The sequence below is a fragment of the Pseudactinotalea sp. Z1748 genome (assembly GCF_049725185.1).
Lineage (GTDB): Bacteria > Actinomycetota > Actinomycetes > Actinomycetales > Beutenbergiaceae > CALKWS01.
The window spans coordinates 1-114,483 of the sequence record NZ_JBMPQB010000010.1 but is presented as its reverse complement, the minus strand read 5'-3'; the positions used below and the strand labels follow the sequence as shown (position 1 = coordinate 114,483).

Annotated in this window: 102 protein-coding genes (1 of these 102 only partly in view); 54 read left to right on the top strand and 48 right to left on the bottom strand. The window is 68.0% G+C overall.

All coding sequences use genetic code 11. The annotated features are described in order from the left end of the window. The 7 genes from ACO0LU_RS17580 to ACO0LU_RS17550 all read right to left on the bottom strand — a co-directional run. Positions 1-590, bottom strand: partial view of a pentapeptide repeat-containing protein gene (locus ACO0LU_RS17580; RefSeq protein WP_424792648.1) — the 5' portion only. 7 nt of this gene lie to the left of the window's left edge; only the first 590 of its 597 coding nucleotides appear in the window; its start codon is at positions 588-590; its stop codon lies off the left edge, out of view. Positions 591-610: 20 nt separating this feature from the next. Further along, a complete protein-coding gene (locus ACO0LU_RS17575) occupies positions 611-2,206 on the bottom strand; it encodes a DUF2510 domain-containing protein (RefSeq protein ID WP_424792647.1) in 1,596 nt (531 codons plus the stop codon). Between the two features lie 112 nt (positions 2,207-2,318). Continuing rightward, positions 2,319-3,281 (bottom strand): DUF2510 domain-containing protein, encoded by a 963-nt coding sequence (locus ACO0LU_RS17570; RefSeq protein WP_424792646.1) that lies wholly within the window; start codon positions 3,279-3,281, stop codon positions 2,319-2,321. A 9-nt stretch (positions 3,282-3,290) separates the two neighbouring features. Then, positions 3,291-4,442, bottom strand: coding sequence for a DUF2510 domain-containing protein (locus ACO0LU_RS17565; RefSeq protein ID WP_424792645.1), 1,152 nt, complete (start codon positions 4,440-4,442; stop codon positions 3,291-3,293). Next, complete coding sequence (locus tag ACO0LU_RS17560; protein WP_424792644.1) at positions 4,435-7,035, bottom strand: DEAD/DEAH box helicase; 2,601 nt, start codon at positions 7,033-7,035, stop codon at positions 4,435-4,437. Before ACO0LU_RS17560 ends, ACO0LU_RS17565 begins: the two co-directional genes overlap by 8 nt. Positions 7,036-7,349: 314 nt before the next feature. Beyond that, positions 7,350-7,838 (bottom strand): hypothetical protein, encoded by a 489-nt coding sequence (locus ACO0LU_RS17555; protein ID WP_424792643.1) that lies wholly within the window; start codon positions 7,836-7,838, stop codon positions 7,350-7,352. 80 nt (positions 7,839-7,918) lie between these two features. Continuing rightward, positions 7,919-8,728 carry a serine hydrolase domain-containing protein gene (locus ACO0LU_RS17550; protein WP_424792642.1) on the bottom strand — a complete coding sequence of 270 codons (810 nt, stop codon included), beginning with the start codon at positions 8,726-8,728 and terminating at the stop codon, positions 7,919-7,921. Positions 8,729-8,862: 134 nt separating this feature from the next. On the opposite strand from ACO0LU_RS17550, the gene ACO0LU_RS17545 reads away from it, so the two are divergent. Then, positions 8,863-9,243, top strand: a complete 381-nt coding sequence (locus ACO0LU_RS17545; RefSeq protein WP_424792641.1) for a DUF5655 domain-containing protein — start codon at positions 8,863-8,865, stop codon at positions 9,241-9,243. A gap of 108 nt (positions 9,244-9,351) precedes the next feature. Here ACO0LU_RS17545 and ACO0LU_RS17540 read toward each other — a convergent pair whose 3' ends face one another. Next, positions 9,352-9,930 carry a hypothetical protein gene (locus ACO0LU_RS17540; protein ID WP_424792640.1) on the bottom strand — a complete coding sequence of 193 codons (579 nt, stop codon included), beginning with the start codon at positions 9,928-9,930 and terminating at the stop codon, positions 9,352-9,354. A gap of 141 nt (positions 9,931-10,071) precedes the next feature. On the opposite strand from ACO0LU_RS17540, the gene ACO0LU_RS17535 reads away from it, so the two are divergent. Genes ACO0LU_RS17535 through ACO0LU_RS17520 form a run of 4 tightly spaced genes read left to right on the top strand, consistent with a single transcriptional unit; the run spans position 10,072 to position 12,439 of the window. Beyond that, complete coding sequence (locus ACO0LU_RS17535) at positions 10,072-10,650, top strand: RNA polymerase sigma factor (protein WP_424792639.1); 579 nt, start codon at positions 10,072-10,074, stop codon at positions 10,648-10,650. Then, the gene (locus tag ACO0LU_RS17530) at positions 10,643-11,398 is read left to right on the top strand and encodes an anti-sigma factor family protein (RefSeq protein WP_424792638.1); all 756 of its coding nucleotides are present in this window, start codon (positions 10,643-10,645) and stop codon (positions 11,396-11,398) included. Before ACO0LU_RS17535 ends, ACO0LU_RS17530 begins: the two co-directional genes overlap by 8 nt. A 40-nt stretch (positions 11,399-11,438) precedes the next feature. Beyond that, on the top strand, positions 11,439-11,864 hold the full coding sequence (locus ACO0LU_RS17525; protein WP_424792637.1) for a cupredoxin domain-containing protein: 426 nt from the start codon (positions 11,439-11,441) through the stop codon (positions 11,862-11,864). Further along, entirely contained in the window at positions 11,861-12,439 is a 579-nt protein-coding gene (locus ACO0LU_RS17520; RefSeq protein WP_424792636.1) for a hypothetical protein, read from the top strand. Before ACO0LU_RS17525 ends, ACO0LU_RS17520 begins: the two co-directional genes overlap by 4 nt. Positions 12,440-12,485: 46 nt before the next feature. Here ACO0LU_RS17520 and ACO0LU_RS17515 read toward each other — a convergent pair whose 3' ends face one another. Continuing rightward, positions 12,486-13,211: a TetR/AcrR family transcriptional regulator gene (locus tag ACO0LU_RS17515; protein WP_424792635.1), complete on the bottom strand. Its 726-nt coding sequence runs from the start codon at positions 13,209-13,211 to the stop codon at positions 12,486-12,488. 112 nt (positions 13,212-13,323) lie between these two features. Here ACO0LU_RS17515 and ACO0LU_RS17510 point away from each other — a divergent pair, with 112 nt between their 5' ends. Continuing rightward, complete coding sequence (locus ACO0LU_RS17510) at positions 13,324-14,739, top strand: MFS transporter (RefSeq protein WP_424792634.1); 1,416 nt, start codon at positions 13,324-13,326, stop codon at positions 14,737-14,739. A 370-nt stretch (positions 14,740-15,109) separates the two neighbouring features. Beyond that, on the top strand, positions 15,110-15,475 hold the full coding sequence (locus ACO0LU_RS17505) for a WhiB family transcriptional regulator (RefSeq protein WP_424792633.1): 366 nt from the start codon (positions 15,110-15,112) through the stop codon (positions 15,473-15,475). 84 nt (positions 15,476-15,559) lie between these two features. Here ACO0LU_RS17505 and ACO0LU_RS17500 read toward each other — a convergent pair whose 3' ends face one another. Continuing rightward, positions 15,560-15,730, bottom strand: coding sequence for a TetR-like C-terminal domain-containing protein (locus ACO0LU_RS17500; RefSeq protein ID WP_424792632.1), 171 nt, complete (start codon positions 15,728-15,730; stop codon positions 15,560-15,562). A gap of 266 nt (positions 15,731-15,996) precedes the next feature. Between ACO0LU_RS17500 and ACO0LU_RS17495 the strand changes: the two genes are divergently transcribed. The 5 genes from ACO0LU_RS17495 to ACO0LU_RS17475 all read left to right on the top strand — a co-directional run bounded on the left by ACO0LU_RS17495 (position 15,997) and on the right by ACO0LU_RS17475 (position 19,784). Next, positions 15,997-16,179 carry a hypothetical protein gene (locus tag ACO0LU_RS17495; protein ID WP_424792631.1) on the top strand — a complete coding sequence of 61 codons (183 nt, stop codon included), beginning with the start codon at positions 15,997-15,999 and terminating at the stop codon, positions 16,177-16,179. A 218-nt stretch (positions 16,180-16,397) separates the two neighbouring features. Beyond that, entirely contained in the window at positions 16,398-16,808 is a 411-nt protein-coding gene (locus ACO0LU_RS17490; RefSeq protein ID WP_424792630.1) for a TOBE domain-containing protein, read from the top strand. Positions 16,809-16,879: 71 nt separating this feature from the next. Then, positions 16,880-17,590, top strand: a complete 711-nt coding sequence (gene modA / locus ACO0LU_RS17485) for a molybdate ABC transporter substrate-binding protein (RefSeq protein ID WP_424792629.1) — start codon at positions 16,880-16,882, stop codon at positions 17,588-17,590. Further along, positions 17,587-18,510 (top strand): ABC transporter permease, encoded by a 924-nt coding sequence (locus ACO0LU_RS17480; protein WP_424792628.1) that lies wholly within the window; start codon positions 17,587-17,589, stop codon positions 18,508-18,510. Before modA ends, ACO0LU_RS17480 begins: the two co-directional genes overlap by 4 nt. Continuing rightward, the gene (locus ACO0LU_RS17475) at positions 18,507-19,784 is read left to right on the top strand and encodes an ABC transporter ATP-binding protein (RefSeq protein WP_424792627.1); all 1,278 of its coding nucleotides are present in this window, start codon (positions 18,507-18,509) and stop codon (positions 19,782-19,784) included. Before ACO0LU_RS17480 ends, ACO0LU_RS17475 begins: the two co-directional genes overlap by 4 nt. 267 nt (positions 19,785-20,051) lie before the next feature. On the opposite strand, the gene ACO0LU_RS17470 is transcribed toward ACO0LU_RS17475, so the two are convergent. The 3 genes from ACO0LU_RS17470 to ACO0LU_RS17460 form a co-directional block, all read right to left on the bottom strand. Continuing rightward, a complete protein-coding gene (locus tag ACO0LU_RS17470; protein ID WP_424792626.1) occupies positions 20,052-21,386 on the bottom strand; it encodes a DUF222 domain-containing protein in 1,335 nt (444 codons plus the stop codon). 496 nt (positions 21,387-21,882) lie between these two features. Beyond that, positions 21,883-23,025, bottom strand: coding sequence for an NAD(P)/FAD-dependent oxidoreductase (locus ACO0LU_RS17465; protein WP_424792625.1), 1,143 nt, complete (start codon positions 23,023-23,025; stop codon positions 21,883-21,885). A gap of 70 nt (positions 23,026-23,095) precedes the next feature. Next, entirely contained in the window at positions 23,096-23,728 is a 633-nt protein-coding gene (locus ACO0LU_RS17460; RefSeq protein ID WP_424792624.1) for a TetR family transcriptional regulator, read from the bottom strand. Between the two features lie 136 nt (positions 23,729-23,864). Between ACO0LU_RS17460 and mftD the strand changes: the two genes are divergently transcribed. The 4 genes from mftD to ACO0LU_RS17440 all read left to right on the top strand — a co-directional run bounded on the left by mftD (position 23,865) and on the right by ACO0LU_RS17440 (position 28,031). Further along, the gene (gene mftD, locus ACO0LU_RS17455) at positions 23,865-25,100 is read left to right on the top strand and encodes a pre-mycofactocin synthase MftD (protein ID WP_424792623.1); all 1,236 of its coding nucleotides are present in this window, start codon (positions 23,865-23,867) and stop codon (positions 25,098-25,100) included. Positions 25,101-25,235: 135 nt separating this feature from the next. Beyond that, positions 25,236-26,255, top strand: a complete 1,020-nt coding sequence (locus ACO0LU_RS17450; protein WP_424792622.1) for an ABC transporter permease — start codon at positions 25,236-25,238, stop codon at positions 26,253-26,255. Next, positions 26,248-27,054: an ATP-binding cassette domain-containing protein gene (locus ACO0LU_RS17445; RefSeq protein ID WP_424792621.1), complete on the top strand. Its 807-nt coding sequence runs from the start codon at positions 26,248-26,250 to the stop codon at positions 27,052-27,054. The genes ACO0LU_RS17450 and ACO0LU_RS17445 overlap by 8 nt, the downstream gene beginning before the upstream one ends. A gap of 2 nt (positions 27,055-27,056) precedes the next feature. Further along, positions 27,057-28,031 carry a sugar ABC transporter substrate-binding protein gene (locus tag ACO0LU_RS17440; protein WP_424792620.1) on the top strand — a complete coding sequence of 325 codons (975 nt, stop codon included), beginning with the start codon at positions 27,057-27,059 and terminating at the stop codon, positions 28,029-28,031. Positions 28,032-28,038: 7 nt separating this feature from the next. On the opposite strand, the gene ACO0LU_RS17435 is transcribed toward ACO0LU_RS17440, so the two are convergent. Genes ACO0LU_RS17435 through ACO0LU_RS17425 form a run of 3 tightly spaced genes read right to left on the bottom strand, consistent with a single transcriptional unit; the run spans position 28,039 to position 30,784 of the window. Beyond that, positions 28,039-29,046, bottom strand: a complete 1,008-nt coding sequence (locus ACO0LU_RS17435) for a Gfo/Idh/MocA family oxidoreductase (protein WP_424792619.1) — start codon at positions 29,044-29,046, stop codon at positions 28,039-28,041. Positions 29,047-29,102: 56 nt separating this feature from the next. Further along, on the bottom strand, positions 29,103-30,017 hold the full coding sequence (gene iolB / locus ACO0LU_RS17430; protein ID WP_424792618.1) for a 5-deoxy-glucuronate isomerase: 915 nt from the start codon (positions 30,015-30,017) through the stop codon (positions 29,103-29,105). Between the two features lie 29 nt (positions 30,018-30,046). Next, on the bottom strand, positions 30,047-30,784 hold the full coding sequence (locus ACO0LU_RS17425) for a GntR family transcriptional regulator (RefSeq protein WP_424792617.1): 738 nt from the start codon (positions 30,782-30,784) through the stop codon (positions 30,047-30,049). Positions 30,785-30,979: 195 nt separating this feature from the next. On the opposite strand from ACO0LU_RS17425, the gene ACO0LU_RS17420 reads away from it, so the two are divergent. From ACO0LU_RS17420 to ACO0LU_RS17400, 5 genes are read left to right on the top strand one after another with little or no spacing between them, the layout of a single operon-like run. Further along, on the top strand, positions 30,980-31,939 hold the full coding sequence (locus tag ACO0LU_RS17420) for a sugar phosphate isomerase/epimerase family protein (RefSeq protein WP_424792616.1): 960 nt from the start codon (positions 30,980-30,982) through the stop codon (positions 31,937-31,939). 8 nt (positions 31,940-31,947) lie between these two features. Next, positions 31,948-32,955 carry a 5-dehydro-2-deoxygluconokinase gene (gene iolC, locus ACO0LU_RS17415; protein ID WP_424792615.1) on the top strand — a complete coding sequence of 336 codons (1,008 nt, stop codon included), beginning with the start codon at positions 31,948-31,950 and terminating at the stop codon, positions 32,953-32,955. Continuing rightward, on the top strand, positions 32,952-33,914 hold the full coding sequence (locus tag ACO0LU_RS17410) for a Cgl0159 family (beta/alpha)8-fold protein (RefSeq protein ID WP_424792614.1): 963 nt from the start codon (positions 32,952-32,954) through the stop codon (positions 33,912-33,914). The genes iolC and ACO0LU_RS17410 overlap by 4 nt, the downstream gene beginning before the upstream one ends. Further along, a complete protein-coding gene (iolD, locus tag ACO0LU_RS17405) occupies positions 33,914-35,908 on the top strand; it encodes a 3D-(3,5/4)-trihydroxycyclohexane-1,2-dione acylhydrolase (decyclizing) (protein WP_424792657.1) in 1,995 nt (664 codons plus the stop codon). Before ACO0LU_RS17410 ends, iolD begins: the two co-directional genes overlap by 1 nt. Beyond that, positions 35,905-36,933, top strand: a complete 1,029-nt coding sequence (locus ACO0LU_RS17400) for a Gfo/Idh/MocA family protein (RefSeq protein ID WP_424792613.1) — start codon at positions 35,905-35,907, stop codon at positions 36,931-36,933. The genes iolD and ACO0LU_RS17400 overlap by 4 nt, the downstream gene beginning before the upstream one ends. 57 nt (positions 36,934-36,990) lie before the next feature. Here ACO0LU_RS17400 and ACO0LU_RS17395 read toward each other — a convergent pair whose 3' ends face one another. The 11 genes from ACO0LU_RS17395 to ACO0LU_RS17345 form a co-directional block, all read right to left on the bottom strand. After that, entirely contained in the window at positions 36,991-38,043 is a 1,053-nt protein-coding gene (locus ACO0LU_RS17395; RefSeq protein WP_424792612.1) for a zinc-dependent alcohol dehydrogenase, read from the bottom strand. Between the two features lie 36 nt (positions 38,044-38,079). After that, the gene (locus ACO0LU_RS17390) at positions 38,080-39,222 is read right to left on the bottom strand and encodes an alanine racemase (RefSeq protein WP_424792611.1); all 1,143 of its coding nucleotides are present in this window, start codon (positions 39,220-39,222) and stop codon (positions 38,080-38,082) included. Positions 39,223-39,256: 34 nt separating this feature from the next. Continuing rightward, positions 39,257-40,030 carry an IclR family transcriptional regulator gene (locus tag ACO0LU_RS17385; RefSeq protein WP_424792610.1) on the bottom strand — a complete coding sequence of 258 codons (774 nt, stop codon included), beginning with the start codon at positions 40,028-40,030 and terminating at the stop codon, positions 39,257-39,259. 14 nt (positions 40,031-40,044) lie between these two features. Then, positions 40,045-41,646, bottom strand: a complete 1,602-nt coding sequence (locus tag ACO0LU_RS17380; protein ID WP_424792609.1) for an N-acyl-D-amino-acid deacylase family protein — start codon at positions 41,644-41,646, stop codon at positions 40,045-40,047. Next, positions 41,639-42,703, bottom strand: coding sequence for a Gfo/Idh/MocA family protein (locus tag ACO0LU_RS17375; protein ID WP_424792608.1), 1,065 nt, complete (start codon positions 42,701-42,703; stop codon positions 41,639-41,641). The genes ACO0LU_RS17380 and ACO0LU_RS17375 overlap by 8 nt, the downstream gene beginning before the upstream one ends. Continuing rightward, on the bottom strand, positions 42,700-43,476 hold the full coding sequence (locus ACO0LU_RS17370) for a carbohydrate ABC transporter permease (protein ID WP_424792607.1): 777 nt from the start codon (positions 43,474-43,476) through the stop codon (positions 42,700-42,702). The genes ACO0LU_RS17375 and ACO0LU_RS17370 overlap by 4 nt, the downstream gene beginning before the upstream one ends. Before the next feature lie 146 nt (positions 43,477-43,622). Continuing rightward, on the bottom strand, positions 43,623-44,579 hold the full coding sequence (locus tag ACO0LU_RS17365; protein WP_424792606.1) for a carbohydrate ABC transporter permease: 957 nt from the start codon (positions 44,577-44,579) through the stop codon (positions 43,623-43,625). A 4-nt stretch (positions 44,580-44,583) separates the two neighbouring features. Further along, positions 44,584-45,894, bottom strand: coding sequence for a hypothetical protein (locus ACO0LU_RS17360; protein WP_424792605.1), 1,311 nt, complete (start codon positions 45,892-45,894; stop codon positions 44,584-44,586). A 220-nt stretch (positions 45,895-46,114) separates the two neighbouring features. Next, positions 46,115-47,497 carry an aspartate aminotransferase family protein gene (locus ACO0LU_RS17355; RefSeq protein ID WP_424792604.1) on the bottom strand — a complete coding sequence of 461 codons (1,383 nt, stop codon included), beginning with the start codon at positions 47,495-47,497 and terminating at the stop codon, positions 46,115-46,117. Positions 47,498-47,544: 47 nt separating this feature from the next. Beyond that, positions 47,545-48,402, bottom strand: a complete 858-nt coding sequence (locus ACO0LU_RS17350) for an amidohydrolase family protein (protein WP_424792603.1) — start codon at positions 48,400-48,402, stop codon at positions 47,545-47,547. Continuing rightward, positions 48,399-49,223 (bottom strand): IclR family transcriptional regulator, encoded by an 825-nt coding sequence (locus ACO0LU_RS17345; RefSeq protein WP_424792602.1) that lies wholly within the window; start codon positions 49,221-49,223, stop codon positions 48,399-48,401. Before ACO0LU_RS17345 ends, ACO0LU_RS17350 begins: the two co-directional genes overlap by 4 nt. Positions 49,224-49,358: 135 nt before the next feature. Between ACO0LU_RS17345 and ACO0LU_RS17340 the strand changes: the two genes are divergently transcribed. After that, on the top strand, positions 49,359-50,393 hold the full coding sequence (locus ACO0LU_RS17340; protein WP_424792601.1) for a lactonase family protein: 1,035 nt from the start codon (positions 49,359-49,361) through the stop codon (positions 50,391-50,393). Here ACO0LU_RS17340 and ACO0LU_RS17335 read toward each other — a convergent pair. Genes ACO0LU_RS17335 through ACO0LU_RS17320 form a run of 4 tightly spaced genes read right to left on the bottom strand, consistent with a single transcriptional unit; the run spans position 50,376 to position 58,483 of the window. Next, positions 50,376-53,615 carry a type I restriction endonuclease subunit R gene (locus ACO0LU_RS17335; protein ID WP_424792600.1) on the bottom strand — a complete coding sequence of 1,080 codons (3,240 nt, stop codon included), beginning with the start codon at positions 53,613-53,615 and terminating at the stop codon, positions 50,376-50,378. The two genes, ACO0LU_RS17340 and ACO0LU_RS17335, sit on opposite strands and share 18 nt — an antisense overlap. Before the next feature lie 2 nt (positions 53,616-53,617). Further along, positions 53,618-54,802, bottom strand: coding sequence for a restriction endonuclease subunit S (locus tag ACO0LU_RS17330; protein WP_424792599.1), 1,185 nt, complete (start codon positions 54,800-54,802; stop codon positions 53,618-53,620). Beyond that, on the bottom strand, positions 54,799-56,376 hold the full coding sequence (locus ACO0LU_RS17325) for an N-6 DNA methylase (RefSeq protein ID WP_424792598.1): 1,578 nt from the start codon (positions 56,374-56,376) through the stop codon (positions 54,799-54,801). The genes ACO0LU_RS17330 and ACO0LU_RS17325 overlap by 4 nt, the downstream gene beginning before the upstream one ends. A gap of 46 nt (positions 56,377-56,422) precedes the next feature. After that, positions 56,423-58,483 (bottom strand): hypothetical protein, encoded by a 2,061-nt coding sequence (locus ACO0LU_RS17320; protein WP_424792597.1) that lies wholly within the window; start codon positions 58,481-58,483, stop codon positions 56,423-56,425. Positions 58,484-58,654: 171 nt separating this feature from the next. Between ACO0LU_RS17320 and ACO0LU_RS17315 the strand changes: the two genes are divergently transcribed. The 7 genes from ACO0LU_RS17315 (at position 58,655) to ACO0LU_RS17285 (ending at position 61,909) form a co-directional block, all read left to right on the top strand. Continuing rightward, on the top strand, positions 58,655-58,936 hold the full coding sequence (locus ACO0LU_RS17315; protein WP_424792596.1) for a DUF3892 domain-containing protein: 282 nt from the start codon (positions 58,655-58,657) through the stop codon (positions 58,934-58,936). Positions 58,937-58,942: 6 nt separating this feature from the next. Next, the gene (locus ACO0LU_RS17310; protein ID WP_424792595.1) at positions 58,943-59,497 is read left to right on the top strand and encodes a hypothetical protein; all 555 of its coding nucleotides are present in this window, start codon (positions 58,943-58,945) and stop codon (positions 59,495-59,497) included. 16 nt (positions 59,498-59,513) lie between these two features. Beyond that, positions 59,514-60,305, top strand: a complete 792-nt coding sequence (locus ACO0LU_RS17305; RefSeq protein ID WP_424792594.1) for a hypothetical protein — start codon at positions 59,514-59,516, stop codon at positions 60,303-60,305. A gap of 133 nt (positions 60,306-60,438) precedes the next feature. Beyond that, positions 60,439-60,672, top strand: coding sequence for a hypothetical protein (locus ACO0LU_RS17300; protein ID WP_424792593.1), 234 nt, complete (start codon positions 60,439-60,441; stop codon positions 60,670-60,672). Continuing rightward, entirely contained in the window at positions 60,669-61,106 is a 438-nt protein-coding gene (locus ACO0LU_RS17295) for a type II toxin-antitoxin system VapC family toxin (RefSeq protein ID WP_424792592.1), read from the top strand. Before ACO0LU_RS17300 ends, ACO0LU_RS17295 begins: the two co-directional genes overlap by 4 nt. 153 nt (positions 61,107-61,259) lie before the next feature. After that, the gene (locus ACO0LU_RS17290) at positions 61,260-61,505 is read left to right on the top strand and encodes an AbrB/MazE/SpoVT family DNA-binding domain-containing protein (RefSeq protein WP_424792591.1); all 246 of its coding nucleotides are present in this window, start codon (positions 61,260-61,262) and stop codon (positions 61,503-61,505) included. Further along, positions 61,502-61,909 (top strand): PIN domain-containing protein, encoded by a 408-nt coding sequence (locus ACO0LU_RS17285; protein ID WP_424792590.1) that lies wholly within the window; start codon positions 61,502-61,504, stop codon positions 61,907-61,909. The genes ACO0LU_RS17290 and ACO0LU_RS17285 overlap by 4 nt, the downstream gene beginning before the upstream one ends. Before the next feature lie 41 nt (positions 61,910-61,950). Here the strand turns inward: ACO0LU_RS17285 and ACO0LU_RS17280 are convergent, their stop codons facing one another. Further along, positions 61,951-63,117: an amidohydrolase gene (locus ACO0LU_RS17280; RefSeq protein ID WP_424792589.1), complete on the bottom strand. Its 1,167-nt coding sequence runs from the start codon at positions 63,115-63,117 to the stop codon at positions 61,951-61,953. Between the two features lie 29 nt (positions 63,118-63,146). After that, the gene (locus ACO0LU_RS17275; RefSeq protein WP_424792588.1) at positions 63,147-63,509 is read right to left on the bottom strand and encodes a DUF4342 domain-containing protein; all 363 of its coding nucleotides are present in this window, start codon (positions 63,507-63,509) and stop codon (positions 63,147-63,149) included. A gap of 263 nt (positions 63,510-63,772) precedes the next feature. Between ACO0LU_RS17275 and ACO0LU_RS17270 the strand changes: the two genes are divergently transcribed. Beyond that, positions 63,773-64,831 (top strand): DNA glycosylase AlkZ-like family protein, encoded by a 1,059-nt coding sequence (locus ACO0LU_RS17270; protein WP_424792587.1) that lies wholly within the window; start codon positions 63,773-63,775, stop codon positions 64,829-64,831. Between the two features lie 35 nt (positions 64,832-64,866). Here the strand turns inward: ACO0LU_RS17270 and ACO0LU_RS17265 are convergent, their stop codons facing one another. The 3 genes from ACO0LU_RS17265 to ACO0LU_RS17255 are packed head-to-tail and all read right to left on the bottom strand — an operon-like array spanning position 64,867 to position 66,267. Then, positions 64,867-65,370 (bottom strand): CinA family protein, encoded by a 504-nt coding sequence (locus ACO0LU_RS17265; RefSeq protein WP_424792586.1) that lies wholly within the window; start codon positions 65,368-65,370, stop codon positions 64,867-64,869. 20 nt (positions 65,371-65,390) lie between these two features. Further along, positions 65,391-65,609, bottom strand: coding sequence for a helix-hairpin-helix domain-containing protein (locus ACO0LU_RS17260; protein WP_424792585.1), 219 nt, complete (start codon positions 65,607-65,609; stop codon positions 65,391-65,393). A gap of 43 nt (positions 65,610-65,652) precedes the next feature. Next, positions 65,653-66,267, bottom strand: coding sequence for a DUF664 domain-containing protein (locus tag ACO0LU_RS17255; RefSeq protein ID WP_424792584.1), 615 nt, complete (start codon positions 66,265-66,267; stop codon positions 65,653-65,655). 282 nt (positions 66,268-66,549) lie between these two features. Between ACO0LU_RS17255 and ACO0LU_RS17250 the strand changes: the two genes are divergently transcribed. The 10 genes from ACO0LU_RS17250 (at position 66,550) to ACO0LU_RS17205 (ending at position 78,390) form a co-directional block, all read left to right on the top strand. Continuing rightward, positions 66,550-67,371, top strand: a complete 822-nt coding sequence (locus ACO0LU_RS17250) for a DUF4397 domain-containing protein (RefSeq protein ID WP_424792656.1) — start codon at positions 66,550-66,552, stop codon at positions 67,369-67,371. A gap of 35 nt (positions 67,372-67,406) precedes the next feature. After that, positions 67,407-68,135 (top strand): sortase domain-bontaining protein, encoded by a 729-nt coding sequence (locus ACO0LU_RS17245; RefSeq protein ID WP_424792583.1) that lies wholly within the window; start codon positions 67,407-67,409, stop codon positions 68,133-68,135. 55 nt (positions 68,136-68,190) lie between these two features. Beyond that, on the top strand, positions 68,191-68,757 hold the full coding sequence (locus ACO0LU_RS17240) for an RNA polymerase sigma factor (RefSeq protein WP_424792582.1): 567 nt from the start codon (positions 68,191-68,193) through the stop codon (positions 68,755-68,757). Further along, positions 68,744-69,499, top strand: a complete 756-nt coding sequence (locus ACO0LU_RS17235) for an anti-sigma factor (RefSeq protein WP_424792581.1) — start codon at positions 68,744-68,746, stop codon at positions 69,497-69,499. The genes ACO0LU_RS17240 and ACO0LU_RS17235 overlap by 14 nt, the downstream gene beginning before the upstream one ends. Positions 69,500-69,784: 285 nt before the next feature. Then, on the top strand, positions 69,785-71,104 hold the full coding sequence (locus ACO0LU_RS17230; RefSeq protein ID WP_424792655.1) for a short-chain fatty acid transporter: 1,320 nt from the start codon (positions 69,785-69,787) through the stop codon (positions 71,102-71,104). A gap of 250 nt (positions 71,105-71,354) precedes the next feature. Beyond that, positions 71,355-72,812, top strand: a complete 1,458-nt coding sequence (locus ACO0LU_RS17225; RefSeq protein ID WP_424792580.1) for a fumarylacetoacetate hydrolase family protein — start codon at positions 71,355-71,357, stop codon at positions 72,810-72,812. A 17-nt stretch (positions 72,813-72,829) separates the two neighbouring features. Next, positions 72,830-73,759 (top strand): 4-hydroxy-tetrahydrodipicolinate synthase, encoded by a 930-nt coding sequence (dapA, locus tag ACO0LU_RS17220; RefSeq protein WP_424792579.1) that lies wholly within the window; start codon positions 72,830-72,832, stop codon positions 73,757-73,759. Positions 73,760-73,847: 88 nt separating this feature from the next. Next, the gene (hpaE, locus tag ACO0LU_RS17215; RefSeq protein ID WP_424792654.1) at positions 73,848-75,353 is read left to right on the top strand and encodes a 5-carboxymethyl-2-hydroxymuconate semialdehyde dehydrogenase; all 1,506 of its coding nucleotides are present in this window, start codon (positions 73,848-73,850) and stop codon (positions 75,351-75,353) included. A 27-nt stretch (positions 75,354-75,380) separates the two neighbouring features. Further along, entirely contained in the window at positions 75,381-76,463 is a 1,083-nt protein-coding gene (gene hpaD, locus ACO0LU_RS17210) for a 3,4-dihydroxyphenylacetate 2,3-dioxygenase (protein WP_424792578.1), read from the top strand. A 37-nt stretch (positions 76,464-76,500) separates the two neighbouring features. Continuing rightward, positions 76,501-78,390, top strand: a complete 1,890-nt coding sequence (locus tag ACO0LU_RS17205; RefSeq protein ID WP_424792577.1) for an FAD-binding monooxygenase — start codon at positions 76,501-76,503, stop codon at positions 78,388-78,390. A 72-nt stretch (positions 78,391-78,462) separates the two neighbouring features. Here ACO0LU_RS17205 and ACO0LU_RS17200 read toward each other — a convergent pair whose 3' ends face one another. From ACO0LU_RS17200 to ACO0LU_RS17175, 6 genes are all read right to left on the bottom strand, one after another. Then, positions 78,463-80,271, bottom strand: a complete 1,809-nt coding sequence (locus tag ACO0LU_RS17200; protein ID WP_424792576.1) for a thiamine pyrophosphate-binding protein — start codon at positions 80,269-80,271, stop codon at positions 78,463-78,465. Between the two features lie 129 nt (positions 80,272-80,400). Beyond that, positions 80,401-81,066, bottom strand: a complete 666-nt coding sequence (locus ACO0LU_RS17195; RefSeq protein WP_424792575.1) for a GntR family transcriptional regulator — start codon at positions 81,064-81,066, stop codon at positions 80,401-80,403. Between the two features lie 335 nt (positions 81,067-81,401). Continuing rightward, positions 81,402-81,659: a hypothetical protein gene (locus tag ACO0LU_RS17190; RefSeq protein WP_424792574.1), complete on the bottom strand. Its 258-nt coding sequence runs from the start codon at positions 81,657-81,659 to the stop codon at positions 81,402-81,404. Positions 81,660-82,734: 1,075 nt separating this feature from the next. Then, positions 82,735-83,592: a DUF4097 family beta strand repeat-containing protein gene (locus ACO0LU_RS17185; RefSeq protein ID WP_424792573.1), complete on the bottom strand. Its 858-nt coding sequence runs from the start codon at positions 83,590-83,592 to the stop codon at positions 82,735-82,737. A 148-nt stretch (positions 83,593-83,740) separates the two neighbouring features. Next, complete coding sequence (locus tag ACO0LU_RS17180) at positions 83,741-84,400, bottom strand: response regulator (protein ID WP_424792572.1); 660 nt, start codon at positions 84,398-84,400, stop codon at positions 83,741-83,743. After that, entirely contained in the window at positions 84,388-85,587 is a 1,200-nt protein-coding gene (locus tag ACO0LU_RS17175; protein ID WP_424792571.1) for a histidine kinase, read from the bottom strand. The genes ACO0LU_RS17180 and ACO0LU_RS17175 overlap by 13 nt, the downstream gene beginning before the upstream one ends. 336 nt (positions 85,588-85,923) lie before the next feature. Between ACO0LU_RS17175 and ACO0LU_RS17170 the strand changes: the two genes are divergently transcribed. The 4 genes from ACO0LU_RS17170 (at position 85,924) to ACO0LU_RS17155 (ending at position 92,883) form a co-directional block, all read left to right on the top strand. After that, the gene (locus ACO0LU_RS17170) at positions 85,924-87,012 is read left to right on the top strand and encodes a Gfo/Idh/MocA family protein (RefSeq protein WP_424792570.1); all 1,089 of its coding nucleotides are present in this window, start codon (positions 85,924-85,926) and stop codon (positions 87,010-87,012) included. Positions 87,013-87,295: 283 nt separating this feature from the next. After that, complete coding sequence (locus ACO0LU_RS17165) at positions 87,296-88,582, top strand: alpha/beta fold hydrolase (protein ID WP_424792653.1); 1,287 nt, start codon at positions 87,296-87,298, stop codon at positions 88,580-88,582. After that, positions 88,579-90,045 (top strand): aminopeptidase P family protein, encoded by a 1,467-nt coding sequence (locus ACO0LU_RS17160; RefSeq protein WP_424792569.1) that lies wholly within the window; start codon positions 88,579-88,581, stop codon positions 90,043-90,045. The genes ACO0LU_RS17165 and ACO0LU_RS17160 overlap by 4 nt, the downstream gene beginning before the upstream one ends. 24 nt (positions 90,046-90,069) lie before the next feature. Beyond that, the gene (locus ACO0LU_RS17155; protein WP_424792568.1) at positions 90,070-92,883 is read left to right on the top strand and encodes a beta-L-arabinofuranosidase domain-containing protein; all 2,814 of its coding nucleotides are present in this window, start codon (positions 90,070-90,072) and stop codon (positions 92,881-92,883) included. Positions 92,884-93,018: 135 nt separating this feature from the next. On the opposite strand, the gene ACO0LU_RS17150 is transcribed toward ACO0LU_RS17155, so the two are convergent. The 6 genes from ACO0LU_RS17150 to ACO0LU_RS17125 form a co-directional block, all read right to left on the bottom strand. Further along, a complete protein-coding gene (locus tag ACO0LU_RS17150) occupies positions 93,019-94,968 on the bottom strand; it encodes a glycoside hydrolase family 127 protein (protein ID WP_424792567.1) in 1,950 nt (649 codons plus the stop codon). A 178-nt stretch (positions 94,969-95,146) separates the two neighbouring features. Further along, on the bottom strand, positions 95,147-96,970 hold the full coding sequence (locus ACO0LU_RS17145; RefSeq protein ID WP_424792566.1) for an ABC transporter family substrate-binding protein: 1,824 nt from the start codon (positions 96,968-96,970) through the stop codon (positions 95,147-95,149). Between the two features lie 141 nt (positions 96,971-97,111). After that, positions 97,112-99,259, bottom strand: coding sequence for a dipeptide ABC transporter ATP-binding protein (locus ACO0LU_RS17140; protein ID WP_424792565.1), 2,148 nt, complete (start codon positions 99,257-99,259; stop codon positions 97,112-97,114). Continuing rightward, entirely contained in the window at positions 99,256-100,221 is a 966-nt protein-coding gene (locus ACO0LU_RS17135) for an ABC transporter permease (protein ID WP_424792564.1), read from the bottom strand. Before ACO0LU_RS17135 ends, ACO0LU_RS17140 begins: the two co-directional genes overlap by 4 nt. A gap of 3 nt (positions 100,222-100,224) precedes the next feature. Next, entirely contained in the window at positions 100,225-101,223 is a 999-nt protein-coding gene (locus tag ACO0LU_RS17130) for an ABC transporter permease (protein WP_424792563.1), read from the bottom strand. A gap of 307 nt (positions 101,224-101,530) precedes the next feature. Then, positions 101,531-103,243, bottom strand: a complete 1,713-nt coding sequence (locus ACO0LU_RS17125) for a DUF885 domain-containing protein (RefSeq protein ID WP_424792562.1) — start codon at positions 103,241-103,243, stop codon at positions 101,531-101,533. Positions 103,244-103,395: 152 nt separating this feature from the next. Between ACO0LU_RS17125 and ACO0LU_RS17120 the strand changes: the two genes are divergently transcribed. The 10 genes from ACO0LU_RS17120 to ACO0LU_RS17075 form a co-directional block, all read left to right on the top strand. Next, the gene (locus ACO0LU_RS17120; protein ID WP_424792561.1) at positions 103,396-104,298 is read left to right on the top strand and encodes a dihydrodipicolinate synthase family protein; all 903 of its coding nucleotides are present in this window, start codon (positions 103,396-103,398) and stop codon (positions 104,296-104,298) included. Between the two features lie 58 nt (positions 104,299-104,356). Then, positions 104,357-105,358: a proline racemase family protein gene (locus tag ACO0LU_RS17115; protein ID WP_424792560.1), complete on the top strand. Its 1,002-nt coding sequence runs from the start codon at positions 104,357-104,359 to the stop codon at positions 105,356-105,358. A 91-nt stretch (positions 105,359-105,449) separates the two neighbouring features. Further along, positions 105,450-106,208 carry a GntR family transcriptional regulator gene (locus ACO0LU_RS17110; protein ID WP_424792559.1) on the top strand — a complete coding sequence of 253 codons (759 nt, stop codon included), beginning with the start codon at positions 105,450-105,452 and terminating at the stop codon, positions 106,206-106,208. A gap of 14 nt (positions 106,209-106,222) precedes the next feature. Further along, positions 106,223-107,413 (top strand): NAD(P)/FAD-dependent oxidoreductase, encoded by a 1,191-nt coding sequence (locus ACO0LU_RS17105; protein ID WP_424792558.1) that lies wholly within the window; start codon positions 106,223-106,225, stop codon positions 107,411-107,413. Beyond that, positions 107,413-107,733: a (2Fe-2S)-binding protein gene (locus ACO0LU_RS17100; protein WP_424792557.1), complete on the top strand. Its 321-nt coding sequence runs from the start codon at positions 107,413-107,415 to the stop codon at positions 107,731-107,733. The genes ACO0LU_RS17105 and ACO0LU_RS17100 overlap by 1 nt, the downstream gene beginning before the upstream one ends. Then, positions 107,730-109,379: an FAD-dependent oxidoreductase gene (locus ACO0LU_RS17095; protein ID WP_424792556.1), complete on the top strand. Its 1,650-nt coding sequence runs from the start codon at positions 107,730-107,732 to the stop codon at positions 109,377-109,379. The genes ACO0LU_RS17100 and ACO0LU_RS17095 overlap by 4 nt, the downstream gene beginning before the upstream one ends. Then, a complete protein-coding gene (locus ACO0LU_RS17090; protein WP_424792555.1) occupies positions 109,376-110,839 on the top strand; it encodes an aldehyde dehydrogenase (NADP(+)) in 1,464 nt (487 codons plus the stop codon). Before ACO0LU_RS17095 ends, ACO0LU_RS17090 begins: the two co-directional genes overlap by 4 nt. A 363-nt stretch (positions 110,840-111,202) precedes the next feature. After that, entirely contained in the window at positions 111,203-112,732 is a 1,530-nt protein-coding gene (locus ACO0LU_RS17085) for an HD domain-containing phosphohydrolase (RefSeq protein WP_424792554.1), read from the top strand. Between the two features lie 43 nt (positions 112,733-112,775). Beyond that, the gene (locus ACO0LU_RS17080; protein ID WP_424792553.1) at positions 112,776-114,038 is read left to right on the top strand and encodes an MFS transporter; all 1,263 of its coding nucleotides are present in this window, start codon (positions 112,776-112,778) and stop codon (positions 114,036-114,038) included. A gap of 107 nt (positions 114,039-114,145) precedes the next feature. Beyond that, positions 114,146-114,483: aldehyde dehydrogenase family protein (locus tag ACO0LU_RS17075; protein ID WP_424792552.1), on the top strand; the 338-nt coding region annotated here is incomplete at its 3' end.

Here is a 114,483-nt window from a genome sequence, read left to right as displayed (position 1 = left end):
TCTCCTTCGCTGATCCCGATGCCCAGGTGGGCGGCCATGGCCCCCAGGGCACTGACGGCGTCGGTGCTGGCGAGGGTGGTGCCGCGGAGGGCCTCGATACCGCTGATGCCGGTCAGGGTACAGCCGCTGAACCGGACGTGAGCGGCTCGCATTCCGGCGAACCGGGCGTCGGTGAGGTCGCAGTCGATCAGGTGCACCCGCTGCCAGGTGGCGGAGGTGAAGTCGGCCTCCCGCAGACTCACGTTGCGCAGCCGCACGTCGGCGAAGGATGCCTGCACCGCACTGAGCCCGTCCGCCTGTACGTCATTGACCTCCAGGTCCCGCCAGCGTGCGCGTAGCCACGACGATCCGGTGAGCCTGGCCCCGTCCATGCTCACGCGCAGTAGCGAGCAGTCGGTGGTGTGCAAGGCGGCCAGGTCCGACCCGCGCAGGGTGCCCCCATCGATCAGGGTGTGCCGCCAGGTGCCGGCCGTGGCCCGGATCCGGGACAGGACACACTCCTCGAGGGTGACTTCCTCGAGCGTCACCCCCGCCCACCTGCGCTGCGTCAGGTCCGTTGCGCTGAGCCGGGCGCCGCTGTGTCCCTCCATCGTCTGCTCTCCCCCGGATGTCAGGGACCCTGGACCTCGAACGTGAAGGTGTCCGGCTCCCCGCCCGGGTCGGCGATGACGAAGGCATAACTGCCCGGTTCCAGGTTCGCGGTCAGCGAAGCCTCGGACTCCTGCGGGTCCTCCAGGGTGTAACTGGTGCCATCAGCGGTGAAGAGGGCGATCGCGGCCTCCCACTCCTCGGCGGTCGCGTTGACGGTGTACTCCCCGGCCTCCTCCACTACCAGGGCCCGCGCGACGTAGGAGTGCGCATCGAGATCGGCCGTCATCTCCTGTCCCGGTTCGAGAGGGGCGATCTCGCCGGCGAACAACTCGAACTGACCGCCGTCCGCGTCACTCCACGTGCCCACCTCGACGGTGTAGTCACCCGCTTCCAGGCCCAGGGCGAGGTAGGGGTCGAAGTTGTGGCCGCCGATGATGCTGGTCAGCGACCCGCCGCGGTCGTCGTTGTAGGCGACCTGGTTGCCGGAGGAGTCGAGCACTCGCAACGTCAGGTCCGGGTCCTGCTCACCGCGGATCGCGTCGATCACGAAGACCCCCTCGGTCTCGACCGTCATCATCCCGGACCAGGTCTGGCCAACCTCGATGGAGCCCGCGACGACGTCGCCGATCTCGAACTGGCCCCCGTCGACGTCGGCGCCACCGCCGTCGGGCTCCTCGGTGGGTTCGTCCGTGGGCTCCTCGGTGGGTTCCTCGATGGGTTCCTCGGTGGGCTCCCCGGTGGGCTCCCCGGTGGGGACAGTCGTGGGTTCGGGATCGGCGCCGTCGCTGCCGAATAACCGAACACCGAGGAAGATCAGTCCAGCCAGGAGCACCACGACGACGGCGATGATGGCGATCAGGATGCCGGTCTTGCTCTTCGGCTGGTCACCCGGGCCGGGCGGGCCGCCTCCCGGCGGCGGGGCCGAACCGTCGCCCGGCTGCCCGTATCCCGGTGTCGAGTGGCCATAGCCGGCGGCGCCGTAGCCGCCGGCGGCGTAACCGGGTGTGGACTGCTGGCTGTAACTGGGGACGGAGCCCTGGCCGTAGCCGCCTTGCGGCTCCCCGTAGCCGGGCGCGGAGCCCTGGCCGTAGCCGGCGGCCCCATATCCGGCGGCTGCGCCCGGGTCGTAGGGCGGCGTGGTCGGTTGGTCGGGCTGGCCATAGCCGGAGGTGGCGGCGTGACCGTAGTCGGGTGCGGAGCCTTGGCCATGGCCCGCGGGGAACTGCTCGGTCGGGGAGTCGAACTGCTGTGTCTGCGCTTCGTCCGCTCCAGGCGGGAGCACCTTGGTGCCCTCGGGGCCCTCGGTGCTCATGGCGCCTTCGGCGCTCTCGGTGGCCCCGGCGTCCTCCGACCCGTGGCCGCCCTCGGTCCCGGCAAGGCCACCCACGCCCGACTGGTCGCCAGCGTCCTGGTCGTAGCCTGCCTGCTGGTCCTGCCCGGTGTGCTGGTCCTGCCCGGTCTGCTGACTGTCCTGAGCCTGCCGGCCGGCCTGGTCCTGCTGCGCATCCCCGGCGGCCGGATGGGTGTGCTGGGTCCACTGGGCACCGTCCCAGTAGCGCAGCAGCGAGGCGTCGTGGTGGTCGGGGTACCAGCCGGCAGGCACGTGATGACTCATGGAGATCAGCCTACTGGCGCGGGGCCGCACGGGTGCCCTCCCCGAGGTGGGCGGGACCAGGTGCACCGCCATCCGCCGGCTGAATCTCCGGCCGCTGGCGGGCCTACTGGTCTCAGGCGGGACCGATGGCTAGTGCCAGGTCTCCGGCGTCCAAGCCGTCGCGGGAGATGATGAGCAGGTGACGACCGGTGGCCAGGTCACGTTCCTCCTGGATGTGTTCCGCTCCGGAACGCCAGGTGGTGACCTCACCGGAGACGGTGTCGATGAGGAACCCGTGCGCTCCGCCCACGGCCATCACCTCGATCAGGTACGGTCCCGGCTCGGTCACGACCAGCGTCCGCATGATCATCGCCCCGGCTCCGAGATCCCATGACTGCTCGATCTCACCCTCCAACTCGACCGGTTCGGGGATCGTGGTGACCAACTCGAAGTCGGACGCTGATTCGGCCAGCCAGGATCCCACCACCACCTGGTAGGAACCGGGGTCGGCGCTGAGCACCAGCACCGGGTCCAGGTCGGATCCGCCGATGCGCGCCAGTTCGCCGCGATCGTCGTTGCCCGCCACCCGTTCGCCGTCGGCGGTGTGAGCGGACATGGTCAGGTCACCCCCGCCGTCGTCGGCCGGGCGGGCATCGAGCAGGATCAGGGCCTCCTCGGCGACGGTGAGGGTGCCGCGCCACTCCTGGCCCTCGGTGATGGACCCCGTGACCGCGTCCCCGGCCGCGAACTGCTCACCGGGAACCACCTCGGGTTGGCCGGCCTCGGACGGATCATCCTCCTGGGCGCCGCCGACGCCGATCGTCGGGAAGTCCACCGGCTCGGGCCGATCCATGGCCCGGCTCAACGCCACCAGGCCGATCACCACCGCGAGCACGACCGTCCCACCGGTCAGGACCCAACGGGCGTACCTGCGCCGCTGGACCGGCACCTGCACCGCGGGCCTGGGGGCAACGTGCACCGTCCAGGACGACCCGTCGAAGTACCGCTGCCCGGCCGCATCAAGGGGATCGGGATACCACCCCGGCGGGATCGGCCCTCGCTCCACAGCACCGGCCGCCGGCTCGTTCGAGGACATCGGCACCGCTCAGGAGGACGAGAGCTCGATCTGCACGGTCAATGGGTCGCCGCCGTACTCGGCCACCATCACCGCGTACCGTCCTGCCTGCAGGTCCTCGGTGAGGAGCGGATCGTAGGTGCTGCCACCCTCGTCATCGGCCCTACTGCCGCGATCGTCGTCCGTCCACATCGCGTCGCGGTCCAGGCTGCGCACGGTCAGCGTCGGGTCGCCCGCACCCACGGCCTGCACGTCCACCGTGAGTTCGGTTTCCTCCTCCAGTTCCAGCACGGCCAGGAAGGCACCATCGGCCTCGATGTCGGCCTGTACGACATCACCAACGGTCAACCGCTCGGTGATGGCCACCACGTCCACGGTGACGTCGGTGGCCCTGCCGCGGTACTCACTCAGCACGACTTCGTACTCACCCGGATCCAGGTACACCGGCGCGATCGGGTCGAGCCGGTCACCGCCCAACTGGAGCAGATTGCCCCGATCGTCGTTATAGGCCAGGGTGGCGCCGCCGCCGTCTCGCACCGCCATCTGCAGGTCGTCACCGCTGGTGCTGCGGGCGTCGACCAGATAGGCCCCGGCGTCGGCGATCGCCAGCGCACCGACCCACTGGCCATCGCGAGGCACGCTGCCCGAGGAGGTCGCGCCCACCTCGACCACGCCTTCCTCGGCCGGGCCGTCGTCACCGGCCCCACCGCCGTCGTTGCCACGGAAGGCCAGCACACCACCGACCACCAACAGCACCAACACCACCACGGAGGCCACCACCACGGCGATCAGCCCGCCGCGCCCACCGCCGCCACCCTGGGTGCCGGAGCGGTAGACCTGGGTACCGGCCCCGGCGTCCCAGGCCGGATCCGGGGGACGGTAGTCGCCGCCGGCGTAGTCCTGGGGGTCGGCCGGGGTGCCCCAACTGGTGGTGGGCTGCGGAGCGGACCAGGTATTCGTGCTCGTCGCCCACCCCTGGGGCGGCGGGATGTGCGGAGTGGTCATCGTTCCGCCGGCCTGGGCCAGGTAGGGATAGTCCTCGGTCGGGGGCCGGGAGTCGTGAGCGGCCTCGGGCTGCGGCAGCAACGGCTGGAAGTACTCCGTCCAGCCATCGCCATCCCAGAACCGCTGTTGGTTCTCCCCGGAGGGATCCGGATACCACCCGGCCTCCTTCTCACTCATGGGCACTACTGTATTGCGCCCAATCGGCTGGTCCGACGCCGAGCATGCGGATCACCGGGGTGTCGCGCTCATCACTGGCGTCCAGGTCGACCGCGGCGAACATCCGCCAGTCCCGGTCGCCCTCGGCATCGTCGAGAATCTGGGTCACCTGCCAGGTACGTCCCTCGGTGGTGAGGCGGCACATCGCCGCGTTCCGGGCATCGGGACCGATGCCGATATCGTGGTACTCGGCCCAGTAGCCGGCGATCTCGGTGCGCCAGCGGTCCTCATCCCACTCCTTCTGGCCGTCTCGGGCGCTCAGCGCGGCCAGCCCGGTGTAGTCCTCCCGTGCCAGCAGCTCCACCCGCCGGAACATCGCGGTGCGCACCTTGGTGGCGAAAGCGTGCCGGTTCGCCGTGACCGAGGCGCCCTCACCGCCGAGCCGGGCCTCCGTCGCCGTCGGCTGCTCCTGCGCGCCCGAGCGGGCGCGGGCCAACGCGTCGGGAGCGTCCTGATCGCCGGCGTGCAGCGCCTCCCACTCGGCCAGCAGGGAGGAGTCCACCCCCCGCACCGCCGCCCCGAGCCAGTCGATGATCTCGGTGAGTTCGGGCGTGTGCCGCTCGGCCGGGACCACCTGGCGCAGCGCCTGGTAGACGTCGGTGAGGTACCGCAGCACCACCCCCTCACTGCGGGCGATGGAGTAGCGGGAGATCAGTTCCGAGAACGTCATGGCGTGTTCGACCATGTGCCGCACCACCGACTTGGGCCGCAGCGGGTACTCATCCACCCACGGGTGTGCGGTGCGGTACTCGGCCAGCGCCGCACCGAGCAACTCGGCCAGCGGCATCGGATGGGTGACCTCCTCCATCGCCTCCATCCGCTCGGTGTACTCCCAGCCCTCGGCCTTCATCGCCGCGATCGCCTCATCGCGAGCCGCGCGCTGCTGGGCGAGCACCACCGGGCGCGGGTCTTCCATGGTTGCCTCGATCACCGAGACCACATCCAGGGCATAGGTCTGGGCTTCGGGGTCGAGCAGTTCCAGAGCGGCCAGGGCGAAGGGGGACAGCGGGGCATTGAGCGCGAAATCCAGGGGCACCTCACGCACCAGACGCACCCGCCGGCCCTGGGCGTCCGGTACCGGCAGGCGTTCCAGGATCCCGGCTGCGCGCAGGGACCGGTAGATGTGGACCACCCGGCGCAGATGAGGATTGCGATCGACGGGCTCGTCGTGGTTGTCGGTGAGCAGCTTCGCCATCGCCGCCACCGGGTCCCCGTACCGGGCAAGCACGCCCAGCACGGTGGCGTGGGAGACCCGGAACTGGCTCGTCAGGGCCTCGGGCTGGGCGTCGCGCAGCCGTTCGAAGGTCTTGTCCGTCCAGTTGACCACCCCGCTGGGCGCCTTCTTGCGGACGATCTTGCGCCGCTTCTTCTCATCGTCGCCTGCCTTGGCCAGGGCCTTGGCGTTCTCGATCACGTGCTCGGGGGCCTGGACGATCACGAGGCCCTCATCGTCATAGCCGGCCCGCCCGGCCCGGCCGGAGATCTGGTGGAACTCCCGGGCGCTCAGGTGCCGGGAGCGCACGCCGTCGAACTTGGTGAGCCCGGTCAGCACCACGGTGCGGATCGGGACGTTGATGCCGACCCCCAGGGTGTCGGTGCCGCAGATGACGGCGAGCAGTCCCGCTTGGGTGAGCCGCTCCACGAGCCGGCGGTAGCGGGGCAACATCCCGGCATGGTGCACCCCGATGCCCTTGCGCAGCAGCCGGGAGAGCGTGGCACCGAAGCCCTTGGCGAAGGAGAAGTCGCCGATGGCCTCGGCGATACGGTTCTGCCGGGCCTTGTCGGTCAGGTTCACCGAGGTCAGCGCCTGGGCCTGGGCCAGGGCAGCAGCCTGGGTGAAGTGGACCACGTAGACCGGGGCGCGGTCGGTCTGGACGAGCTTGAGCATCAACTCGTGCAGGGGTTCCAGGGAGTACTCGAAGGTGAGCGGAACCGGGCGCTCGGCGTTCGCGATGATCGCGGTCGGCTTGCCGGTGCGGCGCTGCAGGTCCTCGGCGAAGAAGGACACCTCGCCCAGGGTGGCGCTCATCAGCAGGAACTGGGCCCCGGGTAGTTCCAGCAGCGGGAGCTGCCAGGCCCAGCCGCGCTGGGGGTCGGCGTAGAAGTGGAACTCATCCATGATCACCACACCGGCGTCATGCAGTTCACCCTCACGCAGCACCTGGTTGGCCAGCACCTCGGCGGTGCAGCAGATGATCGGGGCGTCGGTATTGATGGCCGAGTCCCCGGTCATCATCCCGACCCGCTCGGCACCGAAGATCTCGATCAGGTCGAAGAACTTCTCGCTGACCAGGGCCTTCAGCGGGGCGGTGTAGTAGGAGCGTTGCCCGTTGGCCAGTGCGGTGAAGTGGGCGGCCACCGCCACCAGTGACTTCCCCGAGCCGGTGGGGGTGGACAGGATGACGTGGGAGCCGGTGACCAACTCCAGGAACGCCTCCTCCTGGTGGTCGTACAGGCTCAGGCCGCGGGTGGTGGCCCAGTCGGTGAACGTCTCCACGACGGCGTCGTCGTCGACGATTCCTGGATCGGCCGGGGCCGGAGGTGTGAGGGTCATCGCTCCCAGTGTGGCCTACCCCGGAGGCAGTACGGCCCGGTGCCGCCGTCCGGACTGTGGTGGCTCAGGTGCTTTCGGGCTCCATGCGACCGGGTTCGCGCCAGGACCGGTTCCGGCCGGCGTCGGCGATCGGGCCGATGATGCGGGCGGGCGTACCGCCGACCACCAACGGGTACCCCGATCGGGGTGGGCTGCTCGGCTGCGCGGGGCTCCCAGGTGACGCTCGATCGTGCCCGCTCGCGCCGGCTCGCAGCCGGCGCGCCGCAGATCCCAGCTTCGTGCCGGTCCCTGCCGCCCGCTTGGTGTGTTCAGTCTCAGCGGCCCCGGGAAGGCCCGTCGGCGCCGGCGCCGGGTCGGTCCGAATCGGGCCGCGTGCGCTCCGCATGCCGGCCGGAGTCGGGCTCCCCGGTCCCGGCCTGGTGCTCGGAGCCGGATCGGGTGCTCTCAGCGCCCCGGTCGGGGTCGAGGTGGTCGGCATCGGCCAGTTCCCGGTCGACATCGGATCGGACCCGGTCGGCGCCCTGGGCCTGCGCCTGTGCCTCGCGCTCGAGCCGGTCAGCCTCCACCCGGGCCTGCTGGGCCTGCGCCTCGGTGCTGGTGGCCTGGGCCTCGCGTTCGCGCGCTTCGAGATCGCGTTGCTCGGCGTCTGCGCGCAGCGCGGCCGCTTGCTTGCGGTTGGCCCGTTCCTGCACCGCTCGCTGCTCCTGATCGCGCTCACTCTTCTTGCGGGTGATCGCCAGCACCGCGACCACGATGATGGCCAGTACGACGACTCCGATGACGATCCAGATCCACGTGTCCATGGCGCACTCCTATTCCTCGAGGTGCCTCCATCAAAGGCCACAACGCCATCCCCCGCGACCTGAGAGCAGCCGGCACGGCCTCAGCCGCGGTGGGACGCGAGAATCTCGGTGTTGAGCCGGGGCCAGAGTCGGGCGTGGGTGTCCTGGCGGAACGGACGCTCGCCCAGGAAGACCGCGGTCAGGTCCGCGCCGGGATCCACCCACACGAAACTGCCCGACTGGCCGAAGTGCCCGAACGTGTCGGGGGAGGCGTCCTCGGCGGTCCAGTGCGGAGACTTGTGGTCCCGGATCTCCATGCCCAGACCCCAGTCGTTGTGCTGCTGGCGGCCGAACCCCGGGAGCACCCCGTCCAACCCGGGGAACTGCACGGTGCGGGCCTGCTCGGCCAGCTCGGCGGTGACCAGCGTGGGCACCAACAGTTCCAGCGCCAGGGCAAGCAGATCGGTGATCGTGCCGGAGGCACCGAATGCCGCTGAACCGGAGAGTTCGACGCTGTCCATCTCCAGCGGCTCGAGCACGCTGGCGCGCATCCAGTCATCGAAGCTGCTGCCCACGGCGTGCCCGACGTGCTCGGCCAGGACGTCGAAACCCATGTTGGAGTACACCCGGCGCTTCTCCGGGCTCTGCGTCGGCCCCTCCTCGAACGGCAGCCCGGAGGCGTGGGCGAGCAGGTGCCGCACAGTCGAGCCGTCGGGGCCGGCCGGGTCATCCAGGGCCAGGTGGCCACGGTCGATCGCCACCAGCGTGGCCCAGGCGGCCAGCGGCTTGGTCACCGACTTCCAGTCGAAGACCTCCTCGGTGGCGCCGGTGAACGTCAGCACCTCGCGCGAATCGGAGACCGCCAGTGCGACGGGAAAGTCGAATTCTTCCAGGGTGGGATAAGTACTCACCTCTCCAGCCTGCCACGACGGGGCGGTCGTACGCCTGCGCTGGCACCTCACCTGGGGCCGGCCACCATCCCGGAGACGCCGGATCGGAGACACCCGCCGGCCCGTTGGCGCCAGCGGGCCAGTACGCTCGAGTGATGAGCGAGCGCACCTGGAGCGAACAGGACCACCTGCTCGGCAAGCCCGAGGAATTCGTCGCGCTGTACCGGCGGGTGCAGGAGGTGCTCAACGGTTTCGGCGACGTCACACAGTCGGTGTCCAAGACCACTGTCACCTTCAAGGGGCCCCGCCGCGGCTTCGCCGGCGCCCGCCCCACCAGTACCGGGGTCCGGGGCTACTTCGACCTGACCCGGTCGTTGGGCACCGATGACCGGCGGATCAGCAGCGTCACGCCCTACCAGCGCAACCTGCACGTGCATCAGTACCGGTTGAGGGAGGCGGCCGACCTGGATGACACATTCATCGCCTGGCTGCGGGATGCCTACGACGTCGGTTGCGGGGCGCACCTGCAGTCCTAGCGGCGCCCGACCAGCGCTCGAACCCGCCAGCAATAATTGCCGCCGCGACGTGCCGCAACTGTGAGGGCTCAGTAGGCCGGATCCCATGGCTCAGGTGTCTGCCTCGGATCAGTAGCCCGGTCTGCTGTCCTCGTCTTCCTCGGTGATCATCTGTCCGTCCGGGGCCACCACGTACCAGAGGTCCTGGACGCCCTGACCGGTCACATCACCGGGGGAGGAGTCCTGGACGAAGTAGTACAGCGGCCAATCGGCGTAGGTCGCCTGCACGGTGCCGTCATCGCGCTCGATGCTGCCGAGCAGGCCTTCATCCACGCCGTCGCCGGCGCTCGGTTCACCCTCGAGGATGGGCCAGTTCTCCAGGCACTCATCCACACAGGCGCTCACGCCGGGGGAGTCGGCGGTGAACAGGTACAGCGTCATGCCCGACCCGTCCACCAGGAAGGTGCCCAGGTCCGTTTCGGTGGTCGTGAGCGCCTCGCCGGCAGCGTCGCCGTCGCCGTCCTCGCCGCCGGCACCGTTGTCACGCTCGGCGGCCTCGTCGTCCTCCGCGGTGGCATCAACGGCGGCGTCGTCCGCCGGAGCGGGGTCCTCCATTCCCTCGCCGGAAGACCCCTCGGGGTCACATGCCGTCAGCAGGCCCACGCCGAGGATGCCGGCGGTGAGTAGCGCGGTGGTTCGTCGTCCCATTGCTCGCCTCCAGTTCCTGACCGCCGGCCGTGGTGGCCGGACACTGTGGGATACGTGGGAGAGGGCGTGCAGGGATTGCCGGAGCCGACGATCCCTGCCGACGGTCCAATCCCTTTGGCCGGCCCAGTCGTACCCTGGGGTATGGCAGCCGTGTCCCGCGCCGACCGGGCCGACGACGCCGCCCTGCTCGCCGGGCTGGCGCTGGACGATCCGGCGGTCTCGGCAGCCTTCGTGCGGCGTTTCCAGTCGGCGGTGTTCGGGATGGCGGTCAGCATCACCCGGGATGCGGCACTGGCGCAGGACGTGTCCCAGGAGGTGTTCGTGCGGGTCTGGCGAGCTGCAGGCAGTTACGACCTGCGCCGTGCCTCGGTGCTCACCTGGCTGCTCACGATCACCCGCAATGCCGCGATCGACGCCGTCCGGGCCCGGCGCGCCGAGCCCACCGACGACCTCGTGCTGGACCGGCTCCTGCACGAGACACTGTCCAGTGCCCCGGACCTGGAGGAGAGCGCCGTGCACCGACTGGAGACCGAGCAGGCCATCCGGCGGCTGCACCGCATCGCGCCCGAGCAGGCCCGCGCGGTGGTGCTCGCCGTCGTCGGGGGCTGTACGGCCGCCGAGGTGAGCCGCCGGGAACAGATCCCGCTGGGCACCGCCAAGACCCGCATCCGCACCGGGCTGCGCAGGCTTCGGGGGGAGATGGCGGTGGACCGTGACTGAGCGCGTGCACCCCACCGAGGATCTGCTGACCGACCTGGCCCTGGGCCACGCAGCGGAGGGCGAGCGCGACCAGGTCACCGCGCATCTGACCACCTGCCCAACCTGTCGCCGTGAGTACGGTGAGATCGCCGACGCCGTCGAACTCGTGCTGCCGGCCGTGCCGCGCACCGCACCGCCGGCCGGTTTCGAGGACGGGGTGCTCGCGGCGCTGGCCCGGGGTCGGCAGAACTCGCAGAAGCAGGCCGCCGGCGAGCACCACCCGGAGGTTGTACCTGATCCGGCCGGCGAACCCGGCCCGGCCGTGCTCGTACACCGGCGAAGCCGGCGCCGGTGGTCGGTACGGTTGGCGGTGGCTGCCGGACTGCTCGGAGCAGCGGTGGGAGCCGGGGTGATGGCCGGACTCGGCGAGAGCGATGAGGAGATTCCGGCAGCCTCGAGCCGGTGGGAGCAACCCCTGGTGGATGCCGGTGGGCAGGCCGTCGGGACGGTCACCCCCAGCAGGGCCGCGGACGGACCGGTGCTCGTCGTACAGATCGACGACCGGGTGCTCACCCGGACCGACGGTCCCTACGGGTACTCCTACACGTGCCGGTTGGTCCTGGCCGACGGCAGCACCCGGGACGTGGGCCAGTGGCGCCTTCGTGCCGATGGGCCCAACAGTTGGGTGATCGCGATGCCCGACGAAGGGGTCGAGGCGGTCGAGATGGTCACCGAGGACGGTGCGCTCTGGTCCGTCGCCGAATTCTGATCGAGGCAATCCGTTCGGGTCCGGCAGTCGTATCCCTGATATGGACCTTGACGCCGACCTTGACATGGACGCTGCGGCCGAGCGCCACCCCCGGGCACGCTTCGGCGCTTCCGTCCTGCTCCTGGCCCTGCTCGTTGCTCTGCTCACCGGGTGTGGCAACGGCGAGGCTGACGGCCCTTCCGGTGCGACCCAGCCGGAACCGGGGGAGGCAGGGGAGGAGACCGGCGTGATCGTCATCGTCGACTTCGAGTATCAGATGCCGGACCCGGTACCGGCCGGCGGACAGATCACCATCCGTAACGAGGACGGTGTCGGCCACACGGTCACCTCCGATGAGGCCGGATTGTTCCATGTCGATGTGGCACCTGGAGAGGAAGTGATGCTCCCCGTGCCGGATGAACCCGGGGAGTACCCGTTCCACTGCACCCCGCATCCGACGATGACCGCCACGCTGGTCGTGGAGTGAGCGAGGTGGCCGGCGCGAAGGACCGGGGCTACCGGCTCGCCGGCCGCACTCCTGGCCGCACTCCTGGCCGCACCACTGGCCGCACCACTGGCCGCACCACTGGCCGCACCGGCGGCCCTACAGGCGGCAGCATCGCTGGCCACGCCGCCGGCCGCACTCGCGCCCGCGGTGTCGAACCGGTGGTGCGCATCCTGGTGGCCGTTGCGCTCGCAGTGGATGCCTACGTGCACGTCACCCTCGCCGGGGCGATGCAACTGGCGGCACCGGAGGGGATCGGCGGGGCTGCGCTCTTCCGGATCCAGGGCGGCGCTGCGGCGGTGGCCGCGCTCCTGGTGCTGGTCGCGGGATCGCGGCTCGCCTATGCCGTGGCGGCGCTGGTGGCCCTGTCCGCACTGGGGCCGGTGCTGCTCTACTCCTTCGTGAACGTGCCCGCTGTGGGGCCGATCCCGTCCATGTATGACCCGACTTGGTATCCGCTGAAGGTGCTCAGCGTGCTCGCCGCGGCGGTCGGGGTGCTGTTGGGGCTGCTCGGGTTCGCCGTGGCCGGCAGGCGGGCCGCGTCCGAACGCGTGTGAGGACCGAGAATGGCGCTGCGGCAGGGTTTTGCGACCCGCCCGGATCCTAGGGGCCGCCGTCCTCGCGGGGTGGGTCGGCGGCGGCGCCGGGCTGTGGCCAGCAGAATGAATGCGGTTCGGCCAGGTGAGGTTCCCTTGCGTGTTGTGCACGTTCGAGTTCCATGCTGTGTGCCAGCAGTTCGTCATAGTCCACCGCAGCGCCGCGTAGCATTACCGTGACCACCTGCTCGGCCTCGACGTTACTCAGGTGCTCACCGGTCAGGACCCGGTAGTGCGTCAGGGAGGCGATGATGTCGAGTAGCAGTTCGATGTCGACGTCCTCGCGGAGGTGGCCGCGGTCGACCGCCCGGCGCAAAGTGGTGCGCACGGCCCGGCGGGACGGCTCGATCGCCACGCGCACGTACCGCTCGCGCAGCATCGGGTCCCGGGCGCATTCGGAGTACAGGGTGGTGAATACCTCCGGGGCGATCGTGCGGAACATGGAGAGGAAAATCGTGAGACTTTCCTCGATGCCACACAGGGTGCAGCCATCGTCGGGGGCCGTCGGGGGTTCCAGATGGGCCTCGATCGCGGCCAGTATCAGTTCTGCGCGGCCGGAATAGCGACGATAGATCGCCGGACGCGACGTCCCTGCGCGCCTGGCTACCTCTCCGAGCGTCACCCCGAGGTAGCCCACCTCGCGCACCAACTCCATGGCGGCAGCGGTGATCGCCGTATCGATCTGCGCATCACGGGGCCGGCCGACCGTACGCGGGGCGTCTTCGGACGTCATGTGGCCATGCTACGTCGAGATTACGAGACATGTCGTAACAAAACCCTTGTGCAACCTGCGCCACAGCGCGTAACGTTCCGCAACGTAACGGAACAACCAGTGAGAGGAAGCGATGGGCGACCACTACGAGGAGCCACCCCGGGCCACGGCGCGGCAGTGGCTGGGTCTGGCGCTCCTAGTGCTGCCGATGATCGCGGTGGCCAGCGATCTGACCGTGTTGTTCTTCGCGCTGCCGTCCCTGACCCAGGACCTTCAGCCCAGCGCGGGACAGGCGCTGTGGATCGTGCATGTCTACGGTTTCCTGATCGCGGGTTTCCTCCTCGTCGCCGGGCGGGTGGGGGACCGGATCGGCCCCAGGCGCCTGCTGCTGATGGGGTCCGCGGTCTTCGGTGCGCTGTCTCTCGTGGCTGCCATGTCCACCAGCGCCGCGATGTTGATCGGGGCGCGCGCCGCGCTCGGGGTCGCCGGTGCGACGCTGATGCCATCGTTGTTCTCCCTGCTGCGCACGATGTTCGCCGATCCGGACCAGCGCAGGCTGGCGATCGCGGTGGTGTTCAGTTCCTTCACGGTCGGCGGCGCTATCGGCCCGCTCCTGGGAGGCGCGCTCCTGGAGTTCTTCTGGTGGGGCTCGGTCTTCCTGCTCAACGTGCCACCGATGCTCTTGCTGGTCATCCTGGGTACGGCGCTGCTACCGGAACGGGAGGTACGCAATAGCGCCCCGATCGAACTGCGCAGCGTGATCCTTTCCGTCGCCGGCATGCTGGCACTGGTCTACGGCCTGCAGGGACTCGTCACCCGCCAGGAGTCGGGAAGCGGGCCGGGGTGGACGTACCTGGTCGCCATCCTCGCGGGTGCCGGGGCCCTGGCTCTGTTCCTGCGCCGCCAGGGCCGGCTCGCCGAGCCGGTCTTCGACCTGGGGCTGCTCCGGAACACCCGCGTGGGTGCGGCCCTGCTGGTCCTGTTACTGACGGGCGTCGCCGGCGTTGGGACGTTCTACCTCTTCACCCAGCACCTGCAGTTGGTGGTCGGACTGTCGGCATTGCATGCCGGACTGTGGACCCTGCCTTTCATCGTGCTCAACATCATCGGCGCCATGCTTGCCCCGAGCCTGGCCCGGTGGATGATGCCGCTGACGGCGGTGGCAGGAGGCATCGCTGTGGCCGCGTTCGGCGTCCTCCTGCTGGCGTTGACGGCGACGCCGGGCGCGCCCCTGCTGGCCCAGGTCGCCGGTGTCGCCACTGTCGGCCTCGGTATGGGCCCGGCGATGGCGCTGCTATCGGACCTGATAGTCTCCAGCGCGCCGGAGCGCAAGGCCGGATCGGCCGCGGCGGCTCAGGAGGTCAGTGGGGAACTGGGCTCGGCGATGGGGATCGCGGCCGCCGGTGCTCTGGCCCTCGTGATGTACCGCACCTACCTGACCGGCCGCATACCCCGCCGGAGGCGGCGGAGGCGGCCCGGGGCGGTGCCCACGAGGGCTTCCTCGCCGGCCAGGAGTGGGCCGCGACGGCCCCTGAGTTACCCGGCCTGATCCGGGAGGCGACCGTCGCCGGACTGCAGGCCTATGCCGGGTTCGCCGCGGTGATGATGGCGATTGGGGCGCTCGGAGTGACGGTCGTGCGCGTGCGCACCAGCCGCTCTCCAGTTCCAGCAAATGGTCCGGCTCCGGCAGTTGGTTCGGATCCTGCGGATGGCCCGGCTCCCGCAGTTGGTTCGGCTCCAGCAGATGGCTCCGCTCCCGCAGGCAATTCGGATCCAGCAGATGGCCGCACTCTTGCAGGCGATGGCACTCCAACAGACGTTACGGGGGCAGCGGCCCGAGCGAGCCTACCCGCTTCCCCTGTGGCGGCAACGTCCGAGGTGTCTGTGGCCAGCGAACTCACCCCGACCCGAGATGGATCATGACTGTGCCCAGCGGACGTGCGTCGGGCATCGGGCAGGAGCGAAACTCAGGCACCGTCCAACGGCTCGATGCGCTCGCGCGGCCGGCCCGTGACGACCGCGTGCTGCCCTGCCAGGACCCCGCTCACCTTTACCTGTGGTTCGCCGAGGGTGGACACGAGGTGGAGCGAGCGAAGGAGTTGTGCCAGGAGTGCCCGATCAAGCAGGCATGCCTGCGCGGTGCAATGGACCGCGGCGAACCCTGGGGTGTGTGGGGCGGCGAGGTGTTCGTCGACGGGGAGATCGTTGCCCGCAAGCGTGGGCGTGGCCGGCCCCGCAAGGACGAGTCGCACGCCCCGTCGCGCCGGCGCACCCAGGCAGCCTGAGCACGATGCGCTCGCGATTGGTGGACCGGGCTGCCGCGCGGCCAACTGAACGTGCTGGCCGCTCCCCTCGGTCCCGGCTCCGCTTCAGTCCCACATCCGCGCGATCGGGGCAATGTGCGCCTCGATCCGGTGCGGCGGGATACGCCCGGCTGCACGCAGCGAGACCAACCCGTGCCAGGTGGCCCAGAGCAACTCCGCGGCCTCACCCGGATCCGCATCGCCGATATAGCCGGCGATCGCCCGGCGCAGGCTCATGACCACTCGAGCAGTTCTCCCGGGGTGTCGGTGGCGGCGAAGGTCAGCGCGCTCGTGCGGGTGAACATCGCCTCGTACAGTCGCGCGTTCGTCGCGGCGAAGGCCAAGTAGGTGCGGCACAGATCCGCGAGCCCGTGCCGCTTGCGCCACCCGCCTCGTGGTCACCGCCGACCAGCCGACCACGGCGATTGCGATGCCGACTGCGCGGCGCGGCCTCCTCCAAACCGAGCCCAACCCACCGGTCGCGATCTGTGCGGATCTACCGCATGATGGCGGAGGCGTTGACCAACCAGCCCCAGGGCCTCGATCGCGGTCGGCGTTGGCGAGACCTCGCGGCGATCATGGCAGAGGCCCGGCGTGACCGCAGGCGTCCCGGCGAGGCGGACCTGCGATCCCTGGCCATCATCGTGGGCGGCGGAATCGACGCGATCATGCGGGCGGCTGGTTGACCCTGCGTATGACACCGCCGGGGCGGCGCAGGAGTTGGTGCGGATGATGGAGCACCTGCTGTTCGACTGAGCGACGTGGCATACCGGGCCGACGCCATGAGTTCTGCGCGCTGGTCCGGACATGCTGCGCGCTTGGTCTTGGCAGCCAAGAGGGACGCAGCGCGAAATCGGCTCATAGGGCGCAATGCAACCGATCATGCGGATATAGGATGCTGAACATGCCGCATTTTCGGATCAGTCAGGCCGCCGTTCTTCTCGGTGTCAGTGATGACACCGTGCGCCGATGGGTCGAGGAAGGATTACTGAGCGCATCCCAGGACAGTGCTGGACGCAAGGTGATCGACGGCGCCGAACTCGCTCGCCGAGCCGAGGAGCATGCTGCGCGACCGGCGAACCTGGGGGACTCCGCGATCGGGTCCTCCGCGCGGAACCGGTTCACCGGACTGGTCACCCGGGTACTACGCGACCAGGTGATGGCGCAGGTGGATCTGCAGTGCGGGCCGTTCCGGATGGTCTCGCTGATGAGCGCCGAGGCCGTCGATGACCTCGGCCTGGAGCCCGGCTCGCTGGCTACCGCCGTGGTCAAGGCGACCACCGTGATCATCGAGGCTCCGAAGGGGCCGGCCTGATGCCTCGTAGCGGATTACTGGCTGCCGCGCTCGCCGCGGGCCTCACACTGGGTGCGTGCGGAACACTCGGGGTGAGTGACGAGGCCGAACCCAACCGCGAGCTGCCCGACCGTGAGCTGACCGTATTCGCCGCGGCTTCCCTGCATGTCGCCTTCACCCAGGTCGGAGAGATGTTCACCGCTGAACACCCCGAGGCCTCGGTGGCGTTCTCCTTCGCGGGATCTTCGAACCTCGTTGCCCAGATAGACGCCGGGGCGCCTGCCGATGTGCTGGCCGCGGCGAACGAGTCGGCGATGGCCGACGCCGTGGCCAACGGTACGATCGAGGGGGAGCCGGTCCTGTTCGCCACCAACGTGCTCACCCTCATCACCCCGGCTGGGAACCCGGCCCGCGTAACCGGTCTGGATGACAGCCTGGCCGGTGCCGACCTGGTGGTCTGTGCCCCCCAGGTGCCGTGCGGGCAGGCTACTGCCGTCGTGACTGGCCAGTTCGACGTCGACCTGGTGCCGGTGAGTGAGGAGGGCAGCGTCACCGACGTGCTCGGCAAGGTCACCTCCGGGCAGGCCGATGTCGGTCTGGTGTACAACACCGATGCCGCCTCGGCCGGGGAACAGATCGAGATCATCGAGGTCTACGACCAGCACGAGGGGGTGATCAACCACTATCCGATGGCTGTCACCACCGGCTCCGACCACCCCGACCTCGCGGCCGCATGGATCGACTTCGTGCTCGGGTCCCAAGCGCAAGCGGTGCTGGACGAGACGGGCTTCGGCATCCCATGAGTGCGCGGTACCAGGAGCAGACGACGACCCGAGGCTCCCACCCGCCAGGCCGTGGTGAGCCGGAAGCCGGCCAGCGGCAGCGACGGGCGGTCCGGGCGCGGTACGGGGGAGCCGGCTTCGCCGCCGGGTTGCCGAGGTGGATCCTGCTTCCCGCCGCAGGTGCGGTACTGCTCATCGCACTGCCGGTGATCGGCATGCTGGCCCGGGTGCCCTGGGCCGATCTGCCCGCCCTGCTCACCTCCGACGCCTCCGTGTCCGCACTCTGGCTCAGCCTGCGCACCTCGGTAGCGGCGACGTTGGCGTGTGTGGTGTTCGGGGTTCCGCTCGGCCTGGTGCTGGCGTGGGTGCGCTTCCCCGGAGCGCGGGTGGTGCGGACCGTGGTGCTGCTCCCGCTGGTGCTGCCACCGGTAGTCTCGGGGTTGGCGCTGCTGACCACGTTCGGTCGCCGCGGGCTAATCGGGGAGCAGTTGCAGGTGCTCGGGGTCGACGTCGCCTTCTCCACGGCGGCGGTGGTGCTAGCCCAAGCATTCGTGGCGATGCCGTTCCTGGTGCTCTCCATCGAGGGTGCTGCCCGCACCGCCGGTCGTCGGCATGAGGTGGTGGCCGCGACCCTGGGGGCCCGCCCCACCACGGTGCTGCGCCGGGTGACGCTGCCGCTGCTGGGCCCGGCGGTGGGCTCAGGGATCGCGCTCGCCTTCGCCCGCTGTTTGGGCGAGTTCGGCGCGACGCTGACCTTCGCCGGGTCCATGCAGGGAGTGACGCGCACACTGCCTCTGGAGATCTACCTGCAGCGGGAGGTCGACCCGGATGCGGCGATCGCGTTGTCCCTGGTACTGATCCTGCTCGCTGCGGTATTGGTGCTGAGCACCCACGGGCGTAGCCGCACAGCCGGTGCGCGAGGCCGGCTGGTGATCCAATGAGGTCGGGCGACCCAGCGAACTCCGGTGGCGCGATGAACCCGGCCGAGGCGAACTCGGGTGGCGCGATGAACGCCGGCGAAGCGATGAACGCTGGGGATACGATGCGCGCCGAGGATGCAGGCAGTCGCGGTTCCGCGGGAGCTGCGGCGGTCAGAGGACCGACGGCGCGAGGCGGAACGCTCGCGACGCCGCCGGCGTTATCAATCCATGCCGAGGTATCCGAGCGTGACGTCCGCCTGGACCTGGAGGTTCCGGTCGGTCAGATCGTGGCACTGCTCGGCCCCAACGGCGCCGGCAAGTCCACCGCGCTCGCCCTGGCATCGGGCACACTCCACCCCAGTGCGGGCACCGTGCACCTGGGATCGAGACAGGTCGCCGGCCGGGGCGGGTGGGTGCCTCCGCATCGGCGGGGCACCTCCCTGCTGGCCCAGGAACCCCTGCTGTTACCCCACCTGAACGTCCTGGCGAATGTGGCGTTCGGCCCACAGTCCCAGGGTGCCGGACGCGCGCGGGCCCGCCAGATCGCAATGATGCGATTGGCGGAGGTCGGGATCGCCCACCTGGCACACCGGCGCTCGGGGGACCTGTCCGGCGGGCAGCAACAACGGGTCGCGCTAGCGCGCGCGCTGGCCCCCGACCCCGAATTGCTGCTCCTCGATGAGCCCCTGGGCGCGCTGGACGTCGAGGCTGCGGCCCAGATGCGCCAACTGCTACGGACCTCATTGCGTGAAGCCGGTCGCACAGCCTTGGTGGTGACCCACGACCTGCTGGACGTGCTCGCACTTGCCGGTTCCGTCGTCGTCCTCTCCGATGGGCGGGTGGTCGAACAGGGGCCGACGCTGCAGGTGCTGACCCGGCCGCGCTCGGAGTTCGCTGCTCGCTTCGCCGGAGTGAACATGCTCTCGGGCGTATGGGAGTCCCGCGACGCGATCACTCTGACCGGCGGTCTGGTGATCCACGGCATGCCTGATGGCGGTGAAGCCGGTACGGGCCGGCCGGTTGCTGCTGGGCGAGCTGCTGCGGCAACCTTCAGCCCGCGGGCGGTCGCGGTGCACCGCGAGGACCCCGGGGGCAGCCCGCGCAACACCGTCGAGGTGCGGGTGGTCGGGATCGAGCAGCAGGGAGAACTGGTGCGGCTGCGCGCCCGGACGACGGCGGGTCTGGCTCTGGCCGCTGACGTCACCCCGGCAGCGGTCGCCTCCCTGGGCCTGGCCATGGGCCAGGAGGTGACGTTCGTGGTCAAGGCTGCCGAGGTGAACCTGTATGCCGCCTGAGCGTTCGGCTTTGTGCGGCGCTGTGGTGCGTGCTGCGCCTGCGGTGCCTGCGGTGCCTGCTTGCGCGGGGGTGCCTGCGGTGCCTGCTTGCGCGGGGGTGCCTGCGGTGCCTGCTGCGCCGCTGCACAGGAATCACTCTGCATGCTGCCTGCTGCCTGCTGCACAGGAATCACTCTGCATGCTGCCTGCTGCCTGCTGCGCAGGCATGCCCGCCGCACAGGCATGCCTGTGGCCCGGCCCTGGTGAGCCGGGTGCGGGGCGGGGTAGTCAGGTGTGCCAAGTGACCCCGGTGGTGGTCACGGTGGCGGTCAAGTCCAGGCTGTGCACATAGGTGTGGTGCCGGGGGCAGAGCAACGCCCCGTTGTCCAGGTTCGTCGGCCCGCCGTTGGCCCAGTGCTCGACGTGGTGGGCATCGCACCACTGCGCCGGGATCGTGCAGGCGGGAAAGGTGCACCGCTGGTCGCGGTACCACAGGGCCCGGTGCTGTCCCTCGGTGAACAAGCGCACCTTGGTGCCCAGGTCCAGGATCTCCCCCTGCGAGCCGAGCACAGCCGGGATGACCCCGGCGTCGCAGGCCATCCGCCGAACGGTGCCGGGGGAGAGAACCTGCCCGGTGGCGGTGATGCCGGCACCCTGGGTGGTGCTGAGCAGATCTGCCAGCGGAATGGTCACCATCACCTGGGCCTTGGTCGTCTTCGGCACTCCTTCGGGGGCGGAGACTCCGCGCCGGACGACCGTGAGCAGTGCGTCCGCGCGTCGTTGTGCCGGAGTGCGCGGATCCGGGGTGTCATCCTCACCTCTGACCGGGGCGGACAAGGCTGAGACAGCAGCATCGATGGTGGCGGCGGCTTCGGGTTCGACGACCAGGGCGTACTCGGTCATCCCGTTATCGCGGGTGATGGAGTGCAGGGTGCGAAAGGCCCGGCCGCGTTCCTCCTCGCGTTCGGACTCGGTGGCCGGTTTGATGATGCGGCGGGCCTGGGACAGAATCGTGCGCAACTCCCGCTCGCTCCACCCTCTGCGCCGGACGATCGAGTGCGGATCGTGGTCCCGGCCCAGTGGGTCCCGGCTCAAACCGCGGGGACCGTGGGAGTCCCGGGCGCCCTTGTTGATCGTGCGCATGGTCGTGGCCAGCGCCTGATGCGGCGAATGGGGCGCTACCTCGCTGTGAAACCGCACGATCGTGCCGGCCCGTGACGCGGCGAGGACTCCGGCGTCGAACGCGGCGACGGTCTCCTGCAGACACTCCGTTCGGTCGGCACCCTCGGCGACCTGCTGGACGGCCTCTGCCAACCGGACGGTGGTGACGACGTGCCCCACCGGCGGTGCGGGCCCCTGCTGGGCCTGGGCCTCGGTCAGATAGTCCGCCGGCGACAGGCACCGGTCCTTGGGCAGGCCGCGCTTGAGTGTCTCGGCGGTGGCGTGGACCTCCACGCGCGCGAGTTCGTGCCGCAGTCGGTTCACCGCACCGAGCACATCGACGAGGTCGCTCTCCGTGGCCCGCCACCACTCGCCTTGAGCAAGGTCGCTCAGTTTCTCGGTGACCTGCCCCAGTGCCGCTGGCGCCTGGGTCACCGGATCGGCGACGGAAGTGGTCGACATAGAACAACCGTACTATCAGCCACTGACATTCCACCTTGATGACCGGTCGATGACACTCATCCGAGCAGCGGGTGGGACTCGTCGCGAGGCGGTGCGGCCGGCCAGGCGCCGGGCTGGTGGGGCGTTGCCAGCTGGCCGCCAGGTGCCCGGACCGGGGTTGCCCGACTGGGCGGGAATTGCAGGCTGGCCGCCAGGTGCCCGGGCGGGAGTTGCCCCCGACGTCACGGATGGCGCCGGGGTGTACCAGGGAGAAGACGGCGAAGTGGTGCAGGCCTCGATGGAGATCTGGGGCGGGTAGTTGCCGCGGACCAGGCGGTGTCGACCACCACGCCACGCACGATCACGGGCGCACCCGGATACCCCTCGGGTGCACGACGGCCGGTGCGGCCGGTGCGGCCGGTGCGGGCATTTCCGCGGCCACGTTCAAGCGAATCGGTGACCAGCGCACCGCCCTTCGCCACCGATCAACCCTTGGCCGTGACTGGTGGGCCGGTGCCTACCGGGGTGCCTGTTCACGTGACCCTGGCGTGTCCGGCCGGGACCAAGGGGTCAGTTCCGGAGCGGGTTCGCCGAGGATGGCGCGCGCCAGCGCATCACCCAGGAGTGGGCCCATTGTCAAACCGGTCGCGCCGTAGCCGGAGGCCACATAAACGTCGCCGTAGCCCGGCAGGGGACCGACCACCGGCAGGTGCTCGGGCAATGGTCGCAGCCCTACCCGGGTTTCGATGACGGTGGCATCGGCGAGCCCCGGTGCGATGCCCAGGGCGTCCTCCAACACCTGGACCTGGCCCGCGGCGGTCACGCGTGGGTCGAACCCGCTGCCGGTCTCCCGGGTAGCGCCGGCGACGACGCGGCCGGCGTCGAAGGCGACCAGGTAGTGGTGGGACAGCGGATGCACCGTGGGCCAGGTGGAGGTATCCACGCCCTGGAGTCGAAGGTGGGTGATCTGTCCGCGCTGTGGCTCGACCGGGATGGCCAGTCCGAGAGCGCCCAGTAGGTGGTTCGTCCATACCCCGGCGGCGATCACGACGGCGTCGGACTCCACGGGTCGACCATCGACGTGCACGGTGGCCGCCGGCCGGCCGCGTTCTCTTGCCTCCTGGAGATCGGCATGTCCGCGCACCAGCACAGCACCGAGGCGCTGCGCCCCATGCAGCATCCCATCCTGCAGCGTGCGGCCGTCCACCCGGCCGCCGCCGGTGATGAGGATCCCATGCAGATCCTCGGCTAGTACGGGGAAGGATGCCCGCGTCGTGCCTGGATCGAGGCGATGGACCTCGCCCGCAATCGCGCCAGCCGCAGCCACCCGGGGCCGGATGCGCTGCTCGGCGTGGTCGAGCACACCTGGGTCACGATGCACGTACAGGGCACCGGTGCGCCGGTAGTCGGTGCGCGTGACGCCGGCGTCGGCCAGTTGGTCCAGCAATCTCGGGTAGAAGGCAGCCCCGGCTGCGGCCAAGTCGTAGGAGGGGTCGTCGCTGGACGAGCCCCAGGGCGCGATGATCCCTGCCCCGGCAGCGGTGGCCTGCCCGGTGGCGCCGTTATCGATGATGGTGACGACGGCGCCCCGGCGGGCCAGCGCGAAGGCCGTAGCGGCACCGGCGATCCCTGCTCCGACGACGGTGACGCGTGCTGGCATCTCGGTCCCCCAGAGTGGTTGCAGGCTGCTTTTCTCGACCCTATGTCAGGAGGGTCGGACAGGCGGGTCGTCAAACTTCAGTGGAACGCGGCGGGTCGGAGAGTAGCCCGGTCAAGACCTCGCACACGGGCTGGAGAGCAACGTCCATCGCTGCAACGGCATCACCGTTCACGTCCTCCGGCCGGAGCCACGTGCGCAGGCGTCCTGCGTACGCGCCCTGAACGGCGCCGCCGACGGCCGCTGCATTCGGGTGATCGGGAGCGGTCTCGGTGCGTGCTGCGACGAAGTGGCTGATCTCGTCAGCCCATGCAAGCCAACGGGTGGCAATTCCCGGCCGCAGCGTCTCGGACTGGTTCTGCACCTCGAACCGCTGCAACCAGAGGTCGGCCCCGTCAACGGCCTCAGCGAATGCCTCGATGACTGCGGCGTGCACCGCCTGCATCACGGCGCGGTCGTCGGGTTGCTGCTCAAGTGCTCTGGCCAGTTGTCGGAGGTGGACGTCGAACCCCCGCCAGACGATGTCGGCCTTGGCGGGGAAGTATCGAAAGAGTGTGCTGCGGCCCACTTCACACGCTGCCGCGACCTGAGCCATCGACGTCTGGTCGAAGCCCTGCTCCAAGAACAACTCGATGGCTCGTCGCTCGATTCGTTCCGCGGAGGAGACGGTCGGACGGCCCCGTCTCCGTACCCTGGCTTCGGTCACTAGCACCCCCTCCACGTAGATATGAACATCGACATTAGGTTTTTGGTACTCGGTCCCACTATTATAAGCAATCCGCCCTCTTTCGACGTGAGCCCGTTTGAGAGGGGTTGCCGGACACTGTATTTGGAGGACTCATATGGCTAGGAAACCGATTGAGAGTTTCGCCGAGGCGCAACGTCTCGCGAAACGCAAGATGCCCAAGGCTGTTTACACCGCGCTGATCTCGGGCAACGAGAAGGGCTCGACAATCAGGCAGAACCCGGCCGCCTTCGAGCGGATCGGATGGTTGCCGCGTGTGGCACGGGAAACGCGCGAGGAACAGCCGCTGGTGCGGGAGACGGCGACCACGGCGCTGGGGATGAAACTGTCCATGCCGGTGCTGCCCGGACCGGCCGGTGCGCAGGCGATCCACCCGGAAGCCGAGGTTGCGGTTGCCAAGGCTGCGAAGGAAGCCGGCACGGCCATCGGGCTGAGTTCGTTCGCGACCAAACCGATGGAGGAGGTCGCGGCCGCCAACCCGAACTGGATGTACCAACTGTATTGGACCGGTACTCGTGACGACATTCTGTGGAGGCTGGAGCGGGCCAAGCGGGCCGGGTCCAAGGCACTCATCGTCACCCTGGATGCTACCGGCGGTGGGCTGGGACGGCGTGATTGGGGCAGTCCGTCGATCCCTAACCAGGTCGATCTGAAGGCGGTCTTCCGGTTCGCTCCGTTGGCCGCTTCGCGACCCGCGTGGATCCTGAAGTTCCTGGCCAAGGGCGGGATCCCGGATCTGGGTGTCCCGAACTCGCGAAGCAACCCCGATAGGGAGCCAGCATTCGCTGAGGTTTATGCCGAACTCATGTCCACCCCGGTACCGACATGGGCGGATGTGGAGTGGCTTCGGGAGGTGTGGGACGGGCCGCTGGTCGTCAAGGGACTCATGCGCGGCGAGGAAGCGAAGCGCGCCGTTGATGCTGGGGCGGATGCGATCGTCGTGTCGAACCACGGCGGCAACAACCTCGACAGCAGTTACGCGAGTATCCGGGTGCTTCCGGCCGTGGCGCGTGCTGTCCAGGGCCAGGCCGAGGTGTGGTTCGACGGCGGAATCCGTCGCGGAATGGACGTCGCGAAAGCCCTAGCACTCGGCGCCGACATCGTCCTGGTTGGACGATTGTGGATCTTCGGCCTGGCCGCGGGGGGTCAGCAGGGTGTGCACGACATGCTGGAAATGGTTCGCGACGGACTCCACTGGTCACTGGTCGGTCTCGGGCACCGCTCGTTCAAGGATTTGAGCCCCGATGACATCGTGGCGCCCGATGGGTTCTTCTTCGACCCGGACACCAAGACCCGGCTCGAAGACCTGGAACTGCGAAGGAGCCGCGGTTAGCCCGGGTCTACTGATCGGTCCCGCCCCCTCGACCACCGCGGCGCATTCGTCCGTATGTCTTGACAAGTCTCGTGGTCAGCGCGAAGATTGAGCGCGCACGCGGCCGTGCCCGTTCCCGACAAGGATGGGGGAGTTGTGGCAGCAGCAGCAGACCGGGACCGGTTACGGTGGGCCCTCGGTCTGGTCCGCATGGGACCAGCGCTGATGCTGCTGGTGCTGGTGGTCGCGCTGTCGATCCTCAGCCCGGTGTTCCTCACTGGCCGCAACCTGGGCAATATCGGCTTGGAGTCCTCCGTCGTGGCCCTGCTGGCGCTGGGGCAGTTGCTGGTGATCATCACCGCAGGGATCGACCTGTCCGTCGGGTCGGTGATCGCCTTCTCCAGCGTGCTCGGCGCGCTGTGGGTGCGCGAATTGGACATCGTCGATGGCTGGCTGATCATCCCGAGCATGATCGCCGGCGGCATCCTGGCCGGTGCTGTCAGCGGCACGCTTTTCGTCAAAGGCCGCCTCCCGCACCCCTTCCTGGCCACGTTAGCCATGATGATGATCGCCCGTGGCGCGGCGTTGCTGATCTCCGAGGGGCGGCCCATCACAGGGATGCCACCGGAAATCCGCGCACTGGGCAGCCTGCGAGTGCTGGGCGTGCCGATCGCGGTGTTCCTGGTCTTGGGGCTCGCGCTGCTGGTGCACATCCTGCTGTCCCGGATCACCTGGGGTCAGTGGATCTACGCCGTGGGCGCCAACCGGGAGGGAGCCAAACGGGTGGGTATCCCGGTGGACCGGGTGCTGATCTCGGTGTACGTGATCAGCGGGTTCTTCGCCGGGGTCGCCGCCCTGGTGGTCTCCGGCCAGACGAACTCGGCCTACCCCACGGCGGGAAACCTGTTGGAGTTGTCGGCGATCGCCGCGGTCATCATCGGCGGGGCGAGTTTCTTCGGCGGTCGCGGCACCGTGTTCGGTGCCCTGGTGGGCGCATTGATCCTGGGCGTGATCCAGAACGGCCTGAATCTGCTTAATATCGCCGCTGCCTGGCAGTATGTCGCCCTCGGCGTCGTGGTGGTCATCGCGGTAGAGATGGACGTGGTCCGGCAGCGGCTGGAGACCCGCCTGCGAACGGCCGAGGCCGATCATAAGGGAAGTGATGACCATGCCTGAACCCGTCGCTCAGACGGCTCCTGGCCAGGCCGCGGGCGCACCCCCGATCCTGGAGGTGCGCAATGCCTCGAAGCTGTTCGGCCCGGTGCGGGCCCTGGACGACGTCAGCATCTCTCTCGACCAAGGCCAGGTCCTGGGACTGCTGGGGGACAACGGCGCCGGTAAATCAACGTTGATCAAAGCCATCACCGGCGTCCACCGCCTCGACTCCGGAGACATCCTCATCGACGGCGAACCCGCCGTCATCCGCTCATCCAGCGATGCTCGTTCGCTGGGCATTGAGGCGGTCTATCAGGACCTCGCGCTCTTCGACAACCTGGGCGTGGTCGCCAATCTGTACTTGGGAAATGAACTGACCAAGCCGCGCGGGATGCGGGCCCTGGGGTGGCTCGACCGGAAGGCTATGGAGAAGGAAGCTCGCCGGAAACTGGACGCGTTGCAGGTGCACCTGCCCAGTTTCAGTTCCTCGGTCGGGCTGATGTCCGGGGGGCAACGGCAGGCGGTCGCCGTGGCCCGGGCGGTGGCATTCGCCACCCGGGTGCTGATCCTGGACGAGCCGACGGCGGCGCTCGGGGTGCGCGAGACCCGCAATGTGCTGGACACGATCGCCGAACTCCCGGGCAAGTACAACCTCTCGATCATCCTGATCTCGCACAACATGGATCATGTGGTCGAGGTGTGCGACAAGGCCGTGGTGATGCGGCAAGGCGGTGTGGTCGGGCACGTTGTGCCCACCGCGGAATCGATGGAAGAGATGGTCTCACTGATCGTGGGTGCCAAGAACCACCGGAAGGAATAGCCATGACACCTGGAACCAAGAAGCGTGGCATAGCACTGGCCGCCACCGCTGCTGCAGCCCTGGCGCTCAGTGCCTGTAACGGCGGTAACGGTGGTGACCCGGACGCAGTCGACATCGCCGTCGTCCTGAAGACCACCACATCGCCTTACTGGCTGCAGGTGGTGGGCGGAGTCGAAGACGCTGCTGCCGAGCACGGGGTGAATGTCACTGTGGGAGGCGCCACCCAAGAAACCGAGGTGCAGGAACAGATCGACCGGATCCAGGCGGACCTGACCCGTCAGCCGGACGTCCTGGTGGTCTCACCCACCCAGGCCGAACAACTTGAACCGATTCTGCAGAGCGCCGTGGATGAGGGCACGCCGGTGGTGCTGCTGGACACCAATATCGATGGCTGGGAGGGCGCGGAGAGTTTCATCGGCACCAACAACCTGGACCTGGGGCACGCCGTCGGGGACTTCCTCCTGGAGGAGGTGGGCTCTGGGCAGTTGCTGGTGATCCGCGGGGTACCAGGTAACCCCTCCACCGACAACCGCATCGACGGTGCCCTGGAAGTGCTCGATGGCAGCGACTTCAACGTTGTGGCCGACCTCTCCGCGGACTCCGATCGTGCTCAGGCCCGCGCGGTGACCGCCGATGCTCTCCAGGCGAACCCAGAACTCGATGTCATCTTCGCCGCCAACGACGACATGGCGCTGGGAGCCATTGAGGCGGTCCGCGGCGCCGGCTTGGACCTGGAGGACTTCTTCATCGTGGGCGTCGATGGCACCGGCGATGCGATCGACTCCATCATGGCCGGTGAACTGGATGCCACCATGGCCCAAGGCGCCTACGAAATGGGGGCACGCAGCATCGAAGAAGCGATCCGGGTGGCGGGTGGTGAGGACATCGACTCCGAGATCGCCATCGACACCACGCTGGTGACCGCGGAGAACGCCGAGGAGTTCGCGGCAAGCCTCGAAGAACAGTCCGCCGAGTAAGGCAGGGTCAGTCCCTCGCCTCCCTGCGCACCCACACGGGCGTTCCGGTGCGCAAGGAGCGCTGGGCAGCCTCTGCCACCCGAGAGGCGTCGACCGACTCAGCAGCCGTGCACGGGTTGTCTCCCGTGCGGCGCACCAACTGCACGAACGCGTCCATCTCCATCCGGTAGGCGGCAGCAAAACGATCATGGAAGGTGGTGTGCGGGGCGCCGCTGGGGAACGTGAAACCCGGCTCGGCACTGCGACCGGCGTAACTGGCGTCCAGGCCCACCTGGATTGTTCCTCGCGAGCCGTGCAACTCCAGGCGCACATCGTGCCCTGCGCCGTTGTAGCGGGTGGCGCTGACAGAGGCGAGGGTGCCGTCGGCGAAGGTCACCAAGGCCACTGCCGAATCCACATCCCCGACGTCGCCGATCGCCGGATCCCCGTTGTTCGAACCTCGGGCGAACACCTCGATGATCGGTTCGCCGGTGATCCACTGCAGGATGTCGAAGTCGTGCACCGAGCAGTCCTGGAACAGCCCACCGGAGGTTTCCAGGAACCGCAACGGGGGCGGAAACTGATCGGCAGTCAGCGCCCGGATCGTGTGCAACCAGCCCAGTTCACCGCTTCGGTAGGCCACCTTGGCGCTTTGGTACCCGGGGTCCAGGCGCCGTTGGTGCCCGATCTGCACCGTGGCACCTGCGGCCTCGATCGCCTCCAGGACCGCCACGGCCGCCTCGGTCGAGGGCGCCACCGGCTTCTCACAGAACACCGGGATGCCCGCCCCTACGGCACGCAGGATCATCGGAACGTGTTGTGCGGTGCCCACGGCGACCACCAGCCCGTCGGGGCGGGCGCCGAACAGTTCCTCGGCGTCAGCAGCCGCCGAGCATCCCAGGCCGGTGGCGAGTTGGCGTGCCCGGGTGGCATCGGCATCGGCGATGATGAGGCGGACGTCTTCCAGGGCGGAAAGATTCGCGGCGTGCATAGCCCCGATCCGTCCCACGCCGATCAGCCCGATGGTGGTCACCATCGACCTGCGCCCGCGCCGCCGTGGCGGATCGGCCTTGGCATCTGCACCTCCGAGGGTCAGCCGCGGAACGGCAGCCGGGGATCGACCGGTTCGGACTCCCAGGTGCTACGGATCCACCCGTGGTGCGGATCGTCGCTGATCAACCATTGCCGGATCGGCCCCGGGCCGGCCATCACGTTCAGGTAGTACATGTCGTGGCCGGGTGGGGTCATCGCAGGCCCGTGCCACCCGTAGGGAACCAGCACCACGTCCCCCGAGCGCACCTCGGCAATGACGTCGATCTCGCGAGCATCAGAGGCGTAGACGCGCTGATAACCCATCGCATCGGGGCCGCCCTGCGCCGCGGTGGGGATCGGCATATCCCGGGCCGTTTGCATCTCGAAGTAGTAGATCTCCTCGAGGGCGCTCTCGCCGTCCTTCTCCTCGTCGTGTTTGTGCGGAGGGTAGGAGGACCAGTTCCCGGCTGGGGTCAGCACCTCGCAGACGATGAACCGGTCGGCGTCCAACGACGTGGGTGTCCCGAAGTTGTGCACCTGGCGGGAGGCTGCGCCGGCGCCGCGCAATTCCACCGGTACCTGCGTACGGGCCACGTAACGCACCGGGTAGGCCACGGTTGCGGGGGCGCTGGCTATGGCGATGCGCCCGCCGGCCGCCGATGTGATGCGCACGGAGCGATCGATCGGGATGTAGAGGACATCGGTCGGCCCGTGGAAGACCGACGGGCGGCCCTGCAGTTCGTAGGTGCGCCCGCCCACGGTGATAGCGAAGGACCCGGACAGCGGGATCGCCAGGCGCTCCTCGGCCTGGGCCCCCAGACCCACCTCGGCGCCGGGCGCCACGTCAGCCGTGCGCAGGCCGGTGTGCTCCCAGCCCGGCACCGGCACCTGGGAGTGGGCGGTGCCCAGGTCCACCGTCCAGTGGCCGTGGCCGGTGCTTCCGGCCGGGTGAAACCATGGATTCGTTGCGGTCATGCCAATCAGCCCCTTGTCGTCTCAGGTGGTCAACTCACCAGCGTGATGTCGAAGGAGTACCGATCCGCCCGGTACAGGTGCTGGCCATGTTCGATCGCGGCGCCACGGCTGTCCAACGCCGTGCGTTCCATCCACACCAGCGCCGAGGACGGCGGGCACTGCAGCACCTGCGCCTGGTCGGCGTCGGCGATCCTGGCACCCACCCGCTGCTGTGCCATCCGGAAGTCGATCCCGGCTTTGCGCAAGAGGTTGTACAACCCGTCCCGCTCCAGTTCTTCGCGCGTCAATGGCGCGATGGCCGTGGGGATCCAGTTCTCCATCAACGCCAGCGGACGATGATCGACCAGGCGGAGTCGGCGCACATGACTAACTTGGGCTCCCGGGGCGAGTTTCAAGGTTTCAGCGATCTGCGGCGGCGCGGCGATAAGTTCGAAGGACAGCACTTGAGTCTCGGGCTGGGAGCCTTCGGCGACCAGGTCGTTGTATAAGCTGGACAGCCGTAGGTGACGACGAACCTGGGGACCGATGACCTGGGTGCCCACCCCCCGGCGCCGGACCACCAACCCGTTGCGCACGAGTTGGTCCATCGCTTGCCGCATGGTGGGCCGGGACAGGTTGTAACGCCGGGCCAGGGCAATCTCGTTCTCCAGCTTGGTTTCCGGCGGCAGCCTCCCGTCCCGGATCGCGGCCTCCAGGGCCGAGGCCACCTGGTGGTACAAGGGCACCGGCGAGGAACGGTCCAGCGTGATATCGAGCGGGACGGACATGGCGAATTCTCCTTCGATGCGCTGTCGTTAGTTTGTCATGACATCTTGCTCAGCCGACATCATCTCGGCACCCTCTCCTGAGCAATCTTTGTCTTGACAATAGGACAGTGTTATCGGAAGAGTGGGCTCCATCGCCCGGAGCCAGTTCGCCTCCGGGCAGAAGTCCTGCTGTGACCGCGGCTGAGGGAGGCCGGAATGTCGGATGCACCCACGCACATGCCCCAGGCGTCCCAGGACGGCACCGACGCGCCGCTCCTCATCGGCAGCGCACCCGACTCCTGGGGTGTGTGGTTCGACGACGATCCCCGGCAGCCGCCATGGCAGCGGTTCCTCGATGAAGTGTCGCAAGCCGGCTACCGCTATATCGAGTTGGGGCCCTTCGGGTACCTGCCCACCGATCCTGCCCGCCTCAAGGACGAGTTGGCCGCCCGGGACCTGACCGTCAGCGCCGGAACGGTCTTCACCGCCTTCCACCGCACCAGTGCCGAAGAACGCCGTGCGACCTGGCAGCAGGTGCGGGCCGTGGCCGAACTGACCCGGGCAGTCGGTGGTCAGCACATCGTGGTGATCCCCGCGATGTGGCGCGATGACGTCACCGGGAAAGCGGTGGAGTCAGATCAACTCAGCACCGACCAGTGGCAGCGCCTGTTCGACGGGCACAACGAACTGGGCACCGTACTGCACGAGGAGTACGGGTTGCGTCAGCAGTTCCACTCCCACGCCGATGCCCATGTGTGCGACCAACAGCAGATCGAACGGTTCATCGAGGGAACCGATCCCGATCTGGTGAGCCTTTGCCTGGACACCGGACACGCTGAGTACGGCGGGGCCTCCTCGGTGGACCTGATCCGCCGCTACCCGGACCGGATCGGGTACCTGCACCTGAAGCAGGTGGACCCGGAGGTAATGGAGCGGGTGCGCCGGGAGGACCTAACCTGGGCCGGTGCCAACCGGGCGGGTGTGATGGTCGAACCACCCAGCGGCGCCCCGGACCTGGCCGAGGTCATCGCCGAACTGGAGCGCCTGGATCGGGGTTTCTACTGCATCGTGGAACAGGACATGTACCCGGTGGCATCCTTCGAGACCCCCCTTCCGATCGCCACGCGCACCCGCCGATACCTGAGCAGCTGCGGCTCGAGCACCCGGATTCGCTAGGAGCCCACATGCCATATGACCTCATCACCACCGGCCGCATCAGTGTGGACATCTACCCGGACAACATCGGGGTGGGCCTGGAGGACGTCACCGAGTTCCGCAAGTACCTCGGTGGTTCCTCCACCAACGTCGCGGTAGCCGCAGCGCGGCACGGACGCCACACCGCGGTGATCACCCGTGTCGGGGACGATCCCTTCGGTATCTATTTGCAGCGGGAACTGCGCCGCTACGGGGTTGATGATCGCTGGGTGTCGGCGGTGCCGGAACTGCAGACCCCGGTGACGTTCTGCGCGATCCGGCCGCCCGAGGACTTCCCGCTGTACTTTTACGGGCGCAGCCCCTCTGCCCCGGACTGGCAGATCGACGTCGATGAGGTCGACTACACGGGCGTGCGGGAGGCCACCATCTTCTGGTCCACCCTCACCGGCATGGCGATGCCCACCTCCCGGCAAGCCCAACTCGCCATGCACCAGGCCCGGCCCCGTGCGGACCTGCAGGCCGGCCAGCACACGGTGCTGGACCTGGACTACCGGCCGATGTTCTGGCCTTCCCAAGACCAGGCCCGTGAACAGATCCAGCACCTGCTGCCCGCGGTGACCGTGGCGGTGGGCAACACCGAGGAGTGCGCGGTCGCGGTGGGGCCGGGCAGCGCCGATGCCCAGGCGGATCGACTCCTGGAGGCAGGGGTGGCCCTGGCGGTGGTCAAACGCGGCTCCGATGGGGTGCTGGCGGCAACCGCGAACGACCGCGTGTCATCCGCCCCGATCGCCGTGCGCACGGTCAACGGACTGGGGGCCGGGGACGCCTTCGGTGGCGGGCTGTGCCACGGATTGCTGTCCGGGTGGCCGCTGCGGCACGTGTTGGACTTCGCCAACGCCGCCGGTGCGCACGTGGCCGGGGAGATCGCGTGTTCCGAAGCGATGCCCACCTCCGCGCAGGTCTACCAGCGGCTGGGTGAGGCCGGCCGCCCGGTACCGGACCAAGCCCCCACCGACCCGGCACCGGCCAGGCAATGACCATGTCCGACGGCGACCCGCGGCGTTACGAGCACCTCACCGAGACCCGCCTGCATGATCCCGGCGCGGTGTTGCGCGCGGCGCAGACCCGGCCCCGCCACCCCGGGCCGCAGCGGGGCCGGCAACTGTTCATTCTCGCCAGCGACCACCCTGCTCGCGGCGCCCTGGGCGTCAAGGATGATCCGTTGGCCATGGCCGATCGGCGGGACCTGTTGGACCGGCTGCAGACTGCCCTTGCCCACCCCCGGGTCGACGGCGTGCTGGCTTCCCCGGACATCCTCGATGACCTGCTGCTGCTGGGGGCCGTGGACGGAAAACTCCTCTTCGGTTCGATGAACCGCGCCGGCCTGCCGGGTCTGGTCAACGAGGTCGACGACCGGTTCACCGGGCACACCGCTGCGGGCCTGGCCGCGATCGGTGCCGCCGGCGGCAAGATGCTCACGCGGATCGCCTTCGATGACACCCACACCACCTCGATGCTGGAGGCCACGGCCCGCGCGGTGGATGCTCTGCACCGGCACCAGATGGTAGCCATGATCGAACCGTTCATCTCGATGCACCGTCAGGGCCAACTGGTCAACGACCTATCCACCGATGCGGTGGTGCGCTCCGTGGCGATCGCACAGGGGCTCGGCGGCAGTTCGGCCCGGACCTGGTTGAAGTTGCCCGTGGTGGCGGAGATGGAGCGGGTGATGGCCGCGACCACCCTGCCCACGGTGCTGCTCGGTGGCAGCGCCGCCGCCGGCACCGAGGACATCCTGGCGACGTGGGCTCCGGCGCTGAGGCTGCCCGGAGTGCAGGGCCTGACCGCGGGCCGGGTGCTGCTCTACCCCGACGACGGCGATGTGGCCCGGGCTGTGGAGGTCGCCGCGGGGTTGCTGCGGGGTGGTGGCGCGCGGCCGGATAGTCGCGACCCTGCGAAGCCCCGAACCAGCGAGGAAGAGGAGAGGTTGCGATGATGAGGACCCGCACGATGACAGTGGCCCAGGCCACGGTGGAGTTCCTGGCCAATCAGTGGACCGTGGACATCATCGACGGCCAGCGCACCGAGGTGCGCACCATCCCGGGGATGCACGGCATCTTCGGACACGGCAACCTGGCCGGCGTGGGGCAGGCGCTGAAACAGTCCCAGGTGCACGCTCCGGGCCTGATGCCCTATCACCAGGGCCGCAACGAGCAGGCACTGGTGCACCAGGCCAGCGGTTACGCCCGGCACACCCGGCGTCGGCAGACCTACGCGGTGACCACCTCGATCGGCCCGGGAAGTACGAATATGGTCACCGGTGCTGCCGTGGCCACCACGAACAGGCTGCCGGTGTTGTTGCTGCCCTCCGATGAGTTCGCCACCCGGGCCCCGGACCCGGTGCTGCAGCAACTGGAGTTGCCCCACGATCGCAGCGCGACCTGCGCTGATGTGTTCCGTCCGGTCAGCCGCTTCTTCGACCGGGTGGAGCGGCCCGAGCAGATCTTCAGCGCGCTGCTGGCCGGGATGCAGGTGCTGCTGGATCCGGCACAGACCGGTGCGGTGACGATCTCACTGCCGCAGGATGTCCAGGCGGAGCGGATCGAGGTGCCCGTGGAGTTCCTGGCGCCCCGGCGGTGGCGGATCCGCCGACCCGGCCCCGAGCAGGTGGACATCGCCGCCGCCGTGGACCTGATCCGTGCGGCCCAGCAACCTCTGCTGATTGCCGGAGGGGGTGTGCACTACGCCTTCGCAACCGAGAAGTTGCAGAACCTGGCCCAAGCGTGCGGGATCCCGGTGGCCTACACCCAGGCCGGGGTCGGGGCGATGGCCTGGGACCACCCGCTGTGCCTGGGTGCGGTGGGTTCCACCGGTACCACCGCTGCCAACGCCTATGCCGCGCAGGCCGATGTGATCATCGGCGTGGGCACCCGGTACGGGGATTTCACCACCGCGTCCAAGACCGTGTTCCAGAACAGCGGGGTGCGCTTCGTCAATATCAACATCGGAGGGCTCGACGGGCACAAACTCGGGGCCAGCGTGCCCATCATCGCCGATGCCGGAGCAACCCTCCCGGTGCTGCAGGACGCGCTGGGTTCGGTGGGCTACCGGGTGGCGCCGGAGAGTGCGGAGTTAGTGACCCGGGAGAAGGCTCGCTGGGAGACGTGCGTCGATGAGGCGTTCGCCGGCCGGAACCAGCCGGTGCCCGCCCAGGCCGAGATCATCGGTGCGGTCAACCGGGCGATGGCCGATGAGGACGTGGTGGTCTGCGCGGCCGGGTCGCTGCCGGGGGACCTGCACAAACTGTGGCGGATCAAGGACCCCTACGGCTACCACGTGGAGTACGCCTTCTCCTGCATGGGATATGAGATCGCCGGGGGCCTGGGCCTCAAGCGCGCCGCCCTGGCCGAGTCCGCCGAAGGTGCCGGACCGGCGGCGGGTAGGGACGTCGTCGTCATGGTCGGCGATGGTTCGTACCTGATGATGCACACCGAGCTGGTCACCGCCGTGGCCGAACGGATCAAACTCATCGTGGTGCTCCTGCAGAACCACGGCTTCGCCTCGATCGGCTCCCTCTCGGAGACGGTGGGCAGCCAGCGCTTCGGCACCCGGTTCCGGTACCAGGACCCGCACACGCAGACCTTCGACGACGGCGCCGAGCTGCCGGTGGACCTGGCCACCAACGCCGAGTCCCTGGGCGTGCAGGTGCTCCGCATCCCACCAGGGCCGGCGGCGATCGAGGAGTTGGGCAGGGCCGTGACAGCAGCCAAAGCGCTACCGCAGGACAACGGCCCGGTGCTCATCCACATCGAGTCCGACCTGTACCAGGGCGCCCCGGACTCAGAATCCTGGTGGGACGTGCCGGTGGCACAGGTCTCCGACCTCGATTCCACCGCCGGCGCCTATACCCGCTACGCCCTGAACAAGGGTCGGCAACGTCCGTTCCTGGGTCCGCAGCCGGACCAGCGCAAACGCGGGGGTGAGCGGTGAGAACCGACGGCGATCTTCGGGTGGCCGTGGTCGGCACGGGCCGGATGGGTGCCAACCACGCCCAGCGACTGGCCGGCACCACCCAGCATGCCGCTGTTGGCGCCGTGGTGGATATTGACATGGACCGCGCTCGCGCGGTGGGCGCGCAGGTCAGCCGGATCCAGGCAGCACCGGTGCCGGCGTTCGCGAGCATCGAGGAGATGCTCGCGGCCGACGTCGTCGATGCGGTGCTGCTGGTTACTCCCGGGGCGCTGCACGAACGAGCGCTGGTGGATCTCATCGAGGCCGGGGTGCCGGTGCTGTGCGAGAAGCCGCTGACCCCCGAACCTGAGTCAGCGGTGCGAGTGCTGCGGGCCGAGCAGCGCGCCGGTCGCCGGTTGATCCAGGTGGGTTTCCACCGCCGGTTCGATGCCGAATACCGCCAACTGAAACAGATCGTCGATTCCGGACAATTGGGCCAGTTGCTGATGATGCACTTCCAGCACCGCAACCCCGCGGCGCCGGAGTGGTTCACCGAGGAGATGCTCATCAACGACTCGGTGGTGCACGAATTCGATGCGTTGCGGTTCTTCACCGGTGAGGAGATCACCTCAGTGCATGTGCGCACCGGGCGCAGCACCGTCAAGGGGATGATGCGTGATCCCCAGATGGTGCTGATGCAGACCTCCTCGGGCCTGTTGGCGGACGTGGAGATCTTCATGAACGCACGTCTCGGCTATCAGGTACAGGCCCAGGCGGTGTTCGAAGACGGTGTGGTCTCGGCCGGGCACCCCAGCGGGTTGCAGATGACCGCGCAGGTGCGGCAGAGCCTGGCAATCGCCGAGAACTTCTACGACCGCTTCGCACCCGCCTACGATCAGGAGGTCCAGGAGTGGGTCAACGCCGTTCGCGCCGGAGGACTCAGCGGACCCAGTGCGTGGGACGGGTACGCCACCGCGGCCTGCTGCGATGCCGGCGTGGCCTCCCAGCAATCAGGGAACAGTGAACTGGTGCACCTCATCGACCAACCCCCCTTGTACCGGTGAGACGACCGACCGCGTGAATCAGCGCGCGGGTACGAGCCTCGTGCTTGAACCTCCTCCTCACGCGTTGAAACGGACGAGTACCTTTCCGGGTGTCCCGTCCCCCTTGGCCAAGGACCGGAACGCCGAGTCTGCCTCAGCCGGAGAGACCTCTCGACTGATGAGCAACGACATCTCCTTGCTGGCACGCGACACATACTCGGCGGCATCAAGGAAATCCTGCCCGGAGTAGGTGAAACTCCCGACCAAGGAGCGTTCATCGGTACTAATGCGAAACGCATTCAGGGTGATAGCGGGGCTGCCCATTCCCACGAGACAGATTCGGCCCCCACGAGTGGTCGTGGAGAGCGCATCCGCAACGGATGAGTCGGTGCCCACCGCATCGAAGGTCACGCCGACAGGGCCGCCCAGAGCATCGAGTGCGGTCGTGAGAGGTTCGGCGAGGGGGTCCAACGCGCGGGCACCGAGTTGCTCGACGAGATCCCTGCGGGCGGAATCCACCTCGCTTACATAGATCTGCCCGACGCCGGCCATCTTCAGTGCGAGCACCACGGCCTGGCCGATGGGCCCGCCCCCGATGACCAGGCAGCGGGTGTCCGGTTCTGCCATGACCCTCCGAACGGCGTGGACGCCGACCGCAAGCGGTTCGACAAGAGCGCCGTGCTCGACGGGTACGTCAGGACCCAGGGGCACGATGTTACGGCTGGGAATGATCACGTGCGTGGCGAATGCCGCGGGTATCGACGCCTTGACGCCGATCACGTAGCGGTCCGGGCAGTGCTGCTCTCGGCCTCGGAAGTTCTCCGCCTGGTCAAGTGGCACGACGAGGGGGTTGAACGTGACGGGCTGGTTGAGGCTCAACCCGAACTCCTCGCTATCCGGCCCGATCTGATCGATCCATCCAGAGGCTTCGTGGCCCATCACTTGCCCAGGGAACCGTCGTCCGTTCTCACCGGTGTAACCGTGGATGTCTGAGCCGCAGATACCCGTGACTGCTACTCGGACTCGAACCTCCCCGGCACCCGGCGCGGGTTTGACGTCCTCTGCGACGACGAGCCGACCGATCTCTTCAAGTACCAGCGAAATCATAGTTTCCCTTTCAAAAGGCATCATTCTGAGGATCCTGACCGGACCATTCCGTCACGGGTTTTATGAGCCGGCACCGAAGGTTTCCCAGTACTTCTCGATTTCGCCCGAACGAATCACATACGCGCAGCGGAGCATTGCAAAAGCCATGCAGACATGGTTGGGAATAATTTCCAAGCGGGTACCCACCGGTAGTGCCGGCGGTTCCCCGTCTCCGTACCAGCGCAGCCAGCCATGCTCTTCCGAAACACGTTCGATGACCCAACCCGGTGCGTTCACGATGATGCCGTGCCCGGGATATAGGCCCCTAAGGGTTGCCGCGGGCAGCAGGTCCGTGGAAAGGGCTTTGGATCCGGCGTCGATATATGCGCGGCCGGGCTCGGGATGGCCGGTGACGGTAGCAATCACCCGCACTGCTACGGTCTCCGGCGAGGCGTTGCCCAGGGCCACCTGACCCGCATCATTGAACGCATAGATTCCCGGCCGGATCTGGGTGACTCCCGGGACCGTCGCGCATACCCGGGCACTCGCCGAGGCACCCATGGACACGATGGGCAGGGCTATGTCCAGTTGACGTATCCGTTCGGCGGTCGTCACCATCTCCTGCGCAACAAGCCGCGATCGGCGCACCACGTCCTCAGGGTCCTGCGCGCCGTAGACAGTGCCTTCGTGAGTATAGATTCCGACTAGATCGATTCCGTCCAACGCATTGACGCGCCTTGCCAGATCAGGAGCGTCCTCGGGGCGCACTCCCTCCCGATGCAAGCCACTGTCAACTCCCATCATGACCTTGATCCGCGCCTTCCGGGAGGCGAAGAAATGCGCAAGTGCCACAGCGCCTGAGAAGGTATCGATCGCGAGGGTCAGGTCACAGATGGTGGACAACTGCAGACACCGAGCAAACTTGTGCTCGTCCGCCGCGGGATTCGCAATGAAGAGTGAGTCGATGCCCGCCGCGGCGAACCCCTCCGCTTCGGCGACGCTCGCGACTGTGAGGCCAGTTGCCCCGCGCTGTATCTGTCGAATCCCGACTTCCCCGATGCGGTGGGTTTTCGCGTGCGGCAATAAGGAGACTCCGGCTTCCTTGCTGAGCCGCGCCATCTCATCGATGTTGTGATCGAGGATATCCAGATCCAGCAGCAGGGAAGGAGTGGGAACATCCACTGCCAGCCAATCCATCTCAACAGCCGGGTCATGAAACGTCATTGATCTCACCCTTTCTGGATGCAGATGCTGGGAATTAGCCGGGGGTGCCTGCGGCAGGCTCGGCCCCGAGGGCTACGGACGCGTGAGTAGCCTGTTGCTGGAGCGCGGTTGCGATCTCGCGCTCATTTATCTCGCCTAGGTCGATGAGGGTTTGTGACACTGAACAACTCATGGCAGCGACGGCGCGTCCGGTAGCGTCCCGGATGGGTACGCCAACGCAGAAGACGCCGGGAGAGTACTCGCCGTGATCGGTGGCGTAGCCCTTGCGGCGCACTGTGCCGAGATGCTCGATGAGGTCATCACCTGAGGTGATGGTCTTCTCCGTGTAGCCCTCGAGGGTTGCGCCTGCGAAGCGGTCGAGGAGCCGTTGCTCAGCAAGGTCGGCCAGCAGGACTTTGCCGATTGCGGTGACATAGGCGGGCAGCCTTCCGCCTACATCGGAAACGAGCCGCAGCGGGCGAGTCCCCTCGACTTTGTCGACGTACACGATGTCGAGATCGTCCAGGATTCCGAGTTGGATGGTTTCACCCAATGTGCGCTGGGCTGCAAGGAGATACTGCCGCGTTCTGATCGTGACTTCGCGGCTTCGCTTGAAACGCTGCCCTGCTTCCCACATCTTGACGCCAACGAAGTACCTCTTCGTCTCCTCGTCCAACACCAGCCACCGAGCGGCGACCACCGTTTGGAGCAGGCCGTAGAGGCTGCTCTGGGGGATGTCCAGGACGTCACCGAGTGCACTGAAGGTCACTCCGTCCGGATGCTGTGCCACGGCTTCGAGCAATTCCAGGGTGCGTCGTGCCGACTTCACCCCTCCCCTCTCGCTCATTCTGCTCCCCTGAGTGCGCGTCCGGTACGTGTGCCGGTGACCTTGCCGTTCTTCATGGCAAACCGCCCATTGACGAGGACGTGTTCGATTCCGGTTGCAGGCTGGCGAGGACGCTCATACGTTGCCTGGGCACGTATCGTCGCCGGGTCAAAAATCACGATATCGGCCTTGTACCCGGATGCAATCTGCCCTCGGTCGGCGAGCCGCAATCGTTGAGCCGGCGAGTATGTCATGTGCCGGATGGCCTCGGGGAGACTGAGCACCTGATCCTCGCGGACGTAGGTGTGCAGGATCCGCGGGAACGTCCCCCAGGAACGGGGGTGAGGGCGGTCGCCGACGAGGATGCCGTCACTACCGACCATGTGGCGTGGGTGCTGCATGAGTGTGCGGACGTGTTCTTCGATGCCCACGAACATGACGCAGGAGGCACCGAGTTCGGTAGCGATGAGAATGTCGAGGCACAGTTCAGCGGGCCTGCGTCCGGCTTCAGCGGCGACCGACCGCAGATCGCCGGCAGTCACCCACTCGAATTCGGGGGCACTCGGTGTGGAGGAGACGTGGATGTCCGACCAGTTGATGGTCAGGCCCTGATGGCCATCCGATCCAGTGATGTCGAGTGCCGTGATGATCTCCTCGCGCGTGATTGGGTCGCGCAGACGGTCGATCTGATCCTCGATCCCACCGCGTTGCGCCCAACTGGGGAGCTGGGAACTCAGCGTCGTCATTGCGGCCAGGTAGGGATAACTGTCGAAACTGAGGTCCACACCCTGAGCGATCGCATCGTCGAACAGACGAAGAAGTCCGGGTAGTTTGCCACGGTTCACATCAAAGGAAAGGTGGGCGTGAGCGAAGTGCAGCGCGACACCGGATTGTTTGGCTATGTCGATGCATTCCGCGTATCCCTCAAGGGCCTGTGGGCCATAGTTGCGGTGATGGGGGCAGAAGTAGCCACCGTGCTCGGCGACGACGCGGCATAACTCCACCAGTTCGTCGGTGGTGGCGAACATGCCAGGAACGTAGGTGAGACCGGCGGAGAGGCCCACGGCCCCTTCGGTGAGGCCCTGGTGAAGCAGTTGGGCCATCTGCCGCACCTCGTCCGGTGTTGCCGGCCGCGCCGCATCGCCCATGACGAGCATCCGTAGCGTTCCGTGCGGAACCAGGTAGGCCGTGTTGACAGCGGCGCTGCCATCCAGTCGGCGCAAATAGTCGGCGACGGTGCGCCAATCCCAGTGCAGGATGTCCGGGTCGTCGTTCCATCCCCGGATGCGCTTGCGTAGTTCGCCTAGCACCTCATCGGAGACAGGTGCGTAACTGAGGCCGTCCTGCCCCAGCACTTCGAGTGTGACCCCTTGGGACAGTTTTGCCTCATGATCGGGGTTGGCCAGGATCTGGATGTCGGAATGGGAGTGCATGTCGATGAAGCCGGGCGTGAGTGTCAAACCGCGTAGGTCGTAGGACTCCGCCCGGTCATCGACGATGCCCGGCCGGACGTCGGTGATGGTGTCGCCTTCCACCCGGACATCGGCAGTGAAGGCATCCCGACCGGTTCCATCCAGGACGGACGCATTCCGAAATAGGACGCTTCGCTCCTCAACCATGTGCACCCTCCGTCGGTACTGCTACGCGTCGGCCTGTTCGCGCGCTCTGGTAGATCGCATCCGATGCCTCGACCACATGGACGGCGAGCGGACCGGACATGCCGCTGTGGGCATCGCGGCCTCGAGCGGCATCGACTAGCGCTTTGGTCGGAGCCCCGGGGTCATAGACGCCGCTGGCCTGCTCAGGTGTGAACTCGGTCACCCTACCGCTGGCATCGACCATCCGAGCGGCATCCGACACGGAATCGACGGTCAGTTGGGCCTTCGACCCATAGATGCGCAGCAGCCATTGAGGGCGCGCGAGATAGGGGTGTGTGGAAGCGCAACTCAGGCTTGCGGATCCACCGTGCTCAAGGCCGAAGTTCGTACTGGCATGCAGATCGATGTCGGCCCCCGGTGGGAATGTGTGGGCATCGACGGAGGTAAATCGTTCCCCGGTGATCCAATGGACGAGACCCAGTTGGTGCGACATCGATACCGCGACGGCACCACCCCCAGAGATGGCGGCATCGGTGTAGGTGCGTGGTTCAGAGGCATCCGCAGCACCCCATCCGCCGTCCGTGCCACCGCTGAGCAGCGCTCGGGTGTTGACGTCCAGGTGGCAATCGACGAGTTCGATTTTGCCTATCTCGCCAGTGGCGACGAGGGATCGAGCCAACTGGAACGTCGGGGCTGCCACCCACCCGAATCCCACGAGAAGGCTGCGATGGGCTGCTTGTGCCGTTGCGTTCATGCGTCGAGCACTTCCCGAGTTCAGCGCAAACGGCTTCTCGACGAGCACATGGGAGCCAGCATTCAGGGCAGCGAGGACCTGCTCCTCATGAGCGACCGGAGGGCTGGAGACGACGGCGATGGATGGGGCCTGCTCGAGGGCGTCGTGCCAATCCGAGGACCAACGCGGAACCGCGAACTCCTCTGCGAGTTCGCGGGCCCGGTCCGGATTCTGGCTGGTGACCATCGCGATGTCGACGCCGGAATCGGCGCGCAACGCGGGCAGGTGGCTGGTCCGTGACCATGCTCCGGCGCTGATGACGACAGCAGTGATCGCCTTACTCATTTATCGTGTCCCGCCGCTAGAGCACCAACCACATGTCGCTGGAAGATCAAGGTGAGTAGGACCGGTGGGATCAAGGTCAGAACCGTGGCGGCCGCAAGGGAACTCCAATTGAACTGTTGCACGGACTGGAATCCGACGAGGAGCGGGGGTGCGGTCAGTTGGTTCGTCAGAACAAGGGAGTAGAAGAACTCACTCCATGCTTCCAGGAAGATGAGTACCCCGGCAGCCACCAATCCGGGCTTGGCTATGGGCAGGATGATGATGGTAAGAGTCTGCATCCGGCCGGCGCCGTCGATCATTGCTGCCTCTTCGATCTCCCTGGGGAGTTGGTCGAAGTAGTTCTTCAACACCATGATTGCCAGTGGGAGCGTGAAGACGTTGTAACTGATGATGAGTGCCCACGGCGTGTCCAGAATGTTCATCAGCCTGAAGGCGACGAAGAACGGACCGATTATCGCGATCGCAGGGACCACACGAGTCGCTATAACCGCGAGTTCGAACCCCCGAGATCCCCGGAACGGGAAGCGCGACAGGCCGTAAGCCGCCAACCCGGCCAAGACGAGGTTGAGGGCAACAAGCACCGTGCTCACCAGCAGACTGTTGGCGATAGACCCGATGAGTCGAGTGCCCGCAGTATCGCTGCCGACACTGGCGCCTGCTCCTGAGAGTAGTTCGATGAAGTTGTTGAAGGTGATGGAGTCCGGAATGAGTGGGAAGGACCTGGATCCCATCTGGCTTGGCGTGATGAGACTGGAGACGACCAGGAACCACACCGGGAGGATGATCCACAGGGCGAAGACGACGGCGGCCGCGTAGATGAAGGCAGTGAGCCAGGGGTTGCGGCGCCGACCGCCTGATCGGTTCGTCCGTCGCGCACGGGGTTGCGTGGCAGGTCTGCGTTGAGTCAGTTGGGCCATGATCAGCCTGCCATTCCTTGCTCTTCGCGCTTGTACAGCAACTTCACGGTGGCGAGACCGCCGACGAGCGCGATGACCCCGAGGATCACCGCGAGTGCGGAGCCGAGGCCGATATTGGTGACCACGAAGAGTTGGCGGTAGATGAGGATGCTCAGCACCTGCGTCGCGTCTCCGGGGCCGCCTTGGGTCATGGCGAAGATGACGTCGAACTGTAGGAACGCGTAGATGACATTAAGGACCGTGACGGTGATGAGCACGGGTCGCAGCCACGGAATGGTGATGTGATAGAAGCGCTTGAATGTGCCCGCTCCGTCGAGGGCCGCTGCCTCGGCGAGTTCGCCGGGGAGAGTCTGCAAGCCGGCAAGGAAGAGAATGCCCGCGAAACTCGCCTGCCGCCACACCGCAGCAACGATGGCCAGGACCAGGGCCGAGGTGGGGTCGGAGAGGAAGTCGTAATACTCGGAGGTGATCCCGAGCGTGGTGAGAAGGGCGTTCAGGCCACCGACCGACCCGTCCGCGTACCACTTCCACAGAATTCCGAGCACCAGCCACGGGGTCGCCCAGGGAATGATGAGCAAGGTGCGCGCAAGGCCGCGTCCGATGAACTCCTGGTTGAGCAGGACCGCACACCCGAGGCCGATCAGGGTGGAAAACAGAACGAATCCGAGTGAGAAGATGAACGTTACCCACATCGAGTGCCAGAAGACATCGCTCCTGAAGACGATGAGGAAGTTTTGAAGGCCCGTGAATTCTCCCAGGCCGCGGCCGTCGGCCGGAACGTTGTGCACGCTGTAAAGCACCGTGAGGACGGTGGGAATGAGCAGGAGGATGACCAGAAGGGCGGCGGCTGGCGCGACGAGGCGGACTCCGAAGCGTCGGCCCGAACTTTCGAGCGGGCCGACGCTTCGGCTTCCGGCAACCGACACCCCTCTGCGAACGGAGGGTGCCTTGGAAGCCATGGAACTACAGACCGCCACCTTCTTGCGCGGAGGTTGCGGCCTCGGTCAGTTGGCTGACGGTCTCAGCCGGGGTGATTTGGCCCAGCAGAAGCGCATGGATGACGTCGCCGACCTTCGCTTGGAAGTCGGGGTACCAGGGGAGGGTGCGGGCGGCGACGACCTTCGAACCGGTCTCGAACGTATCCGAGAGCATCGACAGGTCGTAGTAGTCGGGGTAGGAGTCCTGGACGTTCTCGTCGGTGAAGAAGCCCGGATAAGGGGCAGCGAGCCCTCCGGCGCTTGCCCATGCGTTGGAGACGGTGAACTCTCCTTCGGGCGACTTCCAACCGTAGTACTTCATCAACTCCCACGCTGCGGCTCGAGCCTCGTCATTCTGGACCTCGCCCAGCTGGAGAACTTCGCCCATCTGGAAGGTGTGGTTGGAGCCACCGATCGCGGCCATCTGGACATTGGCGGACTCCGGGCCCTCCAGGTCGCGTATCGAGGTGAGGAAGTAGTGATGCAGGACGAAGAAGGCCGCATCGCCCTGTGCCATGTGGTTGGACAGGACGCCGGGGTCATCATTGAGCACCGATGACGGCGCGAGCCCTTCGGTGTACATCGTCTGCCACCACTCGAAGACGCCCTCGGTCTTCGGATCGTCGGCGAAGACCGGATTGCCGTCGTCGTCGAACGCGGTGATGCCTTCGTTGAGGAGGTACGTGTGCAGGTACTCCTCGCAGAACTCCTTGACCCAGTAGGCGACGTAGGGGGCGGACACAATGTCCTGGTCCTTCATCGCCTTGGACTGGTCGTACATCTCTTGGAGCGTCTGTGGGGGCGAACTGAAACCCGCATCGGCGACCATGCTCTCGTTGTAGTGCAGCATGTGCACCGCAGAGAAGTAGGGAACGCTAATGAGTTCGCCATCGGCGTTGACGTAGGTTCCGCGAGCGCTCGGGAAGAGGTCCGCGATGAGATCGTCGGCTCCCGGTAGATCGTTGAGCGTCGATGCCCAGCCCTGGTCGACGAACTTCTGCGAGTTGTACGCGAAGTTGTAGTAGAGATCGGTGGCATCACCGCCACGGAGCCGGGTTTGTAGGGCGGCGGAGTATCCCAGGTTCGGGATGATGGAGACTTCGACGTCGGTTCCCTCCGCCTCTGACCATTCGCCGACAAGTTGTTGGATCATCTCGGGCTGGAAGTCCCACCCGAGCATCCGGAGTTGGCCGTCCCAGTCGCCGCCACCGGAACTGCAGGACGTGAGCGTGCCCACTCCCACCGCTGCAGCGAGGCCGGCGCCGCCCGCCGTGAGGAGGAAGTTACGTCGGTTCATGGAGGGGCCGCCTGGCGTGGCTGATCTGTTTCTCATTTGTGAACTCCGCTTCATCGGGGTGAACTGAACTGTAGGGCGCGGTCTTCGACCGGTCAAGCACGGCGTGGCCGCATGGGGTGCTGGCCGCGCGCGATGCGGACAGCAGGATGAGGGGATGGCCGGTGAACCCGGGCCGGACGAGGTCGGGTCTAGGGCCGAATCGGGGCAGGTGGCGTCGAGGTCACCTCGGGGGAAGGCTCTGTGCGCGGTCGGCGACGCGGTGGACTGGGCGGTCGAACACTCCGTCCCGGACCATCGAAGAAATCACGCCATCGGTGGCAGCCAGGGTTTGATCAATCTGGTCTGCGGTGTGAGCCAGGGTGATGTGATTCCGCTTGAGGGTCATCGGGTACATCATGAATCCCTGATCGATCATCCGGCGATGGAACTCCGCATAGGCGACATCGTTGTTCCGCAGCAAGTCCCGGTAGCCGCTGACGGTCCCGCTGAGGAAGTACGTGACAAAGACGGACCCGATCCCGGTGACGACGGCGGGGACGTCATGGTTCTTCATGATCTGAGCGAGGCCGAATCGCATGCGCTCACCGAGCCGGTAGACATGGTCGTGGAAGCCGACCTCAGGATCGTTGATCGCTGTCATGGTGGCCACGGCGGCCGCCATGGATGCCGGATTGCCGTTGTAGGTACCGGCCAGCAGGACGTCGCCGCCGGCGGAGCTGAATTGCTCCATGAGGTCGCGCCGCCCGCCCATGCCGGCGACCGGGAAGCCATTACCCATGGCCTTGCCATAGGCGGTCAGATCGGGGGTTACCCCACACAATTCCTGGTAGCCGCCGGCAGCGTGTCGGAAACCGGTGATGACCTCATCGAAGATGAGCACAGTGCCGGTCTTGGTGCACAGTTCGCGTAGGCCGCGCAGGAACTCATCTGTGGGTAGCACGGCGCCCACGTTGTGTGGAACGGGCTCGAGGATGATTGCCGCGATCTGCCCGGCATGGCGTTCGAACGCCTCTTCCACCGAACCAAGGTCATTGAACTCGGCGATCAGGGTGGCCTCGAGCGCATCGTCGAGAATTCCAGCCGAAAGGGGGTCGTGCCCCCACGCGCTTTCCGCGGATGAGGCCACGTTTCGGGCTACGGCGTCGTGCCACCCATGGAAGCAACCCTGGAACTTCAGCACATACTTGCGGCCTGTGGCCGCCCGGGCCAACCGTACTGCCTGGAACGTGGACTCTGTCCCGCTCATGGTCGTGATCGACATCTCGACGGACGGAATGAGGTCGTGGACAAGTTGGGCGGCCTGCACCTCGAGGTCGGTGATCCCCAGTCCAACGAGGTCGATCGTGCCCAAGGTCTCCGCCACGGCAGCGTTCACGCGCTCGTCGTTGTGCCCCAGCAGCGTGGCCCCGAATGCGCAGTGGTAGTCGACGAACTCCCGACCATCGAGATCGGTGATCGTCGATCCGCGGGCGTGGCTGAACGCAGCGGGATACCCGATATTGCGCGTGGCTGAATTCACCCCTCCCGGAATCAGTTGCGAGGCCTTCTTGTGAAGGGCGTGGCCTCGCTCGGCGGCAGGTGCCGGATTATCAGGGGATGGCATGGCGCTCCTTCGAGGAACAGGGTCATCAGGGGATGAGGTGATGGTGGTTAGGAATGCTTGGGGCGTGGGTCGTCGAGGCCGAGCAGTTGTAGGGCATCGCGATGCAGGATGCCCTGTACCGTTTCCTCGAGCACATGCGGGAGGTTTCCTGCTCGCAACTCAGCCAACTGGGTGAACTGCTCGATCGCTGTTCTGGGTTCCCACAGCGGGTAGTCACTGCCGAACAACAACTTGTCGGTGACTGCCCACTCCTGGGCGTGTACGAGGCTGAAGAAGCCGTCCATCGGGCGCGACCAACTCGCGGAGACATCGGCGAAGACGTTCTTGTGCTTGCGGAGCACGATGTTGGCGTCGCGCTGCCAAGGATGGCCCATGTGGGCCATGATCTGGACCAGATCGGGGTATCGCCGAGCCACTTCCTCGACGACCAGCGGTTGACTCAGAGCGAGGCGTCCCTGCGGACTGGGGGTGGCACCCATGTGCCACAGCGCCACGAGGCGGTGCTTGAGCAGAAAGCGGTAGAAGTCGTCAAATTCCGGTGCGAGCGGGTCGAAGAGGGAGAGGACTGGATACAGTTTGACGCCGCGGAAACCCAGGCTCTGAGCCTCTTCCAGTTGTTCACGCCAGTTCGCGTCCAATGGGTCGATGGCAGTGAAGGCGATCGTGGGAGTGGTGGCCTTCGAGCAGAAATCGGCGACGTAACTGTTGGGGGTATGGACACCTGCTCGTGAGGCGGCCAGTCCGAACACGATGGCGACGTCAATCCCCGCCGCTTGCATGGCTGCGTCGTACTGGTCCGGGGTAATGGAGGGGTACGGTGCGCCGTAGGCAGGCTCCCAGTTCACTTTGTGCTCGGAGCCCCAATGCTCAGGGAGCAGGTTGTGCGTATGCACATCGACGATCATGAAGTTCCTTCGTGGGGGATGGGGTAGGCGTCTCTGAACGCGCGAAGTGCGCTCAGGAAGCGGCTCTCACTGCCGAGAGCGGCGGCGGTCTCGGTGAGGGCCTGAAGTACATCCAGTCGGTGCGCGGGCGTCAGTTCGCCCGCGGGGCCCGCGATACTGACCGCACAGACGGCCTGCTGATCATTGGGAACCGGTACGGCGAGGCAGATAACCCCGGAATCCCGCTCTTCATCATCGACGCTGTACCTGTTCGTTCGAATCCGGTCGAACTCCTTCTCAAGCTGAGGCAAGGTGGTGAGGGTCCTTGGCGTGAATGTCGGATAGGGAGCCGGCGGTAGGTACTCAGCACGTGCGTCATGAGGCAGCGTGGCCAGCAGCATCTTGCCGAGGCCGGTGCAGTGCAGGTGGTCGATCGATCCGCTGCTTGACCTGAAGCGGAGGGCGCGCTGGGGTTCTTCTACCCGAAGGTGCAGCACCGCCTCTCCGGCAAGTACGCCCACGTTGGAGGTGTATCCGGTCGCTTCGGCGAGGTGGCGAAGATGGGGGGCCGCGACCGTCCCGGCGTCGACGCGATGGATTGCGTTGTTGGCGATCTCGATCAGCGCGTCACCGAATTCGAACGTCGGGGCATCGGTGGCCTTGCGCACGAATCCCTCGGCTTCCAGCACGCTGAGGAGTCGCACCAGAGTCGACTTGGGCAACTCAAGTTGGCGCGACAACTGCGCCAAGGCTATGGGCTCGTCGTGCGCACCGAGCGTACGGAGCACGCGAAGAGCCCGGGTGAGACCCTGGGAGTGATATGACGTGGAACGCGGTTCCATGTTGGGATACTAGGGTGAGACCCGGCAGGTGTCCAGCCCCGGTGTATTGGGACGGCACGCTGACCATGGCGTGCAGCCGGCTACCGCATAGGCTGCGGGAAATCGCGGTCACAGTCGATCGAAAGGGTGCTCCTCATGAACGCTGACTCCTTCCTCGTTGCCTCCCGTGGCGCCGGTGCTGAGCACGGGCTCGTCCGCTGTGCCTATCAAGACGATGGCTGGACGAGAACCACCTTGACCACGATCGAGCAACTTTCCGCGTTGGCCTGGCACCCACGCCTGCCAGTGGTCTACGGCACCGCCGGTGTCGCGAAGCCGGGCCAGGTAGTCGCGATCTCGGTCGCGGACGGTGCGGGCCGGCTGATCAGCGACCAACTCGCGGGTCCTGCCGAACTGGAACCGTGCCATCTCGCGGTCGACCCCAGCGGCTCGGTGCTGATCGTCACGAACTACACCTCCGGTCAACTGGCGTGCTGGCTCCTGGAGTCCGATGGCTCACTCGCCGGTGAGGGTCACTATGTGCAACTGCAGGGTTCGGGGCCCGAGCGTGAGCGCCAAGAGGCGGCACACCCGCATCAGGTGGTCTTCCAGCAGCGTGATGACGGTATCCGCGCCTGGGTGGTGGATCTGGGTGCGGACCTGATACGAGAGTTTGAGGTCTTCGCGGGCTCCGGGTCCGTGCGCCTGGAGGAGCTGCGCACTTTTCCGGTCCCGGCAGGCTCCGGCCCCCGCCACCTCGCGGAGATGCCGGACGGTCGATTGGCGATTACCGGCGAACTTGGGTCGAACCTGCTGGTGCTGAACCCTCGGGACGGCCAAGTGCAGTCCGTGCCGAGCACCACCCGCACTGGGCCGGCTCGCACCCGGCATACCCGCAATTACCCCGGGGATATCCAACTGTCACTGGATGGGCGGCACGTGTACTTCGCCAACCGTGGGTATGACACGATCTCGCTATTCGACGTCTCAGGTGAGGCTCCGGTCCTGGTGACCGAGCAGGACTCGGGCGTTCGGTGGCCGCAACACATCCTGGTGCGCGAGGGGGAGATCCTGGTCGCAGGATGGGACAGTTCGGAGGTTGCCTCGTTGGCCACCGATGGCGGCGGCCTCGGAGAGTCGCGCGTCAAGTTCGCAGTCCCCGGGCCCGGCTGGTTACTGGCGGATCTTTAGGCCCTCACTGTCCAGCGCATACCCCGGAGCCAGCGACTCCATCTGGTCCATCACCAACTTGATCGCCGCGGGCTGCTTATCCGGGGGGTAACCGTGCTTGGCCAGCAACCGCTTGATCGAGGAACGCAACTTCGCGCGTACGTCCTCCCGCACCGTCCAGTCCGTACGGGTATCCCGGCGCATCACCTCCACCAGTGACCGGGCGATATCGGCCAGCACGCCGTTGCCCAGTTTGGCGACGGCTGATTCGTTGGTCGCCACCGCGTCATAGAACGCCAACTCATCATCTGAGAGCGCCGGAGAGAACTGTTCACCGCGGTGTGGCTCAGCCGCCACGTCCTTGGCCATGTCGATCAGGGCCGCGATGACCTCCGCGGACGTCAGGTTCTGATTGACATACTTGGTCATCAGATCCCGCAGTTGCTCGGAGAAAGCGCGCTGGCGCACCACGTTGTTCCGCGCGGCGGTGCGGCTCTCCTCCAGCAGCATGTTCCGCAGCGCCTCGATCGCCAGGTGCGGGTTGGGCGCCTCCTTCATCTTGGCGATGAAGCCGGTATCGAGATCGCTCAACGTGGGTTTGTCGATACCGGCGGCGCCATAGATGTCGATCACCTCTTCGGAGACCACCGCGGAGGCCACCAACTTGTTCAGCATTCGCTGCACCTCTTCGGGCACCGGCTCACCGTTGGCCTGACGCTCCTCGGCGTCGCGCTTGGCCATCCACACCCGCACCTCCTCGAAGAAGCGCGCATCATCAGCCACACCGGCCAGCGCATCGGAGCGCCCGGCGATCGCCCAGATCCGGCCCAACCGCGAGGACAATCGCCGGTACTTCGCCGCCAGCGACTCCTCCTCACCGCTCACGCGGTTACCCGGCGTCATGGGCGAGCGCAGGTACTCCACCGCCGCAGAGACCGCATTGGCGTAAGCGCGGACGCCCGGCTGGGCCATCCGGTCCCGCCACCCGGATCCCTGCAACAGCCCATCCAACGCTCCGATGAGATCCTTCGCTACGTCCACGCTCTCGGAGATGTCCCGGCCCTGCGGGCGCACCTTTTTGTCGGTGTCGGTGTATTCCTCCAGCGCCCGGGCCAGGTTGTCCGCCACCGGGGCGTAGGCCACCAGCAGGCCGTCCTGCTTGCCCCGGAAGGTGCGGTTCACCCGCGCCAGGGTCTGCATCAGCAGTGCACCCTTGAGCGGGCGGTCCAGGTACAACGTGTGCAGCGGCGGGGCGTCGAAGCCGGTGAGCATCATGTCCTTGACGATCACCAGTTCCAGTTCGTCGTCAGGGTCGCGCAACCGCTGTTTGATGGTCTTGTTCTGTGAATCGCGGCGTACGTGATCAGAGATCGGCGGCTGGTCGGTGGCGTCGCCGGAGTAGACCACCTTGATTGTGCCGGTGGCTTCGCTGTCGGTGTGCCATTCGGGTCGCAACGCAACGATCGCGTCATACAGGTCCGCGCAGATCTGCCGGGTTGCGCCCACGATCATCGCCTTACCAGGGGTGCGCGGGTTCTCCTCGGTCCCGAGCGCCTCGAACATCGCCTCCCGGCGGCCCTCCCAGTGCTGCACCAGATCCTCGGCCAAGGTGGCGATCCGCTCCGGTGCGCCGTAGAGCGCGTTGATCACCGCCACGGTCTTCTCGATCCGCGCCCGTTCGGTGTCATCCAGGCCCTCGGTGGCCTCATCCGCGGCGCGGTCGATGTCCTCAGGAGTGAGGTCTTCCGCCCGGTCGACCTTGATCAGCCGGCTTTCGAAGTGCACCGGGACGGTGGCGCCGTCCTCCACGGCCCGGGTCAGGTCGTAGATGTCGATGTAGTCACCGAACACCTCGCGGGTATTGCGGTCGGCAAAGGAGATCGGGGTGCCGGTGAAGGCGATGAGAGTGGCCCGAGGCAGTGCGTCCTTCAGATGGCGGGCATAGCCGTCAAGGTTGTCGTAGTGGCTGCGGTGGGCCTCGTCGACGATCACGATGATGTTGCGCCGGTCCGACAGCAGCGGATGGGTCATGCCTGAGTCGCGCTCGGCTTTGCTCAGCCCGAACTTCTGCAGCGTGGTGAAGTAGATCCCGCCAGTGATGCGATTGGCGAGTTCGGAACGCAACTCCTCCCGGCGCCGGATCTGCTGGGGTTGCTCGGGCAGCAGTTGGGAGCGTCGGAACGTTTCATAGAGTTGCCCGTCCAACTCGGTGCGGTCGGTGATGACCACAATGGTGGGGTTGCGCAGTTTCGGACGCTGCAACACCTGGGCGGCGTAGAGTTCCATCTCCATCGACTTGCCCGACCCCTGGGTGTGCCACACCACGCCGGCCTTGCCGTGGGAGTCCACCGCCTCCAGGGTCTTGGCGACGGCCCGTTCGACGGCGAAGAACTGGTGCGGTTTGGCGATCCGTTTGATCAGGCCTGCCTTGGTCTCATCGAAGGCGACGTAGTGGGTGAGGAACGTCAGGAACCGGTCGGTTCGGGTCAGGCCGTGCAGCACCCGGTCCAGTGCCGTGTCTTGGTCACCTTCATTGATGGACGACGGCGAGTGGGCACCTAGCGCTTCGCCGTCATCTGAGACGTTCCACGGTGAGTAGTGGTTCAGCGGGGTGAACGGGGTGCCGTACTTGGCGGTCACCGTGTCGGAGATGATCGTGATGGCAGCGAAGCGGAACGCCAGCGGAAACTCGCGCAGGTAGGTCTGCAACTGGGCGTGCGCGGCGGCGGTATCGGCCTGAGCGGCACCGGCGCGTTTGAGTTCGATGATGCCCACCGGCATCCCGTTGAGGTAGAGCACCACGTCGAACCGGCGGGTGACGTCACCGCGGGTGATGGTGACCTGGCGGGCGGCGAGCCAGTCGTTGTGGTCCGGGTCGGCACCGATCAGGCGGATGGTGGGATTCTGCTCCTTGCCGTCGGAGTCGATGTAGGGCAGGCGCAGACCGTTGACGAGGAAGTCGTGGATGCGGTGGTTCTCGGTGATCGCGTCCTGGGAGGTGGCCGAGCCGATGACGTCGAGGGCTTGGTCGAGGTAGTCGCGCGGGACGTCGGGGTTCAGCCGGCGCAGCGCGGCGCGCAGCCGTGGGCGGATGAGCAACTCGTCCCACGCGTGCCGCTCCTGCTCACCGAAGGGGGTGGTTGCCCCCGGTGCGATGGCGGTGCCTGTGGTTGGCTGCCAACCAAGTTCGCCCAGGACTTCGATGGCCAGTTGTTCCCAGGCTTCCTCCGACGGCGATCGCATCCTCAGACCGCCTCCTCGATCTGGCGCTCGGCGTCCTTCACGCGGAGCCTGCCGGACATGAGGGCAGGCAAAAGGGCGTCGCGCGTGGCGGCGAGGGATTCATTCTCCCAGAGTGCGGTACGAATCCTGCTTTCGAGGGCCCGTAGTTTGGCTTCGAGAGTTGATCGGTGTGACTCGCGGATTAGCGGAATTTCCAGGTCATGCAACTGCTTTCTATTGATGGAGCCGAAAACGGTGCCTTCTGCTTCATAGGGTTGCCAGACGGCGCCAGCCTGCTTAAGAAGGTGGAAGAGAGTGAACTGTTGATCGGTCGAGGAGTTGACGGCAGCGAGCCCTCGACCAATGCAGACATCACCCGGCGCAAGATTGACTCTGCCGACTGGCGCACGGACACTGACCAGTATGTCGCCGCCCTTGGCCATTCGGATGGGATTAGTCGTCCAGATTCGTTCCCGGGGGAATCGCACGTCGAAGTCGCGAACTCCTTGAAAGAAGGGCACACCTTGGCCAGTCTCATTGAACGTGTCACCTTTAGGTGACGTTCCCATGGTGACGGTGGCGAGGGTGTGCAGGGGTGCGCTAGAGCCCTCAAGCCTCTCTCGCGTCATCAGAGTTGCCAATTGGTCAGCGGTATCGACCAAGCGAGAGTTGGCGGCGATCTTGTCGTCGAGGGCGCCCAGCACCTCAGCGATCGCCCGCTGCTCCTCAATTGGGTGAAGGTTGAGTCTGAGTGAACGCTGCGCGGTCAAGCTGACATACGGCGCCATATCAGTGCTATCCGCAATTGCCTTGAGTTGACTTTGAATGTCGGGACCCTCTAGCGCAAATTGCAGGTAACGTTGGTTGAGAACCTCCCCGTTCAGGCTGCGCCAGAAGGTCGTCTGCGGCGAACAAACGAAGTCTGGGGCGTTCATTGGCGCGATAGCAACTCGACCCACGGTTCCTTTGTGGGATAAAAGTACGTCGCCTGGCTCGCCTACCCCTTTCCTAATTCGTGTGCGGGCAGTGGAGGAGATCTTCCCTGCACCCTCGAAGTCGATACGTCCACTCGTCATATCTGCAGCACGAACGAACGCGATACCTGATGTCGTGAACTCATTCCTTCTTGGACGATCGTTTCCGTGGTTGCCATCCTCCACCCGTAGATGACCTGCAGAAATCAGATCTCGCACAGGGGTGGTGTTCATAGCGCCCGCCCCAACTGCTCACGCACAACCTGCTCCAACCGCGCCGATTCCTCGAACTGCTCGAACAACTCCTTGGTCAGGCGCTCGATCTTGTCCTCGATGGGCTCGCCGTCGTCCTCCACCTCCGGCACGCCCACGTACCTTCCCGGGGTGAGGGCGTAGTCGGCCTCCTTGATCTCGGCGAGGGTGGCCGAGTAGGCGAAGCCCGGCACGTCCTCGTACTCGAGCCCCGCCTCCATTGCCGATTGGGTGCCCTTCCAGGCGTGGAACGTGTCGGCAATCGTGGCGATGTCCTCTTCGCGTAGTTCCCGCTCGGCCCGGTCGATCATGTGGCCGAGGTTGCGGGCGTCGATGAACAGCACCTCACCGGTGCGGTCCACCGACCCACCGGCACCGGCTGACTTGTCCTTGGCGAAGAACCACAGGCACACCGGGATGCCGGTGGAGCGGAACAACTGCGCCGGCAGCGCCACCATGCAGGACACCAGATCCGCCTCCACGATCTGGGCGCGGATCTGCCCCTCGCCGCTGGAGTTCGACGACATCGACCCGTTGGCCATCACCACACCGGCGCTGCCGCCAGGGGCAAGTTTGGACAGGATGTGCTGGATCCAGGCGTAGTTGGCGTTGTTGCGCGGGGGCACCCCGAACGTCCAGCGGGAGTCCTCCTCCGAGCGGGCCCAGTCCTTGATGTTGAACGGGGGATTGGCCAGCACGTAATCCATCTGGACATCGGGGTGCTGATCCCGGGCGAAGGTGTCGCCCCACTTGGTGCCCAGGTTGGCATTCAATCCGTGGATGGCCAGGTTCATCTTCGCCATCCGCCAGGTGCGGTCGTTCAACTCCTGCCCGTACACCGAAATCGCCGTGGGCTCGGTGTCGTGGCGTTGCAGGAACTTCTCGGTCTGGACGAACATGCCCCCGGACCCACAGCACGGGTCATACACCCGACCCGAGTACGGCTCGAGCACTTCCACCAGCACCCGCACCACATCCGGGGGCGTGTAGAACTCCCCGCCGCGCTTACCTTCCGCGGCGGCGAACTTGCCCAGGAAGTACTCATACACCTCGCCCAGGATGTCGCGGGCCTTGGTGGCGCCGTGGCCGGTGAACCGGGCGCTGTTGAGCAGGTCGATCAACTCGCCCAGGCGCCGCTGGTCTACGTTGTCCCGGTTGTAGATCCGCGGCAACGTCCCGGCCAGGGAGGGGTTGGCTCCCATGATCAGGTCCATCGCGTCGTCGACGAGTTCGCCGATGGTGCGGGCGTGTTCGGCACCTGAAGCCGGACGGCCCTTGGCGTTGGTGGCCAGGTACTCCCACCGGGCGGTCGGCGGCACCCAGAACACGCCGCGGCTGGTGTACTCATCCACGTCATCCAGGAACGCGTCGACCTGGTCGCCCTCAATGCCGTCGGCGGCGAGTTCGGCGATGATCTGCTCGCGCCGCTCGGTGAAGGCATCGGAAACGTATTTGAGGAACACCAGGCCCAGCACCACGTCCTTGTACTGGGAGGCGTCCATGGAGGAGCGGAGCTTGTCCGCGGCCTTCCACAGCGTGTCCTTGAGTTCCTTCATGGTGCTCGGTGCAGCTGTGGCGTTTTTGCGTTGCGCTGGCACGTCGTTAGGGTCCTTCGTCGGCTTGGGTGGAATCAAAAGTGAGGGATCGGGCGCTCAAGCCATCGAGGACTTCGTGCTTGAGGTCGCGCAATGCTTCCAAGCGTTCCATGGCTTGAGCCTGCGCATGGTCAATCGCCGTCATTGCTTCACGCAACGGCACACGTTCGTCGGGACTGATCGGCGGTACGGCCACCGAGCGCCAGGCGTTACCGCCAGCGCGGCCATGCTGATTCAGCGCCCAGCACACCATCTCCGGATCCAGTGCGCTGTCGGTTACCACCCGCAGGGTGCGGACCGGGAAGCGCGTCACGCCACCGCCGTCGGTATCGACCACAGCGCGCAGTCCCCCGGCAATGGTGAAGACGACGTCCCCGGGTTCACTCAGCCGGGCCGCCGGGTAGTGGGTGGCCAGGGCCAGAAGTCCGATGTGCTGGGGGGTGCCCGGTCCCCACTGGCCGCGGTCGAGGCGGTCCGCGTCCAGGATCGGGGCTCCGGACGTCGCGCCGAGGTGCTCCGCATCGATGCGGTGTCCAGGAAGCAACTGCAGTGCACCCGCGCCGAGCCAGTGCTGCACGGTCTGCGCACCGGGGGCCCGCGTGAATCGGGTCTGGTTGGTGGGGACCAGATCCAGGTGCGGCAATAGCGGCGGGTGAGTGTCGCCGTCGAGCCTTTCACCCAGGGCTGTGATGCGTTGGGCGACCTCGGCACCGTCACGCAGGCGCCGGGGCGGCGCCGTGGTGGGACCTTGAATCAGTGGCCCGGAGGTGGCGATTACCCGGCGAGCAGCGATCCGGCGGGAGTAGTGGAAGGCGTGGGCGCGTACCGTTGCCTCGTTACCCATCGCGGCCAGGGTGTCATTGACGACGTCGGTGCTCACCGCGGCCGTCAAGGAGACGTCGCTGAGGTCGCTGATCGTGGTCCAGCGGCGCTCGCCGGGCACGTCCGGGTGGGCGGCGCCCAGGACCCACAGCGCCATCATCTGCCGGGGCCGGCGAGGTACGCAGCCCGCAGGTAGGCGCACGATGGAGCGGACCTTGTCCAGACGCAGCAGACCGGCGCGGAGATTGTCGGCCGCGCGCTCGGTGAGCGGGTCGATCAGGACCTGGGCCGGGGCGACGATGACGGCGCGTTGGTCGGGGGCGAGTTCGAGGGCGAGGTTGTCGATGGCCTGCAGGGTGGTCAGCGGCGTTTCGTCAGCAGCCGGGAAGTGTGCGAGGACCACGGCGTGGGGCAGTTGTCCCGGTTCCTGGGCGAGAGGGTGTCGGATCCAACCACTCGCGACCAAACGACGAACCGTGGCGCGTTCGCCGGGGCTGCCGGTGCTGCTGGTGTGGGCGGTCGAACTGATCTGCTCGGGCAGTCGGGAGCGTACGGCCATCAGGAGGTCGCCGCTCCCGGGGCGGGGGTCGGCGAAATGGGCTTCGTCACTGTCGCCCGGCAGCAGGGCGTTCGCCAGGTCGGCCACCAGGGTGAGGGCGGTGGGGGAGAGGGCGTGTGCGCCATGCTCACTGTGCCGCGAACCGTCTTGCACCGAGCGTTCCAATGCTGCGGCTGCGGAGTAGGCGGCGTTGGCCACGGACTCGGCGTGGGCGGGGAGGCCGGGGGAGGCGGCGGCTGCGGAGAGCTCGCTGAAGAGGAACTCATCGTGTGGGTCGACGTCATCGGCGAGGTCGATGAGAGCCTCGGCCTCGAGATCGGTCAGGTCTGCGTCGGTGAGGGCCTTCAACGTGAGCAGGGCCGCGAGGCGTGCCTCGAAGGCAGTGGCCTCGTGCCAGCGTTCGTCGGTCCGGGCGTACGCGGGCGCGTCCTCGCTGACCGTCGGGTTGTTGCCCAGGCCGGTGCGAGTGAGCCATGCGGCGATCTGGCTGGCATTGAAGTGCAGCCGATCCGCACCAGGGTTGACCGGTTCGGGGAATGGGTCCGTGCCCGTGGCTTTGCGCCGTCGCCAGATCGTGACGACCGGCCGGCGGACGCGGGCGAGGCGGGCGATGTCGGCCATCGACAGGAGCGTGCCAGGCGCAGCATCGCCGGCGGACGCTGTGTCCGTGGCGCTGGGATGCGTCATGGCCGACTCCCGGAGTAGGTGGTGGTGCCACTCTAGGCGCTGATTAGGTTGTGTTTATCGCGAATCCTGATAAAGGGGCTTATCGGGCCAAACGTAGCCAGGCCGTGGCGACGGAACTTAGCGTCCGGGCATCCCGGTTCGGACCGGGTCCTTCGAGTTCAGGAGCCCACCATGATCTACATCCGGAGAGTGCGCGTGAGCGATCCGGGGATGCACAGCACCCAGATCGCCGCCGTGCAGTACTCGTTCGCCACTACCGGTGCCCTGTGGTTGATGACCCGGGAGCAGGCGGTGCGCCACATCGTCAGCGGCAAGGGATGCCGCTCGCACAATGACACCACTCGCCAGCAGGCCGAGGTCGTGGTCCGCCAGAGCGCCTCCGGCGTGCCCTACATCACCACCGCCGCTGACGGTGTAGAGACCAACAACCTGCTCGCCCTTCCCCGGTTCTGAGGCACCATGGGTACCGAACCAGGCGAGGAAGGCAGCGGGCGCAACGCCCAAGCAACTGGACCCGGCGAAGCGCACGCTGAACCGGAAGTGCACCGCAACGTGGCTAGGGCGCTGGCCGCCGGGGGGACGCCCGTCGCGGGCTACTCGGTCAGAGCGGAGATTCAAGCGCGAAGTCAGCGACGGATCCGAATCTGGGTCGGCTGTGTCGTGGTGCTGGCAGTGGCCCTGATTGGTGCGGGAGCCGCGTATTGGAACGCGCGACCGGGCCCCCTTGCAACCGCCTACGAAAAGTGCGGCTACGAGGACGAACTGGGCGTCCGACTGGCCGATGGGGGCGCCACGCTGCTCCTCCAGACCGTTGGTGAGGAGAACTCGATCGGCATTGATTACGTCGGACTTCTCTGTGTGTACGGCGCGCTCGACATGCCCGCACGCATTACCACCCAGATCGGTTCCACGAGGGCACTCGATGGTCGAGTCAGCGACTCCTGGGACCGCTTCGCCGCGACCTGGAGCTACCACCCGAACTCCGGACTCGACCTCATGATCACCACCGAATGAAGCAAAGGACAGTGCGATGACGAACTACCCGCAGGATCCCTATGGCCAGGCTGGCGCGAGGCCTCCCGAGAACGCCTCCCACCCGAGCCCCTACGAGGTATCACCCAGGCCGGCAAACAACGAGCATTCCGCCCATGCCAGGTCCGCTTCGGACGAACCGGACCCGGAGCCGAACCGCGGCCGACCCAAGAAGCGCAGCAGGTGGATCATCCCCGTCCTGACCGGAGTGCTGGCGTTCACCGTCGGCATCGCAGCCGGCGGGGGGAGCGCCGACGACGGTGCTGCTGCCTCCGGCGCCGAGTTGGCCAAAGTGGAGGCTGAGCGCGATGCAGTTCTGGAGGAACTGGAGGTGGTGAGTTCCGAGCGTGATGAACTTGCCGCTGAGATGGAGGCCGCGAGCGGAAGCCTGGACGTTGCGGAAGAACTGGAGCAGGTGACGGCCGAGCGCGATGAGTTGGCTGGGGAACTCGAAACCATGACCGACGAACGCGACGCCGCCCTGGCTGCTGCTGAAGAAGCGGAGGGCCAGATCGCCGCAGCCGAGGAAGCGGAAGCCGACGCTGCTGCGGCCGCCGCTGAGAGAAGTTTCGGCAACGGAACCTGGCGCGTGGGGGAGGACATCGACCCGGGCGTCTACCGCACCGAAGGCGCCAGTAGTTGCTATTGGGAGCGGCTCTCCGGATTCTCGGGTGAGTTCGGGGACATCATCGCCAACGACTTCACCTCCGGGCCAACCACGGTGACCATTGCCGCGAGCGACTCGGGCTTCAGTTCCCAGGGGTGCGGGACGTGGGAGTTGCAGGAGTGAATCGGCTGCGATCGCCCGTGCACCCGTGCACCCGTGCACCCGTGTCCGGCGCCGTGCGGAAGGGCCTGGGCCGCTACGCCGCCCCTGCCCGGCGTAGATACGGGCGTACGGGCCGGATGATACGGTAACCCATATGAAGACGACGATCGACATTCCTGATGCGTTGGCGCAGCGGGCCAAGGAAGTCGCCAGACGAGAGGGGGCGACCTTGCGCGAACTGGTGGTGGCGGGCCTACTTAGCGAGATCGAACGGCGCTCGGCCTCAAGTCGGATCGACTTCCAGTTCCCGACCACGGGAGGCCAGGGTCTCATCGCAGGCCTTACCCCGGAGGAGGCCCTCGACCGCTCCTACGGTTTGCCGTCGTGATCGCGCTCGACACCAATCTGCTGGTGTACGCCCACCGGGAGGACAGCCCGCATCACGCCGTGGCCCTGCGGTTACTGCGCGAGGTGGCCACGGGTCGCGCCCCGTGGGGCATCCCATGGCCGTGTCTGCACGAGTTCCTCGCCATCATTACCCATCCGCGGATCTACAGCCCTCCGACGGCCGTGCCGGTAGCCGTTGAGGCGATGAGGAGTCTGCTTCATCTGCCCCATGCCCAGGTGCTGACGGAAACTGCGGACCATGGCGATATCTTGAGAGACTTGCTGCTTGCTTCCCCCGGCGTGGCCGGAGCAAGGGTGCACGACGCCAGAGTCGCGGCCATCTGTTTGAGTCACGGGGTGCGGGAACTGTGGTCTGCCGACCGCGACTTCTCCTGGTTTCCGGCTCTGCGCGTGGTCAACCCGTTGGTGGGGTGAGACCTGCTGCGCAAGCCGGCCGCCGCCGTCGGCCCCTCCGTTCGCGACCGGAGCCGCCGCAGCCCGAATGGTGGGGTGATTGCGGCCTTCGTGGAGCGGGCCCCGTTCCACCGCACGACATTCACGGCGCTGGCGCAATGGTAGATTGAACCCATGCGTACAACCATTGATGGCGGTGGCCGCGTCGTCATCCCCAAGGAGATTCGCTCACGGCTCGGGCTCCTGCCTGGCCACGTGCTGGACATCGCAATCGTGGACGGCCGCATCAGCCTCGACGTCTCCGGGACAGGGATGCATCTTGCTGAGTCCGGTGGGGTGCCCGTTGCAGTAACCGACGAGCCAATCGAGCCGCTGACCACCGAAACAGTTCGTGCCACGTTGGAACAAGTGCGACGGTGAGATACGTCGATTCAGGCGTTGTGATCGCAGCGTTCGCAAGTTGGCACGAGGCACACGAGGTGGCGCGCAACGAGGTCGCCCGACGGCCTGGCATCGCTGCCCACGCCATGGTGGAGGTCTACAGCGTGCTCACCCGCCTGCCTGCCCCGCACCGTGCTCACCCCAGCATCGTTGCCCGCTACCTGGATGCGGTTTTCCCCGAGGCGCCCCTAATGTTGGCGGCACCTGCCTATCGAGATGCAATCGTCCGGGAACTCCCGAATTCGGGCATCTCCGGTGGCCCCAGTTATGACGCACTGATAGCGGCCACGGTACGGGAGGCGTCGGGAACGCTGGTCACACTTGACCGGCGCGCCATGTCGACCTATCGGTTGCTGGGGTGTGACGCCGAACTACTGGCCTGACCGCGTCGTCGGGTATGCCCGTTCGCCCCGACCGAGCCCGACTACGCCTCATCGGCGGTGTAGGCGTAGACCTCCTGGCCCTTGATGAACACCCGCTGCGCGCGCTGCATGACATCAAGCGGGTCCCCGCTCCACAGCACGATGTCGCCGTACTTGCCCTTGGCCAGCGATCCGACCTTGTCGTCGATGCCGATCACCTTGGCGGGGTTCAGTGTGATCGCGCGCAGCGCGGTGTCGCGGTCCAGGCCTTCCTTCACCGCGAGGGTGGCTTGGTGCACCAGGAAGTTGATCGGGACCACGGGGTGGTCGGTGATGATGGAGATCTCCACCCCGGCCCGGGCCAGTTTGGCGGGGTTGGTCAGGCTGCGCTCGCGCAACTCCACTTTCGACCTGCTGGTGAACAGCGGGCCGATGAGCACCGGCACTCCCCGCTGCGCGATCTGCTTGGCCACCAGGTGCGCCTCGGTGCCATGGTCCAGCACCAGTTCGTACCCGAACTCCTCAGCCACCCGCAGCGCGGTGGCGATGTCGTCAGACCGGTGGGCGTGCTGGCGCCACGGGATCTCCCGGGCGAGTACCGAGGCGACCGCTTCGTGCTTGAGGTCGCGGCCATCGAAGTCGCCCTTGGCGCCATCCCGTTTGGCCACGTAGTTCTGCGCCTCGACGAACGCCTGCCGCAGCACCGCGGCGGTGCCCAACCGGGTCGAGGGCATGGTCTTCTTGTCGCCGTACACCCTCTTCGGGTTCTCACCCAGCGCCGACTTCAGCCCCGCCGGGGAGCGCAGCAGCATCTCATCGACCACCTCGCCGTGGGTATGGATCGCCACGCACAGTCCGCCGACGACGTTGCCCGACCCAGGATTGACGCACACCGCGGTCACACCGCCGGCCAGGGCGTCGGCGAACCCCGTCTCCCGGGGGTTGATGGCATCCAGCGCCCGGACCTGGGCGGTAACCGGGTCGGTCATCTCGTTGACGTCGCTGCCGGCCCAGCCCTCGGCCTCCTCGTGCGTACCCAGGTGGGTGTGGGCATCGACGAAACCGGGAAGCACCCACTGGCCGGTCGCGTCGATCACCTCGGCGCCCCGCGGGACCTTCGCCTTCGGTCCGATCGCGGTGATCACCCCGTCGGTGACCACCACGGTGCCATCGAAGGGGTCAGCATCAATGGGCAGGACATGTCCACCGGTGAAAGCAATCGTCGTCATGCTCCCAGCCTGCCACGGTCCGTGCCTGACTACTGCTCCAGGACGGGCGGCCCGTCGCCCGCCGTCGAGTCTGGGTTGCCGCCCGCGTCGTCGTCGGGGTCTTCCCTTTCGACACCGATCGTCGCGGAGGTCAGCAGCGCCGCAATCGCCCCGACCGCTACCAGAATGGGCGCGAACGCCGCGGTCACGGCGGTGATGGCCACGCCTACCGTCAGTGGGATCTCCAGCAGGGTGCGACCTTCGGGGTTCTTGATGAACACCCGCCGCACATTGCCTTCGGCAACGAGTTTCTTCACCTGGTCGAGAAGTTCGTTCCCGGAGACGGTGAACTCCTCGTACCAGGTCTTCTTGCCCTTGGCCGAGTCGTCCTTGGATTCGTGTGTGTCAGCCATGTGTGGTCTCCTCCTGAGGTGAGCGGCGCCCCGGTGGCCGTATTCGGCTCGGTCGCCTCTCCGTCGTCGTCATTGTCCTGCATCGGCACCCGCACGTATAGTGGACAACCTCCCAGGTGCGACGAGGGCCGGGGGCGCGAGGATGGGCCCATGGCAACGAGGCTGGTGGGGGAGAGTCCCTATGGCCTGGTCTTGGGCTGCCGGGCGGGCGTCCACAAGGGATGTCATTGCGCCGGATCCGAGATGGCGGTAGCGCGGTGCGGGTGACCTGGGCGCAGGCGTTGGCCTGGCGATTGGCTCGGCAGTTGCTCGCGCCGGCGGGCCGGCTTCGGGCCGAGGAGGTCGTGGGCCGGTTGGGTGCCATCCCGGCCTGGTCGGGCAACCCTGGGTACGCGGTGCGGGTGCGCCAGACCGAGCCGGAACCGGGCGAACTCGATCGGGCACTCGCCCAGGGCAGTGTGGTCAAGGTGTTCGCGTTCCGTGGCGGAACCTACCTGATGACCCCCGCGAGCGCGGCCCTCTACCTGGCGCTGCGATCCGCGAGCCGGATGTGGGAGCGCCGGAGTTGGCGCGACCACTACCGGGTGGAGCCGGGGGAGTGGCCGGCGCTTCGGGCAGCGGTCCGCGAGGCCCTGGCTGATGGGCCGCTGACACTGGAGGAACTCGCGGCCGAGGTCACCACGAGCGCCAGGTTCGCCCACCTCGGACCAGCGCTCTCGGCCGCGAACACCTTCCTCAAACCCTTCTTCTGGCAGGGGGACGTGTGTTTCGGCCCCACCAGGAACGGACAGGTCACTCTCCAGGCGCTGGCACAGAACCGGTACTGGCCGGGCCTGCCGGAATTGCAGGAGGCGGGAAGGCAGGCGGTCCTCGCCTACCTGTCCGCCTACGGCCCGACCACACCCGAGCGGGTGCACTACTGGCTCGGGGAGGGGCTTGGCGCCGGCCGTCAGCGCATCGCGGGTTGGCTCGCCGGCTTGGGTGAGCAACTCACCGAGATCGAGGTGGAGGGTGAGGCCGCGCTGGTGCACACCGACCACGTGGAGGACCTGAAGGCCGCCAGCCCTACCGGTGCGGTGCGGTTCCTCACCGGACACGACCAGTGGGTGCTCGGCCCGGGCACCGCCGACGTCCACGTGGTCCCGCCCGAACACCGGCCGGCCGTCAGCCGCGGAGCGAACCTGGTGATCACCGGTGGTGTGGTCTGCGGGACCTGGCGGCTCGCCGGTGATGGGCCGGCGGTGTCCTGGTTCGACGGGGCGGAGCAATCGCCCCCGGAACTGGCCGAACAGTCGCTGCGGGTGCGGGAACTCCTCGGCTAAACCCCGGCTAGACCCCCGCGCGGTGGGCGGCGCCGCTATTGGGCCTCGGTGCCGACATCGGTGATCCCCTGGCCGAGCAGTTCCAGTGCCCTGCGGGTGGTGGCGTCCAGGATCTCCTTCGCGTCGCCGTCGAAGTGATGCTGCTCGCAGGTGGTGCCCTCCGGGGTGTGCACGGCGATGAACACCGTCCCGACCGGCTCACCCTCCTGCTCATCGGGCCCGCCGACACCGGTCACGCCCACGGCACAGTCTGCGCCCAGTTGCTGCGCCGCCCCTTCGGCCATGGCGGTGGCACACTGCTCGGAGATCACCGGGCCGGGCGGGACGCCCAGGGCCCGCTGCTTCGCCTCGACCGTGTAGGCGACCACACCACCGGCGAACCAAGCACCGGCATCGGGTGCGGCGCCCAAGTGGACGGCCACCTGCCCGCTGGTCAGGGACTCGGCGGTCGCCACGAGCGCGCCGCGGCCATGGGCGGCCTTGCCGACGCGCGCAGCGAGTTCTTCGAATTCGGCTCGGAGTTGTTCAGAGGCGGACATGGACGCATCCTCGCAGGCGGTCAGGAAGGGCGGTAGTCCAGATCCTTGGCAGCCAAGGCGTCGCCAAGGATGGCGATCGCCTTGGGGCCCACGCCGTGGATGGCCAGTAGTTCCTTCCGGGAGTGCTGAGCCACCCGTGCCAGGCTCGTGATGCCGTTGCCCGCGAGTTCGCGGGCAGCGGTCTTACCGATCGCGTCGGGCAGATCCCCCACCGGTCGGATATCGGGTGTGTCAGCCATCGCGACTCCTTCCCTGCCGGCCGTTTCCCGGCCTGCCGTCGATTCACTTGCCAGGAGAAATTCCGACCGGTGAGTTCCCGCTCACGGCGCTCCAACCCTGCGGCGGGTCCTCGCCGACCCGACCGTCGACGGCCTCCCGGAGGAGATCCGCGTGGCCGGTGTGCCGCCCGTACTCCTCCACCAGGTCGTACAGCAGCCGGCGCAGGCTCACTTCCAACCCTTCGTCGGCGCCCAGGGCAACTCGCTGGTCCAGACCCTGGTGTGCCAGAGCGACCTGCAGGCGCTGGTCGGATCGGCGCACCGCCTCGTCCCACCCGCGGTACAACTCCGCGGGCCCCATCCCATCGGTGCTGAACATGTAGTCGTGCGGACTTCCGTCGAAGTCGACCATTCCTGCCCATGGCGGCCCGTAGGCCGCACCGGACAGGGCCATCCCGAACTTCTCATCCTCGGCACACGCCAGATGTTTGAGCAGATTGCCCAGGGTCAGCGCGGAGGCGCCCACAGTGCGGGACAGGCCCTCGGCGTCCAGGTCGTCTGTCTTCCAGCGGAAGGTGGTGCGCAGCCGGTTCAGGGCACCGAGCAGGTGCTCCACCTCCGAGCCTGCCAGCGGCGGTTCCCACGGCGTCTGCGCCGCTGCCTCGGTTGCCTCAGCCATGCACGTACTCCCCTCTCCGGTGCGGCAGCCCCCTCTTTGGTGCGGCAGCCGCACCCGATGTGGCCCGGCCAACCGCCTGGTGGTGTCCATATTGTGCCGTTCGGAAGGTTCCGGCGGTAGATCTTCGGGTAGATCCGAGCAGTACTTCCTCAGGCCCTGACGGAACTCATCGGAAAAATTTCCGGCCGAGGTGCATCCAAACGGCGGTCCTCGCCAGAAAGTACCGGTGCGAACACCCACCGGCCCACCCGGGCCACATCCGATGGAGGAAATATCATGCACATGCGTCGCACCGCGCTGGCCGGATTGGCCGGCCTCACGGCAGTCACACTCGCCGCGGCCCCCGCCTTCGCCGACACCACCGAACCCGGCGCCGCACTCTCGGTTCTGCACGGTGTGCCGGACATGGTCGTCGACGTCTACGTCGATGGTGAACTCACCCTGGACGACTTCGAACCCGGTGACCTGGCCGGCCCGCTCGAACTGCCTGCCGGCACCTACTCGGTGGCGATCACCGCAGCCGACGCCGACGACGACAGTGAGCCGGCCCTCGGGCCGGTGGACCTGAGTCTGGACGGTGGGATGAACTACACCGCGGTGGCCCACCTGGACGCCGACGGCGAGCCGACCGCCACCCTGTTCACCAACGACACCTCCGAAACGGCGGCGGGCGAAGGGCGCCTGATCGTGCGGCACACCGCAGCCGCTCCGGCGGTCGACATCCTGGCCGGTGACGAGGCCGTCATCACCGACCTGGCCAACCCCGACGAGGCCAGCCTCGACCTGCCCGCCGGGACCGTCCCGGCCGCAGTGGCTGCAGCCGGCACCACCGACCCGGTGCTGGGCCCGGCCGACGTCACGGTCGGTGAGGGATCGCTCACGATCGTCTACGCCTGGGGCAGCCTGGAGGAGGACTCGCTGGACCTGGCGGTCCAGACGGTCGATGGGTTGCACTCGGCCCCGGGTGGTGTGCCCACCGGTCAGATCCCGGTCGAGGAAGCGGGCATGGCGCCGCTTGCTTGGGTCGTGATCACTCTCGGGGTTGGTCTGCTGGCCCTCCTGGGATTGCGCGGCCGCAACCAGGGCGCACACTCGACTAACTGAAGAGCAACTGGAGACAGGGCGGAGTAGGAGTTCGATTGTTCAGGACGAAAGCATTGTCCCTCGTGATCCTGCTCCTGGCCGGAATCCTCGGTGGCTGCGCGACCCCGGTCGCGCAGCCACCGAGCCGGTCTGCGCCGACCGACGCCGCGGCGGCACAGCCGGAGCCCTCCGCGATCTCGCCGGAGGCGCACGAGCAGGGGCGCACCGAAGCCACCGCACCCGAGTCGCAGGCCGTCCCCGGCGAGTTCGAATCACCCGCGGTCGAGGTCGCCGTCCGCACCGCCAGGCTCGAGGCTGCCGGCCCCGAGGCCAGGACCCCGCCGGTGCGGTTGGAGTATGCCGAGCGGGACATCACCCTCGACATCGACCCCGTCGGGGTTGCCGCGGACGGGCAGATGGAGATCCCTGACGACGCCAACAGGGCCGGGTGGTACCGCTTCGGTCCCGGACTGGGCGATGGGAACGGATCCATCGTCGTTGCTGCACACAACGGTTCCTTCACCACCGGCGTCGGTCCGTTCCACTACCTTCGCCAAGCCCAGCCAGGTGATTCGATTGACCTCATCGGCCCGGATGGGACGGAGGTGACCTATGACGTCCTCACCGTCACCAGCGAAGCCAAGGAGACCATCGACCTGGCCGACCACTTCCGGCGCGATGGGCAGCCGCGGCTGGTGCTCATCACCTGCGGCGGGCAGTGGGACGAGGCGCGCGGTAGTTACACCGACAACATCGTCGTCACTGCTAGCCTGCGCCAAGGATGATCGAATCTCCGGTTGGCCCCACCATGGAGCCACGATTGCGCCGGATGGGCGGACGATGAGCGACGACGTAGCGCAGGCTCCTGAACTCGCGCTGGAGCGTGCCTTCGTCGCCGAGGACGACGGCGTCATGCGTGCGGTCTATCAACGGTGGTCGCCGCTGATTTATACGATCGCGCTACGAGCCCTGGGCTCGGTTGCTGACGCCGAGGACGTCACCCAGCAGGTGTTCGTGGCCGCATGGCAGGGTCGGAACAGGTACGACCCGACCCGTGCTCGCTTGCACTCCTGGTTGGTTGCCATCGCGCGGAACAAGATCGTCGACGTCTATCAGAGCCGGACCCGGCACGGCCGCGCGCAGGACGCGGCCGAGGTCGTTGCCCGCCGGCCGGCCGGGGCCGGGGCAGATCCCGTCGTCGTCATCGACCGGGTGGTGATCGCCGAGGAACTGCGCCGTCTGGGTGAGCCGCCGGGCACGATCATGCGGCTCGCATTCTTCGAGGATCTGACCCACTCCCAGATCGCCGGGCGGCTTGATCTGCCACTCGGAACGGTCAAGTCCCACATCAAACGTAGTCTGCAACGTATGCGCGATCGGCTGGAGGTGACCGATGGAGCATCCTGAGGATGGCACGTTGGCCCTCCTCGCTCTCGGGGAGGAGCAGGGCGTCCCGCGCGCACAGAGCCGCCATGTCGCCGAGTGCGCGACGTGCCGGAAGGAACTCGAGGGGCTGCGACGCGTGGTGAGCGCGGGGCGGGCCGGCGCCGGGGAGCCCGGCCTGGAGCGCCCGGGCGAGCACGTCTGGTCCCGGATCAGCGCCGAACTCCTCGGGCCGGCAGGCTCCGGGGCGGCCGGCACGCCCGAGTTGCCTGCGGTCGCGCCCGAGCTACCTGCCGAGCCGGTGCGCGCGCCCGTTCCGCAACTGGCACGGCGCTCATCCCGGAGTTGGCGCACGGCCTGGGTGGCTGCGGCGGCCTTCCTGCTCGGCGTCGGCGCCACCGTGGTGGCTGACCAACTGCGTACGCCCTCGGCGCCCGAGGTGCTCGCCACGGCCGAGTTGGCGCCCCTGCCTGAGTGGAGCGAGGCCGACGCCGGCGCCGCAGCGTTGCACGAGGTCGACGGTGCCCGGGTGCTGAACGTCGAACTCGACCCCGGCCTGGGCGAGGGGTACCGCGAGGTTTGGCTCATTGACAGCGATTTGGAGCGGCTGATCAGCCTCGGCGTCCTCGTCGGATCCGAGGGAGTCTTCGACGTTCCCGACAACCTCGATATGGGCGAGTTCCTGATCGTGGACGTCTCCGATGAGCCCTACGACGGCGACCCGGCCCATAGCGGAAACAGCATCGTGCGGGGCGAACTGTCCTAGGTGATCGCGGTGCCACGCAGGGGTACTCAGCGGTGGCACCCGACGGCGGCACGCGGCGTTGGGCCGGACCAGCCCGAAGTGCCGTCCGCGCGTTGCCTGGTTGTGCCACGCTGAGGCTTGGGTGGCATCGTCGCCACCCGGCCCATCTACCCTCCCGGCGTTCAGGTCGGATCCGAGAAGCCGGGCGGGGAGCGTACTCAAGGAGGAGACATGGCAGACCCGAATAGCCAGGGAACGACGAAAGAGGAGAAGAAGGCCGGCGGCGGTGCGGTGCTGTCGGGCCTGATGCGCCCGTTGAACAACCTGGTCGAGAGGTTCATCCCCTCGGCCCTGGTCTTTGCGATCGTGCTCACGTTCGTGGTGGTCCTGCTCGCCCTCATCCTGACCGACGCCGGGCCGGTGCAGGTGGTGGAGGAGTGGGGCAACGGACTGGCAGGGCTGCTCGCCTTCATGACCCAGATGGCGCTCATCCTGCTGCTGGGGTACATCCTGGCCAACACCGGCCCGGTCCGGAAGATCCTGGTGTGGCTGGCTAAGCGGCCCAGGACAGCCATGCAGGGTTACGTGCTGGTCTTCGTGATCGCCGCGCTGGCCTCGCTGATCACCTGGGGCCTGGGCCTGGTGGCCGGTGCTCTGCTCGCCCGTGAGGTCGCCTATGAGTTCCGGCGGCGTGACGAACCGATCCACTTCGCCATGCTGGTCGCCTCCGCCTTCTCCGGCTTCGTGGTCTGGCACATGGGCTACTCGGCGTCCGGTCCGCTGCTGGCGGCCACGCCGGACTCCTTCGTCGCCGAGCGACTCGGTGAGCCGCTGCCGATCACCGAGACGATCTTCACCCCGTGGAACATCGCCGCGGCCGGTGCCGCGATCATTCTGGTGGCCGTGGCGTTGCTGCTGGTGGCACCACGGCGCACGGAAGCGATCGTGCCACTGAAGGTCGATGCCCGGGAGAAGGAGGTTGACGTCGCCGAGCAGGTCACTACCCCCGCGGACCGGGTGGACGCCTCCCGGGTGCCCACCTTGCTCACCGGGCTGATGTTGGTGGGCTACCTGGTGATCCACTTCTCCGGTGGGGGCACGTTGACTCTGGACCTCGTCAACTGGAGCTTCCTGGCCCTGATCCTGCTGCTGGTGAAGAACCCGTTCGAACTGATCGCGCTGACCAAGAAGGCCGCCTCCAACGTCGGAGAAATCCTGCTGCAGTTCCCGCTGTACGCAGGGATCATGGGCATCATGGCCGGTACCGGGCTGATCACGGTGATCTCCGATGCCTTGGTGTCCATCTCGAACCAGTACACCTTCGGGCTGCTTGCCTTCGTCGCCGCCGGCACCGTCAACTTCTTCGTGCCCTCGGGCGGTGGGCAGTTCGCGGTGCAGGCACCGGTCATGCTCGAAGCGGCTGAGAGCCTGTCGGTGGACCCGGCGATCGCGATCATGGCGGTGGCCTATGGCGATCAGTGGACCAACATGATCCAACCGTTCTGGGCCTTGCCGCTGTTGGCCATCGCGGGGCTGAAGATGCGCGACATCCTCAGTTACACCACGATCACCCTGGTGGCCACGGGGCTGGTGTTCGGCACCACCTTGGTGCTGATCTCGCTGTAGGTCACGCGTTCGCCCGGCGGCGCTGTCCCATGTGGTCAGCGGCGATCATGCGCCCGGTCCGCGACCGGCCCGGGCGTACCGGACGGATCGATAGGCGGCCGGGACGTGGCGCAGGCGCTGCCCGGTCAGCAGGTGTGCCGTGGGGGCCACTCCCACGCCCGTCCACCTGTTGACACCGGGGGGTGGCGGCGGCAGGATTGGGATCGTATACGATCGTTCGAGGACGTCCTGGGCGAAGGAGCCGGTGCAGATGAGCAACGACCCGATCACCGCCGTCCTCGGGCACCGGCCCGGCAAGGTGATCGCGGTCCACCTCAGTTACGCCTCGCGTGCCGCTCAGCGTGGCCGAACCCCGGCGCATCCGTCCTACTTCCTCAAGACCACCTCCTCGCTCACCGGCTCCGGCCGGGTGGTCCGCCCGGCAGGCACCGAGTTGCTCGGGTTCGAAGGCGAGATCGCCCTGGTGATCGGCTCCGACGCGCGGGGCGTCCCGCCGGAACGGGCCTGGGGCCACGTCGGCTGGGTCACCGCCGCCAACGACCTGGGCCTGCATGACCTGCGGTATGCGGACAAGGGCTCCAACGTGCGCTCCAAGGGTGGAGACGGCTACACCCCGATCGGCCCGCGGCTGCTCGAGGCCACCGGGCTCGACCCGGCCCGGCTTGCGATCCGCACCTGGCTGGATGACGAACTCGTCCAGGACGACTCCACGGCCGGCTTGCTGTTCCCTTTCGCCCTGATGATCGCCGACCTGTCCCGCGTCATGACCCTGCACCGCGGTGATGTCATCCTCACCGGCACTCCCGCGGGAGCCTCGGTCGCCCGACCCGGCCAGCACATCGCCGTCGAGGTGTCCTGCCCGGACGATCCGGGCCTGAGCACCGGGCGGCTGCACACCGAGGTGATCGAGGGACCCGCCCTGCCCGACTGGGGCCATCCGCCGAAGGTCGACGAGGCCCAGCGCGCCGACGCCTGGGGCCGGGAGGTCGCCCCCGGCGAACCCCCGTTCGTTCTCACCGAGGATCTGCGGGCCCGCTTGGGAGCGGTCGCCGTGGCCACCCTGTCGGTGCAGATGCGCCGGCGCGGCTACGACACCGTCTCCATCGACGGCGTATGCCCCCTGGTCCCGGGTCGCGGGCTGGTGGGCCGGGCCCGCACGCTGCGTTTCGTGCCCTTCCGCAAGGACCTGTTCGCCGGGTGCGGCGGGGGGTACAACGCCCAGAAACAGGCGATCGACACGATCGGGCCGGGCGAGGTCCTGGTGATGGAGGCCCGCGGCGACTCCTCGGCCGGCACCCTCGGGGACATCCTCGCGCTGCGGGCCCAGGTGCGCGGCGCCGCCGGCATCATCACCGACGGGGCGGTGCGCGATGCCGCCCCCGTCGCTGACCTCGACCTGCCCGTGTACTCCTCCGGGGCACACCCCGCCGTCCTGGGCCGGCGGCACGTGCCCTGGGAGAGGGACGTGACCATCTCCTGCGGCGGTACCACCGTGCAGGTCGGGGACGTCGTGGTGGCCGACGACGACGGAGCCCTGGTCATCCCACCCCACCTCGTGGCCGAGGTACTCCGGGACGCCGAGGACCAGGAGGCCGAGGAAACCTTCATCGCCGAGATGGTCGCGGCGGGGGAGTCGGTACAGGGGCTGTACCCGATGAACGAGAAGTGGCGGCAGGCCTTCGACGCCTGGCGCTCCACACCCGGCTGAGTTCCGAGGAGAACACGATGAAGTTCCGCTCCGACCCCGCCGGTATCACCGGTGCGCTGGCCCCGGTGTTCACCCCGTTCACCGACGAGGGCGAGTTGGACCACGAGTCGCTGCGGCGCATGGTGCGCTGGCAACTGGCCAACGGTTCTCGGGGCATCTCCATCGGTGGATCTACCGGTGAACCCTCCTCCCAGAGCCTTGCCGAGCGCGCAGCCGCGATCCGCACCGTGGCCCAGGAGGTGGGTGACGCCGTCCCGTTCCTGCCCGGCACCGGCACGGCGCAGCTGGAGGAGACCCTGGAGCTGACCTCGATCGCCCGGGACGCCGGGGCGGACATGGCGCTGATCATCACCCCCTACTACGCCCGCCCCACCCAGGAGGCGCTCTACGTCTGGTACTCCACGGTTGCCACGGAGTTCCCGGACCTGCCGATCGTGGCGTACAACGTGCCCGTCCGTACCGCGGTGGACCTGGCCCCGGAGACCTTCGCCCGGCTGTTCCGCGATCACGACAACATCGTGGGCATCAAGGAGACCACCAAGGACTTCGAGCACTTCTCCCGCACCATGTACCTGTGCGGCCAGGAGGCGTTGATGTGGTCCGGGATCGAACTGCTGTGCCTGCCGCTGATCCCGCTGGGGGGAACCGGGTTCATCTCCGCGCTGTCCAACATCGCGCCGGCCGCCGTCGCCGAGACCTACGAGGCCGCGACCGCCGGTGACTGGGACCGGGCGCGGGCGTTGCACTACGGCGTGCACCCGCTGGTGGACCTGATCTTCGCCGAGACCAATCCCGCCCCGGCCAAGTGGCTGATGGCCCAGCGCGGCCTGATCGCCTCGGACCATGTGCGCCCGCCCCTGGTCGGGCTCAGTGAGCAGGGCCGGCGCCGCGTGACCGAACTGGCCCGCCACGGCGAGCAGTACCTGACCCCGGTGGAAGGAACCTGAGGTGACCGCTGAGACGACCGGACCGACCCCGGCAAACCGGCCCACGCCGTCGCCGGCGCCCGCCCCGCCGCCGGGCACTCCCGAGCGCATCCAGCACTACATCAACGGCGCGTTCCGCGACTCCCGTGGCGGGCAGACCTTCGAGGTGCTCGAACCCACCACGAACGTCGCCTACATCCTGGCCGCCGCCGGAGGCGACGCCGACATCGACGCCGCGGTGACCGCCGCTCGGGAGGCGTTCGAGACCGGCCCGTGGCCGCGGATGAAGAACCGGGAACGGGCGCGGGTGCTGAACAGGATCGCCGATGCCGTCGAGGCCCAGGACGCCGCGCTGGCCACGATGGAGTCCTTCGACACCGGTCTGCCGATCACCCAGGCCCGGGGCCAGGCCCGCCGGGCGGCGGAGAATTTCCGCTTCTTCGCCGACCTCATCGTCGCCGGTACCGATGATGCCTTCAAGGTGCCCGGGATGCAGATGAACTACGTCAACCGCTCACCGGTGGGCGTGGCCGGGCTCATCACCCCGTGGAACACCCCGTTCATGCTGTCCTCATGGAAGTTGGCCCCGGCGCTGGCTGCGGGGTGCACCGTGGTCCTCAAACCGGCGGAGTTCACCCCGCTGTCCGCCTCCCTGTGGGCCGGGATCTTCACCGAGGCCGGTTTGCCGCCGGGGGTGTTCAACCTGGTCAACGGCATCGGGGAGGAAGCCGGGGACGCCCTGGTCAAGCACCCGGGTGTGGACCTGATCTCCTTCACCGGGGAGACCATCACCGGGCAGACGATCTTCGCCAATGCCGCCCCCACGCTCAAGGGCCTGTCCATGGAACTGGGGGGCAAGTCCCCGGCGCTGGTGTTCGCCGACGCCGATCTGGAGGCCGCGTTGGACTCCACCCTGTTCGGGGTGTTCTCCCTGAACGGGGAGCGCTGCACCGCCTCCTCCCGGATCCTGGTGGAGGCGACGGTGTATGAGGACTTCGTGGCCGCCTACGCCGCGCGCGCCGAGAACATCAAGGTCGGACCGCCGTCGGATCCCGACACCGAGGTCGGTGCGCTGGTGCATCCGGAGCACTACGAGAGGGTGATGGGCTATGTCGAGGTCGGCAAGACCGAGGCGCGCCTGGTGGCAGGGGGAGAGCGCCCGGAGGGGCTGGAGGAGGGTAACTACCTGGCTCCCACCGTGTTCGCCGACGTGCCCCCCGAGGCCCGGATCTTCCAGGAGGAGATCTTCGGACCCGTGGTGGCGATCACCCCCTTTGACACCGAGGATGAGGCCGTGGCGCTGGCCAACAACGTCAAGTACGGACTGGCGGCCTACATCTGGACTTCCGACGTCACCCGCGCCCACACCCTGGCCGACCGGATCGAGGCCGGGATGATCTGGATCAACTCCCACAACGTGCGCGACCTGCGCTCCCCGTTCGGGGGTATCAAGGCCTCCGGCCTGGGCCAGGAGGGCGGCTACCGGTCGCTGAACTTCTACTCCGAGCACAAGGCCGTGCACGTGACCCTCGGCGCCGTGCACACCGCCCGGTTCGGGGCCACCGGGTATGACGAGCAGGACCCGTTCTTCGCCGCCAAGAGGGACGAGGCCTGAGATGGCGAGCGCGCGAAGGAGCCGGCCGTGAACCAACCCCGCACGGACAGCCCGACGACGGAGGCCACCCCGCCCGACATCGTGCGGGCGGCGTACATGGAACTGGTGGTGACCGACCTGGCCGCCGCGCGGGAGTTCTACGTGGACATCCTCGGCCTGGTGGTCACCGAGGAGGACGAGACCGCGATCTACCTGCGCACCCTGGAGGAGTTCATCCACCACAACCTGGTGCTCCGGGTGGGCGACGAGCCGGCGGTCGCTGCACTGGCCTTCCGGGTGCGCAGCCCACAGGACCTGGATCGGGCCGAGGACTACTACCGGGACCTGGGTTGCGACGTGCGTCGCAGCGCCGAGGGGTTCGTGCGCGGCATCGGTGCCGCGGTTCGGGTACAGGACCCGCTCGGTTTCCCGTATGAGTTCTTCTACGAGACCGAGCACGTGGCGCGCCTGGCGTGGAACTACGAACGCTACGGCGCCGGCGCACTGGTGCGGCTGGACCACTTCAACCAGGTCTATCCGGACGTCGTCGCCGGCGCGGCGTACCTGGAGGACCTCGGGTTCAAACGCACCGAGGACATCCGCGACGACGACGGGATCACCTACGCCGCCTGGTTCGCCCGCAAGCACACCGTGCATGACACCGCACTCACCGGCGGGGACGGGCCGCGGATGCACCACATCGCCTTCTCCACCCACGAGAAGCACAACATCCTCTACATCTGCGACAAGCTCGGCGCGCTACGCCGCTCGGACTGCATCGAGCGCGGCCCCGGCCGGCACGGGGTATCCAACGCCTTCTACCTCTACCTGCGTGACCCGGACGGGCACCGGGTGGAGATCTACACCCAGGACTACTACACCGGCGACCCCGACAACCCGGTGGTGACCTGGGACGTGCACGACAACCAGCGCCGGGACTGGTGGGGCAACCCGGTGGTGCCGTCCTGGTACACCGAGGCCTCCACCGTGCTGGACCTGGACGGCGACCCGGTACCGCTGCAGCAGCGCCAGGAGGCCAAGGAGATGGACGTGACCATCGGAGCCGACGGGTTCTCCTACACCCGCAAGGGCGAGACCGACCACGGCTTCAAACTCGGCAACCAGGTCTGAACCGGCCGGCCACATCGCGGCTCAGAGAGGAGTCCCAGTGCAGTTCCACCATCACGGGTACGTCACCACCGACCCACGCATCCAACCGGCGGCCGGGGTCGGCCTGGACCGCCCCGAGGACATCCCCGACGTCTTCGACGTCCTGGTGGTGGGCACCGGGCCGGCCGGCACGATCACGGCGGCCCAACTGTCCCGGTTCCCCAGCGTGCACACCCGAATCATCGACCGGCGCCCGCACCGGCTGGAGATGGGCCACGCCGACGGCATCCAGGCCCGCAGCGTGGAGACCTTCCAGGCCTTCGGCTTCGCCGGCCGGTTGGCCGAGGAGGCCTACCGGATCACCGAGATGGCGTTCTGGAAGCCGGACCCGCAGAACCCGGAGCACATCGTGCGCACCGCCCGGCCGGCCGATGACCCCACCGGCATCAGCGAGTTCCCGCACCTGCTGGTCAACCAGGCACGCATCATCGACTACTTCAACGAGTACATGGCGAACTCGCCCACGCGGATGCGGCCCGATTACGGCGTGGAGTTCCTCGGACTGACCGTGGGCGAGGGCGAGTACCCCGTACAGGTGCGGTTGCGCTACACCGCCGGGCCCCGGCAGGGGCAGGAGCGCACGGTGCGGGTGAAGTACCTGGTGGGCGGCGACGGCGCGCACAGCCGGGTTCGTACCGAGATCGGGTGCACCCACGTGGGTGCCCAGGCGAACCACGCCTGGGGGGTGATGGACGTGCTGGTCACCACCGACTTCCCGGACATCCGGCTGAAGTGCGCGATCCAGTCCCGTTCCGGGGGCAACATCCTGCACATCCCTCGCGAGGGCGGGCACCTGTTCCGGATGTATGTGGACCTGGGGGAGGTCACGGCCGACCGCGCCGCCACTATCCGACGCACGCCGATCGAGGACATCATCGCCAAGGCCAACGCGATCCTGCATCCCTACTCCATGGACGTCAAACACGTGGCTTGGTGGAGTGTGTACGAGGTGGGCCACCGGGTCACCGACAAGTTCGACGACGTGCCCGCCGGGGCCGAGGGCGAGCGGATGCCGCGGGTGTTCATCGCCGGGGACGCCTGCCACACCCACAGCGCCAAGGCCGGGCAGGGCATGAACGTGTCCTTGCAGGACGGGTTCAACCTCGGCTGGAAACTCGGGTACGTCCTGGACGGGCGCAGCCCGGAATCGTTGCTGGCCACCTACTCGGCCGAGCGGCAGGTGGTGGCCCAGAACCTCATCGACTTCGACCGGGAATGGTCCACGCTGATGGCCAAACCGGCCGATGAGTTCGAGGACCCCTCGGAACTGGAGGATTTCTACGTCAAGACCTTCGAGTTCCCGGCCGGTTTCATGACCGAGTACGAACCGTCGATGATCACCGGAGCGGCCACCCACCAGGGCCTCGCCGAAGGTTTCACCGTGGGCAAGCGATTCAAGTCCGCGCGGGTGGTGCGCGTCTGCGACGCCAACCCGGTGCACCTGGGCCACCTGGCCGATGCCGACGGGCGCTGGCGCATCTATGCCTTCGCCGACGCCGGGGCGGCGGGGCAGGACTCGGCGCTGAGCAGGTTCGCGCACTGGCTCGGCACCGCGCCGGACTCGCCCGTGGTGCGGTTCACCCCGGCCGAGGGCGACGACGACGCGACCTTCGACGTCAAGGTGATCTATCAGCAGGTCCACCACGATGTCGACATCAACGCCGTGCCCACGGCCTTCAAACCGACCGTGGGGCCCTTCGATCTGCTCGACTACAACAAGGTGTACGGGGTGATCGAGGGCGAGGACATCTTCGACATCCGCCAGATCGACCGAGGCGGCGCCGTCGTCGTCGTCCGTCCGGACCAGTACGTCGCCCATGTGCTCCCGCTGGAGGCGACCGCAGACCTGGCCGACTTCTTCGCCGCCAGTCTGCGCCCGCCGGCCTGATCCCCTGACTTCGCGGATCTTGGACTGGGCGCGCGCACGCCTCGGTGCGTACTCGGTCCACGTGCCGCGAAGTCAGCGCTCGTCGCGGGTGGACTTGGCCTCGAGGGAGGCGGCCAGGAAGTCGGCCATCACCTCGGTGGAGATGGACACATCGAGAATGAACACGCCCTCGGTGTGGGTGGCCAGCCACTGACGCAGGACGTCCAGGTCCGCCAGCGCGCGCGCTTTGATGCCTTCGGCACCGAAGGCGCGGCCGAGCGCGGCGAAGTCGACCTCATCGATACGCATCGCCGCATCGTGCAGACCAGTGGCGGCGTACTGGTGCAGTTCAGCGCCGTAGGCGGCGTCGTTGAACACCACGACCACCGCCCGGTGTGCCGTGCGCACCAGCGTCTCCAGGTCCGCCAGGCCCATCAGTGCCCCGCCGTCGCCGGTGACCAGGACGGTGGTGCGGTCCGGGCGGGCGGCGGCCACACCGGCGGCGGAGCCGAAACCGAGCCCGATCGCCTGGAATGCGGTGCCCAGCAGCACCATCGCGTGGGGGTCGGGGACGGTGAAGTACATCGGTGCCCACCCGATGAAGTTGCCACCGTCGGTGACCACCGATCGGTCCGCGGGGAGGATGCCGTCGAGTGCGGCAGCCACGACGCGGGGGTTCAGCCGGCCGTCGGCGCAGAGCTCGACCCCTTCTACCGATCCGGTGCCCTCCGTAGCGGCCATCTCGGCCGGGGTGAACTCGGCGGGGTCGATCTGCGCGGATCGGAACTGCGCCGAGGCCACCTTCGGAACGTGGGCCCGCCAGGTGCGCGCCCCATCGGCCTGCTGCAGTCGTTCCAGCAGTCCGCGCAGTACCGGCACCAGATCGGCGTGGACGGCGTCGGTGACCATCGGATGGTCGGCCGGGGACTCGTCGTCGACCCTGATCACCCGGGTTCCTTCCGCGACCAGGGTGCCGTAGCGGGTTTGGAAGGGGTTCAGGCTCGCGCCGAGCACGAGCACGACGTCGGCCCGGCGGGCGACCTTCAGGCGGTGGGCGCGGGTGAAGCCACCGGCGATACCGAGGTTCCACGGGCTGTCGATGACGCTCGCGGCCATCACCGAGGTCATGAAGAGCGCACCGAGCCGATCGCCCAGCGCGCGGACGTCGTTGCCCGCCCGGGTCAGGACCGTGCCCCGGCCGGCCAGGATCAGGGGGCGGCGCGCGGCGCGGAGGGCCTCGGCGATCCGGTCCAGGTCCTCGGCTGATGGTGGTGGGGGGCCGGTGGTGGGCGCGGGTAGGGGAGGGGGCTTCTGGCCGGTGTCGGTGCTCCGATGGCCTGCGAGTTCCCCGGGTGAGTCGGCCGAGGGTGCCCGGTGGGCATGCTGGTCGTCGGCGGGCAGTGGCACGGTGCCCAGGTCGTCGGCGGGCAGTGGCACGGTGCCCAGGTCGTGGGGGATGGCCAGGACCACCGGACGGCGGGTCTGCAGCGCCAGGTCGAAGGCACGGTGGGTCAGAGCAACGGCAGTGGCGGGGGTGACGGTGAGCGTCGCCACGCCGACGGCGGCCGCTGCCGCGGGCTGGTCGACGTCGAAGGTACGCAGGCCGGTCGACGGGGCGTCGCCGGTGATGAGTACCAGGGGGACGCGGGCCCGCGCGGCCTCGGCCAGGCCGGTGTAGGTGTTGGTGAAGCCGGCGCCGTAGGTGGTGGTGGCCGCCGCGATCTGCCCGGTGGCCCGGTGGTAGGAGTCGGCCATGGTCACGGTGGCGACTTCGTGGCGGGCGGAGGTGAACGGGAAGCCGGAACTCGTCAGATGGCTCACCAGGTGGGCGTTGCCGTTGCCCAGCAGGCCGAAGAGGTGCGCGGCGCGTTCGCGGATCACTTCGGCAACCGCGATGGACACGGTGGGGGTGTGCGTGGACGCGGTGGGGCCTTGTGTGTCTGGCTTGTCTGGCACGGAACCTCCGGTCGTCATCGTCCACGGTGCTCGTCGTCGTCCTTCGCTGTGCTGGGCGGTCCCTACGGTGCGGTGTCAGGTGCCGCCGTTCCGGCCGGCCAGGAACTCCTCCATGGTGCGCAGTTTGTGGGCGCGCGCGGCCTGCTCCACATCGCCCGCCGGCGCCTTGGTGCGGATCAGGTGGAGCAGGTCGTCGTGCTCGGCGATCGAGACCGCCGGGCGCGAGGACAGCCGGATGAAACTGGATCGGCGGATCATCGCCATCCGCTGCCACTCCCGGTCCACCAGGTCCAGCAGGCGCTGGTTCGGGCAGGCCCCGCAGAGCACCCGGTGGAAGCGTTCGTTCAGCGCGGTGAAGCGCACCGGGTCGAAGTCCCCGTGGTGCAGGTGGCGCATCTGCTCGTTGACCTCGGTTGCCTCGGCGACCTGCTCGGCGCTCAGTGCGGGAACGGCCAGGGCGGTGGCCGCGCTCTCGAGGTAGGCCAGGGTCTGCATGGCGTCGGTGTAGTCGCGCTCGTTGACTCCGCTGACCTCGGCGCCCACGTTGCGGGTGAAGGTGACCAGCCCCTCGGCCTCCAGGCGACGGATCGCCTCGCGGACCGGGACGGGGCTGACCTCGAACTCTCGAGCGAGTTTGTCCAGCACCAGCCGGTATCCCGCGCCGTAGGTGCCGGTGAGGATCCGGTCGCGTACCCGTTGGTAGACCATCTCGGACTTGGAGACCGCGACGAGTCCGGTCACTGTGCTCCCTCCGGTGGTGCCTGCCCCTGCTCGCGCGCCGGCCCTGCCGGCACCCAGCATCATATACGATCCTGCCTCCCAGGTCCGCCGCGGACGACGCCCCCACCCCCACCGCCGGCCCCCACCCCCACCACCGGCCCCCACCCCCACCCCACCGCCGGCCCCCGCACCCCACCGCCCCATCAAGTTCGCCGAGAGCGACGCTTATGGCCGGGGTCGAGTGTCCTGCCCGTCGCGTTGGGCCATAGCCGTCGTTCTCGGGGACGATTGCGGCTCTGCGGCCCTGCGGCTCGGCGGTTCGGCGGTTCGGCGGCAGCGCAGCTGGCTGCGCGCGTTCACTGTGTGGCCCGGAGGGCTCGGCGCTGCTTCGCCGCCTCCGGATCTTGCGGCACGTGCGATCGCAGGTCGCGCAGCAGCCGGCGTGGATCGCGAAGGTCTGCTCTGGTGGCCCGGAGGACCAGGCAGCCCACCGAGCGGAGGGCGTCCTCGCGCACCTTCTCGGCGTACAAGTCCTCGCGTTCGCTGTACTTGGCCACGCCGTCGTACTCCAGGGCGACACTGCGCCAGGCGCTCGAACGGCCTGTCCCGACCACAGCAGGTCCGGGAAGTAGAGGCCGGATCCCGTGCGGACCGGCACCTGCAACTGCGGCGACGGGAAGCCTTCGGCCAGCACCACACACCGGACGCGCGACTCAGCGGGCGACTCCGCGCGACCATCGGCGTGCTCAAGGACCGCCCGGGCCCGCACCACTCCTCGCACCGGGCCCATCGCCTCGATGCGAGTCCTCCAGCGGTCGCGGATCTGTTCCTCCCGCTGGGCGTGCTCTGGCCAGTTGAACCGTGTGGTCCCGGAGAGGCGGCGGATCACAGCGTCGGCCACGGCCAGCGCATAGGTAGGTGGTTGTGTCCGAGCACAGTCCAGGAGTGTGCGCTCAGGTGAGGTGACCGGAAGTCCGTGCACCAGCGTGATGTCTGAATCGGGTAGGTATCCAGTGGTGTGCCTGGTCACGTCCGGAGCTCGTGTGCTGGAGGGCCGTCGTTGGTGCACCACATGGACCACATCGGCATTTGCCGCGAATGAAGGCAGTCGGTGCAACACGAGCGCGGTCTCATGGCTGAAGGCGAACCGCACCCGCAACTGACGGGCGACGGCGATACAGCGGTTCAGCACACTGTCGGCGAGATCGGTTTGCGCCGTGGCGGGAACGTAGGCCCCGCGTCGAATGCGCACCAGGTCGCCGGAGCGGTGCGGCTGACGCAACGCCCCGACCGGGTGATCCGCGGCCAGTTGCACGCGTGGGGAGGGTTTCGACATCACGGCACGATGCCCGGACCGGGCCCTCAACTGGCCCACGCAGGTAGCCGCTGTGGACGGTCTCACGCCGTCGCAGGCCTGTGGACGGAACCCCGCGCCCCCCGGCCCCGCCACCAGCCGGCCCCCGCGCCCACCGGCCCCCGCCACCAGCCGGCCCCCGCGCCCACCGGCCCCCGCCACCAGCCGGCCCCCGCCCCCACCGGCCCCCGGGCCTGCCGGCCCCGTCGCCGCGTGGCCCCGAGAGCGACGCCTGAGGCCGAACGCGAGTGTTCGGGCACTCGCCTTCGGCCACGAGCGTCGCCCTGGGCCAGAGACCTGGCAGCGGCCCGACGCCGAAGCGGCGGAGGCCGTGCTCAGGGGCGTTCGCGTAGGTGCAGGTCGCCCGCGGTGCTGCGGAACTCGTAGATGCGCTCGGCGCCGACGGTGCTGGACAGATCCTGCGTCAGGGTCGAAGCGGTGGTACTGGTGCGGATCTCGTAGTCACCGGCCGGCAGTTCGAACAACACGTCGGTGGCCGTGGTGCCCACGTTGATCAAGGAGGGCAGTTCAGGCCCGTGGAAGTTCACCCTCCCTGCGGTCATGTCGATCCGAACCGGGCCGGAGACGGCCAGGTCACGGGCGACGATGTCGGTGGCGGTACTGTCCACCCGCAGGGAATCAGCGCTTCCGGCCAGGCGCACATCGGCGGCGGTGGAATTCACCGAGAGCCCACCGAAGTCACCCTCGAGTTGCGCATCCCCGGCCGTGGTGCGCAGGTCCAGGTCCGCCCCGGCCGAGTCCCGCGGCAAGGTGACCTCGACGTTGCTCATCCCGCGGGAGGACAGCGACGGGGTGAGGATCCCCAGACCCCGGCCAGGCCTTTCCACCACGATCGAGAGTTCCCCGCCCCGCACGCTGTGCCGCAGGATCAGGCCAGGGTTGTTCTGGCTGAACTCGAACTCCGCCCGATCCACATCGGCGTATCGCACCTGCACGTCGGTGGCCACGGTGCGCAGTGAGACGCTGTCCACATCTTCGGTGATCTGGTGCAGGCCGCTCTGGTTCTCGTGCGTGGCCAGTGCGACCAGCCGCACCCCGGTGGGGACCAGGAGGCCGATCAGCAGCACCGTGCCGATCAGGAGCAGGGCGGCGCGAAGGGCGCTGTTGGGCCGCGCTGGCGGGGTGCCTGACGGCGGGGAAGAGATGGGCTGGGGTGTTGCGGTGGCGGTCATCGTGGGTCCTCAGGCAAGGTCGGTTGGAGTGGCGGTGCGCCGACGACGCGGGCGCCGGCTACGTGCGGGGGTATCTGCGCCGGCGCGGCGTGCGGTTGGCCGGCGACGTGCGGGGGTATCTGCGGCGCTGGGTTTCGGGGCCCCGGCGTCATGTCCCCCCGTTCTCGTGCCGGAGGTATCGCAGCACCGCAAGCACGCGCCGATTGCCGGTGGCCTCGCTGGACAGGTTCAACTTGGTGAAGATGGAGGAGATGTGCTTCTCCACCGCACCGTCGGTGATGTGCAGTTGCTCGGCGATGGTGCGGTTGGCGGCGCCGGCGGCCATCGCGGCCAGCACCTCACGTTCCCTGGCGGTCAGGGCCGCGAGTTCGCCCGCCCGGCGCGAGCGCACCAGGATCTGGGCGACCACCTCCGGGTCCAGGGCAGTGCCACCGGCTCCCACGGTGGCAACCGCGTCCAGGAAATCGCTCACATCGGCCACCCGGTCCTTGAGCAGGTACCCCAGGCCGGCGGTGTCGCTGGCGATGAGTTCGGCGGCGTAGCGCTCCTCGACGTACTGGGACAGCACCAGCACGCACGTGTCGGGGTTCTGGGACCGGATCAGCACCGCGGCCCGGATGCCCTCGTCGGTGAACGTCGGGGGCATCCGGACATCCACCACCGCCAGGTCCGGGCTGTGGGTGTCCACTGCGCGGAGCAGTTCATTGGCGGTGCTCACGGTGGCGACCACCTCATGGCCGGCGTCGCTGAGCAGGCGCTCCAGTCCGGCACGCAGCAGGACGGCGTCCTCGGCGATTACGATTCGCATGGCACCTGTACCTCGATCTCGGTGGGACCGCCCTCGGGGCTGGTCAGGTTGAACGTGCCGCCGGCGGAACGGACCCGGTCGCCGATGCCACTCAAGCCCCCACCGGGGGTGACGTAGGCCGACCCGCGCCCGTTGTCGATGATCCGGGCGCAGACTGCGCCCTCGCGACGGTTGATCTGCACGTGTGCGCTGGTGGCCCCGGCGTGTTTGGCGATGTTGGTCAGGGCCTCGGCCACCACGAAGTAAAGCACCGCCTCGGTCTCGCCATCGAGGCGTCCGGATAGGTTCACCTCCAGGCGCACCGGGACCGGGCTGCGGGAGGCCACCGCGGACAGTGCCGCATCGAGGCCACGGTCGGTCAGGACCGCCGGGTGCATGCCGCGGGCGAGATGGCGCAGTTCGGTGATCGACTCCTTGATCTCCTCGTGGGCCTCATCCAGCAACTGGCGGGCACCCTGCGGGTCCTCGTCGAAGCGGTGCCTGGCCATGCCCAGGGTCATTGCGGTGGAGACCAGCCGCGGCTGAACGCCGTCGTGCAGGTCACGTTCGAAGCGGCGCCGCTCGGTGTCGGCCGCACTGACCGCGCCCTTGCGCGCCTGCGCCAACTGGTTGACCTGCCCGGCCAGCGCCGCCGAGCGGCTCGGACCCAGCAGGGCAACCGAGGCGGCCTCGTCCAGCCGGCCGATGTAGACCACGTACAGCACCAACAGGAGCAACGTGGCCAGCCCGGCTGCCACCGGCATCACCCAGGAGAGGGTGCCGACGTTCGCGGACAAGGTGAGCCACTCCACCAGGCCGGTTCCGCCGGCGAGGATCAGAATCATTCCGCTGCCCACCAGCATCGTGATCAGGTGGTGGGCCAGGGTTCGCCAGGTGACCGGGTCGGTCATATCGACCAGGCCCTGGGCCAAGGGGCGAAGCCAGTCGGTGCGAGTGGTGCGGCGACGGAGGGGTGCCTCGATGGCCACGTTGTGCAGGGCCATCGCCCGGTGCCGTTCAGCAGAGCCGCTCACACGGGTCAGCGCGGCGGTACCCAGGAGGAACAGCACGCCCAAGCCGGCCAGCAGGATCAGCGGGATACCTGCGGCGATCAGGACAAGGAACAGCGTCACCCAGAACGTTCCGACGATGAAGTCCAGGAACAGGTCAACGGCCCGTGACCAGGCGGTGATCAGTTTCGTTTTCACATCCTGAACGCTACGCGGGCCCGGTTCTGGCTGCTACGGTGCTGGCCGGTCAATCCAGGGGAGGGTTTTCCCTACCCCGCCACCCGCGCGGTCACGATGGGACCTCTCCTGCTGCCCCGACCGTGGACGGCGACACACTAGGCTCGTGTAGGCCAGCCTCGCATTGGCCGCAAGACCGCAAGAAGACCGGGTGTGCGGCCGGTCCGTCCCCACGGGTGCGGTCGCCCGGAGGTGTTGAGGGGTGTCAATCACAATGGAGGGTTGCAGCCACAGTCCCCAACTGTCCGCCAAGACGCCCAAAGAGTATTTTAGTCCGCTCGTGATGGAAGGAAGATGATGAGTGCAACCGACGGGGCGAATTACGCCCCTGATCCGATGCCGGCGCCGGTGGTGGGGCCGGGGGAGTTCGTGTTCGCCGCGATCGGCCTGGACCACGGCCATATCAACGGCATGTGCCAAGGATTGATCGGCGCCGGGGCGCAGTTGAAGTGGGTGTATGACCCGGATCCGGCCAAGGTCGCTGCGTTCAAGCAGAACTTCCCCGACGTGCGCGAGGCACGCAGCGAGGCCGAGGTCCTTGAGGATGAGCAGGTGCATCTGGTGGCCGGTGCTGCGGTGACTGCGGATCGGGCCCCGTTGGGGATTCGGGTGATGAATGCGGGGAAGGACTACTTCACCGATAAGGCACCGCTGACGACGTTGGATCAGTTGGCTGCGGCGAAGGAGGCGGTGGCGGCTACCGGGCGTAAGTACGCGGTGTATTACTCCGAGCGTCTGCATGTGGAGGCTTCGGTGTTCGCCGGTCAGTTGATCGAGGCCGGCGCGATCGGCAAGGTGGTCCAGGTGATCGGGATGGGCCCGCACCGTCTTGGTGCTGGGGGGCGTCCGGAGTGGTTCTTCCAGCGGGAGCGGTACGGGGGGATCTTGTGTGACATCGGGTCGCATCAGATCGATCAGATTCTGCATTACACCGGCTCGAGCGACGCCGAGGTGGTGCGGTCCCAGATCGCGAACTACCACAACCCCGATCACCCGGAGTTGGATGACTTCGGTGATGCGATGCTGGTGACCAATACCGGAGCCAGTGGGTACTTCCGGTGTGATTGGTTCACCCCCGACGGTCTGCAGGGTTGGGGTGATGGGCGCAGTTTCATCCTCGGCACCGAGGGGTTCATCGAGCAGCGTAAGTACATGAACATCACCACCTCCGATGGTCCGGGGCACGTGTACCTGGCCAATGGTGAGGAAGAGACCCACTTCAACGTGCACGGCAAGGTGGGTTACCCCTACTTCGGCGAACTGATCCGTGATTGCTTGGCGCGCACCGAGAACGCGATGACCCAGGAGCACGCCTTCAAGGCCGCCGAACTGGCGGTGCGCGCCCAGATGCAAGCGGTCGACCTGGTCCCACGACCCGCCCACTGACCCCCTTCCAACCCGAGCCGCTCGCCCACCGGCCCGAACACTGAGGCCGGTGGGGTGCGGTGACTCCGGTCGCGCACCCCGCTGGCTCGCGGGCGATCGAGAGGTGTCACCTGGAGTGGGCGCCAGGGCGGTGCCCGGTGCCGCGGTGGGCGGGAGGTGCGAGGTGCGCACCGGGGCGAGCCCGGTGGACGACGGTCAATGGGTGTGAAATGGTACATACCATTGAGGTTTTCTAACGGAGGAATGCTGCGTGACTCGAGCCGAACCGCCCCGGACCTACTCCATGCCCGGCATGTGGGTGAGTGAACGAACGATCGAGGTTCCCCTGGACTGGGACGAGCCGAGCGGGGAGACCATCGAGGTTTTCGTGCGCGAACTCGTCGACCCCGACCGGCGTGACGCCGACCTGCCCCTGATCACCTACCTCCAGGGTGGCCCCGGCGGTGCGAACCCACGCCCGCTGACCGGCTCCGGCGGCTGGCTGGCCGAGGCGCTGGCGAACTACCGCGTCGTGCTGGTGGACCAGCGCGGCACGGGTCGCAGCACACCGATCGAGGCCACCGACGTGCAGCATCGCGGCGACGCCGCAGCAGGCGCTGACTACCTGGCCAAGTTCCGCGCCGACTCGATCGTGCGGGACCTGGAACACGTGCGCACCACCCTGTACGAGGGTCGCAAGTGGGCCACCATCGCCCAGAGTTTCGGCGGCTGGATCACGCTGACCTACCTCTCCGTCGCCCCGCAGGCCCTGAGTGCCTGCTACATCCACGGCGGTGTCCCGGGAACGCCACCGGCGGCCGCCGAGGTCTACCGCCGCACCTTCACCCGGGTGCAGGACAAGACCGCCGAGTTCTACCGCCGATACCCGGCCGACGCCGACACCGTGGCCGCGATCGCCGACCACCTCCAAGCCAACGACGTCCGACTGCCCGACGGCGACCGGCTCACCGTGCGTAGGTTCCAGTCCCTGGGTATCGACTTCGGCATGAAGCCCGGATTCGAGCGGATGCACTGGCTGCTCGAGGGGGCGTTCGTGCGACCGGGCCGGCTCTCCACCGGCTTCCTGGAGCAGGTCCAGGCGCGCACCTCCTCCGCCGGCAACCCACTGTTCTGGACCCTGCAGGAGTCCATCTACGGTGACGTCGGTTCGGGCCCCACCGCGTGGGCTGCCCAGGCCGAGCGTGATCGGCGCCCGGAGTTCGCCGAAGACAGGCGCCCCTTGCTGTTCACCGGCGAGATGGCCTTCCCGTGGATGTTCGAGGAGGTCCGCCTGCTGCGCGGCTTCGCCCCGGCGGTGAACGAGCTGGCCCGCCGCGAGAACTGGTCCCGGTTGTACGACCCGGACGCCCTGGCCGCCAACGAGGTCCCGGTGGCCGCGGCGGTCTATTACGACGACATGTACGTCGACGCCCACCTGCAACTGGACACCCTGTCCGGGCTGGGCAATTCCCAGTACTGGGTCACCAACGAGTTCGAACACGACGGCATCGGCGCCGAACGGACCTTCGCGCGGTTGCGCGAACTGATCCGTGACCGCGGCGGAGAACAAACAGGAACCGAAGCGCGATGACGCACACAGCACATCAGGCCGGCCCGGCCACCAAGCCCCCCTACGCCGGCACCCGCCCCCCGCGGTTGCACCAGATCCCGGCTTTCACCGACTACATCGCCCAGCACTGGGGCTCCGAACCCATCCCGGTGGACCTGCCCGAGGGTACCGCGCCGGCGGCGGCGGCCCACCGTCGTCGGCTCAGTGCCGCTCTGCCCGGCCGTACCATCGTGGCCGCAGCGGGCACCGCGCCGATCCGCAACGACGACTGCGCCTACGGCTTCCGCGCCGACAGCGACTTCGTCTGGCTCACCGGGGTGCAGGTAGAGGGCGCCGTGGTGGTGATGACCCCGGTCAGCGGCGGCCATGAGACCACCGTCTACCTCCCGCCGCCGTTCCGGCCGGGCGAGAACGGCTTCTTCAGCAACGCGATGCATGGTGAACTCTGGGTCGGCGCATCCCCGGGGCTGAGCAAGTGGTCCCAGGCCCTGGACGTGGCCGTGCGTGCCGTCGCCGAACTGGAGACCTCCGGGACCATCACCTCCACCAATGGTCCGGTGCTGGCCACCGCGGTGGTGCCCGAGACCCTGCGCCGCAGCCACTCGATGGACGTCTCGGCCGAACTGGGCCGCGCGCTGGCCCAGTTGCGGATGATCAAGGACGACTGGGAGATCGCCCAGCTGCGCCACGCCGTCGATGCCAGCGTGGGCGGCTTCGCCGCCGTTGCCGGTGAGATCCCCCGTGCCATCAACGAAGGCCTGGGGGAGCGCTGGCTGCAGGGCACCTTCGACCGGCATGCCCGTACGCACGGCAACGGCCCGGGCTACTCCACGATCGTGGGTTCGGGACCCAATGCCCCGGTGCTGCACTGGACCCGGTGCGATGGCCCCATCCTCCCCGACGGGGCGCTGCTCCTGGACATGGGGGTGGAGGCCCGCAGCCTCTACACCGCCGACGTCACCCGCACCCTGCCGCCCTCGGGCACCTTCAGCCCCGCCCAGCGCCAGGTGCATGATCTGGTGGAGAAGTCCCACCGGATCGCGATGAGCCACGTCCGCCCCGGGGTGAACTACCTGGACTTCCACTTCGCCGCCATGGAGGTGCTGGCCCAGGGTCTGCACGACTGGGGCCTGCTGCCCGTCTCGGTCGATGAGGCACTGTCCCCGGCGGGCCAGCAGCACCGGCGCTACATCGTCTGTGGCGTCGGGCACCACCTGGGCCTGGATGTGCACGACTGCTCCAAGGCCGAGTGGGAGGACTACATGGGCGCCGACCTGCAGCCCGGCGTGGTGATGACCGTGGAGCCGGGCCTGTACTTCCACACCAACGACTTGTCCGTACCACCGGAACTGCGTGGCATCGGCGTGCGGCTGGAGGATGACCTGCTGGTCACCGAAACCGGTGCCGAGGTGCTGTCCGAGGCACTGCCCATCGATGCCGAGGGCATCGAGCAGTGGACCCGCCAGCACATGCCCTCCGCCTGAACACTCACCCAACCTGGAGACGACGTGACCCAGACCCAAGATCGCGCTGTGCCTGCGGCCGGCCCGCTTGCCCGCCCCTATCCGATTTCCGCTGTGGTCGTGGCCGACCACAGCGTGTTTGCCGCCAGCCGTGACCGGATGCTCCATCTGGCCCGCACCTACCCGCTGGATCGCCTGCTCGCGGTGTTCCGCATCAACGCCGGCCTGGACACCCACGGCGCTCAGCCGCCGGGCAACTGGGAGGATTACAGCCACCCGAACGAGGAGCCCTGGAGCGAGAGCGACTACCCGGGCCGGGAGAAGGCCCAGACAGCCAACCTGCTGCGCGGACACTACGCCGGGCACTTCCTCTCCATGCTGTCGATGGCCTATGCCAGCACCGGTGAGCAAGAACTGCGGGCCAAGGTGAGCGAGTTCGTCGAGGGCCTCGGGCAGGTCCAGGACGCTCTCGCCGCAACCGGCCGATACTCCCACCCCGGTTTTCTGGCCGCCTATGGGGAGTGGCAGTTCTCCCGGCTGGAGGGCTACGCCCCCTACGGGGAGATCTGGGCCCCCTACTACACCACCCACAAGATCATGGCCGGGTTGCTGGATGCCTACGAGTTGACCGGCAACCTCCAGGCCCTGCGGATCGTGACGGCGATGGGCAAGTGGGTGCACGCGCGGTTGTCCCGGCTGGCCCCGGCGCAGATCCAGAAGATGTGGTCGCTGTACATCGCCGGTGAGTACGGCGGGATGAATGAGACCCTGGCACGCCTGGCAGTGGCGGCGCAGGATGAGGAGTTCGGAGCCACCGCTCAGTTCTTCGACCAGCAGAACCTGCTCGAGGCCGGCTCGAGCGGCACCGACATCCTCGACGGGATGCACGCCAACCAGCACCTGCCGCAGTTGGTCGGGTACGTGCACGAGTACGAGTTGACCGGGCAGCGACGCTACCTGGACGCCGCGGCCGAGATCTTCGCTTGCGTCGTGCCCGGGCGCATGTACGCCCACGGGGGCACCGGGGAGAGCGAGCTGTGGGGACCGGCCAACACCGTGGCCGGGGACATCGGCAACCGCAACGCCGAGACCTGCGCGGCCTACAACCTGCTCAAGATCGCCCGGCTCCTGTTCGCCCACACGCTCGATCCGAAGTACATGAACTACGCCGAGCGCACGGTACTGAACCAGATTCTCGGATCCCGCAAGGCCGAGGACTCCGACGTCTCACCCGAGGTCACCTACATGTTCCCGGTACACCCCGGGGCGAAACGGGAGTTCAACAACATCGGCACCTGCTGCGGCGGCACCGGCCTGGAGAACCACGTCAAGTACGGCGAGGGCCTGTTCCACCGGGCAGCGGGGCAGTTGTGGATCAACCACCTGTTCCCGGCCGCTCTGAACCGGGCCGGCGCAGATGAGTCCGCCGTGCTGAACGTGACGGTGCGGGGGCAGTACCCGCTGCACGGTGCTGTGCAGATCCGCTTCGACGCACCTGCCGGTGGGGCCGACGGCGAGGACCTGACCGTGCACGTGCGGATCCCCGACGCGGCCGGCGGTCCGGTGCAGGTGTTGGTCAACGGCGCCGTGGTGGAGGAGTCCGCCCGGGTGGGGGAGTACCTGAGCCTGCAGCGTCGGTGGCACGACGGCGACGACATCTCCGTGCAGGTGCCGATCACCCTGCGGTCGGTCCCCACGATCGACGACCCGAGCGTGCACAGCCTGGAACTGGGCCCCACCGTGCTGCTCGCCCGGTCGCAGGAGACCACCCAGGTGCCGCTGCCCCTGGCGGGCAATCGCCTGCTGGACGGCAGCCTGCGGACCGAGGCTCCGGCGTCGGACCTGCTGGCGCAGTTGGCGGCCGAGGGCACCATCACCTACGCCGGGATGACGTGGGAGCCGGCCTACTCCGGCCAGGACACCCGGTACCACATGTACGTGCGCCGGGCCGATGCCACGATCACCTTCGCCGGCACCGACACCGAGGTGCCCAACCGGATGCGGCCGGCCGGAGTCACGGTGCTGGACTCCATCTGGGAGCCGGGGGTCTTCGTCGACCGGCAGGCCTTCCTCGCCCAGGTGGCCACCGTGGTCGGCCAGGCCCGTACCGAGGGCGTACTCGGCCGGGATGAGGCCGAACTCGTGCTCATCACCGCGGCGCGGGCCGATGTGGACGGCACCGGCACCCTGCGCCAGGCCCAGGTGCGACCCGAGCCCGGCGATGGCGATGCGATCACCTGGCAGGCCGGTGAGCAGGACTCCGACACCGTCTGGTTGCTGCCGGCCGGCTGGGCACAGATCCAGGCCCCACCGGTGGTCACCGTGGAGGTGGAGCAGGAGGCCGCCCCGTCCGGCTGGTACACCACTACACCTACGGTGGTGGTGCGTGCGGTGCACCTGGATGCCCAGAACGGCCAGGAAGGCCCCGGTGAGGCCGGCCTCAGCATCGAGGTCCAGATCGACGACGGCGAATGGCAGCCCTACACAGGTCCCTTCACGCTGGACCAAGAGGGTGCCCACCAGGTCCGAGCCCGGGTCAGTGATGGCCAGGGCCGTCAGAACCGGGACGAACGGGAACTGAGCATTGACACCGAGCCCCCGGAGTCGGCCGTCAAGGTGCGCGAACTGGGCAGCAGTGTGGAGGTCACCTTCGCCGCCACCGACGAGGTCTCGGGGGTTGAGCGGATCCAGTGGGAGGGGCCCGGAACGTTCTGGGGCACCTTCTCCGAGGCGTTCGTGCGGGCCCTGACCGACACCGAGCAGGTGCTGGAGTACGCCGCCACCGACCGGGCGGGGAACATCGAGCCCCGTCGTCGGGTGGTATTGCCGGCACTGGGGGAGCAGACCGGCAAGGACTGACGACGGCGGGACTCACCTGAGTGAGCACGTCCCGGCTGCCTGGCGCGTCCGGGCGCGAACACGAAAAGACCGGCCCAGCGGGAATCCCGCTGGGCCGGCCTCGTTCGGTTCGGGAGTGCTACTCGACACGGGCGCTCAGCGCTGGGCCAGGCCCTCCTGCAGCCAGACCGCCATGGTGGACTGGCCGCGGTTGTTCCAGGTGTAGTACGGCACCGCGCGTAGTTCCTGCTCCTGCCGGGGCGCGGGGGAGGTGAAGTACAACTGATCGTCGTCAGCCCTGCCACGAACCTGGGCCCACGCCGGTCCCGCCAACGCGGGGACGGATCCATCGCCGGCGTCGACGGGGGCCGGGGTCTGCTCTCCCAGCACCACCGCGTGTGCGGGCACGCCCACGTCCAACCCCTCGACGCAGTAGACGAACGGGCCATAGGCCAAGGCGGCACGCCCGGCGGCAGCGCCGACATTGGCCGAGGCGTACAGACGCCGCACGGGCACCTCGAAGTCCACCTCGACCCGGTCGCCGTCGGCCCAGGTCCGGTGCACACGCACATAGCCGCTGGCGTCGGCCTCGGCCTCGATCGCCGTTCCGTTCACCCGGACCGTCATCTGCTCGGCCCAGGACGGAGAGCGCAGCGCCAGCGCCCAGGTCGCCTCCGCATCGGTGCTGATGGTGAAGCAGACCGGTCCGCCGACGGGTGCGCTGACACGCTGCTCGACCGCCACGTCCGCCCCGCCGATGCGGCAGGTCAGGGTGGAGCCGAGGTACAGGTCCACAGCCACCTCATCGGTTCCCAGGCTGTAGGCGTAGCTGCCCAGGGAGGCCTCCAGGCGGGCCAGGTTGGGCGGGCAGCACGCGCAGTCGAACCAGTCCCGGCGGGCTACGTGCCCGTTGCTGGAGAGGGGGTTGTCGTAGAAGTACGTCAACCCGTCGGCACTCATCCCGGCGATCGCGCCGTTGTACAGCGCCCGCTCCAGGATCTCCAGGTACCGGGCGTCGCCGCTGTAGGTGGCCATCCGCCGGGCCCAGAACACCAGGCCGATCGCCGCGCAGGTCTCGGCGTAGGCGCTGTCGTTGGGCAGCACGTAGTCGTGGCTGAAGCCCTCGTTGTGGCGGGAGTCGCCGATGCCGGCGGTCACGTACATGCGCTTGCTGGTCAGGTGCTGCCAGAGCCGCTCGGTGGCCTGCCACAAGGTGTCATCACCGGTCTCGGCGGCCACATCGGCCATGGCGGAGTACAGGTACATCGCGCGCACCGCGTGGCCGACGGCCTCGGTCTGCTCCCGCACCGGGGCGTGTGACTGGTTGTACTCCAGGAACTGGGTGCGGCGACGGTCCCGCTGGGGGAATATCGAACCGAAGTAGCCCGGGGTGCCGCGCCGCTGCTGTTCGAGGTCGAAGTAGTGCGGTTCGGTGCCGCGCGAGTCCAGGAACGTCAGCGCCAGATCCAGGTAGGAACGTTCGCCGGTGGCGCGGTAGAGGCGCACCAGGGCCAGTTCGACCTCCTCGTGACCGCAGTAGCCGCCCTCGCGCTGCCCGCCCGGGCCGAAGACCTGCACCAGCAGGTCCGCGTAGCGGCGCATGACCTCCAACAGGGTGGTCTTGCCGGTGGCCTCGTAGTGGGCCACGGCAGCCTCGATCAGATGCCCGGCGCAGTACAACTCATGGGCATCGCGCAGGTCGGTGAAGCGCTCACCGGGCTTGACCACGGTGAAGTAGACGTTCAGGTAGCCGTCCTCCTGCTGCGCCCCGGCCAGGGCCTCGATCGTCGTGGCGACCTTGGCCTCCAGGTCCGGATCAGGGTGGGTGGCCAGGGAGTAGCTGGCAGCCTCGATCCACTTGGCGATGTCGCTCTCCCAGAACGGGTGCGGGGTGGGTTCGCCGCTGTCCGGGGTCCAGGTCAACGACAGTGCCCCGAGCCGACCGGTGGAGACCAGATGGTCGTACTGGGCGTGCAATGTGATGGTGCGCAACTGTTGCTGGCGTGGGGACCAGAACGGGTCGTTGACCGCCACGGCCCCGACGCCGACGGCGGTCCGGGCGCCGCGCGGCGCGCTGGCGTGATCAGGTGCAGAGGTGTGAGTCATCGGTCTTTCTCCGGAATGCGGGAACTTTGGGTGACCATCGTGTGGCAGACGGTAGAGGAAACGGGCCGGGCCGGCCCGGACCGTAGTGGTCCGGACCGGCCCGGTGCGGGTCACCGTGTGTGCCGGGACCCGGCTGCGTTTTGCTCACCGGTCGTGCCGGTTCGACCATCGCCGGTGATCAGGAGTCGTCCTCCTCATCGGCCTCGGAGTCCTCATCGAGGTCGTCCACGTCCACACCGGTGTCGGTGCCGTCGTGCCCGGCGTCGGCCTCCCAGCCGACCTTGGTCCAGTCGACGGTCTCGAACAGGCGCGGGCCGTAGTTGGCCAGGCCGTCCCGGTAGGCCCAGATGTTCGGACCGTTGTAGTAGATCAGGAAGTGGAAGTGGCGGGAGATGGCCTCCTGCTCGATCCGGAGAGTCTCCAGGGCGCGCTCATCGTCGTCCAGGATCGTGGGCAGAGCCGCGACCCACTCGTCGATGTCGTCGTCGCAGACACCGGTGGGGGTGTAGTCACAGCCCCAGAACCAACCGGGCCCACTGGTCGGGTCCGCGCCGCCCTTGGTGTATCCGGACATCACGATCCCGAAGTCCTGGGTGTTCATCGCTTCGCTGAACTCACCAGCACCGCGGTTGAAGATCTCCACATCGATCCCGGCCTCGCGCATCATCGTCTGGAAGGACTGCGCGATGGCGGACTCGGTCGGGTCGTCACCGAAGGTGGACAACTGCACCGTCAGCGGCTCACCGGCCTCGTTGGTGACGATCTCACCCTCCTCGCCGGTCCATCCGGCCGCCTCGAGCGTCTCACGCGCGCCCGCGGGGTCGGCGTCCTCGACCGGGTAGTTGTCCTGGTACCGCGGGTCGAACGGCATCAACAGCCAGGACCCGGGCATCTCCTCTTCCCAGTTCAAGCCCTGGAAGCGCACCTCGGCGAGCTGCTCACGGTCGATCGCCTGGAAGATCGCCTTGCGGACCTCGACGTCGTCGAGGTTGCGGGCATCGGCGTTGAACAGGAATCCACCGTCACCGATGTGCTGCCCGCGGCGGATCTGGTAGCCATCGCCGGGCTCACGCCAGTTGGTGACCTCGGAGTAGCGGTCGTAGTTGTTGATCTGGACCGCGTCGGTCTGCTCGTTCTGGAAGGCCTGGATCGTGGCCGAGGCCTCGAACTGGACGAAGTTGATCCGGTCCAGCACCGGCTCCTCGCCCCACCAGTTCGGGTTCGGGACCACCGAGACGGTGTTCGCCGCCCGGTCGTAGATGTCCAGGATGAACGGCCCGGCCCGGTAGTCGGGCTTGAGGTCGTTGACGAAGCCCTCGTTGAACTCATCGGCGTCGGTGACGTCCGGGTGCACCATGGAGTAGGCCGCGAACAGCGAGGTGATCGGCTTCTGCACCTCTGCCATCGTGACGGTGAAGGACCACTCGTCCTCACCCATCTCGATGCTCTCCACCCGGTTGAACAGGGCCGAGGCGACCGCGTCGAAGTCCTCGTGCTGGTTCATCGCCACGGTGTGCTCGTAGGTGTAGAAGTCGATCGGCGTGCCGTCGTTCCACACCGCCTCGGGGTTGAGTTCGTAGTGCAGGATCTGGGTCCCGTCCTCCTCGAACTCCTCCTCGATGTTCAGGAAGTAGTCGGTGTGCAGCACCGGCTGGCCCAGCGGGTCGGACTTCCAGGCGCTGATGTTGTGCATCGTGGCCATGATGTCCAGCGTGGACCCGTAGTAGCCGTCCACGGCCGCAACGTTCCAGTTCGGGCCCATGCCTCCCATCGGGATGGTGAGCTGGCCGCCCTCCTGCAGGTTCTCCCGGGGCTGCTCGTTGATGTCGTAGACGGCGTCCATGTCGTAGGTCGCGGCACCCTCGGCAGGATCGGTGTCGCCACCGCCGCCGCTGCCACCGCCGGTGCCGTCGCCGCCGTTGCCACAACCAGCCAGTACCAGGGCGCTGGCGGTCAGCAGCGCGGCCGGCACAAGCAGGCGCTTGCGCTTCATCTCTCTCATGTGTCGTTACTTTCTGGTGGGTTTGCGGGCGCCCTTGTCCCGCGATGGGTAGAGGCCGAGTGGCCTCCGTGTTGCCGGTCGCGTCGGGCCCCGCGACCGCAAGTTGTCAGAACGTGTTCTTCGCTACTGCCCGCTGGAGGCTCAGATCCTCCCGCCGGCCCTGGGTCCGTGCGCCACCGCCTCGACGAGGTCCTGCGGGTAGTGACAGGCCACCCGCTGGTCGCGTTCGTCGATGGGGTCCAGGGCGGGCTCGGTCTGTTCGCATGCGCGCTGCTTGTCCTCCGGGAGCAGTTGGTACAGGGGGCAGCGCGGGCGGAACCGACAACCGCCGGGGACGTCGGTGGGGGAGGGCAGGTCACCTTCCAGGACCAGGTGGGTGCGGTTCTTCTCCACCTGCGGGTCCGGGATCGGGATCGCCGAGAGCAGCGCCTGGGTGTACGGGTGGCGGGGCCGGTCGAAGATCGTCTCCACGTCGCCGATCTCGACGAATCTACCCAGGTACATCACCGCGACCCGGTCGGAGATGTGCCGCACCACCGACAGGTCGTGCGCGACCATCAGGTAGGACAGGCCCAACTCCGACTTGAGCCGTTGCAGCAGGTTGATCACCCCGGCCTGGATCGACACATCCAGGGCGGAGACCGGCTCGTCCAGCACGATCACCTTGGGATTGAGCGCCAGTGCCCGGGCGATGCCGAGGCGCTGGCGCTGACCTCCGGAGAAGGCGTTCGGGAACCGGTTGACGTAGTCGCGCTGCAGGCCGACGATCTCGAGCAGTTCCAGGATCCGGGCCTTGACCCGATCGGGCTTCCACCCGTGTGTCTGCATCGGTTCGGCCAGAATCTCGTACACCGTCTGTCGTGGGGACAGCGCCCCGACCGGATCCTGGAAGACCATCTGCACGTCGGCGCGCAGGCTGCGCGGTGCTCGGTGGCGTCGCTTCGCCCCCTCGATCACGGTGCCGTTGATCTCCAGCCGCACCCCCTCGGCCGGGTTCATCTCCATGATCTCCAGCAGCGTGGTGGTCTTGCCCGAGCCGGACTCACCCACGATGGAGAAGCACTCGGCCTCCCGGACATCGAAGCTGACGCCGTCCACGGCGCGCACGGTGCCCAGATGCCGTTTCAGCATCCGGCTGCGCAGTTCGAACCGGCGCTCCAGGTTGTCCGCAGCCAGCACCACCTCGCGCTCTGAGCGCGGCAGTTCCTCGATCTGCGAACGCGGCATCCGTTTGACTCCGTATACCTCCTGGGCATCGGCGTGCACCGTCTCGTCCAGGCGCACGCAGGCGGCGCTGTGGTCGCTACCGGGTTTGATGGGGAGCAGGTCCGGCTCGCCCTGCTCGCACTTCTCGGTCGCGAGCGGGCATCGAGGGGCGAAGGTGCAACCGGTGGGCGGGTCGACCAGGTTCGGCGGTCGGCCGGGGATGGTGGCCAGGGCGTGCTCGGCGGAGACGTCCAGTCGTGGCACCGCCGCGATCAGCCCCATCGTGTAGGGCATCGAGGGATTGGCGAAGACATCCTCGGTGCTGCCCTCCTCCACCGCCCGGCCGGCGTACATCACCAGCAGGTCATCGGCCAGGCCGGCCACCACACCGAGATCGTGGGTGATCATGATGATTGCGGCGCCGGTCTCCCGGTGGGCGATCTTGAGCAGTTCCAGTACCTGGGCCTGCACGGTCACGTCCAGGGCGGTGGTGGGTTCATCACAGATGATCACCGCGGGATCGTTGGCCATCGCGATCGCGATCATCACCCGCTGGCGCATCCCGCCGGAGAACTCGTGCGGGAAGGAGGTCATCCGCCCCTCGGGGTCGGGGATGCCGACCTTGGTCAGCAGTTCCACCGCCCGGGCCTCCCTGTCCTCCTTGGACATCTCCGGGTTGTGGTTCTTGATCGCATCGGTGATCTGGTGGCCGATCGACAGCACCGGGGTCAGTGAGGACAGCGGGTCCTGGAACACCATGGAGATGGTGTTCCCGCGGTGCTGGCTCATCTGCTTGTCCGACAGGCCCAGCACGGATTCACCGGCGAGGACGACCTCGCCGTCGACCTTGGCGTTGTCCGGGAGGAGTCCCATGATCGCCATCGAGGTGACCGACTTGCCGGAGCCGGATTCACCCACGATGCCCAGCACCTGTCCCGGACGCAGGTCGAAACTGACCCCGCGGACGGCGTGCACGGTGCCGGCCTCGGAGGGGAAGCGCACGTTCAGGTCCCGCACGCTCAGCACGGGCTCGTCCGTGCGTCGGGTCGCGGCGTCACCGGACCGGGTGGCGAAGGTACTCATGCTTTGGCCTTACCGCTGGCTTTGGATTCGGGGTCGAGCGCATCGCGCAGCCCGTCGTTGATCAGCGCCAGGGCGCCGACGATGAGCATGAACGCCAGCACCGGAGTCCAGAACATCCACGGCTGGGAGAACAGGTAGTTGCGGGCCTGGGCGATCATCAGCCCCAGGGATGTCTCCGGGACGGTGACGCCGATGCCCAGGAAGGACAGGCTGATCTCGGCCAGGATCGCGCCCCAGATGCTGGTGGTGGCATTGATGATGGCCAGGGAGGCCAGGTTCGGGGCCAGGTGGCGCCAGACGATCCGCAGCGAGGGGACGCCCATGAACCGGGCCGCCTTGACGAACTCGCGGTCCACGAACGACAGCGCCATCCCGCGGATGAGACGGGCCGAGGACATCCAGCCGAACATCACCATGATGAAGGCCAGCAGCACCGGCCCACCGCCGCGGCCGGTCATGATGATCCCGATAAGGATGATCTGGGGGAACATGATGAGGGACTCGATCACCCACATCCAGCCGCGGTCCACCCAGCCGCCGAAGTAGGCCATCGCGGAACCGATGATCAGACTCATGAGCGGGGTCAGTAGTCCCACGACCAGGCCGATCATCAGGGAGGTCCGCGCGCCCTGGGCGAGCAGAGCGACCATGTCCACCCCGGCGGAGTTGGTGCCCAACCAGTGCTCCTCGCTGGGTGGGGAGCCGAGGGCGAGGAAGTCCTGCTGGGTGTAGTGCCATGGGGTGAGCAGGTGTCCGAAGAGTGCGAACGCTCCGATCAGGCCGAGCATGACAAGCCCGACGACGGCGAGTTTGTTGCGGAAGAACCGCTTCAGGATCAGCCGCTTCTTACCCAGTGGTTTGAAGTCGGCACCGAGGGGCTCGGTGGGGGCATCGTCGTGGGTGGGTACCTCAGCGCCGGTGCTGCGGGCGTTCTGGGTTGCGGACAGCGGAGTCATCGACATGGCTCAGAGCCTCACTCTCGGGTCGACGATCGAGGTGAACAGATCCGCCAGGAGGGCCCCGATGGCGAAGATGACACAGCCGTAGAAGGTCATCAGCACGGTGGAGTTCACGTCGTGGGCGTGCAGGGCCCGGATGGACCAGGAGCCCAGACCGTCCCAGTTGAAGATCACCTCGGCGAAGATCGTGCCGGTGAACAGCGCCGGGATGGTGAAGGCCAGGGACTGGGCAGTGGGTACGAATGAGACCCGCAGGGCGTGCTTGCGGATCGCCTGGTTCCGGGTCAGGCCGGTGGCACGGGCGGTCCGCACGAAGTCGGCGTTGACGAAGTCCAGCAGGTACTGGCGCTGGGAGATCTGCATCGAGGCCCAGCCGAAGATGGTCATCGCCACCGTGGGGACGGCGTAGTGGGCGGCCATATCCACGATCTGGTTCCAGGTTCCCTCCACCCCGATGCTGCGGAACCCGGTGACGTAGAAGATGCGCTCGCTGGATTGATCGTTGATCCAGATCGCCGCCCGCTGCACCAGCAGGTAGGCCACCGGGGTGGGTAGCACCATGGTCAGGTAGGAGTACCACGTGGTGACCCGGTCCCCGAGCTTGTACTGCCGGGCCGCGGAGAAGACGCCCAGCGCCACACCGAGGATGAAGGTCAGCACCGTGGCGGCCAGGGTGAGTTGGGTGGAGATCCACAGCCGGATCCCGAACTCGGAGTTCACGAACCCGCCGCTCGGCGTGCGGCCCCAGTCCCAGTCGGTCAGGATTGCGGTCAGCCAGACCCAGTAGCGCTGGAACGCGTTCTGGTCAGGATCCAGGTCCAGACGGGCCAGGGTTTGCTGGACCCGTTCGTAACTGATCTCGGGGTCCATCTCGATGCCGCCCTGCGTGTCCAGCATCTGCAGCGCCGGGTTGAAGAAGCTCACCGCGAGCAGGTAGGCCAGCGACGTGACCGCGATGGTCATGACCGAATAGCGGAGGAACCGCATCCCGAGGAACTTCAGCATGGTCCCGACCCCTCGCAGAGCCGCAGGATCCGAACCGGATTCATGCGTTCACAGTCCGTCATCGCTGTTCCTCGCTCTGCGTCTCGTCCATGGCGTGGCGCCTCGCTGCCCCCGTCACATTCGTAGAAATGTAACACATGCAATGTGCCATGTTACGTAGCCCAAACGGTCGGAGAGCTGGCATCCTTGGCGCGCACGGACCGCTGCGTCCTCCACTCGGGCTGCGTAGTGGCACGTACCATGTTAACGCTCACGTAAAGGGGCGTCGCGTGACTTTCCCGCTGCCGCCCTTGGTGGTGGGCCGCGCTCATCCGCGTGCGGCCCGGCGTCCTTCGATGTATCGCACCATGTGCTCCTCGAACACGGCGAGCGGCACACTTCCCAGCCCCAGCACGGTGTCGTGGAAGTCACGGATGTCGAAGTCGGCGCCCAACTCGGCCTCGGCGCGGGCCCGCATCTTCTCGATGCTCAGTTGCCCCAGGTAGTAGGCAGCCGCCTGGCCCGGCCAGGCGATGTAGCGGTCGATCTCGGTGAGGATCTCGTGCTCGGCGATCGCGGTGTTCTCACGCAGGAAGTCCTGGGCCTGCTCCCGGCTCCACCCCAGTGCGTGCATGCCGGGGTCGACCACCAGGCGGACCGCCCGCCACATCTGGAAGGACAACATGCCCATTGTCTCGTAGGGCGTGGTGTACATGCCCATCTCCACCCCCAGCCGCTCGCAGTACAGCCCCCAGCCCTCACCGAAGGCGGAGATGTACTGACGGCGGAAGTCCGGCAGATCCAGCTCCCGAGCCAGGGAGAGCTGGAAGGAGTGCCCCGGAGCGGACTCGTGCAGGGTGAGCGCCGGCAGGGAGTACAGCGGCCGGGCGGGCAGGTTGTAGGTGTTCAGGATGTAGGCATCCGGTGCCCCGCGCCCGAAGGTGTCGAACGGGGCGATGTCGGGCGGGGTCTGCACGATCGCGAACCGTTGATCGGGCAGACGACCGAAGTAGCGGTGGATCACGCCTTCGAAGGCCTTGCAGGTGTAGGCGGCCTCGGCGATCAGTTGCCGGGGCGTGCTGGCGTAGAACTGCGCGTCGGCGCGCATGAAGGCGAGCATGCCGGCCACGTCGCCGGCAAAGCCGACCTCGGCAGCCACCTTCTCCATCTCGGCCCGGATCGCGCGTACGTGCTCCATGCCGATGTCGAAGATCTGCTGGGGGCTCAGGGCGGTGGTGGTGAACTCCCGCAACTGGGCGGCGTAGAAGGCCTCTCCCTCGGGCTGGTCGTGCGCGGCGATGCTCTCGGGCAGGTTCGGCAGGTACTCGGTGACCAGGAACTCCAGCAGCTCGGCATAGGCCGGCACCACCACCTCGCGCAGCAGCGCGGCAGCCTCCTGGTGCAGCTCCTCCCGGATGGCGGCGTCCATGGCCGCGGGCAGGGTGCGCAGGGGCGCGAACAGGGCCAGCTCGGTGACATCGGCGGCCTGGGCGACGGCGCGGACCGGCTCCTCGCGCCCGGTCAGGGTGATCCGGGGCGGACCGAAGCCGCGGGCCAGCCCGGCGCGCATGTTCTCGGTCTGTTGGGCGAAGTACCGCGGGATCTGGGCGAGCCGGCCCAGGTAGGTGCGGGCGTCGTCGTCGGTCATCAGCACCTGGCGCCTCGCGCCGAAGGTGAGGTTGCGCCAGAACGCCGAATCGGCGTTCACCGGGCGCTCCCACAGCCGGAACCGCTGAGAAGCCACCAGCGTCTGCAGTTGCTGGGCGTAGACGTCGTAGTCGAGCCGTTCGGCCTCGGTGAGTTCGGAGCGCGGGATCCGTTCCAGTTCCACCAGGGTCTGCTCCCAGCGTCTCCGGCGTCGCTCCTGGCTGGCCTCGTCGACCTGGGGTAGGAAGCCGACGACCTCGGTGGGCGTAGTCATCGTCAACGGACCGAGTTCCCCGGTGCGCCAGGTCCACTCCTGGGTATAGAGGTCCCGCAGCGCCTCGGCCGCGCTGGTGCTGGTGCGATCCGGCCCGGCCGGGGGTGTGGGTGTCGTCATGATCAGTGCCTCATTGCGTCGCTGGGTCACGGTCCATCCCGCACTATACCTACAGTGCAATGTCACAGTTGACACACGAGGAAGATGAGAGCACACTGACGCCAGTGTGCAGAGGTTTTCTGCACGAATGTGGGATTCAGAGGAGACCTCTCATGAGTGAGCGCAAGCCCTGGCACGGTGTGATCGTCGCGACCGCCCTGCCGTTCAAGGACGACCTGTCGGTGGATTACGACGCATACGGCGAGCACGTGCAGTTCCTTGCCGCGAACGGCTGCCACGGGGTCGCGCCGAACGGATCGCTGGGGGAGTACCAGACGTTGTCCGACGAAGAGCGCGCCCGGGTGGTCCAGACCGCCGTGGCCGCTGCGCCGGAGGGCTTCACCGTGATGCCCGGGGTGGGCGCCTACGGTGGCCTGCAGACCGAGAAGTGGGCCAACCAAGCGGCCGAGGCCGGCGCTCAGGCCGTGATGCTGCTGCCCCCGAACACCTACCGCGCCAACGATGACGAGGTGGCCGAGCACTTCCGCCTGGCCGCCAGGGCCGGTCTGCCGGTGGTGGGGTACAACAACCCGATCGACACCAAGGTGGACCTGACCCCCGAACTGATCGCCCGGATCCACGACGAGGGCAACATGGTGGGCGTCAAGGAGTTCTCCGGTGACGTGCGGCGCGCGTACGCGATCAAGGAGCTCAGCCCGCAGATGGACATCCTGATCGGCACCGACGACACCCTGCTGGAGACCGGCCTGGCCGGCGCGGTGGGCTGGGTGGCCGGCTACACCAACGCGATTCCGCAGACCACGGTGGAACTGTTCACCCTGTCCACCTCCGGCAGCCCTGCGGACCTGCTCAAGGCCCGCGAGATCTACACCGACCTGCACTCGCTGCTGCGGTGGGACACCAAGACCGAGTTCGTTCAGGCGATCAAGCTCTCCATGGACATCTACGGCCTCAAGGGCGGCCCCACCCGCCCGCCGCGCGGTCCGCTGGCAGACTGGATGCGCAAGGGCATCACTGCCGACACCGAAGCGGCCCTGGCCAAGGGTTACAAGTAAGCCACGAGGCGCGGCGGAACCGCCAGGGACCGCGGCCCGGGACCACGAAGGAACACTCGTGAGAACCTCACACGTCTACCACGCCGTTGACTCACACACCGAGGGCATGCCCACGCGCGTGATCACCGGCGGGGTAGGCGTGTTCCCGGGTGCCACGATGGCGCAGCGGCGGCTCTGGTTCGCCGAGCACAACGACCACCTGCGCCGGCTGCTGATGCGCGAGCCGCGCGGGCACAGCGCGATGAGCGGGGCGATCCTGCAGCCACCCACCCGCGACGACGCGGACTGGGGCGTGCTGTTCATCGAGGTGTCCGGGCTGTTGCCGATGTGCGGGCACGGCACGATCGGCGTGTGCACCGTGCTGGTGGAGACCGGCATGGTCGAGGTCACCGAACCGGTCACCACCATCCGGTTGGACACCCCGGCCGGCCTGGTGGTGGCGCAGGTCGCGGTGCAGGACGGTTCGGCCACCTCGGTGACGATCACCAACGTGCCCTCCTTCACGTTGCGCACCGGTGCGAGCGTTCAGGTTCCCGGCCTGGGCGAGGTCACCTACGACATGGCCTTCGGCGGCAACTTCTATGCCGTGGTGGAACTGGAAGACCTGGGCCTGCCGTTCGACCGGGCGGCCAAGGACGAGCTGCTCCGCGCAGGGCTGGCCATCATGGCGGCGATCAACGAGACCGACGCCCCGGTGCACCCCACCCGCCCCGATATCACCGGATGCCACCACGTGTACCTGCAGGCCCCGGGCTCCACGGCGAAGCACTCCCGGCACGCCATGGCGATCCACCCCGGGTGGTTCGACCGTTCCCCCTGCGGCACCGGTACCAGCGCCCGGATGGCGCAGCTGCACACCAAGGGGGAGTTGGCGCTGAACACGGACTTCGTGAACGAGTCCTTCATCGGCTCCCGCTTCGTGGGCCGGTTGACCGGGATCACGAAGGTCGGCGACGTGGACGCGGTGGTGCCCACCGTGACCGGCCGGGCCTGGATCACCGGGACTGCGCAGTACTTCCTGGATCCCTCCGATCCATATCCCGAAGGATTCGAGTTGTGACCGCGCTGTGCAATTGCGCCGATGTAGGCTACCGGCACACGGCTCACCGTTGAGTGTGTCGTTACCAATCAGTGACCAGCAGGAGACCACCATGACGTCGGCTCAGGACATTCCGCTCCACACGATCCAGCAGTACAAGAGCCTGCGCGCCAGCGTCACCGAGGCGCTGCGCACTGCCATCATCGTGGGGGACCTGGAGGAGGGCCGGCTCTACTCAGCGCCTGCGCTGGCCGAGCCGTTGGGGGTTTCCGCCACCCCGGTGCGTGAGGCCATGATGGACCTGGCCGGGGAGGGGTTGGTCATCTCGGTCAAGAACAAGGGGTTCCGGGTGACCGTGATGACCCCGCGTGACCTGGAGGAGATGGCCGAGGTACGCACGCTCCTGGAGGCTCCGGTGGTGCGCGACCTGGCCGGGACGATCCCGGCTGCGGACTACGCGAGCCTGCACCGGCTCGCCGACGAGGTCACCGCCGCTGCCGAGGCCGGGGACCTGCGCACCTACCTCAGCGGGGACCGGAAGTTCCACGCCGACCTGCTGCGCTGCTCCGGGAACACCCTGCTGGTGGAGTTGGCCACCCGGCTGCGCGGGCAGACCCGCCTGAAGGCCCTGCGCCCGCTGGCCGAGGCCGGCGTCCTGGTGGACTCCGCCCGCGAGCACACCCAACTGCTGGAGCTGATGGAGGCCGGCGACGCGGCCGGCACCTACGACCTGATCGTGACCCACATCGGGCACGTCTCCCGGCTCTGGGCCCAGGGCGTGGGAAGCGAGCCGGCCGAGACCCCTGCGGCGTCCACGACCTCTGAGACCACCGCGGCCCTGATGGAGGGGCCGGGCAGCGGCTCCGGGTGACGGTGGCCGTCTCAGTGAACCCTGCGCAGGTCACCGCCGGGACCAGCGACGTCATCGTTATCGGCGCCGGCGCCGTCGGGGCTGCGGTCGCCTACTACAGCGCCCGGGCCGGGCTGTCGGTGACGGTGCTGGACCGCGGCCGCCCGGGAGGCGCCACGTCCTCGCGGTGCGAGGGCAACATCTTGGTCTCGGACAAGGAACGCGGGCCCGAACTGGACCTGGCGAACTTCTCGCTGTCGCTATGGCGCGGCGAACTCGCCGAGTTCGCGGACCTGTGGGAGTTCGAGGCCAAGGGCGGCATCATCGTGGCCTCCCGGGACTCCTCCATGGTCTCGCTGCAACGGGCGCTGCAGGCCCAGCGCAGCCACGGGATCCGGGTGGAGGACATCGACGTGGCAGCGTTGCGGGAGTTGGAACCGCACATCAGCCACGAGGCGGTCGGGGCAGCGTTCTACCCGGACGACTGCCAGGTGATGCCGATGCTGCTGACCGCACACCTGTTGCGGATGGCAGCCGGGTACGGGGCCAGCGTGGTCGCCGAGACCGAGGTGCACGGCCTCGTGCGGGACCGGGCCGAGCGCATCACCGGGGTGCGCACCACGCGCGGTACCTTCTCCGGGGCGGCGGTGGTCAATGCCGCCGGGCCGTGGTCGGCACAGGTGGCGCAGTTGGCCGGGGTGCACGTACCGGTGGCGCCGCGGCGGGGCTACGTGCTGGTCACCGAACCACTGCCGCCGCGGGTCTTCCACAAGGTCTACGCAGCCGAGTACATCGACAACGTGGGTAGTTCGGACAGCGCGCTGCAGTCCTCGCCGGTGGTGGAGGGCACGCCCTCGGGCACCATCCTGGTGGGGTCCTCCCGCGAGCGGGTCGGGTTCGACGAGCGGCCCAACCCCGTGGCACTGGAACTGATCGCGGCGAACGCGCTGGCTCTGTTCCCCTTCCTGGCCGACGTGCGCATCCTGCGCCACTACTTCGGATTCCGTCCCTACAGCCCCGATCACGTACCCGTCATCGGCCCGGATCAGCGTGCCGAGGGGCTGTGGCACGCGTGCGGGCACGAGGGCGCCGGGATCGGACTCTCGGTGGGTACCGGCAAACTCATTGCCCAGGCCCTCACCGCCCGCCCCGAGTTGGACCTGGCGCCGTTCGCTCCGCACCGCTTCGACTCCGCCGCGGACGCCCACCACCAGGAGGCTTCCTGATGAGCACGGATCCCGACCTCACCATCACCGTGGACGGGCAGGCGGTGCAGGTGCCACCGGGCCGCACGGTGGCGGCGGTCCTGATGGCCCAGACCGACCGGATGGCCTGGCGGCGCACCCGCTTCGCCGGGCAACCGCGCGGGCTGTTCTGCGGCATCGGGGTCTGCTTCGACTGCCTGGTCAGCATCGATGGGCGCCCGTCGATGCGCGCCTGCCTGGTGCAGGCGGCCGAGGGCATGGTGGTCCGGACCGGCACAGCCGACGACGCCGGGGCCGCACTTCGCGAGGAGTGCGACGACCAGGGGAGCGGGCAGCCATGAGCGTTCAGATCGGCGACGCTGCCGACGGTTCCGACGCTGCCGACGTCGCCGTCGTCGGTGCCGGCCCGGCCGGGCTGGCCGCGGCCGATGCGGCGGCCCGGGCCGGTGCGCGGGTGCTGTTGATCGACGCTGCCCGCCAGTTGGGCGGGCAGTACTGGCGCCACGCCGACGAGGTGACCGAGACGGGCGACCCCTCGCGCTGGCACCATGGCTGGCGCACCTACACCGGCCTGGCCACCAACGTGCGCGCGGCGATCGATGCCGGGCAGGTGATCTACCGTCCCGGCACCCAGGTGTGGTCCATCGCGCGCACCGGCGGTGGCGCCGGGATGGCCGCACCGGGGTACCTCATCAGCACCGCGGCCGTCCCCGAGGCAGCGCCCGCCACGGGAACCGGCCTGGTCCGGGCACGCACGCTCATCCTGTGCCCGGGCGCCTATGACAGGCAGGTGCCGGTCCCCGGGTGGACGCTGCCCGGGGTGATGGCGGCCGGGGGAGTGCAGGCCTTCATCAAGACCCAGGGGGTGGCACCGGGTGCGCGCGTCTTCCTCGGGGGCACCGGCCCGTTCCTGCTCTCCGCGGCGGCCTCGGTGCTGCAAGCCGGGGCACGGGTGCGCGGGGTCGCCGAGGCGGCTGCGCTGCGCGGCTGGTTCCCTGGCGGCGTCACCGGCCTGGCGGTGCCATCGAAACTGAAGGAGGGTGCGGCCTACGCCGCCCTGCTGGCCCGCCACCGGGTGCCTTACCGCACCCGCACCGCCATCACAGGTATCCACGGTCAGCACCGGGTTGAGGCCGTCACCATTGCCAAGGTGGACTCCCGCGGCAGCATCCGCCCGGGCAGTTCCCGGCGGATCGGGGGGATCGACGTCGTCGGTCTTGGCTGGGGCTTCACCCCGCAGGCCGAGTTGCTGCTGCAGCTGGGCGCCCGCACCCGGGTGGACCTGGACGGTTCCCTGGTCGGAACGGTCGACGGGGACCAGCGCAGTTCGGTCCCGGGACTGTTCCTGGCCGGGGAGATCACCGGCGTGGCCGGCGCGGGCGCGGCCGTTGCCGAGGGGCGGATCGCCGGAGCGTCGGCGGCGTCCCTGGCCCACGGCACCGTGAGTGGCATCTCGCGCACGGACCGGCTGGTGCGCCGGCAGCACCGTGCTTTCGCCCGGGCGATGCACCGCGCGCACCCGTTGCCGCCGGCCTGGACCGACTGGTTGCAGGCGGACACCATCGTGTGCCGCTGCGAGGAGGTGCCGTGGAGCCGGGCCCGTGAGGCCGGTGACCAGTTGGGAGCCGCCGAACCACGCGGGCTGAAGGGCACCACCCGCATCGGCATGGGCTGGTGCCAGGGGCGGATGTGCGCGCTCGCGGCGGTTTGCGGAAGCCGGGCGCCTGAGGCCGCCGGCCGGGGTGCCGGGCAGCACGGCGAGGGTGCGCCGGCAGCGAACGGGGGCGGCCCTCACCTTGCTGCGGGCGCCGCAACGGCGGATACTCGCGCTAGACCCCCCGCTCATGACGCCCTGATCTCCACCGCGCGCCGCCCGGTCGCCATGCCCGTCACGTTCACCACGATGGCCGATTCCACCGCTGCGCCGCCGCTTAAGGAGCGCTGCGGATCCGACCCGCACTCGAATGCAACGAAGGAGCAGAGATGACAGCACCAGCCGCCAACTACCGAAGCACCACCGATCACGCCCAACTCGATCGGGTGCTGCAGGCTGCTGCCGTGGCTGCACCGGCGTGGTCGGCCATGAGCGCGCAGGACCGTGCCGGGGCCCTGGAAGGCGTGGCCGACGCCCTGGAGGGCGCCGGATCCGAACTGATCCCGGTGGGCATGCGGGAGACCAACCTCGCCGAGCCCCGCCTGCAGGGGGAGTTGAAGCGGACCGCGTTCCAGTTGCGCCTGTTCGCCGAGGTGGTGCGCGACGGCCGGCACCTGGACGTGCGCATCGACCACGCCGACGCCGACTGGCCGATGGGTGCCCCACGCCCGGACCTGCGCCGGTACCTGCGTCCGATCGGGCCGGTGCTGGTGTTCTCCGCCTCGAACTTCCCGTTCGCCTTCTCCGTGGCCGGTGGCGATACCGCCTCAGCCCTGGCCGCCGGTAACCCGGTCGTGGTCAAGGCCCACTCCGGCCACCCCGAACTGTCCCGCATGACCGGCGACGTCGTCAGCGAGGCACTGCGCCGCGCGGGCGCGCCGGACGGGGTCTTCGCCGTGGTGTACGGGCGCGAGGCGGGTACCGCCGCGGTCCAGGACCGGCGCATCAAGGCCGCCGGGTTCACCGGGTCCATCCCCGGCGGGCGCGCCCTGTTCGACCTGGCCAACGCCCGTCCGGAGCCGATCCCGTTCTACGGCGAGCTGGGCAGCAACAACCCCGTCTTCGTCACCGAGGCCGCCGCGGCCGAGCGGGCCGATGAGATCGCCGAGGGCTTCATCGGTTCCTTCACGATGGGCACCGGCCAGTTCTGCACCAAACCGGGCACCCTGTTCGTTCCGGTGGGCTCGGGCCTGGTGGAGAAACTCCAGGTGGCCACGCTTCCGGCGGTGCACGACTTCCTGAACGAGGGGATCGGCAAGGGGCATGCGGAGTCGCTGAGCGAACTGAGCGGGCACCCGCAGGTCGAGGAGCTGGCACAGGGTCAGGACGGGCCGGAGGGTCAGGTTCCCACCCTGCTGCGCACCACCGCCGATGCGATGCTGGCCGACCCCGACGCGCTGCAGGCCGAGTGCTTCGGTCCCACCGCGTTGGTCGTGGAGTACGAGAACCTGGATCAGGCGGTGCAGGTGGCGCGCACCTACGGCGGCCAGCTCACCGCCGGGGTGTTCGGGCAGGACGACTGCCCCGTGCAGCCGCTGTTGGCGGTGCTGACCGAGATCGCCGGCCGGGTGATCTGGAACCAGTGGCCCACCGGGGTGTCGGTGACCTACGCCCAGCAGCACGGTGGCCCCTACCCGGCCACCACCGCGGTGGGTACCACTTCGGTGGGCACCGCGGCGATCAACCGGTTCCTGCGTCCGGTGGCCTACCAGAACCTGCCCCAGCACCTGCTGCCGGCCGAGTTGCAGGACGACAATCCGCTGGGCCTGCCCCAGATGGTCGACGGGAAGTAACCCGCCCACACACGCCCCCACCCCCGCTGAGTTCGTTAACTTCGCGCTGACTTCGCCCACGTGCGCAGACTGGTCGCCGAAGGTGCGAAGGTGATCGCGACCGATGTGGATGTGGAGGGCATCACAATCGGGGTGGATGACGGCGCGCTGGCGCCGGGAACGACTCCTTCATAGTCTTCATGCTGGTCGGGTCGCTCGGCTCGGGTTCCTGCAGGCCAGCGCGAATGCCAAGATCGTCAACTGGGCGACCAATCTGGCGGAGTTGCTCGTCGTCATCCCACTGGGCGCGGTGATGTGGGAGGTCGGTCTATTCCTGGGCGCCTTTAACGTGCTGGGCGGCTACCGCTATGCCACGATGAACTGGTGTTCCGCCTGCTGGGCCTGCTCGGCGGACTCTCCGTCGCCATGGACCTGGGGACCGGGGCTCCGTTGGAGGAGTCGTTGCGCCGCAGTGTTGTGGCGGTCCGACTGGCGCGGCTGGCCGGCCTGTCGGACGCCGAGGTCTCCGACGCGCTCTACGTCTCGCTGCTGCAGCACCTGGGCTGCACGGCGTACGCCCACGAACTCGGGGTGCTGTGGGGCGATGACATCGCGGTGACGCGCCTGGCCCTGCGGACCGACTTCACCCGGCCGACGGACGTCTGGTCGACCTGGGTGGCGGGGCTGGCCCGGACGCAGAGAACCACCCGGGCCCGGGCGGCTGCGCGGACGGTGCGGCTCAGCCGACGGATGGCGGATGGGCCACGGGCAACCTGTGAGGTAGCTCGCGAGGCGGCAGCAGCCATCGGGCTGGCTCACTCGGTGCAGGAAGCCCTGTTCCACGTGGCGGCCCGGTGGGACGGCCAGGGCTATCCACCCACGAAGGGGAACATGATCCCGCTCTCCACCCGGATCATGCAGGTGTCCTTCTGCGCCGTGCTGTTCGCCATGGAGGGTGAGCCGCGGACCGCGGTTGAGCAGGTGCGGTCGCGGGCCGGTGGCGAACTGGACCCCGACCTGTGCGACCTGCTCGTCACGAATGCCCGAGGGCTGCTTGCCGATGTCGAGGACCTCGAGGCCTACCAGCAACTGCTCGCCGACGAGCCCGACCCGGTAGCACTGGTGGAGGGAGATCGGCTGCTCGACGTGGCGCGTGCGGTCGGCAACCTGGCTGACCTCAAGAGCCCCTGGTTGCTGGGCCACTCGACGGCCGTCGCCGACTTGGCGGCCGGGGCGGCGGACCGGTGCGGTCTGCACCACGCAGTGGCTGAGCTGCGGCTGGCCGGGCACCTGCACGACATCGGGATGGTCGGGGTGTCGAGCCGCATCTGGGACAAGGGGGCCGGCCTGACGGTCTCCGAACGGGACCAGGCCCGCCTGCACCCCTACCACGGCGAGCGGATCGTCGCCCGGGTCCCCGAGTTGGCGGACGTCGCCGCCCTGGTCGGTCGCCACCACGAGCGCAGTGACGGCAGCGGCTACCACCGCGGGCTGACTGCGGCCCAGTTGCCCATGCCGGCCCGGCTGCTGGCTGCTGCCGACCGGTACCGGGTGCTGGTCGAGGGGCGTCCACACCGACCCGCCCTGGCTCCCGTGAAGGCTGCGGCGTGGCTGCGCGAGGAGGCTTCCGCCGGACGAATGGATCCGGACGCGGTGACGGCGGTCCTGGCTGAGACGGGGCACGCCGCGACCCGCGTCCGGGCCCGCCCGGCCGGCCTGACCGGGCGGCAGATCGAGGTCCTGCAACTGGTCGCGGCAGGGGTGTCCAACCCCGGGATCGCCGAACGGCTGGGCATCTCGCGCCGGACGGCCGAGCACCACGTGCAGGACGTCTACCTCAAGATCGGGACGTCCACCCGGGCCGGCGCAGCACTGTTCGCCATGGACCACGGACTCCTCGACCGATCTGGGTAGGTCTGCCCATGTGCTGACGGCCGCGTCGGGCCACCCTTCAGTCATGAGTACTCCGACGAGCGACTCCAAACTCACGATCGGGACCGGGCATCGCGGCAGCGGCGGCACCGCACAGGCAGCCCCGGCGGGTCACCAACTTGACCGCCTCCTGACGCCGGCCTTCGTGTGTCTGGGGCTGGCTGACCTGGCCTACTTCACGGCGTCGGGTGTCGCGATCTACGCACTTCCCCTCTATGTCACCGGCCCGGTCGGCTCGACACCCGGAGGCGCAGGACTCGCCTTCGGTGCGTTCGCGGTGTCAGCCATCCTGCTCCGGCCCCTGGCGGGACGGTGGAGCGACCGTTATGGCCGGGCCCCACTGCTGATCGGCGGCGCGCTGCTGGCGGCGCTGACACTGGTAGGGATGACTGTGGCGGACAACCTGCTGACTGTCGTCCTGCTGCGGCTGCTCTTCGGGGTCGCGGAGGCGGCCTTCTTCGTCGCGTCGCTGGCGGCTCTTGCCGACCTGGCCCCGCCGAGCAGGATGGGGGAGGCGATCAGCTACAACTCCCTCGGCCTCTACCTGGGTCTGGGACTCGGCGCCCCGCTCGGTGAGGTCGTCGTCAGGACGCTGGGCTTCGGTGGCGCCTGGGTGGTCGCGGCCATCCTCTGCGTCGGCGGCGCGGCGCTGGCGGCCACGATCGGGGAGACCCGGGTCCCCCGAGCACCCACAGCCGAGCCACCGAGCGGGTTGATCCACTGGCCTGCTGTGCCCATCGCCCTGGGCTTCTTCGCGTCGGTCGCCGCCATGGGAGGGTTCCTCGCCTTCGCGCCGCTGCGTGCTGACGGTGCCGGACTGGCGAACGCGAGCATGCCAATCTTCGTCTACGGGCTGGTCGTCGTGGCGCTGCGCGTCGCCCTGGCCCGGGCGCAGGACAAGCTTCCTCCCCTCACGGTCGCGGCCATCGCCCTGGCCACCATGACTCTCGGGCTGTCGGTGATCGTCGTCTCGACAACCCCGCTCGGACTAGTCACCGGCACCGTCGTGCTGGGTGCGGGGGTCGCCCTGAGCACGCCCGCGTTCTTCGCGGCGATCTTCGCCACGGCTACCCCCGCCACCAGGGGCGCGGCCGCGGGCACCGCGAGCATCCGCCTCGACCTCGGGATCGGCCTCGGCCCGATCGTGCTTGGGCTGGTGGCCCATTATGGTGGCCTGTCCCGCGCGTTCGTGGTCGCAGCGGTGATCGCACTCCTAGGCAGCGTCTGGACCTGCTGGCTTCGTCTGGCCCATCGTGGACGCACCGGTGTAACCCCAGTGCGTCCCTGAGTGCTTCCGGTCCGGTGACCGGCAGGTCGCAGACGGTGCTCCGGCAGACGTAGGCCCGGCCCGTCCGCCCACGCCCGGCCGGTCCTCGAGCAACGGCGGTGGTGCTGGTGCAGGGTCAGGACGGGCCGGAGGGTCAGGTTCCCACCCTGCTGCGCACCACCGCCGATGCGATGCTGGCCGACCCCGACGCGCTGCAGGCCGAGTGCTTCGGTCCCACCGCGTTGGTCGTGGAGTACGAGAACCTGGATCAGGCGGTGCAGGTGGCGCGCACCTACGGCGGCCAGCTCACCGCCGGGGTGTTCGGGCAGGACGACTGCCCCGTGCAGCCGCTGTTGGCGGTGCTGACCGAGATCGCCGGCCGGGTGATCTGGAACCAGTGGCCCACCGGGGTGTCGGTGACCTACGCCCAGCAGCACGGTGGCCCCTACCCGGCCACCACCGCGGT

Excerpts from the sequence above, each read along its gene's own strand:
- ACO0LU_RS17575 (WP_424792647.1), bottom strand. The coding sequence starts at position 2,206 with ATGAGTCATCACGTGCCTGCCGGCTGGTACCCCGACCACCACGACGCC.
- ACO0LU_RS17570 (WP_424792646.1), bottom strand. The coding sequence starts at position 3,281 with ATGTCCTCGAACGAGCCGGCGGCCGGTGCTGTGGAGCGAGGGCCGATC.
- ACO0LU_RS17565 (WP_424792645.1), bottom strand. The coding sequence starts at position 4,442 with ATGAGTGAGAAGGAGGCCGGGTGGTATCCGGATCCCTCCGGGGAGAAC.
- ACO0LU_RS17560 (WP_424792644.1), bottom strand. The coding sequence starts at position 7,035 with ATGACCCTCACACCTCCGGCCCCGGCCGATCCAGGAATCGTCGACGAC.
- ACO0LU_RS17555 (WP_424792643.1), bottom strand. The coding sequence starts at position 7,838 with ATGGACACGTGGATCTGGATCGTCATCGGAGTCGTCGTACTGGCCATC.
- ACO0LU_RS17545 (WP_424792641.1), top strand. The coding sequence starts at position 8,863 with ATGAGCGAGCGCACCTGGAGCGAACAGGACCACCTGCTCGGCAAGCCC.
- ACO0LU_RS17540 (WP_424792640.1), bottom strand. The coding sequence starts at position 9,930 with ATGGGACGACGAACCACCGCGCTACTCACCGCCGGCATCCTCGGCGTG.
- ACO0LU_RS17535 (WP_424792639.1), top strand. The coding sequence starts at position 10,072 with ATGGCAGCCGTGTCCCGCGCCGACCGGGCCGACGACGCCGCCCTGCTC.
- ACO0LU_RS17525 (WP_424792637.1), top strand. The coding sequence starts at position 11,439 with ATGGACCTTGACGCCGACCTTGACATGGACGCTGCGGCCGAGCGCCAC.
- ACO0LU_RS17515 (WP_424792635.1), bottom strand. The coding sequence starts at position 13,211 with ATGACGTCCGAAGACGCCCCGCGTACGGTCGGCCGGCCCCGTGATGCG.
- ACO0LU_RS17510 (WP_424792634.1), top strand. The coding sequence starts at position 13,324 with ATGGGCGACCACTACGAGGAGCCACCCCGGGCCACGGCGCGGCAGTGG.
- ACO0LU_RS17505 (WP_424792633.1), top strand. The coding sequence starts at position 15,110 with ATGACTGTGCCCAGCGGACGTGCGTCGGGCATCGGGCAGGAGCGAAAC.
- ACO0LU_RS17500 (WP_424792632.1), bottom strand. The coding sequence starts at position 15,730 with ATGAGCCTGCGCCGGGCGATCGCCGGCTATATCGGCGATGCGGATCCG.
- ACO0LU_RS17495 (WP_424792631.1), top strand. The coding sequence starts at position 15,997 with ATGATGGCGGAGGCGTTGACCAACCAGCCCCAGGGCCTCGATCGCGGT.
- ACO0LU_RS17490 (WP_424792630.1), top strand. The coding sequence starts at position 16,398 with ATGCCGCATTTTCGGATCAGTCAGGCCGCCGTTCTTCTCGGTGTCAGT.
- ACO0LU_RS17480 (WP_424792628.1), top strand. The coding sequence starts at position 17,587 with ATGAGTGCGCGGTACCAGGAGCAGACGACGACCCGAGGCTCCCACCCG.
- ACO0LU_RS17475 (WP_424792627.1), top strand. The coding sequence starts at position 18,507 with ATGAGGTCGGGCGACCCAGCGAACTCCGGTGGCGCGATGAACCCGGCC.
- ACO0LU_RS17470 (WP_424792626.1), bottom strand. The coding sequence starts at position 21,386 with ATGTCGACCACTTCCGTCGCCGATCCGGTGACCCAGGCGCCAGCGGCA.
- ACO0LU_RS17465 (WP_424792625.1), bottom strand. The coding sequence starts at position 23,025 with ATGCCAGCACGCGTCACCGTCGTCGGAGCAGGGATCGCCGGTGCCGCT.
- mftD (WP_424792623.1), top strand. The coding sequence starts at position 23,865 with ATGGCTAGGAAACCGATTGAGAGTTTCGCCGAGGCGCAACGTCTCGCG.
- ACO0LU_RS17445 (WP_424792621.1), top strand. The coding sequence starts at position 26,248 with ATGCCTGAACCCGTCGCTCAGACGGCTCCTGGCCAGGCCGCGGGCGCA.
- ACO0LU_RS17440 (WP_424792620.1), top strand. The coding sequence starts at position 27,057 with ATGACACCTGGAACCAAGAAGCGTGGCATAGCACTGGCCGCCACCGCT.
- ACO0LU_RS17435 (WP_424792619.1), bottom strand. The coding sequence starts at position 29,046 with ATGGTGACCACCATCGGGCTGATCGGCGTGGGACGGATCGGGGCTATG.
- iolB (WP_424792618.1), bottom strand. The coding sequence starts at position 30,017 with ATGACCGCAACGAATCCATGGTTTCACCCGGCCGGAAGCACCGGCCAC.
- ACO0LU_RS17425 (WP_424792617.1), bottom strand. The coding sequence starts at position 30,784 with ATGTCCGTCCCGCTCGATATCACGCTGGACCGTTCCTCGCCGGTGCCC.
- ACO0LU_RS17420 (WP_424792616.1), top strand. The coding sequence starts at position 30,980 with ATGTCGGATGCACCCACGCACATGCCCCAGGCGTCCCAGGACGGCACC.
- iolC (WP_424792615.1), top strand. The coding sequence starts at position 31,948 with ATGCCATATGACCTCATCACCACCGGCCGCATCAGTGTGGACATCTAC.
- ACO0LU_RS17410 (WP_424792614.1), top strand. The coding sequence starts at position 32,952 with ATGACCATGTCCGACGGCGACCCGCGGCGTTACGAGCACCTCACCGAG.
- iolD (WP_424792657.1), top strand. The coding sequence starts at position 33,914 with ATGAGGACCCGCACGATGACAGTGGCCCAGGCCACGGTGGAGTTCCTG.
- ACO0LU_RS17395 (WP_424792612.1), bottom strand. The coding sequence starts at position 38,043 with ATGATGCCTTTTGAAAGGGAAACTATGATTTCGCTGGTACTTGAAGAG.
- ACO0LU_RS17390 (WP_424792611.1), bottom strand. The coding sequence starts at position 39,222 with ATGACGTTTCATGACCCGGCTGTTGAGATGGATTGGCTGGCAGTGGAT.
- ACO0LU_RS17380 (WP_424792609.1), bottom strand. The coding sequence starts at position 41,646 with ATGGTTGAGGAGCGAAGCGTCCTATTTCGGAATGCGTCCGTCCTGGAT.
- ACO0LU_RS17375 (WP_424792608.1), bottom strand. The coding sequence starts at position 42,703 with ATGAGTAAGGCGATCACTGCTGTCGTCATCAGCGCCGGAGCATGGTCA.
- ACO0LU_RS17365 (WP_424792606.1), bottom strand. The coding sequence starts at position 44,579 with ATGGCTTCCAAGGCACCCTCCGTTCGCAGAGGGGTGTCGGTTGCCGGA.
- ACO0LU_RS17360 (WP_424792605.1), bottom strand. The coding sequence starts at position 45,894 with ATGAACCGACGTAACTTCCTCCTCACGGCGGGCGGCGCCGGCCTCGCT.
- ACO0LU_RS17355 (WP_424792604.1), bottom strand. The coding sequence starts at position 47,497 with ATGCCATCCCCTGATAATCCGGCACCTGCCGCCGAGCGAGGCCACGCC.
- ACO0LU_RS17350 (WP_424792603.1), bottom strand. The coding sequence starts at position 48,402 with ATGATCGTCGATGTGCATACGCACAACCTGCTCCCTGAGCATTGGGGC.
- ACO0LU_RS17345 (WP_424792602.1), bottom strand. The coding sequence starts at position 49,223 with ATGGAACCGCGTTCCACGTCATATCACTCCCAGGGTCTCACCCGGGCT.
- ACO0LU_RS17340 (WP_424792601.1), top strand. The coding sequence starts at position 49,359 with ATGAACGCTGACTCCTTCCTCGTTGCCTCCCGTGGCGCCGGTGCTGAG.
- ACO0LU_RS17335 (WP_424792600.1), bottom strand. The coding sequence starts at position 53,615 with ATGCGATCGCCGTCGGAGGAAGCCTGGGAACAACTGGCCATCGAAGTC.
- ACO0LU_RS17330 (WP_424792599.1), bottom strand. The coding sequence starts at position 54,802 with ATGAACACCACCCCTGTGCGAGATCTGATTTCTGCAGGTCATCTACGG.
- ACO0LU_RS17325 (WP_424792598.1), bottom strand. The coding sequence starts at position 56,376 with ATGAAGGAACTCAAGGACACGCTGTGGAAGGCCGCGGACAAGCTCCGC.
- ACO0LU_RS17320 (WP_424792597.1), bottom strand. The coding sequence starts at position 58,483 with ATGACGCATCCCAGCGCCACGGACACAGCGTCCGCCGGCGATGCTGCG.
- ACO0LU_RS17315 (WP_424792596.1), top strand. The coding sequence starts at position 58,655 with ATGATCTACATCCGGAGAGTGCGCGTGAGCGATCCGGGGATGCACAGC.
- ACO0LU_RS17310 (WP_424792595.1), top strand. The coding sequence starts at position 58,943 with ATGGGTACCGAACCAGGCGAGGAAGGCAGCGGGCGCAACGCCCAAGCA.
- ACO0LU_RS17305 (WP_424792594.1), top strand. The coding sequence starts at position 59,514 with ATGACGAACTACCCGCAGGATCCCTATGGCCAGGCTGGCGCGAGGCCT.
- ACO0LU_RS17300 (WP_424792593.1), top strand. The coding sequence starts at position 60,439 with ATGAAGACGACGATCGACATTCCTGATGCGTTGGCGCAGCGGGCCAAG.
- ACO0LU_RS17290 (WP_424792591.1), top strand. The coding sequence starts at position 61,260 with ATGCGTACAACCATTGATGGCGGTGGCCGCGTCGTCATCCCCAAGGAG.
- ACO0LU_RS17280 (WP_424792589.1), bottom strand. The coding sequence starts at position 63,117 with ATGACGACGATTGCTTTCACCGGTGGACATGTCCTGCCCATTGATGCT.
- ACO0LU_RS17275 (WP_424792588.1), bottom strand. The coding sequence starts at position 63,509 with ATGGCTGACACACACGAATCCAAGGACGACTCGGCCAAGGGCAAGAAG.
- ACO0LU_RS17265 (WP_424792586.1), bottom strand. The coding sequence starts at position 65,370 with ATGTCCGCCTCTGAACAACTCCGAGCCGAATTCGAAGAACTCGCTGCG.
- ACO0LU_RS17260 (WP_424792585.1), bottom strand. The coding sequence starts at position 65,609 with ATGGCTGACACACCCGATATCCGACCGGTGGGGGATCTGCCCGACGCG.
- ACO0LU_RS17255 (WP_424792584.1), bottom strand. The coding sequence starts at position 66,267 with ATGGCTGAGGCAACCGAGGCAGCGGCGCAGACGCCGTGGGAACCGCCG.
- ACO0LU_RS17250 (WP_424792656.1), top strand. The coding sequence starts at position 66,550 with ATGCGTCGCACCGCGCTGGCCGGATTGGCCGGCCTCACGGCAGTCACA.
- ACO0LU_RS17240 (WP_424792582.1), top strand. The coding sequence starts at position 68,191 with ATGAGCGACGACGTAGCGCAGGCTCCTGAACTCGCGCTGGAGCGTGCC.
- ACO0LU_RS17235 (WP_424792581.1), top strand. The coding sequence starts at position 68,744 with ATGGAGCATCCTGAGGATGGCACGTTGGCCCTCCTCGCTCTCGGGGAG.
- ACO0LU_RS17230 (WP_424792655.1), top strand. The coding sequence starts at position 69,785 with ATGCGCCCGTTGAACAACCTGGTCGAGAGGTTCATCCCCTCGGCCCTG.
- ACO0LU_RS17225 (WP_424792580.1), top strand. The coding sequence starts at position 71,355 with ATGAGCAACGACCCGATCACCGCCGTCCTCGGGCACCGGCCCGGCAAG.
- dapA (WP_424792579.1), top strand. The coding sequence starts at position 72,830 with ATGAAGTTCCGCTCCGACCCCGCCGGTATCACCGGTGCGCTGGCCCCG.
- ACO0LU_RS17185 (WP_424792573.1), bottom strand. The coding sequence starts at position 83,592 with ATGACCGCCACCGCAACACCCCAGCCCATCTCTTCCCCGCCGTCAGGC.
- ACO0LU_RS17180 (WP_424792572.1), bottom strand. The coding sequence starts at position 84,400 with ATGCGAATCGTAATCGCCGAGGACGCCGTCCTGCTGCGTGCCGGACTG.
- ACO0LU_RS17170 (WP_424792570.1), top strand. The coding sequence starts at position 85,924 with ATGAGTGCAACCGACGGGGCGAATTACGCCCCTGATCCGATGCCGGCG.
- ACO0LU_RS17165 (WP_424792653.1), top strand. The coding sequence starts at position 87,296 with ATGCCCGGCATGTGGGTGAGTGAACGAACGATCGAGGTTCCCCTGGAC.
- ACO0LU_RS17160 (WP_424792569.1), top strand. The coding sequence starts at position 88,579 with ATGACGCACACAGCACATCAGGCCGGCCCGGCCACCAAGCCCCCCTAC.
- ACO0LU_RS17150 (WP_424792567.1), bottom strand. The coding sequence starts at position 94,968 with ATGACTCACACCTCTGCACCTGATCACGCCAGCGCGCCGCGCGGCGCC.
- ACO0LU_RS17145 (WP_424792566.1), bottom strand. The coding sequence starts at position 96,970 with ATGAGAGAGATGAAGCGCAAGCGCCTGCTTGTGCCGGCCGCGCTGCTG.
- ACO0LU_RS17140 (WP_424792565.1), bottom strand. The coding sequence starts at position 99,259 with ATGAGTACCTTCGCCACCCGGTCCGGTGACGCCGCGACCCGACGCACG.
- ACO0LU_RS17135 (WP_424792564.1), bottom strand. The coding sequence starts at position 100,221 with ATGTCGATGACTCCGCTGTCCGCAACCCAGAACGCCCGCAGCACCGGC.
- ACO0LU_RS17130 (WP_424792563.1), bottom strand. The coding sequence starts at position 101,223 with ATGCTGAAGTTCCTCGGGATGCGGTTCCTCCGCTATTCGGTCATGACC.
- ACO0LU_RS17125 (WP_424792562.1), bottom strand. The coding sequence starts at position 103,243 with ATGACGACACCCACACCCCCGGCCGGGCCGGATCGCACCAGCACCAGC.
- ACO0LU_RS17120 (WP_424792561.1), top strand. The coding sequence starts at position 103,396 with ATGAGTGAGCGCAAGCCCTGGCACGGTGTGATCGTCGCGACCGCCCTG.
- ACO0LU_RS17110 (WP_424792559.1), top strand. The coding sequence starts at position 105,450 with ATGACGTCGGCTCAGGACATTCCGCTCCACACGATCCAGCAGTACAAG.
- ACO0LU_RS17100 (WP_424792557.1), top strand. The coding sequence starts at position 107,413 with ATGAGCACGGATCCCGACCTCACCATCACCGTGGACGGGCAGGCGGTG.
- ACO0LU_RS17095 (WP_424792556.1), top strand. The coding sequence starts at position 107,730 with ATGAGCGTTCAGATCGGCGACGCTGCCGACGGTTCCGACGCTGCCGAC.
- ACO0LU_RS17090 (WP_424792555.1), top strand. The coding sequence starts at position 109,376 with ATGACAGCACCAGCCGCCAACTACCGAAGCACCACCGATCACGCCCAA.
- ACO0LU_RS17080 (WP_424792553.1), top strand. The coding sequence starts at position 112,776 with ATGAGTACTCCGACGAGCGACTCCAAACTCACGATCGGGACCGGGCAT.